Source organism: Frankia sp. CcI49 (assembly GCF_001983215.1).
Lineage (GTDB): Bacteria > Actinomycetota > Actinomycetes > Frankiales > Frankiaceae > Parafrankia > Parafrankia irregularis.
This window is the reverse complement of sequence record NZ_MOWP01000006.1, coordinates 460641-561341: the sequence shown is the minus strand read 5'-3', so window position 1 is coordinate 561341 and position 100701 is coordinate 460641. Positions and strand designations below refer to the sequence as shown.

At 72.5% G+C, this 100701-nt stretch carries 61 protein-coding genes, 1 pseudogene and 4 riboswitches (1 of these 66 cut by a window edge); of the genes and pseudogenes, 43 read left to right on the top strand and 19 right to left on the bottom strand.

The window, feature by feature from the left end; genetic code table 11:
• The coding region (locus CcI49_RS06390) for an enoyl-CoA hydratase/isomerase family protein (protein ID WP_131831015.1) at positions 1 to 519 on the bottom strand (519 nt) is incomplete at its 3' end.
• A 377-nt stretch (positions 520 to 896) separates the two neighbouring features.
• On the opposite strand from CcI49_RS06390, the gene CcI49_RS06385 reads away from it, so the two are divergent.
• The 4 genes from CcI49_RS06385 to CcI49_RS06370 all read left to right on the top strand — a co-directional run bounded on the left by CcI49_RS06385 (position 897) and on the right by CcI49_RS06370 (position 7515).
• Positions 897 to 2465 (top strand): AMP-binding protein, encoded by a 1569-nt coding sequence (locus CcI49_RS06385; RefSeq protein WP_076824908.1) that lies wholly within the window; start codon positions 897 to 899, stop codon positions 2463 to 2465.
• A gap of 624 nt (positions 2466 to 3089) precedes the next feature.
• Positions 3090 to 4670 carry a hypothetical protein gene (locus CcI49_RS06380; RefSeq protein ID WP_131831014.1) on the top strand — a complete coding sequence of 527 codons (1581 nt, stop codon included), beginning with the start codon at positions 3090 to 3092 and terminating at the stop codon, positions 4668 to 4670.
• A 166-nt stretch (positions 4671 to 4836) separates the two neighbouring features.
• A complete protein-coding gene (locus CcI49_RS06375) occupies positions 4837 to 6075 on the top strand; it encodes a hypothetical protein (RefSeq protein ID WP_076824903.1) in 1239 nt (412 codons plus the stop codon).
• Between the two features lie 45 nt (positions 6076 to 6120).
• On the top strand, positions 6121 to 7515 hold the full coding sequence (locus CcI49_RS06370; RefSeq protein ID WP_158230717.1) for a caspase family protein: 1395 nt from the start codon (positions 6121 to 6123) through the stop codon (positions 7513 to 7515).
• Positions 7516 to 8043: 528 nt separating this feature from the next.
• Here the strand turns inward: CcI49_RS06370 and CcI49_RS06360 are convergent.
• Positions 8044 to 8739, bottom strand: coding sequence for an FCD domain-containing protein (locus tag CcI49_RS06360; RefSeq protein ID WP_076824897.1), 696 nt, complete (start codon positions 8737 to 8739; stop codon positions 8044 to 8046).
• Between the two features lie 405 nt (positions 8740 to 9144).
• Here CcI49_RS06360 and CcI49_RS06355 point away from each other — a divergent pair, with 405 nt between their 5' ends.
• The 3 genes from CcI49_RS06355 to CcI49_RS06345 all read left to right on the top strand — a co-directional run bounded on the left by CcI49_RS06355 (position 9145) and on the right by CcI49_RS06345 (position 14721).
• Positions 9145 to 10869 carry a 2-isopropylmalate synthase gene (locus CcI49_RS06355; RefSeq protein WP_076825018.1) on the top strand — a complete coding sequence of 575 codons (1725 nt, stop codon included), beginning with the start codon at positions 9145 to 9147 and terminating at the stop codon, positions 10867 to 10869.
• A gap of 80 nt (positions 10870 to 10949) precedes the next feature.
• On the top strand, positions 10950 to 11495 hold the full coding sequence (locus CcI49_RS06350) for a hypothetical protein (RefSeq protein WP_076825010.1): 546 nt from the start codon (positions 10950 to 10952) through the stop codon (positions 11493 to 11495).
• A gap of 484 nt (positions 11496 to 11979) precedes the next feature.
• Positions 11980 to 14721, top strand: coding sequence for an ATP-binding cassette domain-containing protein (locus CcI49_RS06345; RefSeq protein WP_241839928.1), 2742 nt, complete (start codon positions 11980 to 11982; stop codon positions 14719 to 14721).
• A 33-nt stretch (positions 14722 to 14754) separates the two neighbouring features.
• Here CcI49_RS06345 and CcI49_RS06340 read toward each other — a convergent pair whose 3' ends face one another.
• Both CcI49_RS06340 and CcI49_RS06335 read right to left on the bottom strand, forming a co-directional pair.
• On the bottom strand, positions 14755 to 16557 hold the full coding sequence (locus tag CcI49_RS06340; protein ID WP_083749338.1) for an ABC transporter ATP-binding protein: 1803 nt from the start codon (positions 16555 to 16557) through the stop codon (positions 14755 to 14757).
• The gene (locus CcI49_RS06335) at positions 16554 to 18380 is read right to left on the bottom strand and encodes an ABC transporter ATP-binding protein (protein ID WP_076825008.1); all 1827 of its coding nucleotides are present in this window, start codon (positions 18378 to 18380) and stop codon (positions 16554 to 16556) included. Before CcI49_RS06335 ends, CcI49_RS06340 begins: the two co-directional genes overlap by 4 nt.
• Positions 18381 to 18584: 204 nt before the next feature.
• Here CcI49_RS06335 and CcI49_RS06330 point away from each other — a divergent pair.
• The 5 genes and pseudogenes from CcI49_RS06330 to panD all read left to right on the top strand — a co-directional run.
• Positions 18585 to 20246, top strand: a pseudogene (locus CcI49_RS06330) (ABC transporter ATP-binding protein); the annotation flags it as partial.
• A 290-nt stretch (positions 20247 to 20536) separates the two neighbouring features.
• Positions 20537 to 22303, top strand: coding sequence for an ABC transporter ATP-binding protein (locus CcI49_RS06325; protein ID WP_076824894.1), 1767 nt, complete (start codon positions 20537 to 20539; stop codon positions 22301 to 22303).
• Positions 22304 to 22555: 252 nt separating this feature from the next.
• Complete coding sequence (locus CcI49_RS06320; RefSeq protein ID WP_076824892.1) at positions 22556 to 42436, top strand: non-ribosomal peptide synthetase; 19881 nt, start codon at positions 22556 to 22558, stop codon at positions 42434 to 42436.
• Between the two features lie 442 nt (positions 42437 to 42878).
• On the top strand, positions 42879 to 44588 hold the full coding sequence (locus tag CcI49_RS06315) for an amino acid adenylation domain-containing protein (protein ID WP_076825006.1): 1710 nt from the start codon (positions 42879 to 42881) through the stop codon (positions 44586 to 44588).
• 114 nt (positions 44589 to 44702) lie between these two features.
• Complete coding sequence (gene panD / locus CcI49_RS06310; RefSeq protein ID WP_054567770.1) at positions 44703 to 45194, top strand: aspartate 1-decarboxylase; 492 nt, start codon at positions 44703 to 44705, stop codon at positions 45192 to 45194.
• Between the two features lie 223 nt (positions 45195 to 45417).
• Here panD and CcI49_RS06305 read toward each other — a convergent pair whose 3' ends face one another.
• The gene (locus CcI49_RS06305) at positions 45418 to 46044 is read right to left on the bottom strand and encodes a TetR/AcrR family transcriptional regulator (protein WP_241839927.1); all 627 of its coding nucleotides are present in this window, start codon (positions 46042 to 46044) and stop codon (positions 45418 to 45420) included.
• Between the two features lie 86 nt (positions 46045 to 46130).
• Between CcI49_RS06305 and CcI49_RS06300 the strand changes: the two genes are divergently transcribed.
• Positions 46131 to 46904, top strand: a complete 774-nt coding sequence (locus CcI49_RS06300; RefSeq protein WP_076824890.1) for an SDR family oxidoreductase — start codon at positions 46131 to 46133, stop codon at positions 46902 to 46904.
• 101 nt (positions 46905 to 47005) lie between these two features.
• Here the strand turns inward: CcI49_RS06300 and CcI49_RS06295 are convergent, their stop codons facing one another.
• Complete coding sequence (locus tag CcI49_RS06295; protein WP_076824888.1) at positions 47006 to 47569, bottom strand: TetR/AcrR family transcriptional regulator; 564 nt, start codon at positions 47567 to 47569, stop codon at positions 47006 to 47008.
• A gap of 75 nt (positions 47570 to 47644) precedes the next feature.
• Between CcI49_RS06295 and CcI49_RS06290 the strand changes: the two genes are divergently transcribed.
• The 7 genes from CcI49_RS06290 (at position 47645) to CcI49_RS06260 (ending at position 53708) form a co-directional block, all read left to right on the top strand.
• A complete protein-coding gene (locus CcI49_RS06290) occupies positions 47645 to 48640 on the top strand; it encodes an alpha/beta hydrolase (RefSeq protein ID WP_076824886.1) in 996 nt (331 codons plus the stop codon).
• Positions 48609 to 49469: a class I SAM-dependent methyltransferase gene (locus CcI49_RS06285; RefSeq protein ID WP_076825004.1), complete on the top strand. Its 861-nt coding sequence runs from the start codon at positions 48609 to 48611 to the stop codon at positions 49467 to 49469. The genes CcI49_RS06290 and CcI49_RS06285 overlap by 32 nt, the downstream gene beginning before the upstream one ends.
• A 159-nt stretch (positions 49470 to 49628) precedes the next feature.
• Positions 49629 to 50066 (top strand): TIGR03618 family F420-dependent PPOX class oxidoreductase, encoded by a 438-nt coding sequence (locus CcI49_RS06280; RefSeq protein ID WP_076825003.1) that lies wholly within the window; start codon positions 49629 to 49631, stop codon positions 50064 to 50066.
• Positions 50067 to 50269: 203 nt separating this feature from the next.
• Positions 50270 to 51112, top strand: coding sequence for a methyltransferase domain-containing protein (locus tag CcI49_RS06275; RefSeq protein ID WP_076825002.1), 843 nt, complete (start codon positions 50270 to 50272; stop codon positions 51110 to 51112).
• A 268-nt stretch (positions 51113 to 51380) separates the two neighbouring features.
• Complete coding sequence (locus CcI49_RS06270) at positions 51381 to 51716, top strand: STAS domain-containing protein (RefSeq protein WP_076824884.1); 336 nt, start codon at positions 51381 to 51383, stop codon at positions 51714 to 51716.
• A 65-nt stretch (positions 51717 to 51781) separates the two neighbouring features.
• Positions 51782 to 51934, top strand: a riboswitch (adenosylcobalamin (AdoCbl) riboswitch).
• Between the two features lie 107 nt (positions 51935 to 52041).
• Entirely contained in the window at positions 52042 to 52794 is a 753-nt protein-coding gene (gene cobM / locus CcI49_RS06265; protein ID WP_076824882.1) for a precorrin-4 C(11)-methyltransferase, read from the top strand.
• Positions 52782 to 53708 (top strand): precorrin-6A/cobalt-precorrin-6A reductase, encoded by a 927-nt coding sequence (locus tag CcI49_RS06260; RefSeq protein ID WP_054567764.1) that lies wholly within the window; start codon positions 52782 to 52784, stop codon positions 53706 to 53708. The genes cobM and CcI49_RS06260 overlap by 13 nt, the downstream gene beginning before the upstream one ends.
• A 151-nt stretch (positions 53709 to 53859) precedes the next feature.
• Here CcI49_RS06260 and cbiE read toward each other — a convergent pair whose 3' ends face one another.
• Positions 53860 to 55149 carry a precorrin-6y C5,15-methyltransferase (decarboxylating) subunit CbiE gene (gene cbiE, locus CcI49_RS06255; protein WP_076825000.1) on the bottom strand — a complete coding sequence of 430 codons (1290 nt, stop codon included), beginning with the start codon at positions 55147 to 55149 and terminating at the stop codon, positions 53860 to 53862.
• 194 nt (positions 55150 to 55343) lie between these two features.
• A riboswitch (cobalamin riboswitch) is annotated at positions 55344 to 55434 on the top strand.
• 114 nt (positions 55435 to 55548) lie between these two features.
• Between cbiE and CcI49_RS06250 the strand changes: the two genes are divergently transcribed.
• The 8 genes from CcI49_RS06250 (at position 55549) to cobJ (ending at position 69167) form a co-directional block, all read left to right on the top strand.
• Positions 55549 to 57795 (top strand): VWA domain-containing protein, encoded by a 2247-nt coding sequence (locus CcI49_RS06250; RefSeq protein ID WP_083749336.1) that lies wholly within the window; start codon positions 55549 to 55551, stop codon positions 57793 to 57795.
• Positions 57795 to 58409 (top strand): cob(I)yrinic acid a,c-diamide adenosyltransferase, encoded by a 615-nt coding sequence (gene cobO, locus CcI49_RS06245; protein WP_054567763.1) that lies wholly within the window; start codon positions 57795 to 57797, stop codon positions 58407 to 58409. Before CcI49_RS06250 ends, cobO begins: the two co-directional genes overlap by 1 nt.
• Before the next feature lie 7 nt (positions 58410 to 58416).
• Positions 58417 to 59928: a cobyrinate a,c-diamide synthase gene (locus tag CcI49_RS06240; RefSeq protein WP_076824878.1), complete on the top strand. Its 1512-nt coding sequence runs from the start codon at positions 58417 to 58419 to the stop codon at positions 59926 to 59928.
• Complete coding sequence (locus CcI49_RS06235) at positions 59925 to 61499, top strand: cobyric acid synthase (protein WP_054567761.1); 1575 nt, start codon at positions 59925 to 59927, stop codon at positions 61497 to 61499. The genes CcI49_RS06240 and CcI49_RS06235 overlap by 4 nt, the downstream gene beginning before the upstream one ends.
• Positions 61496 to 65245, top strand: a complete 3750-nt coding sequence (gene cobN, locus CcI49_RS06230) for a cobaltochelatase subunit CobN (RefSeq protein ID WP_076824876.1) — start codon at positions 61496 to 61498, stop codon at positions 65243 to 65245. The genes CcI49_RS06235 and cobN overlap by 4 nt, the downstream gene beginning before the upstream one ends.
• Positions 65246 to 66736, top strand: coding sequence for a nitrite reductase (locus tag CcI49_RS06225; RefSeq protein ID WP_076824874.1), 1491 nt, complete (start codon positions 65246 to 65248; stop codon positions 66734 to 66736).
• Positions 66736 to 67383 carry a precorrin-8X methylmutase gene (locus tag CcI49_RS06220; protein ID WP_054567759.1) on the top strand — a complete coding sequence of 216 codons (648 nt, stop codon included), beginning with the start codon at positions 66736 to 66738 and terminating at the stop codon, positions 67381 to 67383. The genes CcI49_RS06225 and CcI49_RS06220 overlap by 1 nt, the downstream gene beginning before the upstream one ends.
• 68 nt (positions 67384 to 67451) lie before the next feature.
• A complete protein-coding gene (gene cobJ, locus CcI49_RS06215; RefSeq protein ID WP_076824998.1) occupies positions 67452 to 69167 on the top strand; it encodes a precorrin-3B C(17)-methyltransferase in 1716 nt (571 codons plus the stop codon).
• On the opposite strand, the gene cobF is transcribed toward cobJ, so the two are convergent.
• Positions 69133 to 69879 (bottom strand): precorrin-6A synthase (deacetylating), encoded by a 747-nt coding sequence (gene cobF / locus CcI49_RS06210; protein WP_241839922.1) that lies wholly within the window; start codon positions 69877 to 69879, stop codon positions 69133 to 69135. The two genes, cobJ and cobF, sit on opposite strands and share 35 nt — an antisense overlap.
• 493 nt (positions 69880 to 70372) lie before the next feature.
• On the opposite strand from cobF, the gene CcI49_RS06205 reads away from it, so the two are divergent.
• Complete coding sequence (locus CcI49_RS06205; protein WP_076824870.1) at positions 70373 to 71086, top strand: EthD domain-containing protein; 714 nt, start codon at positions 70373 to 70375, stop codon at positions 71084 to 71086.
• A gap of 70 nt (positions 71087 to 71156) precedes the next feature.
• On the opposite strand, the gene CcI49_RS06200 is transcribed toward CcI49_RS06205, so the two are convergent.
• The 4 genes from CcI49_RS06200 to CcI49_RS41960 form a co-directional block, all read right to left on the bottom strand.
• A complete protein-coding gene (locus tag CcI49_RS06200) occupies positions 71157 to 72050 on the bottom strand; it encodes an ABC transporter ATP-binding protein (protein WP_083749335.1) in 894 nt (297 codons plus the stop codon).
• Positions 72050 to 73036 carry an iron ABC transporter permease gene (locus tag CcI49_RS06195; RefSeq protein WP_076824995.1) on the bottom strand — a complete coding sequence of 329 codons (987 nt, stop codon included), beginning with the start codon at positions 73034 to 73036 and terminating at the stop codon, positions 72050 to 72052. Before CcI49_RS06195 ends, CcI49_RS06200 begins: the two co-directional genes overlap by 1 nt.
• A gap of 293 nt (positions 73037 to 73329) precedes the next feature.
• On the bottom strand, positions 73330 to 74529 hold the full coding sequence (locus CcI49_RS06190) for an ABC transporter substrate-binding protein (RefSeq protein ID WP_076824868.1): 1200 nt from the start codon (positions 74527 to 74529) through the stop codon (positions 73330 to 73332).
• Between the two features lie 35 nt (positions 74530 to 74564).
• Positions 74565 to 74756: riboswitch (cobalamin riboswitch) on the bottom strand.
• Between the two features lie 86 nt (positions 74757 to 74842).
• On the bottom strand, positions 74843 to 75001 hold the full coding sequence (locus tag CcI49_RS41960; RefSeq protein ID WP_158230716.1) for a hypothetical protein: 159 nt from the start codon (positions 74999 to 75001) through the stop codon (positions 74843 to 74845).
• A 10-nt stretch (positions 75002 to 75011) separates the two neighbouring features.
• On the opposite strand from CcI49_RS41960, the gene CcI49_RS06185 reads away from it, so the two are divergent.
• From CcI49_RS06185 to CcI49_RS06170, 4 genes are all read left to right on the top strand, one after another.
• Positions 75012 to 75398, top strand: a complete 387-nt coding sequence (locus tag CcI49_RS06185) for a metalloregulator ArsR/SmtB family transcription factor (RefSeq protein ID WP_076824866.1) — start codon at positions 75012 to 75014, stop codon at positions 75396 to 75398.
• 138 nt (positions 75399 to 75536) lie between these two features.
• Positions 75537 to 75608, top strand: a riboswitch (cobalamin riboswitch).
• Between the two features lie 396 nt (positions 75609 to 76004).
• Positions 76005 to 77180 carry an ABC transporter substrate-binding protein gene (locus CcI49_RS06180; protein ID WP_083749334.1) on the top strand — a complete coding sequence of 392 codons (1176 nt, stop codon included), beginning with the start codon at positions 76005 to 76007 and terminating at the stop codon, positions 77178 to 77180.
• A gap of 13 nt (positions 77181 to 77193) precedes the next feature.
• On the top strand, positions 77194 to 78309 hold the full coding sequence (locus CcI49_RS06175) for an iron ABC transporter permease (protein WP_076824864.1): 1116 nt from the start codon (positions 77194 to 77196) through the stop codon (positions 78307 to 78309).
• The gene (locus CcI49_RS06170) at positions 78306 to 79136 is read left to right on the top strand and encodes an ABC transporter ATP-binding protein (RefSeq protein WP_083749333.1); all 831 of its coding nucleotides are present in this window, start codon (positions 78306 to 78308) and stop codon (positions 79134 to 79136) included. Before CcI49_RS06175 ends, CcI49_RS06170 begins: the two co-directional genes overlap by 4 nt.
• Here the strand turns inward: CcI49_RS06170 and CcI49_RS06165 are convergent.
• Both CcI49_RS06165 and CcI49_RS06160 read right to left on the bottom strand, forming a co-directional pair.
• Positions 79069 to 79992 carry a hypothetical protein gene (locus tag CcI49_RS06165; protein WP_076824862.1) on the bottom strand — a complete coding sequence of 308 codons (924 nt, stop codon included), beginning with the start codon at positions 79990 to 79992 and terminating at the stop codon, positions 79069 to 79071. The two genes, CcI49_RS06170 and CcI49_RS06165, sit on opposite strands and share 68 nt — an antisense overlap.
• A complete protein-coding gene (locus CcI49_RS06160) occupies positions 79985 to 83212 on the bottom strand; it encodes a DEAD/DEAH box helicase (protein WP_076824991.1) in 3228 nt (1075 codons plus the stop codon). Before CcI49_RS06160 ends, CcI49_RS06165 begins: the two co-directional genes overlap by 8 nt.
• 172 nt (positions 83213 to 83384) lie before the next feature.
• Between CcI49_RS06160 and CcI49_RS06155 the strand changes: the two genes are divergently transcribed.
• A complete protein-coding gene (locus CcI49_RS06155; RefSeq protein WP_241839920.1) occupies positions 83385 to 84014 on the top strand; it encodes a hypothetical protein in 630 nt (209 codons plus the stop codon).
• Between the two features lie 297 nt (positions 84015 to 84311).
• Entirely contained in the window at positions 84312 to 85853 is a 1542-nt protein-coding gene (locus tag CcI49_RS06150; RefSeq protein WP_076824989.1) for a PepSY domain-containing protein, read from the top strand.
• A gap of 100 nt (positions 85854 to 85953) precedes the next feature.
• Here CcI49_RS06150 and prpB read toward each other — a convergent pair whose 3' ends face one another.
• Together prpB and CcI49_RS06140 are read right to left on the bottom strand one after the other, a co-directional pair.
• Positions 85954 to 86847, bottom strand: a complete 894-nt coding sequence (gene prpB, locus CcI49_RS06145; protein ID WP_076824860.1) for a methylisocitrate lyase — start codon at positions 86845 to 86847, stop codon at positions 85954 to 85956.
• A gap of 54 nt (positions 86848 to 86901) precedes the next feature.
• Positions 86902 to 88410: an MmgE/PrpD family protein gene (locus CcI49_RS06140; protein ID WP_076824858.1), complete on the bottom strand. Its 1509-nt coding sequence runs from the start codon at positions 88408 to 88410 to the stop codon at positions 86902 to 86904.
• Positions 88411 to 88680: 270 nt separating this feature from the next.
• On the opposite strand from CcI49_RS06140, the gene CcI49_RS06130 reads away from it, so the two are divergent.
• From CcI49_RS06130 to CcI49_RS06115, 4 genes are all read left to right on the top strand, one after another.
• A complete protein-coding gene (locus CcI49_RS06130; RefSeq protein ID WP_158230715.1) occupies positions 88681 to 89118 on the top strand; it encodes a hypothetical protein in 438 nt (145 codons plus the stop codon).
• A gap of 303 nt (positions 89119 to 89421) precedes the next feature.
• Positions 89422 to 90972, top strand: coding sequence for a hypothetical protein (locus CcI49_RS06125; RefSeq protein WP_076824854.1), 1551 nt, complete (start codon positions 89422 to 89424; stop codon positions 90970 to 90972).
• Positions 90973 to 91053: 81 nt separating this feature from the next.
• Positions 91054 to 92751, top strand: coding sequence for an FAD-binding dehydrogenase (locus tag CcI49_RS06120; protein ID WP_076824852.1), 1698 nt, complete (start codon positions 91054 to 91056; stop codon positions 92749 to 92751).
• Between the two features lie 102 nt (positions 92752 to 92853).
• On the top strand, positions 92854 to 94008 hold the full coding sequence (locus tag CcI49_RS06115) for an epoxide hydrolase family protein (protein WP_054567748.1): 1155 nt from the start codon (positions 92854 to 92856) through the stop codon (positions 94006 to 94008).
• A gap of 83 nt (positions 94009 to 94091) precedes the next feature.
• On the opposite strand, the gene CcI49_RS06110 is transcribed toward CcI49_RS06115, so the two are convergent.
• Positions 94092 to 95192 (bottom strand): GDSL-type esterase/lipase family protein, encoded by a 1101-nt coding sequence (locus CcI49_RS06110; protein ID WP_241839918.1) that lies wholly within the window; start codon positions 95190 to 95192, stop codon positions 94092 to 94094.
• 71 nt (positions 95193 to 95263) lie between these two features.
• On the opposite strand from CcI49_RS06110, the gene CcI49_RS43070 reads away from it, so the two are divergent.
• The 4 genes from CcI49_RS43070 to CcI49_RS06095 all read left to right on the top strand — a co-directional run bounded on the left by CcI49_RS43070 (position 95264) and on the right by CcI49_RS06095 (position 98644).
• A complete protein-coding gene (locus tag CcI49_RS43070) occupies positions 95264 to 95455 on the top strand; it encodes a hypothetical protein (protein ID WP_241839917.1) in 192 nt (63 codons plus the stop codon).
• Positions 95456 to 95590: 135 nt separating this feature from the next.
• Positions 95591 to 96295 carry a TetR/AcrR family transcriptional regulator gene (locus CcI49_RS06105; protein ID WP_076824850.1) on the top strand — a complete coding sequence of 235 codons (705 nt, stop codon included), beginning with the start codon at positions 95591 to 95593 and terminating at the stop codon, positions 96293 to 96295.
• A complete protein-coding gene (locus tag CcI49_RS06100; RefSeq protein WP_076824848.1) occupies positions 96288 to 97145 on the top strand; it encodes a class I SAM-dependent methyltransferase in 858 nt (285 codons plus the stop codon). Before CcI49_RS06105 ends, CcI49_RS06100 begins: the two co-directional genes overlap by 8 nt.
• 113 nt (positions 97146 to 97258) lie before the next feature.
• Positions 97259 to 98644: a hypothetical protein gene (locus CcI49_RS06095; protein WP_076824846.1), complete on the top strand. Its 1386-nt coding sequence runs from the start codon at positions 97259 to 97261 to the stop codon at positions 98642 to 98644.
• Between the two features lie 124 nt (positions 98645 to 98768).
• Here the strand turns inward: CcI49_RS06095 and CcI49_RS06090 are convergent, their stop codons facing one another.
• Together CcI49_RS06090 and CcI49_RS06085 are read right to left on the bottom strand one after the other, a co-directional pair.
• Positions 98769 to 100451 carry a cation acetate symporter gene (locus CcI49_RS06090; protein WP_076824844.1) on the bottom strand — a complete coding sequence of 561 codons (1683 nt, stop codon included), beginning with the start codon at positions 100449 to 100451 and terminating at the stop codon, positions 98769 to 98771.
• Positions 100448 to 100701, bottom strand: the 3' portion of a protein-coding gene (locus CcI49_RS06085) for a DUF485 domain-containing protein (protein ID WP_083473392.1). Its footprint extends 175 nt past the window's final position; the window shows 254 of its 429 coding nt (coding positions 176-429); the start codon falls outside the window, past its right edge; the stop codon is at positions 100448 to 100450. Before CcI49_RS06085 ends, CcI49_RS06090 begins: the two co-directional genes overlap by 4 nt.

The window sequence follows — 100701 nt, the reverse complement described above, 5'->3', positions numbered from 1 at the left end:
GAACAGGTGCAGGGAGCCGAGTGCGGGGCCGAGGAAGCGGGTGGCGGGCATGCCGAGGCGGGTGGTTTCGCCGACGACGGCGATGTCGGCCATGAGGGCGATCTCGAAGCCGCCGCCGAGGGCGAGGCCTTCGACCTGGGCGATGGTGGCTTTGGGGTAGCCGAGGAGTTCGTGGTAGAAGGCGAAGGTGCGGCGGTCGACGGCGAGGCGGCGGCGTTGGCTGGGTCGGCGTCGTCGGGTGGTTCTTCCGTTTCCGTTGCCGGTGGTGCTGCCGTCGCCGTTGCTGTGGGGGGTCTGGTCGGTGCCTTCGCCGTACCAGCCGTAGGCGTTGCGCATGTCGGCGCCGGAGGAGAAGTAGCCGCCGGTGCCGCGGAGGAGGACGACCTTGGTGTCGTCGTCGTCTGCGAGTTCGTCGAGGTAGGCGGCGAGTTGGTCGCGCATCGGCGGGTCGTAGGAGTTGCGCCGCTGCGCATTGTTGATCGTGATGCGGGCGATGCCGGACTCCGGCTCCCGCTCCATCAACACACGTCCGTCAGTCAACGACTCGTCCCTCTTCCCGCTACTCCCAGGTCGAGACCATCGTAAGGTAAATCTATATATATTTCCAGTGAAGCCCTCGGGTGGCCCTGGGCGGAGGTGGGAGAGAGGTGTCGAGCCGCCTGATCTCCGGTCGGCCACCGGTGCCTCAGTCCTGGCCGGTCGAGATCCGCTGCGGCCGGGGCGATGGCCCGCCGGGAGGTGCTTGGATGCAGGCTGCCGGCATCGGCGTGGTCTCAGGTGGTCCCGCGGCGGCGCACTGACGGTGGCACCTGATCTGCTCGACAGCACCCAAAAGTATAGATAGATTCAGTCCCTTCGGGTGAGTTGCTGCTGTCGGAGGGGTCGGGGCCTGACAAATGACGACCACGGCGAGCGCGTCGAGCGGGCCTCACCTCGGATTGCCACCAGCGGCCGCGTTCTGGTCCCTGGTCGAGCAGGCGGCGTCTCGCCTGCCCACGGCGGTGATCCTGGCGGACGACCACGGTCGGGCACTGACGTTCGCCGGGCTGCGCGAGGAGGCCGAGCGGGTGGCGGCCGGTCTGTACGCGCTCGGGCTGCGGCCGGGTGACGTCGTCTCGTGGCAGCTGCCGACCACCCTCGAGGCAGCGGTGCTGATGGTGGCGTGTGCCCGGCTCGGCCTGGTGCAGAATCCGATCATCCCGGTGTTCCGGCATCGGGAGGTCGGGTACATCACGCGGCAGGTCGGCACCCGCCTGCTCGTCGTGCCGGAGCGGTGGCGGGGCTTCGGTCACGGGGAGATGGCTCGTTCCCTCGGTGTCGAGGTGGTCTCGCTCGATCTTGAGAGCCCGCCGCGCAGTGGTCTGCGGCTTCCCGCCGCCGACCCCGGCACGCTGCCGGAGCGACCCGGGCTGCCGGTGCCGTCCGCCCCTGCCGGGGATTCGGCGCCTCCGGTCGGCGTCGGGGAGTGCAGGTGGATCTACTACTCGTCGGGGACGGTGGCCGACCCCAAGGGCGTGCGGCACACCGACTCCTCGGTGATCGCGTCGTCCAACGGCGTGGTGGACGGGCTGGGTTTCGGCGCCGGTGACGTGTATCCGATCGCCTGGCCGCTCGCCCACATCGGGGGCGTGGCCATGCTCGCGGCGGCGCTGCGCACCGGGGGCCGGCTGGTGTTGTTCGACGTGTTCGACCCGGCGACGACCCCCGGGCGGATGGCCACCCACCGGCCGACCTTCCTCGGCTCCGCCACACCGTTCTTCCTGGCGTACGTGGCGGCCGAGCACCGGCACGGCGACAGGCCGTTGTTCCCCGCGGTGCGGGTCTGCGTCGGCGGCGGGGCGCCGACCCCGGAGACCGTGAGCCGGGAGGTCGCCGAGGTGTTCGGTGTTGCGGGAGTGGTGAACTCCTGGGGGCTGACCGAGTTCCCGGTGGCGACCAGCGAGACGCCGTCGGACTCCGGAGCCGGCTCGACCGTGGGCCGGCCGATGACCGGTGTGCGGGTCCGTGTCGTCGACGGTGAGCTGCGGCTGAAGGGCCCGCAGTGCTTCCTCGGCTACGTCGACGCCACGCTGGACGCCGATGCCTTCGACGGCGAGGGATGGCTGCGCACCGGTGACCTCGGCTCGGTCGACGGGGAGGGCCGGGTCCGCGTCGAGGGCCGGCTCAAGGACGTCATCATCCGCAACGCGGAGAACATCTCGGCCTCCGAGGTCGAGGAGGTGCTGCTGCGTCACCCGGCGGTCGCGGACGCCGCCGTCGTCGGCGTGCCGGACGAACGCACCGGGGAGCGGGTCTGCGCCGTGCTGGTCATGCGTCCCGGCGCCGCGGTGACTCTCGCCGACCTCGGCGCCCACTGCCAGGCCGAAGGCCTCGCACGCTACAAGTGCCCCGAGCGCCTGGAGATCATCGACGAGCTGCCACGCAACCCGATGGGCAAGGTCCTCAAGCGCCAGCTTTGCCTCTGATCCGGCTTCAACCGGCGCCTGACCCGCACCCCGGCCCTGTGGCAGCGCGGCAGAGCAGAACACCGACGTTCTGCTGCGGCCGTACCTCCTCGAAGGCACAGCAGGGAAACCGCTCCGATCAGTAAACCCGCAGGCCAAGAGCCCACCATACCGGCATCTACAAGATCGCGACCAGAGTAGAATCCAAAAACCGGGAGTCGAGTGGGCGGGATGCTGCTACGCTCGCCACGGATGTTCCGCTGGAAGATGGCAATTCAGTAAGCTGGCGCCCAGGCAAAATGAGTGGTCCCTCTCTCCTCTTGGCCGTCTCCTAAATCACGACGAAATGCATCTGAGGTCCGCTGCTCTGGGTGCGATAATGGCATCGCTGGCGCACGGCTGTCTGCCGTCGAGGTCGTAACAAGCTAGGTATCCGGCCTGCCGCGAATCGTCGATGAATTCTCGTCAATGACATATTCTCTCACTGATGGCGACCGGCAATGAGTGCGTGCCGTGCTGGTCTGGTGCATTTATCTGGTCCACTGCAACCGTGTCGTCGAGATCATCCAATCCCCGGCTCCTCGTCAAGTTCGCCACCGCGCGGTGTCACGCGTCCGAAAAATTCTCCCAGGAAGGTGCAAGCACGTGAAGTTGGATGAACTGATGGCCATAGTCATCGACGAGCTGTATGCGGGTTTAACTGGAGGTGATGCCGAGCTTCCAGTTCCAAAGGATACAATAATAAACTGGTTGATGCCGGCGATGGTATTTCATGAGTCCGAGTTCGACTTCGCAATAGCTGGGCCCTTCGCCGGCCCCTCTCCGTTGACGCTGGCGTTCTTCAAGTCACTGGTTGAGACCATCATGGGCGATGACCACGGTATGGACCGGGCCCAGGCAGTCGAAGCCGCCAAGGCCATGTACCAGAGCCATCTGCTCGGTACCTGGGAGAACTGGTCCCGAATCGTCGACTTCATCCCTTTGGAGAGCCCGAGCCCCGAGCAGTCCCGGTGGCGACAGGAGCGTGACCCGGGCGCCAAGTTCAAGCACACGCAGATCGTGTATGCGCAGGCCGGTCGGACGCTGTCGCAGACGTATGCGGACACATTGAGGAACTGTGAGGTCGCCGACGATGAGCTGACCGCCAATGAGAAGAAAATCATCGAGAGGATGCGGAGCCTTCTGCAGGAGCAGGTTGAGGTCGACGATTTCCTGACGGGAGAGAAGAAGCAGGAGATCCGTCCATCGAAGGTCATGCTCGCCTACGACGAGTACCGAACCAAGTACGAGAATTCCGTGATCGACTATGCCGCCCGCCTTGCCCGCTCGCAGACCGGCAGCGCTGCCGACCGAATCGAATGGAACCGTAGCGGTGGGGTTTACCGGTCCCGCGCGAGGCAGGCGTTGCTGGACTGGGTTGGCCGCGGCTACAAGAACGACGTCGAGACGGCCCAGGCGACGATCGACCACATCCTGGGCACCTCGATGGTGCTGTGGTGGGAGAAACTTAAGAGCGACATCGACGACATCGACAACAACGTCAACGGCGCCTTCGGATATCCTTTCTTTCCCGCGACGGTCGTACCGGGCAGCTTCGCTCGAAATCCGAACTGGTCGACCTACGAGGAGATGCACCTCGAAACGCACAGCAGAATGACATCCTCGACCAGGCAGGGCAGTGGAACGGTCGGGTTCTCGCTCGGGATCTTCAATGTGGGTGCGGCCGCCGGCGGGGGAACGGAAAACTTCTCATTTGATCTGACCGGCAAGTCCTTTGGGATAAAGTTCGACTATACGCAGGTTCAGATCGTGCGGCCGGCGTTCAATGCCAACTGGTTCTGGGCGAGAGGATGGCGGCCCAAGCCCGGATTCGAGCAACTCGGCTACCCGCCCCTGCACTCCGACGGTGCGGAGCATCCGTCGGGCGCGATGATCGCATTTCCGACCGCTGCGTTGTTCGCCCGCGACGTCACAGTCCACAGTGCCGAGGTCGCCGACCACGTCAGACGTCACGCCGACCGCGTGGATGCCGGCGCGGTAATTGGTATAGGACCGTTCTGTATCGGCGGAAGGTACTCGCAGACCAACAGTTCCCGGGATAGGGCGTTCTCTCTCGACAGATCGTCGGTGACAATGCACGGGATCCAGCTTGTGGCATTTCTCAGTACGAAGATCCCGAAGGCTGCCTCCCCGTCGCCTGACATCAAGAAGTGGGTGGGCGAGTAGGATGGAGCCGATTGGCATTCACGTGGRAATCGCCGCATGGATTGATCGGCAACGTTCCTACGACGGATTTGCTGTAGTGCCGGCGACCCCTGTCCAGTTCAGTCCTGCTGCGATTCTTCCTCTTGCTGTATCACAGGATGCCTTCCGCGAGGCGGAGTTGGCCCGGATGGCGAACCTCGTGCCACGGAAGGGTAAGATCGCCGAACCGTTCGGGCCGAGCGCGCCGTTGTGGGAGCGGGTTCTCGGTGTGATCGATCGGATGGTCTTCGCCGCGCGGGCGCTGACCGATGCCGAAGCCGCCGCGCTTGACGCGGCCCAGAAGGTTCTCTATGTCGACGACGGCGCGAATGGTCGTCGTCCGTCGTCGCGGTTCACCTACTACCTCGAAATGCGATCCGTGGTTCAGGATCTGCAGAACAGCGGCGCGGCGGTGGAAGTGCTGCAGGCCGCGCTCACCGATTGGATTGTGCTCGGGTTCAAGAGCGAAGTCGAACAGGCGATCGCCGACGTGTCGAGGCTGTCCTCACGGTCCTCGGTGGTCGACGCAATGTCATGCCGTGCGCAGCTCGATGAGACGATGCTGCTAAGTGCTGGGGACCTCAGCTACGCGCCCACCTCATTCTATCCGCTGTCTGCGGCAGACAGCGCCACGTGGACCATCGTCGAGGTCGCTTTCGCCGAGCTCAGTGAATGTGCGGCGCAGACCTTCCCGGCCGCGCCCGTGACATTCGGCTCTGCTAGCGCCGGGAAACTTCGGTTCGCATATGCCGCGATCGAGACGCTGCGCCCATGGCCGGTCATGCAACTACTCTCCCGCGATGACTGGAGGCTCCCGGACGAGGAGATGGTCTCAGGCGGCGACGGGGTAAACGGTGATATCCCAGCGTACGTGCAGACAATGTATGCCGCATCAATAGTTGGATTCAATGCCACGCCGCGACCTCGCCCCAGATGGCCACCCGGGACGAGCAAACTATCATTCCGCGACAGCAGATCCCGTTTGAGCTGGTTCGATCCGGTCGCGTCCAACGGGGCAGGAAGAACCGCGGTCGCTCGACCGACCGTCAGACCAGCTGACGCGCCGCTCGGCGCTGGTAACGGCGGCGGGGTCGTTGTCGGTCGGGCTTCGCTTCCCGCTGTGGCGCAGGTGCTCCCGTTCAGCGGGGCCGTGCTACGCACACGTGATCCTGAGCTGGTCCAACGGTTCCGTGTCCCGTTGGACCGGTCGGAATGGTTGGCGCGGCTCGCCATCGCGCGGGCCGAACGGCCTGCCACCGGCGACGAGGGCAGGCCGGCTCAGGAAGCACCCCCTGCGATCGACATCGCAGGTGGCGCCAACATTGTCGGGTTCGGCTGTATAGCTGTGCCCAGCTCTCCGCACCCAAATGAGCAGTACGAGTGGTAACAGAACCAGAATGTTTCCATGCATGCCAAGGCGAGGTGGAACACAGTGCTGACAGCGAGGCGGTTCACGACCAGAACGACATCAGGTACTCTTCAGCGGCTCGAGGCGGCAAATTCCAATACGCGCCCGATCGGCTTGCGTGAGTCCCATCGGGGCGCTGTCCGTGCCATTCAGAGCGCGCTCGCCGATCTCAACGAGGCATATTTGTTGCAAGTTCAGGTTGACGRCATGTACGGATCTCGTACCGCTGCTGCAGTCGAGGCATTCCAACGAGACTATGGATTGTATGCCGACGGATTTGTTGGGCGGCAAACGATAACCCAGCTCGATGTCATCTACTCGGGCGACGTTGTCCGGACGCCGAGCGGAATAAGTCTGCATGTCGGTGTCAACAGGCTGGACGCTGGCCATTACGGAGACGGGGTAGCGGAGCTGGCATCCTGTGTCAACGATGCCAAGGCGGTGCTCAAGCTCGCCGAGCGCCTCGGCTACACTGGATCCCTGCTCGCGGACGAGGACGCGACCGTAGCCAATGTGACCGCAGGAATCCGGGCGGCGGCCGACGCGCTTTTTGCGGGCGATGTGTTCCTGTTCTCGTTCTCCGGGCATGGTGGAYAGATTCCCAATACCAGCTCCGATGATGAACCGGACGGTATGGATGAAACCCTGTGTATGTACGACAGAATGCTCGTCGACGACGAGCTGCACCTGCTTCTCGGCGAGTTCCGGGCGGGTGTCCGGGTGTTCCTGCTCTTCGACAGCTGCCACAGTGCGACAGTGGCGAAGGGAAAGCAGCTCGTCGGGGTCACCCGCAAAGCGATCGCAGATATCAGGATCAAAGCGCTGGAAGGTTCCCTCAAACAGGTCGACGTCGACCTCGCCACCGTGCCGGTCACCAGGCAGCAGATTCACAATGATGAAGCTCCCGAGGTCCGCAGCGGCGAGCCGCTGACCAATGACCAGCTCGCCGCCGCACTCGCCGACGAGCTGAACACTGACGATCTCAGGCCCGTTGCTCCGCGGGATCTTAGTGTCCAGTCGAAGGAGATCGTCGCGCTGTTCGCCGACCTCGAAGCTGAAGCGGCGTCGGGGCAGAGTAAGATGCTCCTTCCCTGGGATTCTCCTTACAGGGGAGGAAGCAAGGAAATTTATGACACGGTACGCAACGTGGTTGGTCCCAAAGAAATGACGGTTGTCGAAGCCAGGGTGGTCAGTTTCGCAGCCTGCCTTGATTCGCAGACCACGCTGGCCGGCAGCGTACTCAGTGAGTTCACGTCGAATCTCATGACGGTGTGGCGGGACGGCGGGTACGATGGCGATGGTGAGCAGCTCATTGCCCGTTTGAAGCAGCTCGGTAGCCACAACGGAGCGGTTCCGACCCTGGTGACGTACGGAGCCGGTGGTCCGGCGCTCGCCTATGAACGGCCATTCGCGATCTGATCCGATTTCCGGAGATGTCAATCAACCAGGGGACCGGTTGGGGGTGCGGGGGCCGCCCGCACGTCTGGCGGCCCTGAGCGCGATTCTCCTGCTTGCCCTCGCCCTGCTGGCGGTTGCGGTGACTGGCGGAGCTGTCGGCGTAATGGTCACGGCGCCCGCCATGTAACGATTCGTGCCGATGTGGCTGCAGGTCGCCCACATCGGTCTCACGGTCGCGCTTCACCAGACCTGAGCCGCTGGCAAGGCGGCGGCTGCGACGCCCAGTCCTCGGATCGGATGACGGGTTCTGGCGCGGTCGTGTCCCGCTGGATCTGCTCCGTCCGCGTCACCCGGGCGTGTCGAGCCTGGCGAGGCCCAGCCGCACGGCTTCGGCCGCACGTCGAGGTCGCCGCGCTCGCGTTCGCGCCACACGGCGTCGATACGGAAGCTGTCTCCAGCGAACCATGGGAACACGTGCAGATGGAGGTGGAACACCTCCTGGAAGCTGCCGCGCCGTCCGTGAGGAAGATCATGCGGCTTCGTCCGGATTCAGAGGGTTGGAGCCCGGAGCAGGGCCAGCGTCTGGTCGAGTTCGGCCTGCAGGATCTCGCTGGCGCGCGCACCGTCGCCGGCGGCCACAGCTTCGACGAGGGCGGCGTGCGCGGCGTCACCGTGGTTGTGGTCGCCGGCTCGCAGGCCGAGCAGGTCGACCAGCTCGATGAGCCCCTGGCGCAGCACGGGCAGGAACTCGGTGAACAGGCTGTCGAGCACCGGATTGTGCGCGGCCGCGACAACGGCGGCGTGCAGGGCGATGTCGGCGTCGACGAACATCTCGTCGCCACCGCCGGCTGCGGCCCGCCGCCGATCGAGGGCGCCGCGCATGGCGGCGATCTCCACCTCGGTGCGCCGCTGCGCGGCCAGCCGCACGGCCTGCACCTCCAGGAACATCCGGACCTCGTAGACGTCGCCCACCGCGGCGCGGCGAAGCACGTCCTTCCAGTCCTGCGCCGGTTCGGTGGCGATGACGAACACGCCGGACCCCTGCCGGGACGCCACCAGCCCCGCACCGGCCAGCGCGCGCAGCGCCTCGCGCACGGTGGAGCGGCCCACACCCAGCGTCGCCGCGAGCGCGTTCTCCCCGGGCAGGCGGGTTCCGACCGGCCACTCGCCGCCGGTGATCTGGTCACGCAGGAGCTGTGTCGCCTGGTCGACCAGCGACGTCGATCGCAACGCGCCGAGCGCCATGGTTACCTCTCAGGTTGTCTGAGGAGCTGAGATGTGGAGTATGGTACGCCCGTGACGCTGGGCGTGTGGCTGCTTCTTCCCCGCCGCGGCGGGGCCTGAGGCGACCGGCACCCCGCCGCGGGGTTGCTGTGCCGCCGGTCGACCACGCGCGACCGAGACCCGAAGGGCCGATCACCTCCTATGCCCGAGCATTCGAGCAGTCCATCTGCCGCGGCGGCGCCGGCCGCCGTCCCGTCGGCATCCACCGCATCCACCGCATCCACCGCATCCACGACATCCACGACATTCACCGCCTTTCCTGCCTCCGCTGCCCTCGCTGACGCGGTCAGCTTCCCCACCGTTGTCCGTCCCCGGGGCGCGCTGCCGGCGGGCGCCGCGGCGTGGAACTCGCAGCGTCCCAGCTCCATGCCGCACCAGCGGTACCTGCCCGTCCACGAACGGGTCGAGCTGCCGGTCATCGACCCTTCCACCCGTATCTGGCCGACGCGCCGCGTCGACACCGCGCCGCTGTGGGTGTCCGTGGACCTGCGGGACGGGAACCAGGCCCTGCGCGAGCCGATGGACACACCGCGCAAGCGGATGATGTTCGATCTGCTCGTCGCCATGGGTTTCAAGGAGATCGAGGTCGGCTACCCCTCCGCCAGCCAGACGGACTTCGACTTCGTCCGGCACCTGGTCGAGGACGATGCCGTCCCACCGGATGTGACAACGGTGGTGTTCACCCCGGCGCGGCGAGATCTCATCGAGCGGACCTTCGAGGCGATCGCCGGGATGCCGGCGGCCGGAGGGATGCCTCGCGTCGTCGTTCACCTCTATGTCGCCACGGCACCGGTCTGGCGGCAGGTCGTCCTGGGCCATGACCGTGCGGAACTGCTGGCGCTGGCACGCGACGCCGCGGAGCAGATGGCGCGACTCGCCGCGTCCCCGCGCTTTCCCGACGTCCGCTTCCAGTTCTCACCCGAGGTCTTCAACGCGACCGAACCCGACTTCGCGCTGGAGATCTGCAACAGCCTCAGCGAGCTGTGGGACGCCTGCCCGCAGCGACCGGTCATCCACAACCTGCCGGCGACGGTCGAGATCTCCACCCCGAACGTCTACGCCGATCAGATCGAGTACATGGACCGCCACCTGGCGCGGCGGGAGTCGGTGATCCTGTCCRTCCACCCGCACAACGACCGCGGCACCGGGGTCGCATGTGCGGAGCTGGCGCTGCTCGCCGGCGCGCAGCGGGTCGAGGGCTGCCTGTTCGGCAACGGCGAACGCACCGGCAACGTCGATCTGGTCACCCTCGCGCTCAACCTCTACTCCCAGGGCGTCAACCCGATGATCGACTTCTCGGACATCGACGTCGTCCGGGAGACCGTCGAGCACTGCAACCGGATGCCGGTCCATCCCCGGCACCCCTACGGGGGCGAGCTGGCCTACACCGCCTTCTCCGGCACCCACCAGGACGCGATCAGCAAGGGACTGGCACATCATGCCGCCCTCGCCGCGGCACGGTCGGTGCCAGAGGGGCGAGCCCCGTGGGCTGTTCCGTACCTGCCGATCGACCCGGCGGACGTCGGGCGCAGCTACGAGGCGTTGATCCGGGTGAACAGCCAGTCCGGCAAGGGCGGGATCGCGCATCTGCTGAACCTTCACTACGGCCTGGAGCTCCCCAGGGGCCTGCGGGCCGACTTCTCCCGGGTCGCGCAGGAAGCCGCTGACCGCGACGGACGCGAGCTCGTGGCCAAGGAGCTCTGGGAGATGTTCCAGGCCCGCTATCTGGCACCGGTGCACCACGGGCCGATCCTGCTGTCCAGCTGGCGGACCGCCGAGACCGCGCCGGGTGAGCACGAGTTCGTCGCCGAGCTGGCGACGCCCGGGGGCGAGGCGCGGACGCCTCGCCGGGGGATCGGGAACGGACCGCTGGCGGCGCTGACAGCGCTGCTCGCCGGGATCGGCGTCGAGGCGGAGGTCGTCGCCTTCAGCGAGCACGCCATGGACCGTGGCGGCGCCAGCCTCGCGACGGCCTACATCGAGATCGGCCTCAGCGGTACGGAACGCTGGGGCGTCGGCCAGGACACCTCCGCGCTCACCGCGTCGGTCAACGCCGTCATCGCCGCGGTCAACGGCCGGCTGGCCGGCTGAACGCCGGCCCGCGGGTCTGATTCGTCCGTGTCGCCCAGCCGGCGGCCGACCGGTGTTAGAACGAGGAGATGCGGCCGGAGATGACGAACGCCGGTGACCCACCGACCGAACCGGATGACGGCGTTCCCGCGCCGGGCCTGGTCGCGGCGTGGCTGGTACTGCGAATGCTTCCGACGGAGCGGGTTCCAGGCTGGGCGGCGCACTGGATCGCGCGTGGTTATGACGGTGCGGCGCTGGTCGAGCTCGCCGGCCTCGACGGCAGGGATCCGGCCGCGGTCCGTGATCTGATCGAGGCGGCTCTGCGGGAATGCGGCCCGCTGGAGGTTGACGTCGCGGCGGTGGAGCGAGACCACCTGCGGGCAGCTGCGCTGATGGCTTTCACCAATGTGGCCGAACTGCTCCTTTCGGGGCGCGCGACCGAGCGATGGGTCGTCGACAGGGTTCATGAGATAGCCGGTGACCACTACTTCGACGAATCAGTGATGAATCTTCCGCTCGGTTCGTTGTTTCACCTTGCGGATGAATGGGATGCTGGCTGGGGGCGGCCGGTGCAGGAGCTTCGGAGCATTGTTCGGCAGGCCTGTCACCGGCAGCTGGAGGTGGCTTCGGTTCCCGGTCGTTCCTGATCCGTGTGGGCTTCGCGGGCTCGGTCCGGCTGGTGGTGCTGTCGGCGTCCGTGGCGTCCATGGCGTCCCGGCCGGACGTTCCGGCCGGTGCGATGTCCGGTCATCCCACGAGATCCCGCGTCGAGGGGAGGCGGCGGATTCGCCGTACACCGGCTACTGCAGATGCGGTAGCCGGTGGCACTTTCGGGTTTCGGTGCGGTGGATATCGGCGTCGGCTATGTACGGTGATGCCGTGTCCGGATGGCTGGCGGGGTTCCGAAATGTCGGTCGGGAGGAGTCGCGGCGTCGGACGTATCTAGCCGATATCGCCGTCGCCTGCGTTGCCTTTGGGCTGGGTGTGGCCATCGCCACGCAGGCCCCGGTGGATAGTTCCGGACTGAGTGCGACTTTCCTTGTTACAACTGCGATTAGTTGTGCAGTTCTGGTGCTGCGCCGGCGCTGGCCGCCGCTGGTTCTCGGATTCGTCGCCGGGTGGTCCTGCCTCGTGAATCTCCTGGCCGGGCCACCGGGCGACGGGCCGTCGTTGCTGGCGGCCTGGGTGGCGTTCTACAGCGCCGGGGCCTACCGGCCGCCGAAGGTCGCGTGGACCGCTGCCGCCGGCGCCGTCATCCTGATCCTGCCGGCGGCGCTGGCCAGGCCGGACGCTGTGGTGCAGTCCGTCGCCGGGGTGCTCCTGTGGAGTGTCGGGTCGACCTTCCTGGGGTGCCGGCTGCGGCGTGGGCGAGCGTATGTGGCGAAACTGGAGCAGCGGGCGCTGCGAGCCGAGCGAAACCATGACGAGCGAAACCATGAACACCAGGCCCGGCGCGGGCGTGCGCGGCACGACTCCGTGGCTGCCGGCGTGGACACGCGGTGGCCCGCCCCCCGGTGGGCGAGCGACGAGAACACAGTGCCGCTGGGCGTCCAGTGGCGTCGCAGCCAGGCCTCGGCTGTCCCGCAGATGATCCCCGCGGCCAGCGCCTCGGTCGGCGGCAGGCCGACCGCGTCCGGCTGGCGGCACGCTGCCACCTCCGGTTACGGCACCGCGTCGCGTTACGGCACCGCGTCGCGCTCGGTCACCGCTGCCACCTCCGGCAACGGCACCGTGTCGCTCTCCGCCACGGCTGCCACCGCCGTGGCCCCGTTCCCCGCCGCCACCGGTGCCGCCACCATCCCGGCCGGCGCCCACCACCGGCTGCACACGTTGCGTCCGGGGCGGCTGCATCTGGGCCGCTCCAGCGACAACGACATCACCGTCGGGGACCTGCTCGCCTCGCGCTACCACGCGGCGCTGGAGGTGCGCGCCGACGGCGTGCGGATCGTCGATCTCGGTTCGGCGAACGGGACCTTCGTCAACGGCCGGAGGGTGACGGCGGCCCCGGTCGGCGAGCGCGACGTGATCGCCATCGGCCACCACCTCTACCAGCTCAAGGGCGACTACCTCGTCGAGTACATCGACTCCGGCGACGTCGCCTTCGAGGCGCGGGCGCTGTCCGTGCACGCCGGCGCCAAGCAGCTGATGCACAACGTGACCTTCCGGCTGCCGGCCCGGTCGCTGCTCGCCGTGGTCGGGCCCAGCGGCGCGGGCAAGTCGACGCTGCTCAACGCGCTGGCCGGGTTCCGGCCCGCGGACGCCGGAACCGTCCGGTACGCGGGCCGGGACCTGTACGCGGACTACGACGAGCTACGGCGACGGATCGGGTACGTGCCGCAGGCCGACCCGCTGCACGGCCAGCTCACCGTCCGGCAGGCCCTCGAGTACGGGGCCGAGCTGCGCTTCCCCGCGGACACCACCGCGCACGAGCGGCGCACCCGGGTGGCGGAGGTTCTCGACGAGCTCGGGCTGACCGCGCACGCCGACACCGTGGTGCACCGGCTCTCCGGTGGCCAGCGCAAGCGCACCTCGGTGGCGCTGGAGCTGCTCACCTGCCCGTCGCTGCTGTTCCTGGACGAACCGACTTCCGGCCTCGACCCGGCCAACGACCAGTCCGTGATGCAGACACTGCGCGGCCTCGCCAACGGGGCGGGGGCGAGTACGGACGCGGGCGTGGGCACGGACTCGCCGGACGAGAACGGCCGCACGGTCATCGTGGTCACCCACAGCGTGCTTTTTCTGGATCTCTGTGACTACGTTCTCGTCCTGGCGCCGGGTGGGCATGTGGCCTATTTCGGCCCGGTCGACGGGGCGCTGCACTTCTTCGGCAAGAACGACTTCCGCGAGTTCGCGTCGGTGTTCCGCACGCTGGAGCACTCCTCCGGGGCGGGGGCCGCCGCCCGGTTCCGGGCGTCGGAGTACTTCGTGCCGTCGGCGGTGGTCGCTCCGATGGCCCGCAGGCCGCCGGCGGATCTGCCCAGGGTGCGAAAACGGCCGGTCGCCGCCCAGCTTTCCACTCTCACCCGCCGCTACCTTCGGGTGATACGGGCCGACCATTCCTACCTGCGGCTGATCATCGTTTTCCCGTTCCTGCTCGGTTTCATTCCCAGAATGATTCCCGCGCCGGACGGGCTGGGTGCCCTGCCGGACGCACCGAACCCCAACGCGCCGAAGGTGCTCGTCGTGCTGATCCTCTGCGGCTGTTTCATGGGGATGGCGAACTCCGTCCGGGAGATCGTCAAGGAACGTGACATCTACCGGCGGGAACGGACCATCGGGCTTTCCCGGGCCGCCTATCTCGGTTCGAAGACGGTGGTGCTGACCGGGATCACCACCGTGCAGTGCGTGGTCTGCACCTTCATCGGCCTGGTGGGCCGGGCGCCGACGGACGCCGTCGTGTTGGGCTCCCCGCTGGTCGAGATCCTCATCGCGATGATCGTCACCGCGAACGCGTCGATGGTGATCGGTCTGCTGGTGTCGACGATCGTCGACACCGCGGACAAGACGATGCCCGTCCTGGTGCTGGTGACGATGGCCCAGCTCATGCTCTCCGGTGGTCTGGTGTCGCTGTCCGGCCGGACCTGGGTGGCGCAGATCTCCTGGATCGCGCCGGCGCGGTGGGGCTACGCGGCGCTTGCGTCCACCGCGGACATCAACGAGGTCTCGAAGCTGGGCTACGAGGGGCTGCGCACCGACCCGGCGGACCCGTTGTGGGAGCACAACCAGCACATCTGGACCTTCGACATCGGCTTCGGCGTCATCCTGGCCTGCRCCACCCTCGCCCTGACCGCGGCCATGGTGCGCCGCGTCGATCCCAGGCTGACCCGCCCGACGCGCAGCGGCCCCGGTGTGGCGACGTCCGCCACCCGCTGACGGCGAGGGCTGTGCCGGGGATGCCGGCGGAGGTCAGCCCCGATCTCCAGCGGTGCCGGTCCGGGCGCCGGTTGTCAGCCGCCATCCGCGGGCGCGTTCGCGTTCGCGCCAGAAGGCGGCGTACCGGCCATCCTGTGCGACGAGCTCCGGGTGCGTCCCGCACTCGACGATCCGGCCGCCGTCCAGGACGGCGATCTGGTCGGCACGGATGATCGTGTCGAGCCGGTGCGCGATGACCAGGACGGTGCGGTCGGTGGCGAGCTCGGCGATGGCGTCGTGCACGGCCGCCTCGTTCTCCGTGTCGAGGGATGCCGTGGCCTCGTCGAGCAGGACGATGGGCGCGTCTTTGCACAGGGCGCGGGCGATGGCCACGCGCTGGCGCTCGCCGCCCGACAGCAGCCGACCGCCCTCACCGACATGGCTGGCCCAGCCGTTCGGGAGCCGGGCGACGATCGAGTCGACCTGGGCGCGCCGCGCCGCGTCACGGACCTGCTCCCCGGTCGCACCGGGGTTACCGAACCGGATGTTCTCCTCGATGGTGGTGTCGAGCAGGTAGACATCCTGGAACACCAGCGCGATGTGCCCGAACAGCTCGCGGCCGGTGACGTCGCGGACGTCCACGCCGCCCACGCGCACCGACCCGGAGTCGACGTCGTGGAAACGGGCGATCAGCTTCGTGACCGTCGTCTTCCCGCCGCCGGAGGYGCCGACGAGCGCGGTGGTCCGCCCGGCCGGGACGGTGAGGTTCAGCCCGGTCAGGACCTCGGGCCCGTCGGGATAGGAGAAGCGGACGTCGGTCAGCTCGATCCCGGCGTGGCCGATCTGCTTGCCGTCCGCGGGCTCGGGGAGCGGCTCGACCGCCAGGAGCTCGGCGATCCGCCGGGCGGAGGCCGCGCAGCTCTGCAGGATGCCGCCGAGGCCGACCAGGGCGTCGAGTGGGCGCAGCAGACTGATGCCGAGCACGACCAGGGCGATCATCCGGCCCGGTTCGAGGCCGTCCTGCGTGGTGAGCGCGAGCCCGACGAGGAACAGGGCGGTGAGCGCCAGCTGGAGGCCGATCTCCCCGATGTACTCGCCGGGCAGCGAGCGGACGATCTTGCGCCGGGAGACGCGGTGCTGGTCGGCCAAGGCGTTGTCCAGCGCGGCGCGGCCGGCGGCGGTCTGGCCGGTGGCCCGCAGCGTCGGCTGGGCCCCGGCGAACTCGACGAGCCGGCTGCCGGCCTCGGTGGTGGCGGCGTTCTCGGCCGCTTCGGAGCGTTCGGTGAGCCGGCGGCTGACCGAGAGCGCGACCAGCACGACCGGGACGGCGATCAGCGCGGTGAGTCCGATCCGCCAGTCGAAGCCGAGCAGGAACACGGCGATCGTCGTGGGGGTCGCGACCACACTGATCAGGGCCTGCGCGAGGAACACGGTGGAGGAGACCCTGGCCACGTCACCGATGACCAGCTGCGGGACCTCGCCTCCCCGAGCCCCGTCGAACCAGCCCAGCGGCAGCGTCACCAGCTTGGCGCCGAGCCGGTTGTAGAGGTCTCGGCGCCAGACCGAGGACAGCCGCAGCGCCCGTGATCCCAGGTAGTAGTGCGCGAACCACCCGGCGACCGCCGCGGCGGTGAGGGGGAGCAGCCACCATGCCGCCGTGGTGGTGTCGCCGTCGAACAGGGCGGTCAGCAGTGGGAACAGCACGCCGAAGGCCACTCCCTCGCTGACGGCGTAGCCGGCCACCGACGCGAGGTACCACCCCAGCGGCCGGTGCTGGCCGGCTGGGACGAGGCCGCGCAGGCTGCCCGCGACGCTGGCCGTACCCGCCGTACCCGACGTGTTCGTCGAGGATGTCAAGCTCGTCCTTCCCGATCGCTCTGCTGCGCCCGCCAGAGCTGGGCGTAGCGCCCGCCCGCGGCGAGCAGGTCGTCGTGCCGGCCGCGCTCGACGATCCGTCCGTCGTCGAGGACGAGGATCTGGTCGGCGGCGGTGACCGTGTACAGGCGGTGCGCGATCACGAGCAGTGTCCGGCCGGCGGCCAGTTCGGCCAGCGCGTCCTGGATGGCGGCCTCGGAGTCGGGGTCGGCGAACGCGGTGGCCTCGTCGAGGAGCACGATCGGCGTCCGCGCCAGCAGGGTTCGGGCGATCGCGATCCGCTGTGCCTCACCGCCGGACAGGTGCGCGTCCTCGCCGACGACCGAGTCGTAGCCCCGCGGCAGGGCGAGGATGCGGTCGTCGACGGCGGCCGCGCGGGCGGCGGCGCGGACCGCCTCGTCGGACGCGTCCGGGACCGCGAGGGCGATGTTGTCCCGGATCGTCCGGCGCAGCAGCACGACGTCCTGCAGCAGGAATCCGATGTGGCGGTAGAGCTCGTCGCGGTCGATGTCGCGCAGGTCGGCGCCACCGAGGCGGATCGTGCCGGCGGTGACGTCGGCGAACCGGGCCATCAGCATCGCCAGCGTCGACTTGCCCGCCCCGGAGGAGCCGACCAGCGCGGTCACGGTCCCGGGGCGCAGCGTCGCGCTCACGCCGTGCAGGACCTCGCGACCGTCCGGGTAGGCGAAGTGGACGTCGTCGAGCTCGACGGTCGGCGGGATGCCCACGGTGCGGGCCCGGGTGGGGTCGACCTCCGGCTGCCGGGGCTCGCGCAGCAGGCCGCTGATCCGCCCGGCCGCGTCCTGAGCGCGTTCCCGCAGGTCCTGGGCCAGGTAGATGGGGGTGATCTGCTCGAACAGGCCGACGCCGAGGAGGATGAAGGCCACCAGGTCCACCGGGTCGGTCCAGCCGGCGGCGACCAGGCCGGTCCCGACGGCGGTGACCACGAACACCACCGTCGCGGGGGCAACCGTGGCCCGCGCGACGCCGCGCGGCCGGAGGAAGATGCGCTGGGCCTGCTCGTCGGCGTCGGCGTGCTCGGCCGCGGCCGCCGTGAACCGGCGGGAGCTCTGGTCGGCGGCGAAGGCCTTGACGACGCTGATGCCGCGCACCGTCTCCAGCACGGCCGCGGTCAGCTCGCTGTTGGCTGCCGCGATGCGGTTCACCTGGTCGGTCGCGCGCACCGCGAGCCGTGAGCGGATGGTCTGGGCCACCGCGATGAGCGCGACCGTGACCAGTGCGAGTGTCCAGTCGACCCAGAGCAGGTAGATGATCACGACGGTCGGGCCGGCCACCGCCGAGGCCAGGTCGGCGCGGGCGTGGGCAACCGCGTGATGCAACGAGCCCACGTCGTCCTGCACCGTCGAGCGCACCCGAGCCGACACCCCGCCCGCGAACCAGCTCAGCGGCAGGGCGCTGACGTGCTCGGTCATCCGGCGGCGCAGCAGGTACGCGAGGTCGGCGTCGGCGAGATGGCTGAGCAGGCTCGCCGACGCGTACAGCGCGAACCGGGCGAGGAGCAGGCCGGCCGCGAGCCAGGCCAGCGGCCACACCGACGCGCCCTCGTCGTTCAGCAGCCGCCGCGCGATCTCCACCAGCACGACCGCGGGAGCTATCGACAGCACCGCGGCCAGTGCCTGCAGCACGGCCGCGACGCCGATCCGGCCGCGGACCGCACGACGCAGCTCAGCCAGCTCGGCCGCTGTCTGGTCGGCCGCGGCCCGGTCGGCGGCGGCCCGGTCGGCGTCGTCAGTGTCGGCGTCGACCGTGTCCGCGTCCTGGGGCGGTGCCGTGACTTTCACCACGCCCGAATCCTCCGGTTCCCCGTGTGCCGTGCCTTTCCCGACGGCAGAGAGGCAGAGGGACGGCATATGTTCCGATGGTCTGGTAAAGGAAGGCTTACCTATTTTTCGGATGGAGTTCCGGAGTGTCAAGTGTGCGGCTGTCGGCTCGACTGGTCGCGGTGGGTGGCCGGGCTCTGAGATCCTGTGTCGCGGTCCCCGGGTCGGATGTCGCCCGGTGCCGGCCGGCCGTGCGGGTTGACCATCGGTCTTAGGTTAGCTATACCTAACAGGCGAGAATCCACTTTCCCGCGATCTCCGATCACGCGGGGGCCGCGAGTACTCACGGCCGCCCGGACGAACGGCTTCGGTTCCGGCGGAGCGCCCGAAGCGCGGGAACGGAAGCGGTCGGACGGCGTGGGCACATCCGATCAGGGCGGTGCTGGGTTGGGCGCTGGGCTGTACGGCTCGACAGGACTGCTCCGCGGGCAGCTCCTGGCCCGGCGGCGTGATCTCGCCCTCGGTGGCCTGGCGACCGTCGCCCAGCAGGCCGCCATGCTGGCGCTTCCCTGGTGTATCCAACGCGCGCTCGATCGAGGCGTCACCGCGCACTCGATGCAGGGCACGGCCACCTGGGCGATTCCGACGGCGCTGTTCGCCGTCGTGTTCATGATCGGTGGGGCCGGCGGGCTGTGGTGGTCGGGCCGGGCCGCGAACGGGGTCGCCCACGCGCTGCGGGCCGCGCTCGTCGAGCGGGTGGCCGCGTTCGACCGGCCCGCCCTCGCCCGCTTCGGGCACGGCGACCTGGCGACCAGAGTCACCCGGGATGTCGATCTCGTCCGGCAGTGGGTGCAGAGCCTCGCGATCTGGGTCCGGATCGTGGTGACCATCGTGGTGGTGCTGCCCGCCTTCGCCCTGCTCGACTGGCGGCTGCTGGTGGTGGGCGTCGCCACGATCCCGCTGGTCGTGCTCGTCAACGGCTACTTCCCCGGCCGGTTCGGCGCGGCGAACGAGAGCCTGTCGGCGGCCTTCGCCGCCCGCGCCGACGCGGTGGACGATCTGCTGTCGGCCAGCGCCGCGGTCCGCGGCCTCGGTGGTGAGACGGCGCTCGTCCGCCGTCATGACGACCGCAGCGCGGTCCTCACCGACCGAACGATGACCGCCGCGCGGATCTCGGCGTCCTGGGCCGCCGTCCCGCCGGCCGTGCCCAGGCTGGCGATCGCGGCCGGGCTGGCCATCGGCGGTACGGCCGCGCTGCGCGGCGACCTCACCATCGGTGGCCTGGTCGCCTTCACCTCCTGGATGTCGACGCTGGCGCTGGCGGTCACGGTCGCGGTCGAGCTGCTCGCCGCTCGCGGCCAGGCCCGCGTCGCCGCGGGGCGCATCGCCGGGGTTCTCGCCACCCCGGTGCCCGACCACGACTCGGCCGACGCCGAGGTTCCGCCACCGGGCGCCGCGCTGCGCGCCACCGCCCTGACCGCCCGGCGCGAGGGAAGGCAGGTGCTCGGCCCGGTCGACCTGGCCGTCGGCCCGGGCGAGCTCGTCGTGGTGACCGGCCCGACCGGCAGCGGCAAGACGACGCTCGCCCGCCTGCTGTGCCGGGTGGAGGACCCGGCGCGCGGCTCGGTCAGCCTGGGTGGCGTCGACCTGCGGCGGGTGTCCCGCGTCGAGCTCGCCCACCGGATCGGCCTGGTGCCCCAACGGCCACTGATTCTGGCGGGCACGGTCGCGGACAACATCCGGGTCGGCCGCGAGGTCGATCTCGACGAGGTGCGCGCGGCCTGCGTGGTGGCCGCGATCGACGACTTCGTGACGAGTCTGCCCGACGGCTAYGACACCGAGCTGGGGGAGCGCGGGGCGACCGTCTCCGGCGGGCAGGGGCAGCGGCTCGCGCTGGCGCGTGGGCTGGTCGGACGTCCGGACGTGCTCGTGCTCGACGATGCCACCGCGGCGGTCGACGCCGCGACCGAGGCCACGATTCTGCGCCGGCTGCGCGAGTGGTCGCCGCGGACCGCGCTCGTCGTGATCTCCCATCGACCGGCTGTCCTGGCCGCCGCCGACCGGGTCGTCCGGCTCGCCCCCCGCCGCTGCCCCGGCGCCCGCACGGTCCGTGCCGGCCGCCGAGCACGTGCCCGCCGGCTCACGTGGCGGCGCGGGCACCGTCGGTGTGCGGGGCGGCGATGGCTGAGGTCCGGGTACTGGCCGACGACCCGCCCCTCGCGGGCACCTTCCGGCGCTTCTGGCCGTACCTGCGCCCGCACCGGGCGATCCTGGCCGCCGCGCTGCTGGCGAGTGTGGCCAGCACGGCGGCGGTGGTGGGCCTCGCGCCCGCCATCGGGTGGGGAGTCGACGCCGTGTCCGCGGGCGACCGGGGCCGGCTGTGGCAGGCGGTCGTCCTGATGGTCGGGCTCGCCCTGGCCAGGATGCTCCTGCTGCGCTGGTCGGAGCTGCTGCTGTCCGCGGCCGGGGAGCGGACCATCCGCGGCCTGCGGGATCTCGTCGTGGCGCGCCTCGCCCGGGCACCTCTGCGCTTCATCGAGGCCCACCGGACCGGTGACCTGCTGCGCCGGTCGACCGGCGAGATCGCCGACCTCACGCTCTTCCTGCGCGACCAGCTGCCCAACCTGCTCGGCGTCAGTCTCACGATCGCTTTGACCACGGTGTTGCTGCTGGTCTACTCATGGCTGCTCACGTTGCTGCTCGTCGTGCTGTTCCTGCCTCTGGCGATCGCGATCGTGGCCTGGTTCAACCGGGGCGCGTCGGAGGCGTACGGCCGCCAGGCCGCGGCCGACGCGGCGATGACGGCGGCCTTCACCGAGACGCTCAGCGCGCATGAGGCCCTGGTCGCCCCCGGACGACCCCAGGAGTGGATCCGCCGGTTCCGGGAGGACAACGACAGGCTCCAGCAGGTGGCGGACCGCACGCTCGTCGTGCAGAACCGGCTGGAGCTGTTCGGCATGATCGAGGGGCTGGCCACCGCCGCGCTGCTGCTGCTCAGCGTCTGGCTGGTGCGCGCGGGGCATCTCGGCGTCGGCACGGTCGTCGTCTTCGTGGTCGCGACCCGCAACCTGTTCGAAGGCGTGCTCACGTTGTCGGGCCTGGCCGGCCAGGCCCAGCTGGCCCGGGTGGGCCTGGCTCGCCTGACGGACCTGCTCGACGCACTGCCGCCGGCGCCGGACTCGGCGCCGGTCCCGGGGACTGGCCTGGCGGCAGTGCCGGGCGCCCGCGGCGCCCGCGGCGGAGGCGGCGGAGGCGACGGAGGCGACGGGGGCGGCGGGGGCGGCGGCCTGCCGGCGCACGGCGACCTGGTCGCCGACGACCTCGGCTTCGGCTACGCCGACGGCGCGGAGGTGCTGCGCGACGTCTCGGTCACCTTCCCGACCGGCGACCGGGCCGGCCTCGTCGGCGTCACCGGGTCCGGGAAGACGACCCTGGCGAAGCTGCTCGCCGGGCTCTACGAGCCGGACGTCGGGGCGGTGCGCTACGGGGGCGTCGATCTGCGGGCCGTCCCGGCGCGGGAGGTTCGGGCCCGCATCGTCCTCGTTCCGCAGCAGGTGCACATCATCACCGGCACGCTGGCGGAGAACCTGGCGCTGGTGCCCGGGGCGCCGGGCCGGCCGGCGATGGAGCGCGTCGTCGACATCCTCGGCCTCGGCGACTGGGCGGCCCGGCTGGGCGGTCTCGACGCCGATCTCGGCACCCGGGGTGACCGGCTCTCCGCCGGCGAGCGCCAGATCGTCGGGCTGTTGCGGGCGGCACTCATCGATCCACCGGTACTGCTGCTCGACGAGGCGACGGCCGACCTCGACCCGGATGCCGCGCTCCGGCTGGAAACGGCGGTCGAGCGGCTGCGACCCGGCCGGACGCTGGTCGTCATCGCGCATCGGCCGAGCACCATCGAACGCCTCCCGCGCATCGTCCGACTTGATGCCGGACGCCTGGTCTGAGCGCACCGCAGGGCCCGACCAGCTGGGCCGATCCGAACTGGTGGTTGCATTTCCGATCTCGTCTACATTAGGTTAACTTCACCTAATCTGTGCGAGGATGGTGCGCCCGCCTGCCAGCCAGYGGTCGTTGCCCCAGGCGGCGGCCGTCGCCCCTGTCAGTCACCGACCGCTCACCGGCCCCTGAAGCGGTAACCCATCGGTTACCAGTCGATGCCCCTCGTCCCGACCCCCATCACCGGAAGGACGTCCACTGTGGCGAGTCCCGACTCCGCGCAGCGCAGGCGCGACCTGCTTCGCCGTCAGCTGGCGGCCGAGCGGCTGACGCGCGACCCGGTGGGTGGCGTCGGCGAGCGGTCTCGCCGGAGCGCCGGCCAGGGGCACCCGGTCAGTCCGGCGCAGCGTCGCATGTGGTTCCTGTCCCGGCTTGACCCCACCAGCGCCGCCTACACGATCTCGGCCGCGTTCGAGCTGACCGGCCCGCTTGACCCGGAGGCCCTGCGCCGCGCGCTGATCGCCGTCGCCGGTCGGCACGAGATCCTCCGCACGACCTACCGGGCCACCTCGGACGGGCAGCTGCAGCAGGTGGTCCGGGACGACATCCTGCCGGCGTGGCACAGCGTGGATCTCTCGGCCGAGCCGGCCGAGCCGGCCGAGCCGGGCGCGGAACCCGACGAGCGTGCGCGCGCGATCGCGCTGGCAGCGGCGCGGCGCCCGTTCGACCTGACCGCCGAGTCCCCGCTGCGGGTCACCCTGCTGCGGCACGGGCCGGCGCTGCACACCCTGGCGCTCGCCGCCCATCACATCGCCTGGGACGACGCGTCCTGGGACGTCTTCTTCGGCGACCTGCAGGCCGCCTACGCCGGGAAGGACGGCGCGGGCGCCGGTGCCGCCGTCCAGTTCCTCGACGCCGCGGCCCCGGTCGCGGACCAGCCCGTCCCGGCGGAGGGCCTCACCTACTGGCGCGACCGGCTGTTGCCGCTGGCCGAACCCGTGCGGCTGCCGGGGCCGGACGCCGACGACCGCGACCCCGACGACCGCGACCCCGACGACCGCGACCCCGACGACCGCGGCCCCGACGACCGCGGCCCCGACGACCTGCCGGTCGCCGCGGCCCCGCACCGTCGCGACACCGGCCGACAGGTCGTCCACCTCACGGCAGGGGAGCTCGCCGGGCAGGTCCGCGAACTGGCGACCGCCCACGGCGCGACACCGTTCATGGTGCTGCTGGCCGCCTACACGGCGCTGATCCACCGGGTGACCGGGGCGACCGACGTCACCGTCGGATCTCCGGTCGTGAACCGGGAGGGTGCCGCGACCGAGGGCGTCATCGGCTACTTCGGCAACACGATCTGCCTGCGTCTGCCGGTGGGGCCGCTGGACAGCTTCACCGACCTGCTGCGACGGACCCGTGACGTCTGCCGGGGCGCGTTCGCGCACGCCGACGTCGACCTCGCGGACGTCGTGCGTGAACTCAACCCCGACCGGTCGGACGGCGTGTCCAGCCTGTTCACCACGATGTTCGCCGTCCGCACGCAGGCCGCCGCCGCGCTGCGCGCCGTCGGCGGCCAGGGTGACGGTGACGGCCTGCGTGGTGAGCGCCGTCCCCTGCACAACGGCACGGCGCAGTTCCCGCTGATGGTCGTGGCCGAGATCGGCACCGGACCGGACGGGGCCGACTCACTCGAACTGGAGACGACCTTCCAGCCGGGCTCGGTGTCCGGGGTGTTCGCACGCTCCCTCGGAGCCCGGCTGGAGCGGCTGCTCACCGCGGCGCTCGCCGACCCGGCCGCGGCGATCGGCTTCATCGACCTGCTCACGCCGGCCGAGCACGCCCGCCTCGCGGGGGCCTGGACCGACCCCGCGGCGGTGGCCGACATCACGGCGGGCCCGGCGCCCGGCGAGCCGTGGGTGGTGCCCTTCATGTCGTGGGCCGAGGCCGACCCGGACCGGACGGCCCTGGTCACCGCCGAGCGTTCGGTCTCCTACGGGGAGCTGGCCACCGCGGCTGACGCGCTCGGGCGCCGGCTGGCCGCCCACGGCGCCCGGCCGGGAACCATCGTCGGGATCGCCCTGCCCCGATCGATCGAGCTGGTGGTCGCGCTTGCGGCCACCGGCCGCGCCGGCGCCGCCTATCTTCCGCTCGACGTCGACTACCCACCCGACCGCCTCGCCCTGATGGTCGAGGACGCGGCGCCGGCGGTGCTGGTCACGACGCGCGAGCTGGCTCCCGGGATCCCGCTCGGGCCGGGGACCCGCCTCGTTCTCGTCGACCTCGTCGACGACGAGCCGGCACCGGTGCCCGACCCGGCATCCGGGTCCGAGGCGGCGCCGGTGTCCGAGGCGGCGCCGGAGCCCGAATCCGCGTCCGCGTCCGCGCCGTGGCCGCCTGCCATCGCACCGGACAGCCCGGTGTACGTCATCTACACATCGGGCTCGACCGGCCGGCCCAAGGGCGTCCTGGTCGGCCATCGATCGCTGACCGGTTTCCTGACGGAGTTCAGCGAGACCGTGGGAATCGGGCCGGCCGACCGCGTGCTGGCCGCGACCACACTGGCGTTCGACCCGAGCACGGTCGAGCTGCTGGCGCCGCTGACCGTCGGCGCCTCGGTCCGTCTCGTCGCCAGTGCGGCCGCTCGGGACCCCTCGGAGCTCGCCCGGCTCCTGAGCGCCGGCGCGGTCACGCTGGCCCAGGCGACCCCGTCGCGCTGGCGTTCCATCCTCGCCGCCGACCCCGCCCCCTACCCCGGCGTACGGGTCCTGTGCGGCGCCGAGCCGCTGACCCTCGACCTCGCGCGGGAACTGCGCTCCCGCGCGGCGAGCCTGACCAACGTGTACGGCCCCACCGAGACGACGGTCTGGGCGACGACCGGTGAGGTGCGCGGGTCGGCGGGCGAGAGCGAGCGGATCACGGTCGGCACGCCGCTGCGCAACACCCGGGCCTACGTGCTGGACGGCGCGCTGATGCCGGTGCCGCCTGGCGTCATCGGCGAGCTCTACCTCACCGGTTCCGGCGTGGCCCATGGCTACTTGGCCCGCCCGGCGCTGACCTCCAACCGTTACGTGGCCAACCCGTTCGGCTTCGGCGAGCGGATGTACCGAACCGGTGACCTCGCCCGCTGGACCGCGGACGGTGAGCTGCTCCTCGCCGGCCGTTCGGACGACCAGGTCAAGATCCGTGGTTTCCGGATCGAGCCGGGCGAGATCGAGACGGTGCTGGCGCGCCACCCGGCGGTCGCGCGCTGCGCCGTCATCGCGCGGGAGGACGGGCCGGCGGGACGCGCGCTCGTCGCCTACATCGTCCCTGCGGCTGCCCCGGTCCCGGCGGCTGCCCCGGCCGGAACCGGGGCGCTCACCGACCAGCTGCGTGCGCACGCCGCGTCGTTCCTGCCCGGCTACATGGTGCCGGCGGCCTTCGTGGTGCTGCCCGTACTGCCCATCACCCCCAGCGGGAAGCTCGACCGGCGTGCCCTGCCCGCGCCCGACTTCGGTGCGGCGGCCCAGCCCGGACGGGCGCCCGCCACCCGGACCGAGGAGATCCTGCGCGACGTCTTCGCGGCCGTGCTGAGCCAGCCCGACATCGGCGTCGACCAGGACTTCTTCCACCGTGGCGGCGACAGCATCCTGGCCTTCTCCGTGGTCACCCGCGCGGCGGCCGCCGGGGTGACGGTGGCACTCGCGGACGTCTTCGCCACGCCCACCGCCGCCGGCCTGGCCGCGACGGCGGACGCCGCGGCAGCCGCCGCTGTGGATCAGCCGGGCGCCGCCGGCACGGCGGCGGTCGGTTCGACGGCCGCGCTCGCGGAGCTGCCCCCGGTCGACCCGGACGACGTCGAGCGCTGGCGGGCCCGGCTGCCCGGCCTTACCGACGTGTGGCCGCTGTCGCCGTCGCAGGCGGGCATGTTGTTCCAGCGCCTCGTCGACGGCGAGGACACACCTGACGTCTACGTCGTCCAGTTCGTCCTCGACCTGCGGGGGGATCCCGATCCCGGTCGCCTGCGGGCCGCTTCCCGGGTTCTGCTCGACCGGCACCCCCTGCTGCGCGCCGCGGTCCTCTCCGACGGCCGTGCGCCGGCCCAGGTCATCGTCGCCGAGGCGGAGCCGGAGTGGACGGTCGTCGACCTCTCCTCCTGGCCGGCCGCGGAACGGGCGGCCGAGATGGAACGGCTCGTCTCGGCCGACCGGACGGCCCGGTTCGACCTGGCGCAGCCCCCGCTCCTGCGTTTCCTGTGGATCCGCACCGGGCCGGACAGCGCGCGGCTGGCTGTCTGCGCCCACCACCTCATCGTCGACGGCTGGTCGCTGCCGCTGCTGCTGCGCGAGCTGTTCACTCTGGCCGCGGACCCGGCCGGCCCGGCGGCCGTCGCCTCGCGGCTGCCGGCGCCACGCCCGTACGCGGACTACCTGCGCTGGCTGCAGGCTCAGGACTCCGACGCCGCCCACGACGCCTGGCGTGAAGAGCTGGCCGATCTCGAAGAACCGACCCTGCTGGCCGGCCTTACCGCCGTCGGCGGGCCGCGGGCCGGTGGGCCGGCAGCCGCCGTCGAGCGGGAGGTCGGCCTCGAGCTGACCGCCCGGCTGGGCTCGCTCGCCCGCGAGCGAGGCGTCACGCTGAGCACCATCCTGCGAGCGGCCTACGGCGTCGCGCTCGCCCGCGCGGTCGGGCGTGACGATGTCGTCTTCGGCGCGGCGACCGCGGGCCGGCCACCGGAGCTGCCCGGGGTCGAGTCCATGATCGGGCTGTTCGTCACCACCGTCCCGGTCCGGGTCACCGTGAGCGCGCGGATGACGTTCGCCGCGCTGCTGGCGGACCCACGGGTCACCCAGGCCCGGATGTTCGCCCACCAGCACGTCGGCCTGGCCGACATCCAGACGACGATCGGCCGGGGTGAGCTGTTCGACAGCCTGCTCGTCCTGGAGTCCTTCCCGTTCGACACGGCGACGCTGATCCCCCCGGGCGGCCCGCGGCTCGAAGCCGTCGACGGCCACGACGGAACCCACTACGCGCTGACCATCCGGGTGATTCCCGGGGACCGGCTGCGGGTGACCGTCAGCTACTCCGACGGTGTCCTCGACGACGCCACCGTCGCCGGGCTGGCCGACCGGCTGCTCCTCCTGCTGGCGGAGATCGCTGCCGACCCGGACCGCCCGATCGGTTCCGTGACGGCCGTTCCCGCCGCCGAGCGCGGTCTCGCCGCCCTCGCTCCGGCGCCCGCGGTGGCCGCGGTGCCCGCGGTGCCCGCAGAGGCCGGCGACCTGCCGTCCGGCGACGCGACGGCCGCCACCCTGCCCGACCTCTTCGAGGCCCAGGCCCGCCGGACCCCGGACGCGGTCGCGCTGCGCTGGCGCGAGACAGAGCTGACCTACGCCGAGCTCGACGAGCGGGCGGACCGGCTGGCCCGGCTGTTGCGCCAGCGCGGTGTCGGGCCGGAGTCGATCGTGGCCGTGGCGCTGCCCCGGTCACTCGACCTGGTCGTGAGCCTGCTCGCCGTGCTCAAGGCCGGCGGCGCCTATCTGCCGGTCGACCCGGCCTACCCCGCGGACCGGATCACGTTCATGCTGCGTGACGCGGCACCGGTGTGCGCGGTGACGACGGCGGCCACCCGGACGGCGCTCCCGGCCCGCCTCGGCGTGCCGATGGTCGTGCTGGACGATCCGCTGGTCGACGCGGCCCTGAACGAGCAGCAGTCCGGGCAGCAGCAGTCCGGGCAGCGGCAGTCCGGCCCGCTCGACCCGGCCGGCCGGGCCAGGCCCGACAACCTCGCCTACGTGATCTACACCTCCGGGTCGACCGGCCGGCCGAAGGGCGCGCAGATACCGCACCGCAACGTGGTGCGGCTGTTCGCCGACAGCCAGCGGCACTTCCACTTCGGCTCCTCCGACGTCTGGACCCTCTTCCACTCGGTCTCGTTCGACTTCTCCGTGTGGGAGCTGTGGGGCCCGCTGCTGTACGGCGGCCGGCTCGTGGTGGTCGACCACGAGGTCTCCCGCTCACCGGGGCAGTTCCTCGACCTGTTGCGGCGGGAGTCGGTCACCGTCCTCAACCAGACCCCTTCGGCCTTCGCCACGCTGATGGACGCCGATCGCGACGATCCGGGCGCCGGCGGGCAGCACGAGCTGAGCCTGCGGCTGGTGATCTTCGGCGGCGAGGCGCTGGACACCAGCCGGCTGGCACCGTGGTACGAGCGGCATCCGGACGACGCGCCGACCCTGGTCAACATGTACGGGATCACCGAGACCACGGTGCACGTCACGTACCTGCCGCTGGACCGGGACAGCGCCGCCGGTGCCGCCGCCCGGCGAGGCCTGATCGGCGAGCCGCTGCCGGGCCTGCGGGCCCGGATCCTCGACCGCCACCTCACCCCGGTCCCGCCGGGCGTGCCGGGGGAGGTCTATGTCAGCGGTGCCCAGCTCGCCCGTGGGTACCTGGGCCGGTTCGGCCTCACCGCCACCCGGTTCGTGGCCGATCCCTACGGCAACCCCGGCGAGCGGATGTACCGCACCGGCGACCTGGCCCGGCTGGGTCCGGACGGCGCGCTGGAGTACCTCGGCCGCGCCGACGACCAGGTCAAGATCCGCGGCTTCCGCATCGAGCCGGGTGAGATCGAGGCGGTCCTGGCCGCCGATCCGGCGGTGGAACGGGCCGTCGTCATCGCGCGTGCGGACGACGCCGGCCGGCACCGGCTGGTCGCGTACACCGTGCCGCGGGCAGGCCACCAGGTCGACGGCCCGGCGCTGCGGGCGCGGGCCGCGGCGGCGCTGCCGGACTTCATGGTCCCGTCGGCCGTCGTCGTCCTCGACGCGCTGCCGCTGACCAGCAACGGGAAGCTCGACCGGGCCGCGCTGCCGGCGCCGGACCCGACCGCGGCCACCTCGGCCCGGTCGGGCGCCACCGATCTGGAACGCACCCTGTGCGCGGTGTTCGCCGACGTGCTGGGACTGGACCGGGTCGGCGCCGACGACGAGTTCGTGGCGCTCGGTGGTGACAGCATCATCGCGATCCAGCTGGTCAACCGGGCGCGGCGCGACGGCGTGGCACTCACCCCGCGCGAGGTCTTCGTCCAGCGGACCCCGGCCGCGCTCGCGTCGCTCGTGGCCGGGCGCACCCCGGCCGCACCGGCCGGGACGTCCACCGCGGCCGAGGCAGCCGTGGCAGGCGCGCCGTCCGAGACTGCCACGCCACCCGAGACAGCCCCGGTCCCGGGACTCCCGGGGACGGGCACATCGACCGGCGTGCTGACCCCACCGCCGATCGTGGCCCAGCTCGCCGACTGGGGCGGCGAGATCCAGCGCTACAACCAGGCATTTCTCATCCGCACGCCGGCCGGTGCCGACGAGGCGTCGCTGCGCGCCGCGCTCGGCGCGATCCTCGTGCACCACGACGCCCTGCGGACCCGGCTGCTGCGGCCCGCGCCGGGCATCTGGCTGTTCCAGATCGATCCGGCGGCCACGGGTACCGGCGCACCGGGCAGCACGGCCGACACCGACCTGCTGACCCGCGTCGACGTCGCCGGCCTCGCGCCGGACGGGCTGCGCGCGGCCATCGCGGCCGCCTCCGAATCGGCCGCCGGTGGCCTGGACCCGGACGCCGGCGTGATGGTCCGTGCGGTCTGGCTCGACGCCGGCCCGGCCGAGCCCGGCCGGCTGGTGATCGTCGCCCACCACCTCGTCGTGGACGGCGTGTCGTGGCGGATCCTGCTCGCCGATCTGGAGGCCGCGTACGCGGCGGCCAGCGCCGGCCGGCCGGCGCGGCTCGGCGCGGTCGGCACGTCGTTGAAGGCGTTCAGCGAGGTGATCGCCGGGTACGCGACCGCACCGGACCGGCTCGCCGAGCTGACCCACTGGCTGGAGACACTCGCGCCGGGCGGGCGCCCGTTCGGGCCGCCCGCACCCGTGCTCACCATCGCGGGCACCTCGGCCGCGGCCGCGCTGGGACCCGCCGCGGTCGGGACGGCCGCCGACACCGAACGCCTAGTCGTCGAGCTGCCCACCCAGGCCACCTCGGCCCTGCTCACCGGTGTTCCCGCGGCGACCGGCACCGAGATCACCGCTGTGCTGCTCGCCGGCCTGCGGCTGGCGGTCCCGGTCCGCCCGGCCGATGACGATCCGGCCGCTGCCCGGGATGACGCCGAGAGCGACCTTCTCGTCGATCTCGAGCGGCACGGGCGCGAGGAGATCGTCCCCGGCCTGGACCTGTCCCGCACGGTCGGCTGGTTCACCAGCATCGCGCCGGTCCGGCTGGGGCCGGTGCGCCAGGACGCGCGCACGACGCTCGCCGAGGTGGCGGCGAGCCTGCGGGCGACCCCGGACAGCGGTGCTGGTTTCGGCCCGCTCCGTTACGCCAATCCGCTGGCCGGGCCGGTCCTCGCCCGCGCCGGCCGGCCCCAGATCCTGTTCAACTACCTGGGCCGCTTCGGCGCCGACCAGCGCGCCGACTGGGGGCCCGCGCCGGAGTTCGACGCGCTCGCCGCCACACCCGACCCCGGCCTGGGCGTCGGCTACCCGCTGACCGTCGACGTGGTCGGTGTGGAGACGGCCGACGGCCCGGTGCTTCGGGCGACCTTCACCTACCTGACGACCGTGCTGTCGCAGCCGCAGACAGCACGCCTCGCCACCGGTTTCCGGGACGCCCTGCTGGAGCTGGCCACGCTCGCGCCCCCGCGGCCCGAATCCGCGCCCGAGCGGCTCCCGTACCCGCCGCCGGAGGCGTCCGCCGCGCTCGTCGCGCTCTCGGACGAGGAGCGGGAACGGATCTCCCGCGACTTCCCGGCGGTGGTCGAGGACGTCTGGCCGCTGTCGCCGTTGCAGGAGGGCCTGTACTTCCAGTGGTCCCTGGACCAGACGAGTGATGCGTACACCGCCCAGTTCTCGCTCGACTTCGACCACCGTCTCGACGCCGAGCGGATGCGCCGGGCCTGCGCGGCCCTCATGGCCCGGACCCCGACGCTGCGCGCGGGCTTCCTCAGCGACGGCCTGCCTCAGCCGGTGCAGGTCATCGCTGCTGAGCTGCCCGTCCCGGTCACCGAGGTCGACCTGTCCGGGCTGGCCGAGCCCGAACGGTCGGCCGAGGCCGAACGGATCGCCGCGGCCGACCGGTCCCGCCCCTTCGACGTCGCCCGGCCACCGCTGTTCCGGCTGACCGTCATCCACCTGGGGGAGCGGCACGACCGGCTGGTCGTGAACCGCCAGGTGCTGCTGTGGGACGGCTGGTCGGGCGCCCTCGTCGTCGAGGGCCTGCTCGGGCTGTACGCCGCCGAGGGCGGCGCGGCGGCGCCCCCCGCGCCGCGGGGTTCCTTCCGGGACTACCTGGCCTGGCTGCGGGAGCGGGACACCGAGGTCACCGGGCGTGCCTGGCGGTCGGCGCTCGCCGATCTGGAGGAGCCGACGCTGGTGGTGCCGGCCGCGCGTGGCCTGCCACCGGTCGCCCCGGGCCGGATCACCGCCGAGCTGCCGGAGGCGACCGCGACCGCGGCGCGGGCAGCCGCCCGTGCCCAGGGCGTCACCCTGAAYACGCTCTTCAACGCCGCGCTCGCGCTGGTACTGGCGTCGGCGACCGGGTCGGACGACATCGTGTTCGGCACGACCGTCGCCGGCCGGCCGACCGAGGTCGAGGGCATCGACGAGGTCGTCGGGCTGTTCCTGAACACGGTGCCGGTCCGGGTCCGGCTCGATCCCCGCGAGACGGTCGGTGACCTGCTGCGCCGCATCACCGGGCAGCGGCTGGACCTGCTCGACCACGAGTACCTCGGGCTCGGGGAGATCCAGCAGGCCAGCGGTCATCCGGTGCTGTTCGACACGCTGTACGTCCTGCAGAACTTCATCGACGAGGTGGCGAACGACGAGACCAGCGCCCGGCACGGGATCACCGGCGGGACCAGCCTCGACCACACCCACTACCCGCTGACCTTCGTGCTGTTCCCGGGCGCGCGCATCACCGCGCGGCTGGAGTACCGCTCGGACGTGCTCACCCGGGAGACCGCCCAGGGGCTGTTCGACCGCCTTCTGGCGCTGGTCGGCGCGCTGTCCGCGCACGCTGACGCCCCGGTCGGATCCCTGGACGCCCTGCTCCCCGCGGAACGGTCCCGGCTGGAGGAGGCCCTGGCGGTGCCGCCGCGGCCGACGGGCACCGAGACCATCGCCGACCTGCTCGCCGTTTCGGCCGAGCGCCTCGACGGGCAGGTGGCGCTGGTCCTGGGTGAGCAGCGGCTGACCTACCGGGAGCTCGACGACCGGGTCAACCAGCTCGCCAGGCTGCTGATCGCGCGGGGCGCCGGGCCGGAGACGGTGGTTGCCCTCGGGCTCGGGCGGACGGTCGACATGGTTGTCGCGCTGTTCGCCGTCCTGCGCACCGGCGCCGCCTATCTGCCGCTCGAGCTGGACCATCCGCCGGCACGCCTGCTGGAGATGGTGGGCGACGCGGGGGCGGCGATCCTCGTCACCACCAGGGCGACCGCCCGCTACCTGGCGGGTGCGCCGGCCGACGCGGCTGTGCCCGCCGGCGCGGACGTGCCGGCCACCTCGGACGCACCAGGTTCGGAAAGTGTTACCTGGCTGGTCCTCGACCAGGACGCGGTGGCCGCCGAGCTGGCCGCGGCCGGGTCAGACGCGCTGTCGGACGCCGAGCTCGGCGCCTTCGCCCGTGACCGGGCGGACCGGCTCGAGCACCCGGCCTACGTGATCTACACATCGGGTTCGACCGGCCGGCCCAAGGGCGTCGTGACGCCGTACCGGGGCCTGACCAACATGTGGCTCAACCACCAGGAGGAGATCTTCACTCCGACGGTGGCGGCGGCCGGCGGGCGCCGGCTGCGGATCGCGCACACCGTGTCCTTCGCCTTCGACATGTCCTGGGAGGAGCTGCTCTGGCTCGTCGAGGGCCACGAGGTGCACATCTGCGACGAGAACCTGCGCCGGGACGCGGAAGGCCTCGTCGCCTACTGCGACCGGCACCGGATCGACGTCGTCAACGTGACGCCGACCTACGCGGCCCATCTGTTCGAGTCCGGCCTGCTCGACCGCGACGAGGATCCCGCCGGCGCCGAACCTGCCCGCGTTGAACCGTGTGCCGCCGGAGCGGCCGTCACCGGAGCGGCCGGGGGGCGCCATCGGCCGCCCCTGGTCATGCTGGGCGGCGAGGCCGTCCCGGACTCGGTCTGGAACCGGCTGCGCGACACGGACGGCACGACCGGCTACAACCTGTACGGGCCGACCGAGTACACGATCAACACGCTCGGTGCCGCGACGGCGGACAGTTCGACGCCGACCGTCGGCCGGCCGATCCGCAACACCAGCATCTACGTGCTCGACCGGTGGCTGCGCCCGGTGCCCGACGGCGCACCCGGCGAGCTGTACATCGCCGGCGACGGCCTGGCCCGAGGCTACCTCGACCGCTTCGGCCTGACCGCAACCCGGTTCGTCGCCGACCCGTTCCGGGCCGGCGACCGGATGTACCGCACCGGTGACCTGGTCATCCGCCGCCTCGACGGCAACATCGACTTCCTCGGGCGGACCGACGACCAGGTGAAGATCCGCGGCCATCGGATCGAGCTCGGGGAGGTGATGTCCGCCCTCGACAGCCACCCGGCGGTCAGCCAGTCGGCGGTGATCGCCACGGACGACCCGGCCCTGCCGGGCTCCAAGCGGCTCGTCGCCTACGTCGTGCCGGCGGAGCGGACCGCCGCCGAGACGGCCGCGAGCGAGGACGACCAGGTCGGCGAGTGGCGCCAGATCTACAGCGACGAGTACGAGCGAATCCCGACCGCCGCGCTCACCGAGGACTTCGCCGGCTGGGACTCCAGCTACGACGGCCAGCCGATCCCGTTCGAGCACATGCGGGAATGGCGGGCGGCCACCCTCGACCGGATCCGGGCGCTGGAACCCCGGCGCGTCCTGGAGATCGGCGTCGGCACCGGCCTTCTGCTCGGCGGGCTCGCACCCGAGGTCGAGTCCTACTGGGGCACCGACCTGGCCGCGCCGGTCATCGCGAAACTGCGTGCCGAGCTGGCCACCGACCCGGATCGATTCGGCCGGGTGGAGCTGCGCAACCAGCCGGCGCATGTCACCGACGGGCTGCCCGCGGGCTACTTCGACACGATCATCATCAACTCGGTGATCCAGTACTTCCCGAGCGCCGGCTACCTGGCCTCGGTGCTGCGCTCCGCGCTCGGCCTGCTGGCCCCGGGCGGCTCGCTGTTCGTCGGCGACGTCCGTGACCTGGGTCGGCTGCGGATCTTCCATACCGCGATCGAGCTCGCCCGCTCCGGTGGCAGGCCCGCCGCCTCTACCAGGCTCACCGCCGCGGTGGATCGGCGCATGCTGCTGGAGAAGGAGCTGGTGGTGGCACCGGCGTTCTTCCTCGGGATCGCCGCCGAGGAGGGCCTGGCGGCGTCGGTGCGGGTCCGGCGGGGACGCTTCGGCAACGAGCTGACCAGGCACCGGTACGACGTGGTGCTGCGGTCCGGTGTGGCCGCCGGCGACGCCGGGATCGCATCGGGCGATGCCGGAACCTATGCCGGAACCGATGCCGGAACCGTGTCGTCCGAGCCGCTCTCGCTGGCCTGGGGCGTCGACACCGGTGACCTTGCGAGCTTCGGCGCGCTGCTGGGCGCCGACGCGCCGGCGCGGGTGCGACTCACCGGTATTCCGGATGCCCGGATCGCGGCCGAGTTCGCCGCTGCCGAGGCTCTCGCCGGGGAGGGCCCGACGTCCGCCGGCCCGACGTCCGCGGTCGCCACGGTCGAGCCGCAGGACCTGTACGAGCTGGCCGACAGCCTCGGCTACGAGGCCGCTCTCACCCCGTGCCCGGACGATCCGGGGCGGCTCGACGGCCTGTTCGTGCGGGGCTCCGGCCCGCGGGCGCTGCCGGTGGTCCGACCAGCCGACGATCCCGCTGCCCGGCCCGCTCCGGGCGTCGCGGTGACGAACGACCCGACGGCGGCCCGTGCCGCCGCCGCGATCGTCGGTCGCCTGCGTACCGACCTCGCCGCCGTGCTGCCCGACTACCTCGTCCCGTCGGCCTTCGTGCCGCTGCCGGCGATTCCCCGCAACGCCAACGGCAAGCTCGACGTGGCGGCGCTGCCGCCGGCCGAACCGGTGGCGACCAGCTCCGGGAGGGCACCGGCCACCGAGCTGGAGCAGGCCCTGGCCGATCTGTTCGCCGACGTCCTCGGTCTGCCCGAGGTCGGGGCCGACGACAACTTCTTCGCCCTGGGTGGCCACTCGCTGCTCGCGACCCGGGTGGTCAGCCGGGCCCGGGCCACGCTGGAGATCGACCTGGCGATCCGCGACCTGTTCGACGCCCCCACGGTCGAGACCCTGGCGGCGAAGGTGGCCGGCCAGGCACCGGCGACCACCCGCCCGCCGCTGGTCGCCGGCGAGCGTCCCGACCGGATCCCGCTGTCCGCGGCGCAGCGCCGGCTGTGGCTGGTCGAGGCGCTGGCCTCCTCGGCCGGCGACGGGTCGACCGCCTACAACTACCCGATCGCGTTCCAGACCACCGGGCGGATCGACGTCGAGGCGCTGCGCGCGGCCGTCGGTGACCTGCTGGAGCGGCACGAGGCGCTGCGCACCGTCGTCGACGTCGTCGACGGCGAGCCCTACCAGCGGATCCTCGACCCGGGCGCCACCCGGGCCCGTCTGACCGTCGAGGAGTGCGCGCGGGACGAGGTGACCGCCCGCATCTCCCAGGCGGCGGCGGAGCCGTTCGACCTGACCGCGGAGATCCCGCTGCGGCTGATGGTGCTGCGCGGCGACACCGGCGCCGCCGGCGCCGCCGGCGACACACTGGTCGTGATCCTGCACCACATCGCGACCGACGAATGGTCGGACCGGCCGTTCCTGCTGGATCTGGACGCCGCCTACACCGCGCGGCGGGCCGGTGCGGCGCCGGACTGGGCTCCGCTGCCCGTCCAGTACGCCGACTACACCCTCTGGCAGACCGCCCTGCTCGGCGATCCGGATGCCGAGGACAGCCTGGCCACCCGGCAGCGCGCGTTCTGGCTGGAGGCCCTGCGCGGCCTGCCGGAGGAGATCGGGCTGCCGCTGGACCGGCCACGGCCAGCGGTGCGCGACGGGGCGTCCGGACGGGCGGTCCGCGTCCTGCCGGGCGCGGTCGCGACCGGCCTGCGCGAGCTGTGCTCCCGGACCGGGACGAGCATGTCGATGCTCACCCACGCGGCCATCGCCGTCCTGCTGCACCGCCTCGGGTCGGGTGACGACATCCCGATCGGCGTTCCCATCGCCGGACGGACCGACACGGCGCTCGAACGGCTCGTCGGTTTCTTCGTCAACACCCTGGTGATCAGGTCCGACCTCGGCGGCGATCCGACCTTCCGGGAGCTGCTGGCGCGGACCCGCAGCACCGACCTGGCCGCCTTCGACCACCAGGACCTCCCCTTCGAGGACGTGGTCGCCGCGGTCAACCCGCGCCGGGTGCCCGGGGTGAACCCGCTGTTCCAGGTGATGGCGGGCTACCACCACCTCGCCGAGGACGACCGGGACCTGCTCGGCGGGCCGGTCACCTGGATCAACCCGGAGGCCGGGACAGCCAAGTTCGACCTGGACGTCACCTTCGTCGACCGGGCCGCGCGCAACGAGATCACGATTCTGGTCGAGTTCGCCACCGACGTGATCGAACCGGCCGGCGGCGCCCGGCTGGCCGACCGGCTGACCCGCCTGCTGGCCGGGCTCGTCGCCGAGCCGGACCGGCCGGTCAGCCAGCTGGAGATCGTGGACGACCGTGAGCGCGCGGCGGCGCTGCGCGCGGCGGCCGGCCCCCGGCGCGAACTGCCCGCGGGCGGTGACACGGTGGTCGACCTGCTGGAACGGGCCGTGGCCGCGTTCGGGCACCGGGTCGCGCTGGTCACCGACACGGGCCAGGCCACGTTCACCGACCTCGCGGCGCAGGTCGACCGGATCGCCGGGCTCGTGCGCGGGATCGGCGGCGGCCCGGAGGCGGTGGTCGCCCTCGCGCTGCCACGTGCGCTGATGGTCCCGGCGATCTTCGGCGTGCTGGCGGCGGGCGCGAGCTACCTGCCGCTGGACGTCGAGCATCCCCCCGAACGGCTCTCGTTCGTGCTGGCCGACGCGGCCCCCGTGGCCGTGCTCACCACGGCGGTGCTGGCCGACCGCCTCCCGCCCGCCGCCACCGAGGTCGTGCTGCTGCCTGACGGCACAGCCGCGCCCGGCGAGGGCTCCGGCCGGGCGTTCGCCGCGGACACCCGGCCCCTGCCGGACAGCGCCGCCAGCGTGATCTACACCTCCGGCTCGACCGGGCGCCCCAAGGCGGTCGTCGGCACCCACCGCGGCCTGGCCAACCTCTTCGCGTCCCACGCCGTCGACCTCATGGCGCCGGCCGAGGAGGCGGCCGGACCGGACCACGGCGCCCAGCGTGTCATACACGCGGCCTCGTTCAGCTTCGACGGCTCCTGGGAGCCTCTGCTGTGGCTGCTGGCCGGACATGAGGTCCACGTGGTCGGCGAAGCGACCGCGCGGGACGCGGCCGCGCTCGTCGAACACATCGAGCGGGCCCGGATCGACGTGCTCGACCTGACGCCGACCTACCTCCAGGAGCTGCTGGACCACGGGTTCCTGCGCGCCGAGGGCCACCGGCCGGGGGTGCTGATGGTCGGCGGCGAGGCCACCGCGCCGGCGCTGTGGGAGCGGCTGCGGTCGACGCCGGGAATGGTGAGCCACGACCTGTACGGGCCGACCGAGTACTCGGTCGACGCCTACGGCTGGCACAGCGCCGGCACCGACCCGCGGCCCGCGCCGGCCGGCGGTCCGGAACACCCCGCCCAGGACGCACCGGGCCAGGACGCACCGGGCCAGGGCGCACCTGGTCAGGCTCCGGGCCAGGACCGGGATGTGCCCGGTTGGGCGGGGCCGATCGCCAACACGTACGCCTACCTGCTCGACGCGGCGCTGTCGCCGGTCCCGGACGGGGTGGCGGGCGAGCTGTACCTGGCCGGTCCCGGGCTGGCCCGGGGTTACCTGGGCCGCCCCGACCTGACGGCGGGCCGCTTCGTCGCCGACCCGTTCGGCCCGGCGGGCCAGCGGATGTACCGCACCGGGGACCGGGCCCGGCGGCGGCCCGACGGCGCGCTCGCCTTCCTCGGGCGTACCGACGACCAGATCAAGCTGCGGGGCTTCCGGATCGAGCTCGGGGAGATCGAGCGTGCGGTGGAGACCGTCGCCGGTGTCAGCGCGGCCGCGGTCGTCTTCCGCCCGGACGCACCACCCGCCCTCCAGCTCGTGGCCTACCTGGTGGCTGGCTCAGCCGCGCCGACGGGGCTGGGACCAGCGGCGGGCGATCCGGCCGAGCAGGAGCTGGCGGCGCACGATCCGGCAGAGCGCGAGCTGACCGAGAACGCTCGCGCCCACCTGGCCCGGGTGCTGCCGGTGCACATGGTTCCGCAGGCGTTCGTCGTGCTGGGCCGGCTGCCCCGTACGGTCAACGGCAAGCTCGACCGGGCGGCGCTGCCCGCGCCGGCCGCGCCGGCCCTGGCCGGTGGCCGGCGGCCCCGGGACGCCCGCGAGGAGCTGCTCGCGGAGCGGTTCGCCGCGGTGCTCGGCGTCGAGCAGGTGGGCCGGGACGACGACTTCTTCGCCCTCGGCGGCCATTCGCTGCTCGTCATGCGGCTGTGCGCGGCGATCCGCTCGACCTTCGGGGTGGAGATCACACCCCGTACGGTCTTCGAGGAGCCGACGGTGGCCGGGCTCGCGCGGCGGATGGAGGCGGCGGGCACCGCCCGCCCGCCGGTCGGCCGCCACCAGCGGCCGGAGCACCCACCACTGTCGGCCGCGCAGCGGCGCCTGTGGGTCCTGGCGCAGCTGGAGGGCCCCAGCCCGACCTACAACATCCCGATCACCTGGCGGCTGACCGGCCCGCTGGACGTGGCCGCCCTGCGCGCCGCGGTGGACGACGTGGTGGCCCGGCACGAGTCGCTGCGCACCGTCTTCCCGAGCGCCGACGGCGAGCCGTTCCAGCGTGTCCTCGATCCCGCCCAGGCACGGATCCCGTTCGACGTGGTCGACTGGATCCCGCCGACGGGCGCGGGCCACGCCGAACCGGAGCTGGAGCTGGAGCCGGAGCCGGAGCCGGGTGAGGCGGGTCTGGCGGAGATCCTCGCCAGGGCGTCGGCGTATCCCTTCGATCTCGAGCATGAGCCGCCGATGCGGGTGACCGTCGTCCACTGCTCGTCCCGGCTGCACATCGCGCAGTTCCTCGTGCATCACATCGCGGCGGACGAGGGTTCGGACCGGCCGCTGGCCCGGGACCTGTCGGTGGCCTACCGGGCGCGGGCGGCGGGTGCCGCGCCGGACTGGGCGCCGCTGCCMGTCCAGTACGTCGACTACACGCTGTGGCAGCAGCGGCTGCTCGGCGACGAGTCCGACGTCACCAGCCCCGCCGCGCGCTCGCGGGAGTTCTGGCGCGGCGCGCTGGCCGGCCTGCCGGACGAGGTCGCGCTGCCCACCGACCGGCCGCGACCGGCGGAGCCGAGCCACACCGGCGGAATCGTCGAGATCTCCCTGGCCGACGACGTCGTCGGCGCGCTGCGCGCGGTCGGCCGGGCCCACAACGCGAGCATGTTCATGGTGCTGCGGGCAGCCGTCGCGACGCTGCTGCACCGGCTGGGGGCGGGGGAGGACATCCCCATCGGCAGCCCGGTCGCCGGCCGGACCGACGACACGCTCGACGACCTCGTCGGCTTCTTCCTCAACACCGTGGTCCTGCGCACCGACCTGGCGGGCGACCCGTCGTTCGGTGAGCTGCTCGGACGGGTCCGCGCGGGTGACCTCGCCGCGCTGGACCACCAGGAGCTGCCGTTCGACCGGGTGGTGGAGGCGGTGAACCCACCGCGCCAGCTGGCCCGCCATCCCCTTTTCCAGGTCATGATCGTGTATCTCGCGGCGTCCGACGTCGTCGACGAGCTGGCGTTCGACGGCATCGGCGCACGTCCCGAACCGGTGCTGCGGGCGGACGCCAAGTTCGACATGTCCTTCGACTTCATCGAACGGGGCGGGGCCGACGGCGGTATGACCATCGGTGTCGCCTACAGCGACGACCTGTTCGACCGCGCCAGCGTGGACCGGATCGCCGAGCGCCTGCGCGACGTCCTCGCCGCGGTGGCCGCGGATCCGTCCGTACCGGTCAGTGCACTGCGGCTGAGCTGGACGGCGATCCCCGCGGCAACCGCGCCTCGTGCCGCCCTCGTGGCCACCGGCACCGGTGGCTCTGGTGGCTCCGGCGGCTCCGGTGGCGACGATCGCCGTGACGGGAGTGCCGCGACGGCCACCGCCGGCCGCGCGCCCGCGAACGACATCGAGGAGATCCTGGTCGACACCTTCCTGCAGGTGCTGGGGGTTGACCAGGTCGGCGTCGACGACGACTTCTTCGCGCTCGGCGGCGACAGCATCGTCGCGATGCGGCTGGTGAACCGGATCCGCGCCGCCGGTCTCGTGGTGACTCCGCGGCTGCTGTTCGGTCATCGCACACCTGGCGCGCTCGCGACGGTCGTGCGGCGTCGCGCGCCGCGCCCGCAGGCCCCGCAGCCCGGCCAGGCCGCGGCGGCGGCGGTCGTCCCACCGACACCGGCGCTGCAGTCGGCGCGCGGGCGCGGGCGCACGAGCGACGGCACGGACGCGTTCACGTCCTTCTCCTCGCCGGTGCTGCTGCGCACGCCCGCCGGGCTGGATCATGCGACGCTGACCAGGGTGCTCACGGCCGTCGTCGACCAGCACGACGTCCTGCGGGCCAGGCTTGTCCGCTCGGACCTGCCCGGCGGGCCGGCGCTTCCCCCGGGGGCGGCGACGGTGGGTGCGGACGGCGGTCCGGCCTGGTCACTGGTGATCGCGCCGCCTGGGGGCGTCGACGTCGGCGGCTGGATCCGGCGGGTCGACGCCACGAACCTCGCCTCGGGCGACGGTTTCGACAGCGAGGCCGGTCGGTCGCTGATCGCGGAGCTGGCGGTGGCGACCAACCGCGAGCTCGATCCGGACGCCGGGCAGGCCATCCGGGCCGTCTGGCTGGACGCGGGCGGCGCGCTTCCGGGCCGGCTGCTGTTGATCATCCATCACGCTCTGATCGACGGGGTCTCCTGGTCGATCGTGCTGGAGGATCTCGCGGCCGCGTGGCAGGCGCTGGCGGCAGGCGAACTGCCCCGGCTCGCGCCGGTTCCCGTCTCGTACGCCGACTGGGCACGCCGCCTCGACGACCGTGCGCGGGCCCCGGAGACGGCGTCACGGCTGCCGTTCTGGTCGGACCTGCTGGGCCGGGCCACGACCGTGGAATGGGTCGCCCGGCCGGTGGAACCGGCGGAGGCCGGCGGGCAGACCGAATCCGCCGGGCAGACCGGCTCGGCGGCTGGGCAGGTGAGCGCGGCCGGGCTGGCGGATGCGGCCGCGGCTCAGGCGGTGACGGTGAGCGTGCCTGCGGAACGGGCGGCGGCGCTGCTGTCGACGGTGCCCGCCGGTTTCGGCATCGGTGTGGACGAGCTGCTGCTCACCGCGCTGTCCCTGGCCGTCGCCGACCGGACCCGCCCAGGCGAGAACGGGTCATCGGGGATGATCGTCGCCGTCCAGGCGCACGGCCGGCAGGAGCAGATCGTGGGGGATGTGGACCTGTCCCGCACGGTCGGCTGGATGGCGGAGATCTTCCCGTTCCTCCTCGAACGGGACGCCACCGACGGCGCCGTCTTCGGCGATCGTTCCGTGGACGCCGTGGCGGCCCGGGTGCACGCGCTCATGGCGTCCGTTCCGGACGGCGGAACCGACTACAGCATGTTGCGGTTCCTCAATCCGCGGACCGCGCCCGAGCTCGCGGCCGCACCGCTGCCCACGGTCTACCTGAACTACGTCGGTCGGTTGACACGGGGCGAGACGGCCGACTGGGCGGTCGCCGCGGAGGACGAGGAGCTCTTCGCGGACTGGAACGCCGAGCAGCCTGATCCCTTCCCGGTGAGCCTGATCGTGCGGGTTCTCGACGGTCCGGGCGGTCCCGAGCTCACGGCGCGATGGTCCCGCGGACCGGACGGCCCCGCCATGGAGGTCGTCCGCGACCTCTCGACGTCGTGGGTCCGGGCGCTGGACGCCCTCGCCGTCCTGGCATCGGGGCGCGGAACAGACGACTCCAGCTGACGGCGCGCCACGGCCGCGGGATCCACCGCGGCCGTGGCCATCTTCTCGAAGAAGCTTTCGGGCCTGCCGGCGCCGCGATTGTCGGATTACGACGGCAGTTGTTCCGGCAAAGGCTTCGGGCTATGCCGGGAGGGGTTCTGTCGGCTGCCGGTGAATCGCCGGATGTGATGATCGCAGGGTATCGGATTGCTACCGGGTTATTTCCGTCTCACAGCTCACTGACAGGAATGTCGCGAGTCCGGGTCGGCGGTGGAAAATGCTCAACTGGCTGAGTCGTGTGGGTGTGAATGTCCTTGAATAGCATAGATCCACTTGCTAAGGTTTCTGTTGTCCGCTTCCCGGTCGGCTGTGTCGTCCGGCTCCGGGGTAACGCCTGGGCGTCCCGGTGGTCCGGCCAGGTGCGGGCAGCGATGAGTTCCGTTTCGCCATCGACAGATGGGGCATGATTGTGAGTGCGCTTTTCAGGGGTGGCGTGTCGCCGGCGCCGGCGGCGGACGGGGCTGTCGCTCTCGAATGCTGTAACGACACCAGCGCGCCCGCGGTCGTGACGACCGTGGTCGATCTTTTCGTCGCCCAGGTGCGGAGAACGCCGGATGCGCCAGCTGTCGTGGCGCCGGAAGGGCGGTTCACCTATCGGGAGCTCGGAGACCGGGTGTTCCAGCTCGCCCGGGCCCTGCGTCGCCACGGCCTCGAGCCGGAGGGCGTCGTGGGTGTCCGGCTGGGGCGATCCGCGGAGATGATCGTCGCGGTTCTCGCGGCCATGGTCGCCGGTGGCGCCTTCGTCCCGGTCGAGCCGTCCTGGCCTGACCAGCGGCGTCGGCGGGTACTGACGGACGCGGGCGCACAGTTGATCGTGACGGGTCCGGAGACGTCCGAGGGGCCGGGGGAGCCTGATGAGCCCGGCGGGCTGGTCGACGGGGTGCGAGCCGTGCCGGTCGATCTGCACGCGTGGGCCTGGGGCCACGAGTCGCCGGAACCACTGGATCTTTCGATCCCCTTGGCCGGCCTGGCCTATGTGATGTTCACGTCCGGCTCGACCGGCACCCCGAAAGGGGCGATGATCCGCCATGAGGCGATCGCCGAGCGACTGCGGTGGCAGGTGACGGACCTGTTCACCTTCGGCGCGGGTGACGCCTCCCTGTTCAAGGCGCCGCTGTCGTTCGACATCTCGATCAACGAGATCCTGCTGCCTCTCGTCTGCGGGGGCCGGGTGGTCGTGGCGGAGCCGGACGGTGAGCTCGACCCGGGATATCTGGTCGACCTGATAGAGGCCGAGCGGATCACTTTCGTCTATCTGGTGTCGTCGATGCTGGACGTCGTGCTGGAAGCGGCGGAAGGCACGCCCGCGTTGGCCTCCCTGCGGCATGTCTGGTGCGGAGGCGAGGTACTCACACCGGCCCTCTTCGCACGCTTCCGAGCTCAGGTCGACACCGATCTCTACCATGGGTACGGCCCGGCCGAGACGACGATCGGCGTTTCTCATGTGATCTACCGGGACAGTGCTGAGCGTCTCGCCACCTCCATTGGGCGGCCCAATCCGCATACCCAGCTTCACCTCCTTGACGACCGGCTGGAGCCGGTGCCGGACGGTGCGATCGGCGAGCTGTATGTCGCCGGGTTCCTGCTCGGCCGCGGCTATGTGAACAGCGGGGCGCTGACCGCGTCGCGTTTTGTCGCCAACCCGTTCTCCGGCGATGGCGCCCGGATGTACCGGACCGGGGACCTCGCGCGGTGGGACAGCGCCGGCTGGCTGGAGTTCGTCGGCCGGGCTGACAACCAGGTGAAGATCCGGGGAATGCGGCTCGAGCTGGAGGAGGTGGAAGCCGCCATGTCCACCCACCCCCGGGTGCGGCGGGCGGCGGTCGTGGTGTCCCGGGACACCGCGGCGCCCCGGCTGCTCGCCTTCGTCGTTCCTGATGCCGATCGTGGCGCCGATCAGGTCGACGGCGGCGCGGCGCTTTCGGGACCGGCCGCGGACGGCGCATTCGCGGACGAGGTGCTCACCTGGTGCGCGGATCTTCTTCCTCATTACATGGTGCCGAGCGCCGTGACGGTGCTGGGCACGCTTCCCGTCACAGCTGGCGGAAAGATCGACCGACGTGCCCTGACCGCAGCTGACCCCGCACGGGAACAGCCTGCGGGGAGGGCATGACGCAGGCGTGCCGGCTGCCTGTGCCGCCGGGGCCGCGGATGGCGCGATGTTTGCGGGTGTTCGCTGACCCGGAACTCCCACTCGTGATCTCGACCGAATTCTGAAGGAAATCGCATGCAGCGCACTCTGCTCGGCGGGAAGATTCATCGGGCCACCGTGACCCAGGCGGATCTGCATTATGTCGGATCGATCACGATTGATCGGACGCTCATGGAGGCCGCCGACATCGTCGAGGGTGAGCAGGTTCAGGTGGTGGATATCACCAACGGCGCCCGGCTGGTCACCTATGCGATCGACGGGCCCCGGGACTCCGGGATCATCGGCATGAACGGTGCCGCCGCCCGCCTGGTCCACCCTGGCGATCTGATCATCATCATGTCGTTCCGGCAGATGGATGAAAGCGAGGTCGGCACGTATGTCCCGCGAGTCGTTCACATCGACGAACTGAATCGGATCGTCACGTTGGGCGACGATCTGTCCGCGCCGGTTCCCGGGGCGGTCAACCAGATTCCCGGAAACGGGACCGCGATCCGGTCCGGGGGCCAGGTGGCCGAGGGCGAGGCGTGCAGAGGCGCTGACCTTCAGGGCGCGCTCGGCCCGTCCTAGGGTCGTCGCACAGGTCCCTCCCCGGCGGCGCGGAGGGTGCGGAGCCGTACGTCGGTCGCGTCCGCACCCTCGGCCCGCGCGGTGATACGAGCGGCCCGTGCCGTGCCGTGCCGTGCCGTGCCGTGCTGGGGCTGGGTGCTGGGCCCGAGGATCCGATCCGGGTGGGTTCGGCGCCGAGCCCCGCCCGGGGCGCCGTAGCCGCGGAAGTCCCCTGGCCGCGCTCTCAGTCGCCGGTGCGGCCTGGCACCGCTGTCGACCACGGCCACGCGCTGATCGCGATCAGCGCGGTGGACTCCAGCTCTCGGCGTGTCGTACCGTCGCGTGCCTGTTGGGCCATCCCCTGCAGGACCACGCCTGTGAACACGGCCAGTGACCGTGCGTCGGCGCCGACCGGTAGCTCACCCGCGCGGATGGCGGCATCGATTCTGTGCTCGAGCGCCTCGACCCCGCTGTTGCGCAGTGCCCGCAGCGACTGCTCGACCTCGGGCGAGCCGCAGTTGACCGCGGTGCTGACGACGAGGCAGCCGGGCGGCCGATCCGGGCGGGTGTAGGCGGCGGCGGCCTCCCGCAGCAGCCGTTCCAGCCCGCGCCGGAAGGTCGGTTCCTCCCGCAGCGCCCGCACCATGAAGGACCGGTATCGCTCGCAGTACGCGTCGAGCACCTCGTCGAACAGCGCCCGCTTGCTGCCGAAGGCGGCGTAGAGGCTCGGCGGGGCGACGCCCATCGCGGCGGTGAGGTCGGCGATCGAGGTGGTCTCGTAGCCCCGGTCCCAGAACAGCACCAGCGCCCGCTCGAGAGCGGTGGCCCGGTCGAACTCTCTCGGTCGCCCACCACGGGGGGATGTGGTCACGACCGGATTCTATAGCGGTCGCTAAAGAACATGCTACGGTGGCCCGGCATGGTTCTGTAGTGGTCGCTAGGAAAGGGTGGCTGAGCATGGGTACGTTGGCCGGCAAGACGGCGCTGGTCACCGGCGCCAGCCGGGGCATCGGCCGGAGCATCGCCGGGCGGCTGGCGCGCGAGGGCGCCCTCGTCGCCGTTCACTACGGCAGCAACGAGGCGGCCGCCCGAGCCACGCTGACCGCGATCACCGCGGCCGGCGGCCGGGCGTTCACGCTGCGGACGGAGCTCGGGCGGGCCGGGGACGCACACGCGCTGTGGTCGGCCTTCGACGAGGGCGTCCGGGAGTTCACCGACTCGCCGCAGGTGGATGTGATCGTCAACAATGCCGGGATCGCGCTGTACGCCTCGATGAGCGACGTCGCGGACGCCAGCTTCGACGAGGTCTTCGCGGTGAACGCCAAGGCGCCGTTCTTCATTCTCCAGCACGGCCTCGACCGGCTCCGTGACGGCGGCCGGGTCATCAACATCTCGTCGGGAGCCGCCCGGCTGGCGACACCGATGCTCGTCGCCTACGCGATGACCAAGGGTGCGCTCAACGCGCTGACGCGCACTCTCGCACTGGAGCTCGGGCCACGCGACATCACCGTCAACTCCGTCGAGCCGGGCATCGTCGAGACCGACATCGCGTTCTTCCTCTCCGATCCCCGGATGAGTGAGCTGGCGGCGTCGTGGTCGGCGTTCAACCGGATCGGGCAGCCGGCCGACATCGCCGATGTCGTGGCATTCCTCGCCTCGCCGGAATCACGGTGGATCACCGGGCAGACCATCGACGCGACCGGCGGCTTCCTGCTCGGCCCGGCGTTCTGAAACCCGGAACCCGGGGCGCCGAACGGTGGGCGCGGTCGCTCAGGCCGGTGAAACGACGCCGGGCGGGCGAGCGGACGCGATGACAAACGGGAGGCGTGTGGTCAGGTTCCGCGCATCGCGGGCAGAACCATGTCGACCAGTGCGGCGACGTCGGTGTCGGCCATCGGCTCGCCGGTCATGCCCATCCGGTGCAGCAGGGTTCCGACCACGACGTCGATGAAGAACAGGACCCGGTTCTCCGGTTCGTCCAGCGCTGCCTGGATTGCGAGCCGATACGGGTCCTGCAGCCGCGTCGACAGGATCTCGCGCAGAGACGGGTCGCTGACGGCATCGCTGAAGACGCCGGCGAACGCGTCGCCCACCCCGGGCTCGCCGATCTTCGCCGCGATCCAGTGGATGGCCGAGGACATGATCTCGGCTCGGCTGGCCCCCTCCAGCGGCACCGGGCCGAACGCGTCCAGCAGGCAGTCCACGATCAGCTCACCCTTGGACGGCCAGCGCCGATAGATCGTCGTCTTGGCGATGCCGGCCGCCGCGGCGATGCGCTCCACGGTCGCGCGTGCGTAGCCGAGCTCGTGGACGGTGCTCAGCGTGGCGGTGAACACCGTGGCGTGGACGCCGGCGCGCGGGCGGCCGGGTGGTCTGGTGGATCCGGCCGATGCCATGGCCACACGATACCTTTTTCGCTACCGTAGGTTTCGATACCTTGGGTCGCGAAACTCGGTTGACGAGGAGAAGGTATGAGTGAGGTTGTGCTTACGGAGCGTCCGTCGGAGCCGGACTGGTTGACGATGACGGACGAGGAGCTGGTCGCCTACCGCGACGCGGAGAACCGCTTTCGGGCGTCCAGCGCGATACGGCCGGTCACGGGGGACCCGGACCCCGGCGCTGTGATCGACTGGCAGGAGGTGACGCTGCCCGGCCGCGGGCTCCCGGTCCGCGTCCACCAGCCGGCGGCGGACTCCGGCGAAGGCGCCGAGCTGCCGTTGGTGCTCCACGTGCACGGTGGTGGGTTCGTGGGCACCGCCGTGCAGAGCGACTGGGTCAACAGCCACCTCGCCGCCCAGCTGCCGGCGGTCGTGGTCTCCGTCGAGCACCGCCTCCTCGACCACCGAACTCCGCTGTCGGCGGCCGTCGCGGATGGCTGGGACGTGCTCCGGCAGGTGGTGCGCGACGCCGGGCCGTGGGGCATCGCCCCGGCGCGAACGGCTGTGTTCGGCGAGAGCTGCGGCGCGCTGATCAGTGCGCTGGCCGCGATCCGCGCCCGCGAGTCCGGCCTGCGGCTCACGGCACAGGTGCTGGTCAACCCCGCTGTCGACGTGACCGGGACGATGCTCGACCACGCCTCGGTCGCCGAGCACGCCGACACCCCGACTCTCGGCGTGCCGGTGCTGCGGCTGTTCCAGCGGCTCGCCGTTCCACCGGGAACCGACCCTCGCGAGCTTTCGCCGCTGCACGCCGACAGTCTGAGCGGGCTGGCCCCGGCGCTCGTGGTGGTGCCGACCCACGACCCGCTGGCCGACCACGGCCGCCGCTACGCCGAACGGCTGCAGGCGGCCGGGACGCCGACACGGCTGGCCGAGTACGCCGGAGCGGGGCACGCGTTCCTCAGCATCCCGGGTCTGGCGCCGCAGGCCGAGGCGGCGCGGGCGGAGATCCTCGAGTTCCTCCGTGCCTCGTTCGCCGGCCCGCCGCGAGCCGCCGATGCTTCGGCGCCTGATCACGAAACGCGTTGATCCCGCCGTGACGACAGAAGAGAAGATCGACGGCACGGCCCTGGACGGGGTGGCGGCCACCTGCCTGTGGACGCTGCGCAACCGGGCCGAGGAGTCGATCCACCCGGGCTCGTCGTTCGACGACCCGCTGGCGGAGCGTCTCTACCGCAGGATCGACTACGACTTCGAACGCTTCGGCAGGCCCAGCCAGAGCCATCCACTGCGCGCCCTCGCCCTGGACCTCGCCATCCGCGCGTACCTGGACCGGCACCCCGAGGCGACTGTGGTCGCCCTCGGCGAGGGCCTGCAGACCACCTACTGGCGCCTGGGGCGGCCCGGCGTCGACTGGCTGACCGTGGACCTGCCACCGGTGATCGACCTGCGCCGGCGCCTGCTGCCGCCGGAGCCACGCATGACCGCGATCCCGGTCTCGGCGCTGGACCACAGCTGGATGGACGTCCCCGATCCGGCACGCGGGGTGTTCATCTCCGCCGAGGGCCTGTTCATGTACCTGGAACGAGACCAGGTGATGTCCCTGATCACCGAGTGTGCTGCACGGTTCCCCGCCGGGCAGCTGTTCTTCGACTCGATACCCCCCGCGTTCAGCAGGCGGACGATGAAGGGCTACCGCATGTCGGACCGCTACACCGCGCCGCCCATGCCCTTCGGCCTCACGGTCTCCGCGGCCGCTCGCCTGCCCGCGCAGATCCCCGGCGTGGCCGCCGCCGAGGACCTGCAGCCACCGCCCGGCCGCAGGGCATGGCGGTCGCGAACGCTCCGGAGGATCGCGGCCCTGCCCGGCCTGCGTGATCTGCGCCCGTCAGCCACCCTGTTGACCTTCGCCGGGTGACCGCGGTCAGCTGCGCGGCGAGCCGGGTGGCGCCGGCGGGGCGGCCTGACCCGGTACAGGTGCTGCGGGCCGTGGCGCTCGCCGTCGGTCCGCCGCCCAGAGCCGTGAAACGATGCTGGGCGGGCGAGTGGACGCGCCGACAGACGGGGAGGCATGGCTGTGGCGACGATGGACGACCTGGCGGCGCTGGGCCGGGAGGAGAATGGGCTGGCGGTCGTCTCGACGTCGCGGGCCGACCAGAGCATTCAGTCGTCCGTGGTCAACGTCGGCGTCCTGCGGCATCCGCTGAGCACCACCCCTGTCGTCGGTTTCGTCACCTACGGCCGGGTCAAGCTCGCGAACCTGCGTGCCAGGCCCGCGCTGACCGTCACGGTCAGGTCGGGGTGGCGATGGGTGTYCGCCGAGGGCGAGGCGCAGCTCATCGGCCCGGACGACCCGCATCCCGACATCGACGCCGAGCGGCTCCGGTTGCTGCTGCGGGAGGTCTTCGTCGCCGCGGGCGGCACGCACGACGACTGGGCCACGTATGACCAGGTGATGGCCGAGCAACGGAGAACCGCCGTTTTCCTGGTGCCCCGGCGGGTCTACAGCAACTAGTGGTGCGTCTGCCCCGGTAGTTCGATGGATTTTTGGTCGTTGGAGGGTTTGGTGAGTCGCAAGAGTGAACGATTTCGGTCGTTCCGACGACCAGAATCCTTCTTTCTTGCGGGTCGCCAGGAAACCCTTCGCCCCCGTTTGTCTCTCTTGATCGGGCTCTGGCTACAGCCCACGCTACCGTCGAGGGTGTGCTGAACGAGCAGATGCGGCTGACCTGGGGCGACAACGCCTCCGGCTGGGTCGCGAACGAGGCGCTCTTCGACGCCCTGTTCGCGCCGGTGACCGCGGCGATCAGCCGTGCGGCGGCAGTCCGGCCCGGGCAGCGGCTGCTGGACGTCGGCTGCGGCTCCGGCACGTTGCTCGCGGCCGGGGCCGGCGCGGGAGCGAGCGTGGTCGGGGTCGACATCTCGCCGGGCATGGCCGAGGCGGCGCGGCGCAGGGTTCCCGTGGCCACCGTCGTCGTGGGGGACGCGCAGGTTCTCGACCTGGGCGGGGAAGCGCCCGGCCCGCCGTTCGACCTGGTCGTCTCCCGCTTCGGGGTGATGTTCTTCGAGGACCCGACGGCGGCGTTCGCGAACATCCGCCGGGTTGTGGCCCCGCATGGCCGGCTGGTCTTCGCCTGCTGGCGCGGCCGGGAGGAGAACCCGATGTTCTCGCTCGGCTCCAGCGTGCTCGCCGGGCGGCTGGTCCCGCCACCGGCGGACCCGGCGCCTGGCGAGCCTGGCCCGACCGCGTTGGCCGACGCGGACCGGCTGGCGGGCGTCCTGGGTGCGGCGGGCTGGTCCGGCATCGTTATCAACGCGCTCGACTTCGAATGCGACTACGGGGCCGATGGCACCGACGGGGTCGAGGAACGGCTGGCGACCATCCTGAGCACCTCCACCGGCCGGTCGGCCCGGCAGCAGTTGCAGCCGGCCCTGGGCCCGCAGGGCTGGTCGGCGCTGCTCGACGAGGTGCGGGCGGAGCTGCGTCGGCATCTCGTGCGGGGAGCCGTCCGTTTTCCCGCCGCGACCTGGCTGGTCACCGCGACGAACCCGGCTGGCTGACAACTCCGGTCGGGTGACCGGCCCCGGTTCGTTCCGGGGGCCACGCCGCGAAGGTGGGTCGGTGAAGGCCGCAAACCCGAAGCGTTGCTGTTACGGATGGTAACTGGCTGTGTTTGTGTCAGGTTGACTCAGGGGACTATTGCCCTGTGTGCCCGGACGAATTCTCCGGGTTGGGCGCTGGGGCGGGGTGGGCATGGGGCGCAGGGTGCTGCGCTTTCCGCGGCAGCCGTCCTGGTGAAACACCTTCCGGAAGGAGCACCTGATTCTCATGAAGATCGACCGTCGCGAGCAGAACGGTGTCACCATCCTCGACCTGGGCGGGAAGATCGTCCTAGGGATGGGAGCGGAGCAGCTCCGCTGGGCCGTCCGTGAGGAGATGGAGAACGGCACCCGCAATCTGCTGCTGAACTGCGCCAGCGTCACCACCGTCGACAGCAGCGGCATCGGCGAGCTCGTCAGCTCCTACACGGMCACGCAGCATCGCGGCGGCCACCTCAAGCTGCTGAAGCCACCTCCCAAGTTCCAGGACCTGCTCCACATCACCCAGCTGATCACCATCTTCGAGGTCTACGACGACGAGAAGGAGGCCGTCGGCAGCTTCTGAGCCCGGCCCGGGCGGGGGAGACGTCGGCCGCCGGAGCGGGTGTTGACGCCCGATCCGGTACGGACCTACGGTGGGGCCTCGTGACGGCGTAAGGAAGCCGGTGGAAGTCCGGCACGGTTGCGCCACTGTGAGCCCGCGAAACGCCGCGGGTGAGTCAGATACTTCGCCGTCATGATGCCCATCCGTCCGCGGGGACGCACAATCCCCGAAGGAGGCTCCGGTGACCACCGTTGCGCGACTTCACTTCTCCCGTCCCTGAGCACGCCGTGATGACTTTCCGGCTGGCCGTGGCACGGTCCTCCAAGCCTTTCTAGGGAGCGACGCGATCACCGTTCATTTCATCGGCGCCGGCCCCGGTGCCGCGGACCTGCTCACCCTGCGCGGCCGGGACCTGATCGCGGCCTCCCCGGTCTGCCTCTACGCGGGCAGCCTGGTCGACCCGGCCGTGCTGGCGCACTGCCCGCCGGGCGCCCGGATCGTCGACACCGCTCCACTGACCCTCGACGAGATCGTCGGTCATCTCGTCGAGGCCGACACCGCCGGCCAGGACGTCGCCCGGCTCTGCAGCGGTGACCCGTCGGTGTTCAGCGCCGTCGCCGAGCAGATGCGCCGGCTGGAGGCGGCGGGCGTCCGTTACGACGTGTGCCCCGGGGTGCCCGCGTACGCGGCGGCGGCAGCGGAGCTGGGCCGAGAGCTGACCGTGCCGGGCGTGGYGCAGAGCGTCGTCCTGACCCGGACCAGCGAGAACGCCTCCGCGATGCCGGCCGCGGAGACGCTGGCGGCCTTGGGCGCCGCCCGGGCGACGATGGTCATCCACCTGTCCATCCAGCGGATCGAGGCGGTCGTCGAGGAGCTGCTGCCGGTCTACGGCGCCGCCACCCCGGTAGCGGTGGTCGCCTGGGCCTCACGCCCGGACCAGGTCGTGCTGCGCGGCCGGCTCGACACCATCGCCGCCGCCGTGCGCGCCGCCGGGATCGGCCGGGCGGCGGTCATCGTCGTCGGCGACGCGCTCGCCGCGACGGGCTTCCGTGACAGCCACCTGTACTCGGCGGAACGGGACCGTGCGTGCGTATCCTGATCCTCGGTGGCACCCGGGAGGCACGTGACCTCGCCGCCGCGCTCGTCGCCGAGCAGGGCATGGACGTCGTCTCGTCGCTCGCGGGGCGGGTGCGCGATCCGGCGCTGCCCGCCGGCGAGACCGTGATCGGCGGCTTCGGTGGAGTCGGCGGCCTGCGCGTTTTCCTGCGGGACCGGGCGATCGACGTCGTCGTCGACGCCACGCATCCGTTCGCGGCGAGGATGTCCGCGCACGCCGTCGCCGCCTGCGCGGCCCCCTCGCCCGCATCGGACGAGGCGGGCGGCACGCACGCGGGCAGCACGCATTCGAGCGGTGCGCATTCGAGCGGTGCGCATTCAGGTGGTGCGCATTCAGGCGGCGCGTGGGCGGGCGGCGCCGGTTCCGCGGTGCCGCTGCTCCGGCTGGCACGGCCCGGCTGGCAGGCCAGGCCCGGTGACGACTGGCGTCGCGTCGGCGACCTGGCGGCGGCCGCCGACCGGGCCCGGGAGCTCTGCCCGCCGGGCGGCGCCGTGTTCGTCACCACCGGTCGCCGCGAGCTCGCGCCGTTCGCCGCGGACCCGGACCGGCACTATCTGATCAGGGCCGTGGACCCGCCGACGGACACGCTGCCATCGCGGCACACCGTGCTGCTCGACCGCGGTCCCTACACCGTCGAAGGAGAGACCCGACTGCTGCGCGAGCACGACATCCGGGTGCTGGTCACGAAGGACAGCGGCGGCACGCTGACCGTCGCCAAGCTGGACGCGGCCCGCACGGTCGGCGTGCCGGTCGTCATGGTCGACCGCCCGGCGGCCGCGGGCCCGGCGCCACGGACTTGGCCGGACGCCGCCGGCATCCTGACCGCTCTGCGGGAGCTGGCCGCTGGCCATACTGCCGAGTCGCCGCCAAATAGCGGAAGTAGTCGTCGCCAATAGGTGCAAATGGGGCGCAGGGCCATCTGGCAATATGCAAGAAGTGAGAATTTCGGTCGTTCCAGTAACGAAATCCTCACTTCTTGCTGGGGATCAGTGGCATCAGTGGAAGCCCGAAGCTCGGGGTTCCGCGACGGGTCTGGCGTGCCAGTGATCACCTGGAATCGGTTGGGGCGGTGTGGACCCACTGGGTGACCGGGAGCGCCGAGCGGAAGGCGGTGAACGAGCCGACCGGCTCGGCGTGGGAGATCGCGATCCGGCGCAGCCGGCCGCCGGCCCGCCGATGCCAGTCGACGAGCACGGCCTCCGTCTCGATCGTGACCGCGTTGACGACGAGGCGCCCGCCCGGCGGCAGCGCCGCCAGGCAGGCGTCGATGACTCCGGGGATGCTCGCGCCGCCGCCGACGAACACGGCGTCCGGCGTCGGCAGACCGGCGAGCACGTCCGGTGCGCGACCTTCGACGAGCCGTAGCCGTCCGGCTGCGGCCCCGCTTCCGGCCCTGGCCCCGGCCGCGGCGGGCATGGCGGCGGGGCCGGCGGGGCCGGCGGGCGATGCGACGACGCCGGCGAGGCGTTCGGCGTTCGCCCGGACGTGGGCGGCGCGATCCGCCCGCGGCTCGATGGCGACGACCCGGCAGCGGCGGTCGGCACGCAGCCATTCGGTGGTGATGCCGCCGCTGCCGGCGCCGACGTCCCAGAGCAGCTCACCGGGCGCCGGGGCGAGCGCGGCCAGCGTGATCGCCCGCACCTCCTGCTTGGTGAGCACGCCGTCGGTGGTGAACGTCTCGTCGGGCAGGCCCGGCACCTGGCCGGCGCCGGCCCGACGCTCGCCGGGCGCGCAGCGGACCGCGACGATGGCGAGCCGGTCATGCCGTGGCAGGGCGGCCGGCCCGGCCTGGTGGACATGGACGCGTTCGTGCGGACCGCCGAGGCGTTCCAACACGGTGAGCTCGGCCGCGAGGTTACGTTCGGTGACCAGTCGGTGCACCCGGTCGGCTCCGTCCTCGTCGCCGGTGAGGACCAGCACCCGGGCGTCGGCCCGCAGCTCGGGGCCGATCGCGGCGTAGGGCCGGCCGAGGGTGCTGACGACGGTGACCTCCTCGACCGGCCAACCGAGCCGGGCGCAGGCCAGGGAGATCGACGACGGCGCGGGCAGCACCCGCACCCGGCTCGGGCCGAGCGCCCGGGTGAGGGTGCCGCCGACGCCGTAGTGCATCGGGTCGCCGCTGGCGAGCACGACGAGGCGGCGTCCGGCATGGGTGTCGGGCAGGGCCGCGGCCGCGGCGGCGAGGTCGCGGGGCCAGGCCTCGGTCGCGCGCACCCGGCCGGCGACGAGGGCGAGCTGGCGGGCACCGCCGAGAACGACATCCGCTCCGGCCAGGGCTTCGCGAGCCGCGTCGGCGAGGCCGTCCCAGCCGTCCTCGCCGATTCCGACGACGGTCACGCCGAAGGCGCCGGCCCGGGCGGTCGCGTGTTCCGCCGCGGGCGGTTCGGGCGATGAGGGGCTGCCTGGCACGGGGTGATTGTGCCGGGGCCGGGGCCGGGGCGTCACCTGGATGGCGGCGGCCGGATCGCGGGTGTTGTTAGTCACTGTTCGCGGGGCGCCCTCCCATGGCACGATTCCTGCCAGGCGAAACGAGGGGAACTCCGGTGCGGCGCGCGGCGCCAAGGCCGGGGCGGTCCCGCCACTGTGAGCCGCGACCAGCTGGCGCGGTGAGCCAGAACACCTCGGCCGCCCGCCCGTGAACAGCAGTTCCTGGGCCCGTGCTAGCGGCAGGCGTGGATATCTGCCGGTGCGAGGTGGTGGCCCGTGCCCCCTTTTCCCTTCACCGCGATCGTCGGTATGGACGATCTGCGCCTCGCGCTGATCCTCAACGCGGTCTCGCCCGAGGTGGGTGGCGTGCTCGTCCGCGGGGGGAAGGGCACGGCCAAGTCGACGGCGGTGCGTGCGCTCGCCGCGGTTCTCCCGCCGGTGGACGTGGTGGCCGACTGCCGGTTCTCCTGCGATCCGGGCCGCCCGGCCGAGGACTGCCCCGACGGCCCGCACCCCGCGAGCCCGGGGCAGCGGGTCCCTCCGGCGCGGCGCCGGCCGACCCGGCTGTGTGAGCTTCCCGTCGGGGCGACCGAGGACCGCCTGGTCGGCTCGCTCGACCTCGGGCGGGCACTGACCGCGGGTGTCGTCGCGTTCGAGCCGGGGCTGCTCGCCGCCGCGCACCGCGGCGTGCTCTACGTCGACGAGGTCAACCTGCTGCACGACCATCTCGTCGACCTGCTGCTCGACGCGGCGGCGCTCGGTGTCGCCCATGTCGAGCGGGACGCGGTGTCGGTCCGGCACGCGGCCCGGTTCCTCCTGGTCGGGACGATGAACCCGGAGGAGGGCGAGCTGCGACCGCAGCTGCTCGACCGGTTCGGCCTGACCGTGCAGGTCGCGGCCCCACGGGAGGCTACGGCGCGGGCGGAGGTGGTCCGCCGCCGGCTGGCCTTCGACGCCGCGCCGGACGCGTTCGCGGCCGGCTACGCCGAGGCACAGCGGGCGCTGTCGGCACGGATCGCCGCTGCCCGGGCGGCGTTGCCCGCCGTGCGGCTGCCCGATCGGGAACTGGTCCGGATCGCCGCCGTCTGCGCGGCGTTCGAGGTGGACGGGCTGCGGGCCGACCTGGTGACCGCCCGGGCCGCGGTGGCGCACGCGGCCTGGGAGGGACGCACCGAGGTCACCGAGGCGGACGTCCGGATCGCGGCGGCGCTCGCGCTGCCGCACCGCCGCCGCCGCAACCCGTTCGACGAGCCCGGTCTCGACCCCGGCCAGCTCGACGCCGCGCTGGACGCCGCCCGGGAGCAGACCGCCGAGGAGCCGGGCGGCGAGCACCGCGCCGACGACCCGGCCCATGACGCGAATCCGGACTCTGCCGCCGCCGCCGGCGGCCCGCCCGGCCCGCCCGGCGAGCGGGATGAGTCGCCCCCCGGGCCGGACGGGTCTGATGGGTCGGACGGGCCGGACGGTCCCGGTGGCGGCGCTTCCGCCGGCGCGGCGGATCGCGACACACCGGTCGGGGACGACGCGTCCGACCGGCCAACCCACGACGCCCCGCCGGCCACCGCCGCGCCCGCCCCCGCGGGCGCGAGCGGGGGCGCGGCACCCTCCCGGGTGGTCGCCCCGGCGGAGACGTTCCGTGCCCAGCGGCTCGAGGTGCCCGGCGTCGGCCGGGGCGTCCCCGGCCGGCGGTCCCGCGCGGTCACCGGCGCGGGCGCGGTCGTCGGCGCCGACGTGCCCGCCGGCCGGCCGCGGGACCTGCACGTCGTCGCGACGATGCTGGCCGCGGCACCGCATCAGGCGGCCCGGGGGCGGGGTGGCCCCGGGCTGGCGCTGCGGGCGGCCGACCTGAGGCAGGCGCGCCGCGAGGGCCGGGAGGGAAACCTCGTCCTGTTCGTCGTCGACGCCTCCGGTTCGATGGCGGCGCGGGCGCGGATGGGGGCGGTGAAGGCGGCGGTGCTCTCGCTGCTCCTCGACGCCTACCAGCGCCGCGACAAGATCGGGCTGGTCACCTTCCGGGGCGAGGCCGCCGAGCTGGCGCTGCCGCCCACATCGTCGGTCGACGTCGCGGCGGCGCGGCTCGCGGACCTGCCGGCGGGTGGGCGCACCCCGCTCGCCGACGGCCTGCTGCTCGCGCACCGCACCCTCGCCCGGGAGCGCCTGCGCGACCCGAGCCGCCGGCCGCTGCTCGTCGTGCTGACCGACGGCCGGCACACCGCCGGGCCCGCGCCGGGTCCGGCGGCCGAGCTGCTCGCCCGCGGCGGGGTCGCGGCGGTGGTCGTCGACTGTGAGACGGGCCGGGTCCGGCTCGGACTCGCGGGCACTCTCGCCGGCATGCTGGGCGCCCCGCTGCTCGGCCTCGCCGAGCTGGCTGCCCCCGGCTCCGCACCGGGCCTCGCTCCCGGGGCGGCGCCGGGGGCCACAACCCGGGCCACAGCCGGCTCCCGGGCCGCGCGAGCCGACGGGCGACGAGGCCACGGGGCCAGTCCAGGCCTGGACAGCGCCGCGGTCGGAGCCGGGCTCGCGGCCACCGTCCGTGCGCTGAGGGACGTCGCCTGATGGCGCCGCAGGGGCAGGTGACGAGCGTCCCCGACGACGGTCTGACGACGCGGCAGCGGCGTAACCGCCCGTTGGTGATCGTCCACACGGGTGAGATGAAGGGGAAGTCGACGGCCGCCTTCGGGCTGGCGCTGCGCGGCTGGAACCAGGGCTGGCCGATCGGCGTGTTCCAGTTCGTCAAGAGCGCCCGGTGGAAGGTGGGCGAGGAGAACGCGCTGCGGGCGCTCGGCCGGGTGCACGAGCAGACCGGGGAGGGCGCGCCGGTCGACTGGTTCAAGATGGGCTCCGGCTGGTCGTGGACCCAGCGCGGGCCGCTCGACGACCACGCGGCGGCCGCCGCCGAGGGCTGGGAGCGGATCAAGGCCGACCTCGCCGCGCAGACCTACGGGCTGCTGGTGCTCGACGAGTTCACCTACGTGATCGAGTGGGGCTGGGTCGACGTCGAGGACGTCGTGGCGACCCTCGCCGCGCGCCCCGGGTTCCAGCACGTCGTCATCACCGGCCGCCGCGCGCACCCGCGGCTGGTGGCCGCCGCGGACCTGGTCGTCGAGATGACCAAGGTGAAGCATCCGATGGACGCCGGGCAGAAGGGCCAGCGGGGGATCGAATGGTGAGCGGGCCATGAGAGTTCCGCGGATCGTGCTGGCCGCGCCGGCCAGCGGCGCCGGCAAGACGTCGATCGTCACCGGCCTGCTCGCCGCGCTGCGGGCGCGCGGGCTCGCCGTCTCGCCGCACAAGGTCGGCCCGGACTACATCGACCCGGGCTACCACGCGCTGGCCGCCGGCCGGCCGGGGCGCAACCTGGACCCGTGGCTCGTCGGCGAGGAACGGATCGGCCCACTGTTCCTGCACGCCGCACTCACCCCGCGACGAGCCGACATCGCCGTCATCGAGGGCGTCATGGGCCTGTTCGACGGGCACGCGACCCGTCCCGGGTTCGGTTCGACGGCGCACGTCGCCACGCTGCTCGCGGCGCCTGTCGTGCTGGTCGTCGACGCACGGGCGGCCGGCCGGTCCGTCGCCGCGACCGTGCACGGGTTCCGCGCCTTCGACCCCCGGGTGCGGATCGGCGGCGTCGTGCTCAACCAGGTCGGCTCCGCACGGCACGCCGAGATCCTGCGCGCGGCGATGGCCGAGATCGCCATGCCGGTGCTCGGCGTGGTCCGCCGGCGGGCCAGCCTGGCGACCCCGTCGCGTCATCTGGGCCTCGTACCGGCCGCCGAGCGAGCCGGTGCGGCCCGGGACGTCGTGGCCGAGCTCGGTGCGGTCGCCGCCGAGGACCTCGACCTCGACGCGCTGCTCGCGCTCGCCGCGACGGCACCCGACCTCCCCGCCGAGCCCTGGGATCCGCGGGCCGCCGTCGCCGGCGCTGGCGACGGCACTGGGCCTGGCGACGGCACTGGGCCTGGCGACGGCACTGGGCCTGGCGACGGCACTGGGCCTGGCGACTGCGCGATCGGCGGCACCGGCGCGATCGCCGCCGGGCCGCGTCCGGTGGTCGCGGTCGCCGGTGGTCCGGCCTTCACGTTCGGCTACACCGAACTACCCGAGCTACTGACCGCCGCCGGCGCCGACGTCGCCCCCTTCGATCCCACCGTGGACGAGGCGCTGCCGGGCGGGACGTCGGCGCTGGTCATCGGCGGCGGGTTCCCGCAGGTCCACGCCGGTGCGCTCACCGCGAACGCCGCTCTGCGAGCCGCGGTGCGGGCGTTCGCGGCAACCGGCGCGCCGGTCGCCGCCGAGTGCGCCGGGCTCCTCTATCTCAGCAGTGCCCTCGACGGGGCGCCGATGTGCGGGGTGCTCGGCGAGGTGGCGGCGGCGATGACCCCCCGGCTCACCCTGGGCTACCGGGAAGCGGCCGCGGCCACCGACTCGGTGCTCGCGCCGCGGGGCACGGTCGTGCGCGGGCACGAGTTCCACCGCACGGCCACCATCCCGCCGGCCGGTGGCGGCACGGTACGGGACTCGGCCCCGGCCTGGCGCTGGCGCGACGCGGCGGGCGCCGAGCTCGTGGAGGGCTTCGTCCGCGGCGGGGTCCACGCCTCCTACCTGCACACCCACTGGGCCGGGATGCCCGCCGCCGCGACCCGGTTCGTCGCCGCCGCCCGCCAGGCCCGGGCGGTCGCGGCATGACCGGCGGCGCGGGGCAGATGGGCAGGACTGGCGACGCGCTGCTGGTCGCCGGGACCACCTCGGACGCCGGCAAGTCGGTGCTGACCGCCGGCATCTGCCGGTTCCTCGCCCGCCAGGGCGTGCGCGTGGCGCCGTTCAAGGCCCAGAACATGTCGCTGAACTCGTGGGTGACCGCCGACGGCGCGGAGATCGGCCGCGCCCAGGTCATGCAGGCCGCCGCCGCGGGCATCGAACCGGAGGCGGCGATGAACCCGGTGCTGCTCAAGCCGGGTGCCGGGCACCGCAGCCAGGTCGTGCTACGCGGCCGGCCGGTCGCCGAGACCGGCGCGCTCGGCTACCGGGAGCTCAAGGGCCGGCTGCTCACCGAGGTGCTCGCCAGCCTGGCCGACCTGCGGTCCCGCTTCGACGTGGTGGTGTGCGAGGGCGCCGGCAGCCCGGCGGAGATCAACCTGCGGGCGAACGACATCGCGAACATGGGCCTGGCCAGGGCCGCCGGCCTGCCGACGATCATCGTCGGCGACATCGACCGCGGCGGCGTGTTCGCCGCGATGTACGGCACCCTCGCCCTGCTGGAGCCCGCGGACCAGGCGCTGGTCGCCGGGTTCGTCGTGAACAAGTTCCGCGGCGAGCGGGCGCTGCTCGAGCCGGGCCTGGACATGCTGCGGGGGCTCACCGGCCGGCCCGTGCTCGGCGTGCTGCCCTGGCAGGACGGGCTCGACCTGGACGTGGAGGACTCGCTCGGCCTGCCCGCGCCGGGCGAGACCAGGGGAGACCCGGCCGGGCCGCTGCGGGTGGCGGCGGTGCGGCTGCCGTACCTGAGCAACTTCACCGATCTGGACGCACTCGCCGCCGAGCCCGGTGTCGCGGTGCGCTACGCCGACCGGCCCGAGGACCTCGACGCCGCCGACCTCGTGGTGCTGCCCGGGACCCGGTCGACGGTGGCCGACCTGGGCTGGCTGCGCCGGCGCGGGCTGCACGACGCGCTGGCCCGCCGGGCGGCGTCCGGGCGTCCGGTGCTCGGCGTCTGCGGTGGCTACCAGATGCTCGCCGAGACGATCGTCGACGAGGTGGAAAGCCGCGCGGGAGCGGTCGACGGCCTCGGTCTGCTGCCGGTCACGGTCCGGTTCGCCGCGGGCAAGACCCTCGGCCGGCCGGTCGGGGTGGCCTACGGCCAGCCGGTGCGCGGCTACGAGATCCACCACGGGGTGGCGACGGTGCACGGCGGCGAGCCGTTCCTCGACGGCTGCCGGGCCGGCGCGGTCTGGGGCACCACCTGGCACGGCGCGTTCGAGAACGACGGGTTCCGCCGGGCGTTCCTCGCCGATGTCGCCGCCCGGACCGGCTCGCCCTGGCGGCCCCGCGGCGAGATCTCGTTCGCCGCCGTCCGGGAGCGCCGCCTGGACGCCCTCGGCGATCTCGTCGCCGACCATCTCGACACCGGCGCGCTGCGGGCACTGCTCGCCGGCGGTCCGCCGGCGGGCCTTCCGTTCCTCCCGCCCGGTGCGCCGCCGGCCGCCGGCTCCGCCGAACATCTGTCGTCGTCCCGGCCAACCCTGGGGAGCCGTCCGTGATCCTGTTGCTGTCGACGTCCGACACGGACCTGTCGTGCGCGCGTGCCAGCGGGGAGGACTATCGGCTGGCGAACCCGACCCGCCTCGACGACTCCGAGCTGCCGGCGCTGCTCGACGGCGCCGACCTCGTGTTGCTGCGCCTGCTCGGCGGCCGTCGGGCCTGGCCCGAGGGGCTCGACGTCGTCCTCGCCAGTGGCCTGCCGGTCGTGGTCCTCAGCGGCGAGCAGGTGCCCGACGCGGAGCTGATGGAGCTGTCGTCGGTGCCCGCGGGGGCCGCGGCGCAGGCACACGCCTACCTCGCCCACGGCGGCCAGCACAACCTGCGCCAGCTCGCCCGCTTCCTCTCCGACACGATCCTGCTGACCGGCCACGGGTTCGACCCGCCGCTGCCGACCCCGCCGTGGGGCGTGCGGCCGCGGCCCGGCCGGGCCGCCGAGCCCACCGCCGAGCCGGCCGCCGAGCGGCCGACGGTGGCGATCCTCTACTACCGGGCACACGAGCTGGCCGGGAACACCGCCTTCGTGGACGCGCTCGCCGACGCCGTCGAGGCCGCGGGCGGGCGGGCGGTGCCGGTGTTCTGCGCGTCCCTGCGCGCCGCCGACCGCGGGCTGCTGGACGTGCTCGGTGAGGCGGACGTGCTGGTGACGACCGTGCTGGCGGCCGGCGGGGCGGCGTCCGGCGCGAACCCGGCCGAGGTCGGCGCGGGCGGGCGCGACGAGGACTGGGACATCGGGGCGCTGGCCGCGCTCGACGTGCCGATCCTGCAGGCGCTGGCCGTCACGTCGCCGCGGGCCCAGTGGGAGGGCAGCGACGACGGCCTGTCGCCGCTGGACACGGCGACCCAGGTGGCGATCCCCGAGTTCGACGGCCGGATCATCACCGTCCCGTTCTCCTTCAAGGAGATCGACGCCGACGGCCTGACCCACTACGTCCCCGACGCGGAGCGGGCGGCGCGGGTCGCCGGGCTCGCGGTGCGCCACGCGCGGCTGCGCCACATCCCGAACGCGCAGAAGCGGATCGCGCTGGTGCTGTCGGCCTACCCGACGAAACACGCCCGGATAGGAAACGCCGTCGGTCTGGACACCCCGGCCAGCGTGCTCGCGCTGCTGGGCGCGCTGCGCGACGCCGGCTACGACGTCGGCCCGGCCGACGGGCCCGGCGCGCTGCCCGGCCTCGCGGCCGGGGACGGGGACGCCCTCATCCACGGGCTGATCGCCGCCGGCGGGCAGGACGAGGACTGGCTGACCGCCGAGCAGCTCGCCGGCAACCCGGTCCGCGTGTCCGCCGCGACCTACCGGGCCTGGTTCGCCACGCTGCCCGCCGGCCTGCGCGCCGAGATCGAGGAGAACTGGGGCCCGGCGCCCGGCGACCTGTTCGTCGACCGCTCGGCCGACCCGGACGGCGAGATCGTCCTCGCCACCCTGACCGCCGGCAACATCGTCATCCTCATCCAGCCACCGCGCGGGTTCGGCCAGAACCCCATCGCGATCTACCACGACCCAGGCCTGCCGCCGAGCCACCACTACCTCGCGGCCTACCACTGGCTGCGCAGCGGCCCCGCCGGCCCCGACGGCACTGGTGGCGCCGGGTTCGGCGCGCACGCCGTGGTCCACGTCGGCAAGCACGGCAACCTCGAGTGGCTGCCGGGCAAGGCCGCCGCGCTGTCCGCGGGCTGTGCACCGGACGCAGCCCTCGGCGACCTGCCGCTGGTCTACCCGTTCCTCGTCAACGACCCCGGCGAGGGCACCCAGGCCAAACGGCGGGCACACGCCACGATCATCGACCATCTCGTCCCCCCGATGGCCCGCGCCGACAGCTACGGCGACATCGCCCGCCTCGAACGGCTGCTCGACGAGCACGCGCAGATCGCCGCGATGGACCCGGCGAAGCTCCCCGCGATCCGTGCCCAGATCTGGACGCTGATCGAGGCGGCGAAGCTCGACCACGACCTGGGCCTGGCCGACCGGCCGCACGACGCCGAGTTCGACGAGTTCCTCCTGCACGTCGACGGCTGGCTCTGCGAGATCAAGGACGCGCAGATCCGCGACGGCCTGCATGTCCTCGGTGCGGCGCCGACCGGCGAGGCCCGGGTGAACCTGGTGCTCTCGATGCTGCGCGCCCGCCAGCTGTGGGGCGGTGCCGTCGCCCTGCCCGGGCTGCGCCAGGCCCTCGGCCTGGGCACCGACGACGGGACGGTCCGGACCGACGCGGTGGAGGCGGTCGCCCGCACGCTGGTCAGCGCACTGGAGGAGCGTGCCTGGGACCCGGCGGCCGTGACCGAGGTCGTCGGCACGGTGCTCGACGCACCGGCCGAGCCGGCCCTGCGTGACGCACCGGCCGAGCCGGCCGAGCCGGCCGCGCTCGACGCGCCGGCCACGGCCCGGGACGTCGACCGTGCCGCGGTGGTCGACGTGCTGACGTTCGCCGCCACCGAGATCGTGCCCAGGCTCGCCCGGACGACCGACGAGCTCGACCGGACGCTGCACGCGCTCGCCGGCGGCTACATCCCCGCCGGCCCGAGTGGCTCGCCGCTGCGTGGCCTCGTCAACGTCCTGCCGACCGGGCGCAACTTCTACGCCGTCGACCCGCGGGCCGTGCCCAGCCCGCTGGCCTGGGAGACCGGGCGGGCGATGGCCGACTCGCTGCTCGAACGCCACCTGGCCGACACCGGCGAGTATCCCCGCTCGGTCGGCCTGTCGGCCTGGGGGACCTCGGCGATGCGAACGTCCGGCGACGACATCGCCGAGATCCTCGCCCTGCTCGGCGTCGCCCCGCTGTGGGACGAGGCCTCGCGGCGGGTGCGTGGCCTGGAACCGATTCCGCTCGCCGAGCTCGGCCGCCCCCGCATCGACGTCACCGTGCGGATCTCCGGGTTCTTCCGGGACGCGTTCCCGCACGTCGTCGACCTGCTCGACGACGCCGTCCGGCTGGTGGCCGACCTGGACGAGGATCCGGAGCACAACTACGTGCGGGCCCACACCGACGCCGACACATCCGTCCACGGCGACCGGCGCCGGGCCACCACCAGGGTCTTCGGCTCGAAGCCGGGTGCGTACGGGGCCGGGCTGCTGCCGCTCGTCGACGCCGGCACCTGGCACGACGACGCCGACCTCGCCGAGGTCTACGCCGCCTGGGGCGGCTACGCCTACGGCCGCGGCCTCGACGGCCGCCCGGCCCGTGACGACCTGGAGGCGGCGTACCGGCGGATCAGCGTCGCGGTCAAGAACACCGACAGCCTCGAACACGACATCGCCGACTCCGACGACTACTTCCAGTACCACGGCGGGATGATCGCGGCGGTCCGGGCGCTGACCGGCCGCAGCCCGCGCGCCTACATCGGGGACTCCACCAGGCCCGACGACGTGCGCACCCGCACCCTCGGCGAGGAGATGGCCCGGGTCGTCCGGGCCCGGGTCGTCAACCCGCGCTGGATCGCCGCGATGCGCCGCCACGGCTACAAGGGCGCCTTCGAGCTCGCCGCCACGGTCGACTACCTGTTCGGCTACGACGCGACGGCCGGTGTGGTGGCCGACTGGATGTACGAGGCCGTGACCGCGGCCTACGTCCTCGACGACGAGAACCAGAAGTTCCTCTCCGACGCCAACCCCTGGGCGCTGCACGGCATCGCCGAACGGCTCCTGGAGGCCGTCGACCGCGGGCTGTGGTCCGAGCCGCAGCCGGCGACCCTGGACGCGCTGCGCGAGGTCTACCTGCGCGCCGAGGGCGACCTCGAAGGACGGTCCTAGATGCCCGCCGCGTCCACCCCGCGGGCCCGTCAGCCCGAACTGGCCCCACAGGCCCGGCCCGCACAGTCCGTTCGGCCCGCACAGTCCGTCCGACCTGCACAGGCCGTCCGGCCAGCACAGCCCGTTCGGCCGGGCCGGGCCGACCGCTGCCCGGGCGCACTGGTCCTGCACGAGGCGGCGGACGGAGGGCTCGCCCGGATCCGGCTGCCCGGCGGCTTCGTCGACGGCGAGGTGCTGCTCGCGCTCGCCGTGCTCGCCGGGTCGTTCGGCGAGCACGGCGCCGTCGAGCTGACCTCACGGGGCAACGTCCAGCTGCGCGGCGTTCCCGCCGGCCGCCGGGCCGAGCTCGCGGAGCGGGTCGCCGGGCTGGGGCTGCTGCCCTCGGCCACCCACGAGCGGGTCCGCAACATCGTCGCCGCGCCCTTCGCCGGCCTGACCGGCCAGGACCCTGGCCTCGAGGACCCGAGGCCTGAGGGGCCGAGGCCCGAGGACCCGAGGCTCCAGGAGCTCGTGCGCACGCTCGACCAGGCACTGTGCGCGGACCCGGAGCTCGCCGGCCTGTCTGGCCGGTTCCTGTTCGGCCTGGACGACGCGTCCGGTGACATCGCGGCCCTCGCCCCGGACGCGTGGGCGGCCCCCACCGCCCGCGGACGCTGGTGGGTCGGCCCGGCCGGGGTGGAGGTCGAGCGCGCCGCCGTGGTCCCGGAGCTGCTCGGGGCCGCGCGGGCGTTCCTGCGCACCGCCGCGGACGTTGTCGGCGACGGCCATCCGGTCTGGCGGGTCCGGGACCTGCCCGACGGCGGCCGGGAGCTCGCCGCCGCGCTGCGGGCCGGCCGCCCGCAGGCCCCCCGGCCGACTCCTGGCCCCGCCCCAGCCCGGACAGTTCGACCCGGCGGAACGTCGCCCGGTGGTGCCTGGCCCGTCGGCGCCAGTCCCGCCGGTGCATTGCCTGGCCGATCCTGGCCCGGTGGAGCCTGGCACGGCGGTGTCTGGCGGCGTCCCGACGGCCTCCACGCCGCCGCGGTCCACGTGCCGCTCGGCCAGCTGACCCGTCCGCAGGCGGACGTCCTCGCGGCCGAGGCCGCGGCGACGGGTGAGGCGCTGCGTGTCACGCCGTGGCGGTCGGTCGTCCTGCCCCGCCTCAGCGGCGTCGGCCCGGACCGCTTCACCGGCGCCGCGGGGCGCGTCGGCCTCGTCACCGACCCCGGCTCGCCGTGGACGCGGGTCACCACCTGCGCCGGCCGCCCCGGCTGCGCGAGCGCGCTCGCGGACGTACGCTCCGACGCCGCCCGGGCGGTCGACGCGGGCCGGCTCATCCCCCTCGGCGCCGCGGCGCCGCCCGGACTGCCCACAGCTGCTGGACCGCGGGCGCACTGGAGTGGCTGCGCGCGCCGCTGTGGCCAGCCCGCCTCCCGGCACCTGGCCGTCGTCGCCGGCCCCGCCGGCTACCTCGTCCACGACACCGGCACCGAACCGAAGGAATGCCCGTGATGCCGACCGGCACTGATTCCCGGTACCACTACGAGCGCGACGGGGCGGCCATCTACCGGCAGTCGTTCGCCACCATCCGCGCCGAAGCCGACCTCGCACACCTGGCGGCCGACCTGGAGCACGTCGTCGTCCGCATGATCCACGCCTGTGGCATGGTCGACCTGCCCGCCGACGTCGAGGCCAGCCCGGATGTCGTCGGTGCGGCCCGGGCGGCACTGCGCGCCGGCGCGCCGGTGCTGTGCGACGCGCAGATGGTCGCCAGCGGCATCACCCGCCGGCGGCTTCCCGCTGGAAACGAGATCGTCTGCGCGCTCGGTGACGAACGGGTCCCGGACCTGGCCGCCCGGCTCGGGACCACCCGGTCCGCCGCCGCGCTCGAGCTGTGGCGCGACCGGCTCGCCGGCGCCGTCGTCGCCGTGGGGAACGCCCCGACCGCCCTGTTCCACCTGCTCGAGATGATCGGCGCCGGCGCGCCCCGGCCGGCGGCAGTCCTGGGCCTGCCCGTCGGTTTCGTCGGCGCGGCCGAGTCCAAGCAGGCGCTCGCGGACAACCCGTTCGGCCTCGCCTACCTCGTCGTCCACGGTCGCCGCGGCGGCAGCGCGATGACGGTGGCCGCCGTCAACGCGATCGCCTCGGAGGAACTGTGAATCCCGCACCCGGCGGCCCCGCGGCCACCGGCCCCGCGACCGCCGGCCCCGCGACGGCGGGCCCCGCCGTGCCCGCCGGCACCCTCTACGGCGTCGGCGTCGGCCCGGGAGACCCGGAGCTCGTCACGGTCAAAGCCGCCCGCCTGATCGGCCAGGCGCAGGTCGTGGCGTATCACGCGGCCCGGCCCGGCCGGTCGCTGGCCCGCGCGAGCGCGGCCCCCTACCTGCCGGCCGGCGCGGTCGAGGAGGAGCTCGTCTACCCGGTCACCCGTGGGGGCACCGTCCATCCCGGCGGCTACCAGGGCGCGATCGACGAGTTCTACGAGCAGTCCGCGGCCCGGCTCGCCCGGCACCTGGCCGCGGGCCGGGACGTCGTGCTGCTCGCCGAGGGCGACCCGACGCTTTACAGCTCCTTCACCCACATGCAGCGCCGGCTCACTCCGCGGTTTGGGTGTGTGGTCGTCCCCGGGGTGACGTCGGTGTCCGCCACCGCCGCCGCCGCGGGCGTCGCGCTGGCCACCGGCGACGAGACCCTCACCGTCGTGCCCGCGACGATGCCCGCCGACCGGCTGCGTGACCTGGCCGCCGCCGGGGACGGCCTCGCCCTGATGAAGGTCCGTGCCGACCTCGACGGCGTGCGCCGGAGCCTCACCGAGGCCGGTCGGCTCGACGGCGCGCTGCTGGTCAGCCGCGCCAGCCGGGATGGCGAGCGCGTCATGGCGCTGCGTGACCTGGCGGCAGTCGAGGACGTCCCGTACATGTCGATGGTTCTCGTACCGGCGAACCAGGCCGACCAGCCGTGCCGCCGCGCCGAGGCCGCGCAGGCCAGGCCGAGCGCTGCCGGCAACGAGCAGAGCGCCACCTGCGCTGTGGCGAGCGCTGCCCGTGCCGAGCCGACGCTCGTCACGGTCGCCGAGCCCGGCGGTGTCACTGTGGCCGAGCCCGGTGGTGCCACCGTCGCCGCGCCCGGCGGTGTCACCGTCGTCGGGCTCGGCCCCGCCGGCGCGGACTGGCTCACCCCCGAGACGGCCCGTGCCCTGGCGGAGGCCGACGACCTCGTCGGCTACCAGACGTACCTGCGGCGCGTCGCCGTCCGGCCGGGCCAGCGCCGCCACCCGAGCGACAACCGGGTCGAGGCGGAACGCGCGGCCTTCGCCCTCGACCTCGCGCGGCGCGGGGCGCGCGTCGTGGTCGTCTCCTCCGGCGACCCGGGGGTGTTCGCCATGGCGTCGGCGGTTCTGGAGGTCCGCGCCGACGACTACCGGGACGTGCCCGTACGCGTGCTGCCCGGCGTGACGGCGGCGAACGCCGTCGCCGCCCGGGCCGGCGCACCGCTCGGTCACGACTACTGCGTGCTGTCCCTGTCCGACCAGCTCAAGCCCTGGCCGCTGGTGCTGCGCCGGCTGCGCGCCGCCGCCACGGCCGACCTGGTGCTCGCGCTCTACAACCCCGGGTCGCAGACCCGCCGGGCGCACGTCGACGAGGTCCGCGCCACCCTGTCACAGTGCCGGGACGCCGACACTCCCGTCGTCGTCGGCCGTGCGGTCGGGGACGCCGGCGAGAGCATCGAGGTGATCCGGCTCGCGGATCTGAGCGCCGACCACGTCGACATGCGCACCCTGCTCATCATCGGCTCGTCGCGGACCCGCCGGGACGCCGACACCGGCCTGGTCTTCACCCCACGCCACCACGACGGCCACCTGCCGGCACCCGCTCCAGACCCAGACCCAGCCCCGGGGCCGGCTCCGGTCAAGGYCGTCGTCGGAGCAGATAGACGTCCATGATCCAGCCCTTGCGGGCCCGGGCGGCCTGCTTCATCGCCGCGATCTCGTCCCCGACCTCGGCGAGCGGGCCGGCGATCGCGATCTCGTCGGGCCCGCCCAGGTAGGCACCCCAATAGATGTCCCACTGGTCGGCGTCGGGGATGTCCCGCCAGGCCGCCGCGCCGTCGAGCAGCACGACGACCGAGTCCTGGCCCGCCACCTCGGCGGTGAGCCGCCGGCCGGTGGTGAGGTGAACCGCCCCGCCGATGCTGTTCAGCGCGATCCGGTGCCGGGCGGCCAGCGCCTGCACACTGGAGATGCCGGGGATCACCGTCACGTCGACGTCCACCAGCCCGCGCGAGCGGACGTCGTCGAGGATCCGCAGCGAGCTGTCGTAGAGCGCCGGGTCGCCCCACACCAGGAACGCGCCCCGGTCGCCGTCGGCGAGCTCCGCCAGCAGCGCCTGCGCCCACACCTCGGCGCGGGCGGCATGCCAGCGGCGCACCTCCGCCGCGTAGTCGTCGGGCGCCCGGTCGCGTTCCGGCTCGGCCAGCTCGACGAGACGCAGGCCGGGCCGGGCATACCGGGCGCAGATCTCGCCCCGCAGCGCGTTGAGGTCGGCCTTCGCGGCACCCTTGTCGACCGTGAACAGGACGTCCACACCGGCCAGCGCCCGACCGGCCTCGTAGGTGAGCGACTCCGGGTCGCCGACGCCCATTCCGATCAGCAGCACCGACCGCCGGGGCACCGCGACCGGGACATCGGGAGCGCGCCCACCTGGGCCAACAGCAATCGACACCTGGCGACGATATCGCCGGGGCCGCACCCGGCGGTAGCAGCCGTAGCCGCACCCGCGGCGGCTCGAAGAGCAAAGGATTCTGGACGTCCGGGTCCGGGTGTCCGTCGCGAAATCACGCCCACCAAGATCAATAGTGCCGAGGGTGCGGCCGAGGCCGCCGCCGCTCGAAGATCATGGGATAGTGGTCGTCCCAACGACCACTATCCTCAACTCTTGTCTGGTCGCAAGGGCTTCCCGAAGTTCGGGATTCTGTCTCAGGCGCCCTGACGGCCGGAATCCTCCGCTCCTGGGGATTACCGTGTGACACGTTTCCTACTTTGTCGGCTCGGGACGCCGGTTCGCGCTTTCGCCGGACTGCCCGCCACCACCTGCCCGAAGATACCGGCGACGGGTGGACGCGACGGAGCGGGACGACAGAGGAGATCATGTGATCAAACGGTTCCTGTTCGTCACCCGGGCGTGCGCGTCGGACCGGTTCGCCGCCGCCTGGCGTGCCGCCGTCGGCGCCGCGGCGACAGCCCCGCCGCCGGCTCGACCGCTGCGCCTGGCGGCCGGCACCGTGCTGGCCGAGGTCACCCCCGAGGCGCCGCACGACGGTGTCGGGCTGCAGTGGTTCGCGGACGAGGAGCACCTGCGGCGGTTCGAGGCCTGGTCGGCCTCGCCCGAGGGCGCGGCCGCGAACGCCCTGCTGGGCGAGGCGGTGGAGCTGGAGTCCACCGGCGTCGTGGTGGCACACGAGCATGTGATGCGCGGCGACGAATGGATACAGCGGCAGCGTCAGGACGGAGGCCCGGGCCTCAAGCAGATGGCGCTGGCCCGCCGTGCCGCCGATCTGACCCTCGCGCAGTTCTTCGACCGGTGGCGCAGTCGCGCCGGCACCGTCGGCGTGGTGCCGATTCCCGCCGAGGTCCGCGGGCTCGCCTACATCCAGAACCATCCCCTGCTGACCGTAGGTGCCGGTGCCGGTGCCGAGGCAGGCGCCGAGGCCGAATGGCCGTACGACGCGGTGAACGAGGTCTACTTCGACGACCTCGACGGCATCCGCCGGCGGATGGCCTGGTTCGCCGAGAACCTCGACCGCAACGAGGACGACCTCGTCCGGGAATCGTGCTTCGTCGCGGTGCGCGAGGAGATTCTCTGACGGCACCTGTGGCGGGCGTGGCACCTGGCGGCCACGGTGGGCGCGGCTTCCGCGGCCATCGTGGGCACGCTCAGCGCGTCGCCTCGTCCCACCGCGCCGCGTCGCCGTGGAGCTCGAAGGTCCGGGTGGTGGGGTCGAAGCGCAGGTCGTCGCCATCAAAGGTGGTGTTGACCGCGCCGGAGCCGATCACTTCCTGTGGGCTGCCCGTGTGCAGGTTTCCGGCTCGGTCGAGGAGCCAGACCTGGTCGGCGACCCGCAGCGACAGTTCCAGGTCGTGGGTGGAGACGACGACGGCGAGGTCGCGTTCGCGGGCGAGGCGGCGCATCAGCGCGGTGACGGTGACCCGGCTCGGCGCGTCGAGGAACGCGGTCGGCTCGTCGAGCAGGATCAGTGACGGTTCCTGCGCGAGTGCGCGGGCGATCATCACCCGTTGGCGTTCGCCGTCGGAGAGCTCGTCGGCGTCGCGGGTGGCGAGCTGGGACGCGCCGACGGCGGCCAGGGCCCAGTCGACGACGGCCCGGTCGGTGTCGTCGAGCCGGCCGGTGGGGCCGGTGTGTGGGTGGCGGCCGAGGCCGACGAGATCGGCGGCGGTGAGCAGGCCGACCTGGACGCGGTCGGTGAGCACGGTGCTGACCTTCCGGGCCCGTTCGGCTCCGCTGAGCCGGTTGAGGTCCGATCCGTCGAGCAGGGCCCGCCCGGCCAGTGCCGGCTGCAGGCCGGCGAGGGTGCGCAGCAGGGTGGACTTGCCGATGCCGTTCGGGCCGAGCAGCACGGTGAGCTGCCCGCGGGGGGCGGTGGCGGTCAGGCCGTCGAGGACCCGGTGGCGCGCTCGGCGGCGGCGGTAGCCGACCGCGAGCCCGTCCAGGCACAGCCCGGGTGTTCCTGCCAGCCCCGGCGTCCCGGGCGTCCTCGGCGTCTCGGGTGGGCCGGGCGTCTCGGGTGGCACCGGAGCGGAGGCGGGCATCAGGCGGCCCCCGCCGCGGCGGCGCGGGCCCGCAGCAGCACCGCGATCACGATCGGAGCTCCGAGCAGCGAGGTGACGACGTTGATCGGCAGCACCTGGTCGGTACCGGGCAGCTGCGCGGCGATCGAGCAGGCCAGCGCGACCAGCGCGCCGGTGAGCAGCGTCGCCGGGACGAGCAGCCGGTGGTCGGCGCTGCCGAGCAGGCGGCGGGCGATGTGCGGCACGGCGATGCCGAGGAAGGCGACGGGCCCGCAGAACGCGGTCACCGATCCGGCGAGCACCGACGCGCCGACGAGGGTGACCACGCGGACCCGGCGCAGCCGCAGGCCGAGGGTGCGGGCGTAGTTCTCGCCGAGCAGCAGCGCGTTGAGCGGTTTGACGGTCAGCAGTGCGACGCCGAGCCCGACACCCACGATGGGCGTGAAGACGGCGAGGTCGCTGTTGGACGTCCCGGCGAAGCTGCCCAGGGACCAGATCCAGTACTGGACGGCCCGCTCCGGCGCCGTCCAGGTGAGCAGCAGGCTGACCAGTGAGCTGACGGCGCTGTTCAGGATGACGCCGATGACGAGCAGGGTGACGACGGACCGCACCCACTGGGCGAGCACGAGCACGGCACCGAGGACGGCGGCGGCACCGACCGCCGCGGCGACGACCACCCCGAACCGGCCGCTGCCGGCGACACCGGCGGTGAACACTCCGGCGGAGCCGCCGACCCCGGCGACGACGGCGGCGACCCCGAAGCTGGCCCCGGAGCTGACGCCGAGGGAGTACGGGTCGGCGAGCGGGTTGCGGAACAGGGTCTGCATCTGCAGTCCGGCCACGCCGAGCGCCGCCCCGGCGAGTGCGGCGGTGAGCGCCCGAGGCAGCCGGATCTCGCGGATGACGACCGTCCACCGGTGGTCGTGCGGTTCGCTTCCGACGAGCACCCGCAGGGTCTCGTCGAGCGGGATGGAGACCGAGCCGACCGCCAGGGCCAGCAGGAACATCGCGACCAGGCCGGCGACGAGCCCGCCGAGGACGACCGCGGCACGGGCCCGACGCCGTCCGACGGCACCCGGACTGCCGCTGGCACTCGGACTGCCGCTGGCACCCTGGCTGCCGGCGGCGGCCCGGTTCGCGGATGCCAGCGAGGTCGCCGGCGCCACCGCGGGTACCGGTGCCTCCGATGACGCGGAGGCGACCGCGGGTGCTGCCACCACGGGTGGTGGTGTGGGGGCCGGGCCGGGAGGCGCCACCGGGTCGGTGGACGCCTCCGCGGCCGCTCTGAACAACGCCGTCACTACTTCAGCTGCTGGTAGAAGGCGAACGTGTGGTTCGGGAAGGCGTCCGGGTGCAGGATGGCGGCGAGGTCACCGAGGACGAGGTCGGGCCGGGCCACGCCGCGCTCCCGGTAGTCGTTGCCGCCGTCGGTGTTGGTGACGAGGTTGTTGTCCCACACCTGGCCGTCGCGGACGGCCGTGAGCTGGCCGTAGCGCGCGTCCTCGGCGGTGATGTCGCCGAGTTTCCTCCACTCGCCGTCGGCGAGCCAGATCTTCGCGCTGCCGGCCTTGGTGAAGACGGTCTCGAAGTCGAGCTCGAGGCTGCCGGCGTCCGTCGAGTCGGCCCAGGGGTAGCTGGCGCCGGCGTCGGCGAGCAGCTTGGCGACGTAGCTGCCACCCGAGGGCATGTACCAGGTGCCCTGGTACATGCTGCCGACCAGCACCGGCACAGCCTTCTCGTCCGGGACCTTGGCGGCGATCGCGTCGTAGTCGGTCTCGATCCTGTCGAAGACCTTGGTGGCCTTGTCCTCGTCGCCGGTGAACGCCGCCATGAACTTCACCCATTCGGCGCGCCCCAGCGGGTCGCCCTCGAGCCATTCGGCGTTGGCGACGACGGGAACGCCGGCGTCACGCAGCTTCTGGAACTCGGGGACGTCGTACCCGTCGGTCATCAGCACGTCCGGCGCCCCGGTGACGACCCGCTCGGTGTCGATCTGGCCGTTGCTGGCGTACTCGACGACCTTGCCCGCGTCGACGAGGCCGCGCACCTCCTTGTTGATCACATAGGTGCCGGTCGCCACCCCGGTGAGGACGTCGAGCCGGCCCAGGTCGGCCAGCAGCGGCAGGTGGGTCGTCGAGCCGGAGTAGAGGCTGGTGATCGGGGTCTCGATGCGCGGTGCGTCGGCCAGGTCACCGGTGAGCTTCGGCTTCGGGGTGCCGCACCGGTACAGCACGTACGACTCGGGCTTGCCGTCCGGGTACGGCTCCTTCACCGTGACGACCTGGTAGGCCTTCTCGTAGGTGATCGTGAAGTTCTTCGCGTACTCCAGCGTCGAATGCACCGGGAAGTAGTCGGTGTTCTCGTCGAACGAACTGACGCAGCCACGGGCGTCCGTGCCCGCGTCGGCGGCGGCCGGCGACGGATCGTCGTCGCCGCAGCCCGCCAGCAGTGCGGGGATGAGAAGGAGAGTGGCGCTCAGGGCCACCAGACGTGCGCGCATGCGGAGTGAAGCCGCCTTCCAGCACCTCGTGGACGGATTCGCGGGGGTGCCGTGGCCGGTCTCCTGGCTGACGGGTGGTGCGACACCGRCCGCCTTCCCAGGCGACGATTCCGACGCTCAGTGACTCCCCGACGGGCGGGGACTGGCCGGTGACATCCCGATAACAGTGGCGAGGGCCGCGCCGGTTCCACACCGGCTTCCCGAACACCACGGCGCGACGAACTGTACGAGAACGCCTGCATCATCTGCAAGGCGATGCAGACGATCTCTCTCGGATGTACACGACATCTCCAGAACGCGTCGGAGATCGGGGTCAGCCGTGGCGGAAGCCGGTGCCGGACCGGTCGTGCGGATCGGGGGCGAGTCCGAGGTGGCGCCGGCGGAGGTGGTCCCAGGCGGCGAGCCGGGAGAAGCCCGGTGCGGAGCGCAGCGTGGGTGTCGGTGAGGAACGGGTTGGGAGCAGGACGGTCATAATTGGCCTCATGCACCGGTTGGACGCCCGGGTCGAGCACCGGATCATCGACGGTGATCGGGCGTGCGACGCGGTGGCCGCGATCGGGGACCGGGATGACGTCGCACGCTGGGCTGGCGTCTTCGCGATGCTCGGCGAGCCGGGCCGGCTGGCGATCCTGCTCGCCATCCATCATGCCGGGCCGATCTCCGTCTCGGATCTCGCCGTCGCGGTCGGAATGAATGACGCGGCGGTCTCGCAGGCGTTGCGGCTGCTGCGCCACCAGCAGGCCGTCGTCGCCGAGCGCGATGGCCGGGTGATCCGCTACCGGCTCACGGACCCCGTCGTCGGCGAGCTGCTCACCCGGGTCCGTCCCGCGCCCGAGCTCCACCACGGTTCCGTCGCCGACGTCCACTGATGTCAGGGGCCGGGACCGCGAGCGGGCGATCGCCGGCACGTCGCGAAGCTCACAGCGGGCGGCTCATCTGCGCATCCGCGTTGACGTGCAGGTGACAGACCCCTACGCTTGCGGAGTCTCCAGGACAACGGTTCGGAAGCCGGTGTGAATCCGGCACGGTCGCGCCACTGTGTGCGGTCATCATCCTGTCGACGGTGACCGCGAGTCAGGCCTGACGTTGTCCTGTCACCGGCTCAGGACGCGTCATCCAGGGAGGTCACGAAATGGCTGCATGCCCAACCACCTGATCGAGGCTTGTCGCGCCACGCGTGCCTCTCAGGAGTCGACCGGATTCTGATCCGGTTCCGGGCGGGTGCCGCCCGGAACCGGCGTGGCTGACCGCTGGTGATCCGGCGAATTCACCAAATTCCTGGCGAGCGCTTCTCGGTGCTGTTTTCGCTGGTTTCCGCCGGTGCCGCGAGAACGCTCTCCGAGCGTCTCGGTGAGTGCTGCGAGCGCGATCCTCGCAAGCTTTCGTATGTCGATACACCCGTGCCTCCACCTCCTTCTCGCATTCATTGATGCCGTGCGCCCGCGCGCCCGGAGACACCCGAGGATCCCATAGCCATGCTGCAATCCCTGACCCGAACCTGCTCTGCGCGCCCTGATCACCTCGGGGCGTCCGCCGGCCGCCGCCGACGGCCGGGTGCGGCCGCGCTGGCGGCGCTGTCCCTGCTCTGCGCGGTCCTGGTGGGCTGCAGCCCCAGTCCAACGACCGGCGCGCCGGCCGCGGAGAGTGGCACCCAGGTCACCCGGCATGAGATCACGGTGGTCGATGACGCCGACCGCACGGTCGAGATCGCCGTTCCGGTTCAACGGGTCGTCGCGTTCAACACGTTCAACGTGGAGTTCATTCGCGCTGTCGGGGCCTTCGACGCGGTGGTCGGGCTGGACGAGGGCTCGGCGGGGAAGAACTACACGGGCTACTGGGGTGACTTCGACGTCGCGAAGACCGCGGGCAAAGGTCAGGCCGAACCCAACTACGAGCAGCTGGCGGCGCTGAAGCCCGAAGTCGTCATCTTCCCCCGTAACGGGGCCTGGAAGGAGGCAGAGGGAAAGCTCGCGGCCTTCGGCGTCAAGACGTTGGTCATCACTGGCTGGGACCAGAACGACCACATCTTCAACGTCGATCTGATCGGGAAGATCTTCGACCGGCAGGAGCGGGCGGCTAAGCTCAACGCCTTCTACACGAAATACCGCGACCTGCTGACCGAACGCCTCGCCGGCGTCACTCCCAGGCGCGTCTACCTGGAGAACGACAAGGACTTCGCGTCGCCGGTTCCCGGTTCGGGCTGGCATGACATGGTGACGCTGGCCGGCGGCACGAACATCTTCGGTGACATCCGTTTCACCGACGCTGATTCTGCCCGGGGGTCGGTCCACCAGCTCGACATCGACCCCGAGGCCGTTCTCGACCGTGACCCGGAGCTGATCGTCCGCAACACCGGCGGCGGGTATGCCCTGGAGTCGGCGGGGGACCTGGCGGCGGAGCGTGCGAACCTGCTGGGCCGGGCCGGCTGGGCCGGGATCACCGCCGTGCGCGACGGGCAGGTGCACGTCACCAGCTCGTTCCCGATGAACGCCTGCTCGAAGATCATCGGATCGCTCTACCTCGCGAGCTGGCTGCACCCGGACAAGATGGCCGACGTCGACCCCGACGCCGTGATGAAGGAGTGGATCGAGACCTACCAGGGCGTCTCGCTGCCCGACCCGGCCGCCTACCGCCTGCATGCCAGCGCCTGACCACGGCCCTGCGATGACCAGTGAAGCGCTCACGGCCGGTTCCACCGATTCGGTGGAACCGGGCGGGCCGCCGGGCGAAGATCCCTTCCGCCTCGCCGGGCGCCGAACGCGCCGCAAGATCCTCGTTCTGGCCGCCGGGGCCCTGCTGCTGGCGGTGACCAGCGTCGCGGCGGTCTCGGTCGGCGCCAGCGGGGTGTCGCTGCGCGACGTCGGCTGGGCGCTGTGGACGCGTACCTTCGGGATCACCATCGCGGCCGACGACCTCGCCACCCAGACCGTGGTGTGGGAGCTGCGCCTGCCGCGGATCGGGCTGGCCGTGGTCGCGGGGGCGGGCCTGGCCATCGCCGGGGTGGTGCTGCAGGGCCTGCTGCGCAACCCGATGGTCAGCCCGTTCACCCTGGGCATCTCCTCGGCCGCGGCGTTCGGTGCGTCCGTTACGATCCTGTTCGGTGACTCGTCCGGGCGCGGCGGCGTCACGATGGTGGCCACCGCCCTGGCGGTGGCGCTGCTCTGCGCGGGCCTGCTGCTCGGGCTGTCCTGGCTGCGCGGTGCCTCGCCGGTCACCCTCATCCTGGTCGGGACGGCGCTGACCTACCTGTTCCAGGCGCTCACCTCGACGATGCAGTACATCGCCAGCGAGAACCAGCTGGCCGAGATCGTCCGGTGGAGCTTCGGCAGCGTCAACGCGGCGACCTGGGGCCAGGTCGCCGCGGTCGGGGTGCCGGTCGGTGTCGCGCTGGTACTGCTGACCGGACAGGCCGCCAACCTCAACGCGATCGCGTTCGCCGGCGACGACGCCGCGCGCAGCCTGGGTGTGGACGTCACCCGCACCCGGCTGGTGTGCAGCCTGCTGGCGGTGATGCTGGCCGCGGTCATCGTCAGCTTCACCGGTGTGATCGGGTTCGTGGGGCTGGTCGCCCCGCACATCGCCCGGCTGATTGTCGGGGCCGATCATCGCTTCCTGCTGCCGTTCGCCGCGATTGCCGGTGCCCTGCTGGTGCTGGCCGCCGACACCGCCGGGCGCACCCTGTTCGCCCCGGCCGTCATCCCGGTCGGGATCGTCGTCGCCTTCCTCGGAGCGCCGCTGTTCATCAACCTCGTCCTGACCCGTCGCAGGCAGTTCCTGTGAGCGCCCCGGCTGCGAGCACGCCGCCGGTGACCGCGCCGGAGCCCACTCTCGACATCCGCGGCGCGTGTTTCGCCTACGGGCGCCGGACGGTGCTCACCGACCTGGACCTCACCGTGGCCCGGGGAACCGTCGTCGGACTGCTCGGCCCGAACGGCAGCGGGAAGTCCACCCTCATCCGGGGCATCTGCCGCGTCCACCGGCCGAAGGCGGGAACGTTCCGGCTCGGCGGAACCGACCTGCACCTGCTGGCGCCGCGGGAGCTCGCCCGGATCACCGCGTACGTCCCGCAGGGCTCGCCCGGCCCGTTCGCCCTGACCGTCACCGAGGCCGTCATGCTCGGCCGTACCCCGCACACCCGGCTGCGGCCGTCACGCGAGGACGTCCGCCACGTCCGCGAGGCGATGGAGCTGCTGGACCTCACCGCCCTCGCGGACCGGCATGTCGACGAGCTCTCCGGCGGCCAGGCACAGCGGGTCGTCATCGCCCGCGCCCTCGCCCAGCAGCCCCGGGTGCTGCTCCTGGACGAGCCGACCAGCGCCCTCGACCTGCGCCACCAGGTCGAGACCCTGCACCTCGTGCACACCCTGGCCACCGAGCGCGACGTCCATGTGCTGATGGCCATTCACGACCTGAACCTCGCGGCGCGCTTCTGCCACCAGGTCGCCCTGCTGCACGGCGGCCGCGTCCTGACCACCGGAGCACCGGCCGACGTCTACCGCGCCGACGTCCTGGAGCAGGTCTACGGCCTGCCGGTGGAGGTCAGCCGCCACCGCGGCGTGCCCGAGGTCCGGCCCCGTCTGCCCGAGACACGGCGGGCGGGGTCGTAGCGGGTGACGCCCGGGGCGTGGTGAGGATCCGGTAGGCCGGGCGCAGCACCTCGCGCAGATCGCCGAACGGTTCCACGACCAGCGGCCCGCACAGGTCCAGCAGGATGTCGGGACGTCCCGTGGGCCCGCTCCGGTCAGCCGTGCCCTCGCGGCGGCCTACGGAGCCCGGCGACGTCCAGCTGGCCGGGTCCGGAGCCGTCCGTTGAGGATCCGGAGACGTCCAGAACCCGGCCGGGTCGGTCGGCGGCGCCGTGGCCTGCTGGACGTCGCCGGTCGCGGGGGCGGGGGAGCGTGGGCGCAGGTGCCGGATCTCGGTGAGCAGCGCGTCGCGTTCCCGGCCGCGCAGGGCGAGCAGGGTGAACGGGTCTGTGTCGATCGTTTCGGCGAGCTGGTGGCAGGCCGCGACGAGGTGGGCGCACGGCCGCTGCCAGTCGGTGCAGGTGCAGTCCATCGCCAGGTCGTCGGCGCGCTGCGGGAACAGGGTGAGCCCGCGGGCGGCGAACGTGTCCTCGATGTCCGTGGGCAGGGAGCCGGCCAGCAGCGCGGCGGCGTACCGGGCCTGGGCGGCCAGTGCGCCCGCGGCCTGGCTCCAGGCGTCGTCGCCGAAGGTCCGGACGGCGAGCCGGGGCTTGTGCAGGTTCTCACCGCGGTCGCGGACCATGGCGACGACGAGGTTGCCGGTGCGCCGCACGGTCAGGACCGCCTCGGTGCGGGCCAGGGCACGGCCGGCGCGCAGCGGCTCGGGCAGGGTCATGCCCTCGATCAGCTCGAGGAACCGTGCGGACCACCAGGCCCGGCGGCCCCGCTCCCGGTTCCGGCTCCGGTCCCGCTGGCCGCGGGTGGGCGGCTCAGCCATCGACGGCGTCGGGGGCGAGGGTGACGAGGTCCCGCAGCTCGTCGGTGGAGAGCGTGGCCAGCCAGCTCTCCCCGCCGCCGACGACGGTGCGGGCCAGCGCGGCCTTGTCGGTGAGGATGCGGTCGATCCTCTCCTCCAGGGTGCCCATGCACAGCAGGGTGCGGACCCACACGTCGCGACGCTGCCCGATGCGATGGGCGCGGTCGGTGGCCTGCGCCTGGGCCGCCGGGTTCCACCACCGGTCGATGTGGATGACGTGGTTCGCCATGGTCAGGTTGATGCCGTTGCCGCCGGCTTTCAGCGAGAGGAGGAAGACCCCGGGCCCGGAGCTGGTCTGGAAGCGTTCGACCAGGGCGTCGCGCTCGGCGGCGCGCAGGCCGCCGTGCAGGAACGACACCTCCACCCCGAGCCGGGCGGACAGGTGCGGTGCGAGCATCGCCCCGAACCCGGCGAACTGGGTGAAGCACAGCGCGCGCTCGCCGTCCGCGACGATGCCGGTGAGCAGATCTTCCAGCCGGGCGAGCTTCCCGGAGCGGCCGGGCAGCGCCGAGGAGTCGCCGAGCAGGTGGGCCGGGTGGTTGCAGACCTGCTTGAGCCGGGTCATCGCGGCCAGCACCACGCCGCCCCGCCGCACGGTGGCGGACGGGTCCCGCAGCCGCTCCATCATGTCGTCGACGACCGCCCGGTACAGCGAGGCCTGCTCCGGGGTCAGGGTGCACAGCTGGCGCAGTTCCACCTTGGACGGCAGGTCGCGCAGCACCGCCGGGTCGGTCTTCACCCGGCGCAGCACGACCGGGTGGATCCGTCGGCGCAGCCGGGCGGTCGCCTCCGGGTCGGCGTACCGCTCGATCGGCACCGCGTAGCGGGCGCGGAACGCGGCGGCGGAGCCGAGCAGGCCCGGGTTCACCGCGTGCATGATCGACCACAGGTCGCCGAGGCGGTTCTCGACCGGCGTCCCGGTCAGCGCGATCCGGTGCCGGGCGGTCAGCTGGCGGACGGCGCGGGCCTGCGCGGTCGCCGCGTTCTTGATCTGCTGCGCCTCGTCGAGGACGAGCCGCTCCCAGGCGACCGCGCGGAACGCCGCGATGTCGCGGACGAGCCGTGGATAGGTGGTGAGGACGAGGTCATGCCCGGACGCGGCCTCGGCGACACCCGGGCCGTCCTGCGGGACGGCCGCGTGATGGGCGTGAACGGTCAGACCGGGAGCGATCCGCGCCGCCTCGCGCCGCCAGTTTCCCAACACCGAGGTCGGGCAGACGACGAGGGTCGCCCCGCGGCGGGCGGCGGCCCGGGCTCGCAGCTCCAGGGCGAGCACCTGGATGGTCTTGCCCAGGCCCATGTCGTCGGCGAGGACCGCGCCGAGGCCGAGCCGGTCCAGCAGCGTGAGCCAGGCCAGTCCCTGCACCTGGTAGGGACGCAGCCGCACTCCCAGCCCAGCCGGTGGTTCGACGGGTTCCATCCGCGACACCGCCGCCCCGGATCCGTCACCCGGCCGAGGTCCGCCCGGCGGGCCGTCCGGGCCGGCGAGCAGCGCGCCGAGCCAGCCGTCCGCCACCACCTCGACATCCGCGCCGGCCTGGTCCGCGCCGCCCTGGTCGGGGCCGAGACCCGCGTGGGCGAGAACGTCGCCGACGGTCATCCGGCCGCCGCCCGTCTGGCGGGCCAGGTCCAGGTCGGCGAGCTGGCCGGGGTCCACCCGGGTCCACCTGCCGCGCAGCCGCACGAGGCCGGCCCCGGCCTTCGCGAGACGTTCGAGCTCCATGCGGCTCAGCTCGACACCGCCGAGGCTGACGGCCCAGCGGTAGTCGACGATCCGCGCGAGATCCGTCGTGACGTCCCGCAGGATCGGCGTCACCGGGTCCACCGCGCGGACGGTGAGGCGGGCCGTCGGCCGGGCCGGGCGCACCCACCAGGACGGCACCAGCACCCCGAAGCCCTCCTGCTCCAGGGCACCTGTGAGCTCCAGGAACCGCTGCGCCCGCGCCAGGTCCAGATCGAGGCTCGCCGGCCGGGCCGCCCGCAGAGCCCGGTCGAGGTCCGGCCAGACCGCGACGGCCCGGCCGAGCCCGGTGAGCAGCGCCTCCTCGGCATCGGTGGTCCACCCGGCGGGGCCGGCGGGCCCCGTGGGACGGCGCCGCCAGATCTGGCCCGCCGGTACCTGGACGCCCGGGTCGTCGACCGCCTGCAGCAGGAAGTCGACCCGCCAGGCGTCGTCGTCGCCCGGGGATCCCCGCGACAGCGCCCCCGGCTCGGTCAGCCGGAAGCATACCCGCAGCGCGGACGTCCATTCGCCGCCCGCCCGCCACGTCTCGACCTTCGCGGCGAGCTCGCGGCCCGCGGTGCCGGTGGCCGTAAAACGCGGAGTGCCGTGGGTCCCATCCGTCCCGCCCGAGCCGTCGGAGTCATCCGTCCTGTCGGCGCCGTCGAGCGCGCGCAGCCAGCCGGCCGCCGCCCGCGCCGCCGCCGTCCGGCGCGGCCCCGGGACACCGAGGCGGCGGCCGGATTCCCGCAGCCGCTGTCGGACGTGCGTCTCCACCCGGTGATCAAGCGCGGCACCCAGCGTCGTGACCGCGTCGTTCCAGGACTCGCCCCCCGCCGCGGTCGGGGCGGCGGCCCGGAACGCGGGTGGCATGGCCGCGACCAGCTCGTCAAACCGCACGGCGTCCGGCCCGGTCAGGACGGGCGACCAGCGGGCCAGGGGCCGCGCGCCGTCCCATCCGACCGCGGGAAGCACCCGGCCGCGGTCGACCAGCTCCACCCCGAAGGCGTCGACGGCCAGCAGGAACCCCGCGGACGCCCCGAGCCGGACGCCCTCCCCGGGCTCCCACCACGGGCCGGACGCCGGCGAGAGGTCCGGACAGATCGTGTCGACCCGCCACGTCCGCAGAACCGGGCCCTGGGCCTGCGCGGTGTGGTCCGTCCCGGCGGTACTCCGCGCTCCTGGACCGGCCGAGCCGGCAATCGCGGTGGTGAGCGCGGCCGCCAGCTCCGGCGACGCCAGCGGTGCGCCACTGGTCAGGCTTGGCAGGAGCACGGCGAGGCGCCCGGACGCGGCGGGTCGGACCCCCGCGAGCGGCGCCAGGTCCGAGGCCATCGCGGCGAAGGGGTGCGCGGACGGGTCCGCTGCGGTCTCTCGTGGGGACCGGCCATACCGCCGCGCGTCCTCCGCCCACAGCACCGGCAGGCCCGAAGGCGTGCAGACGCCGTGCACGACCAGCATCACCACTCCCCAGGGGCCACCACCCGGATTCGGGTGTCTCCACACCGGCTCACCCCGGAGCCTATGCGGGAACACGCAGGCTCCGGGGCGGGGGAGGGCCTGCGGGGCGACCAGCGCGGGCCCTATCGAGTGCGTGTCGGACTGAGCACGATCTGACTATGATTCCGGAACTGTGATCTGGGCCGCGACGCCGCTCGGGCGGGCCGCGCGTGCCTCGGCTGTGTCCGTGCTGGCCGTCGTCCTGGCGGTCCTCGCCCATGTGGCGGCCTGTGACCGGCTGCCGAGCCTGCCGGTCACCGCGTGCGGGAGCCTGCTGGCGCTGCGCGTGTGCTGGGGCAACACCGGGCGGCGGATGTCGCCGCCGCGCCTCGGCGGCCTGGTGCTGGGCGTCCAGGCAGGTCTGCACCTCGGCTTCGCCATGACGGAGCCGGCGCACGGCACCCACCGCGGCCTGCCCGCTCACGGTTCCATGGCGATGCCGGTGGGAGCCCTGGACTCGGCCGGCATCGACCTGCTGCCCGGTGGCGCGCGGATGGCGCTCCTGCATCTGGCGGCGGCACTCGTCCTGGCCTGGTGGCTCTCCGTGGGAGAGCGGCTGCTGTGGCGGGCCGCCCGCGGGGCCGCGGCCGTGGCCCGCCGGGCGGCGGGCCGCCTGCGCCGCCGTCGTTTGTACGGGCTCTGCCCGCTGCCGGTCCCGGCCGTTGCGCGGCAGCGCCGGCCGGCGGCGGACCGGGCGCCGCACCTCGCCCAGCTGGTTCATCTCGTCGTCCGCAGGGGACCTCCGAACCCCCGCCCGGCCTGACCGGTACCCGGTGCCGTCCCGTCGATCACAGGTGGGACGGCTGATCCGTCGTGCCGCGATCCGGCCCGGCACCGCCGTTCCGCCTTCGACGCGGCACGGATCCGACCACCGCCGCCGCCTCCGCTGCGGACGCACGCGCTGACGCCGACGCGCTCACAGTCGCGGACGCGGGCGCGCACGCCGATCGCGACGCGGTGCGGCCACCGCATGCCTCGACACACCTGTTCGGAGAGCCCTGTGACCACGCTCGACAAGTCGGGGTCATCCCCCGACGACGCGGCAACCGACGCCGCGCACATGAACGATCTCCCTGAGACCCGCAGCCCCGCTGCCCGGACCGCTGACGTCCCCGAGCCTCGCGAGCCGGAATCCGAGAGTGTCTCCCCGCCGGTCGGACGGACGTCCCGCGGATGGCGGCCACTGCTGCTGCGGCTGCACTTCTACGCCGGGGTGCTGGTGGCGCCGTTCCTGGCGATCGCCGCGCTGACCGGCCTCGCGTACACGCTCACCCCGCAGCTCGACCGGCTGGTGTACGCCGACGAGCTCTACGTCGACGAGGTGGGCACCATGCCGCGGCCTCTCGCCGAACAGATCAGCGCGGCGCTGGCCGCGCATCCCGAGGGCACCTTCGCCTCGGTGCTCACCGGCGACGCCCCGGACAGGACCACCCGGGTGGTCCTGTCCGTCCCCGAACTGGGGGACCGGCAGCGCACCGTCTACGTCGATCCGTACACCGGTCGGGTACAGGGGCTCCTGACCACCTGGTGGGGCAGCACGCCACTGACCACCTGGCTGGACGACCTGCACCGCAACCTGCATCTCGGCTCGTTCGGTCGGCACTATTCGGAGACCGCGGCGAGCTGGCTGTGGATCGTCGCGCTCGGCGGCCTCGTGCTCTGGCTGGCCCGCCGCCGCCAGGCTCTCGGGGTAAGCCGGGCCCGGCGGGCCCGGGGTGCGCTGCTGCCAGACCTGACCGCCCGCGGCCGGCGGCGCACCCTGGGCTGGCACGGCAGCCTCGGCATGTGGCTGCTCGTGGGACTGCTCTTCCTCTCCGCGACCGGACTGACCTGGTCCCGCTACGCCGGGGAGAACTTTTCCCGGGTGCTGGACGCGGCCGACAGCCACACGCCGAGCCTCGACACAGCCTTGCCCCAGGCGACGTCCACCACCACCGGCGGCGTGGGCGGGGCACATCAGGGGCACGCGGTGGACGGTCTCGCCGCCACCGATGCCGGCGCGACTGATGCCGGTGCCGTGGCGGCCTCGGTGGCGGCGCCGGTCGACCGGGTCGTCGCGGCGGCCCGTGCGGCTGGCCTGGATGGTCCCATCGAGGTCACGCCGGCCGGCGACGCGGCGAGCGCGTGGTCGGTGGCGCAGACCGACGGCCGCTGGCCGGTGCGCTTCGACCAGGTCGCGGTCAACCCGGTGAACGGCCGCGTCGTCAACGAGGTGCGCTGGGAGGACTGGCCGCTGCTCGCACAGCTCAGCAAGCTGGGCGTCAGGGCGCACATGGGCGAGCTGTTCGGCGTCGCGAACCAGATCCTGCTGGCAGGTCTCGCGCTCGGACTGCTCTGCGTGATCGTCTGGGGCTACCGGATGTGGTGGCAGCGCCGCCCCACCCGCGCCGATCAGGCGGGCATCGTCGGCCCGCCACCCGCTCGCGGTGCGTGGCGGCGGCTGCCGAAGCCGGCGCTGGCCCTGCTGATCCTGCTCACCGTGGCCGTCGGGTGGGCGCTGCCTGCCCTCGGGGTGACGCTGCTCGCCTTCCTTCTGCTCGACCTCACGGCCGGGCTGCTGCAGCGGCGACGGCGGAAACTCGCGCGAGGCGCCTCTGCCTGAGGCGGCATCACGGGCGGCGGCGTCCGGCCCTGACGAAGGCCAGCCGACGAACTCGGCCAGCCGACGAACGGCCGGCGCCGTCCGCCCGGGCGCGATCCGATCAGATCCGGAAGTTGAAGAGGTTCGTGTCGAAGGTGTTGTAGGCGGGGTAGTCGAGCAGTTCGTAGAGCCGGGCGCGGGTCTGCATGCGGTCGACGAGGCCGGCCTGGGTGCCGTCGGCGAGCAGCCGGCGCAGGCCGTCCTCGACGGCGCCCATCGCCAGGCGCAGCAGGGTGACGGGGTAGATGACCAGGTTCACGCCGGCCGAGTGCAGGGTGTCGGCGGTGAGCAGCCCGCTTTTGCCGAACTCGGTCATGTTGGCGAGGATCGGCACGTCGACAGCCCGCCGGACGGCTTCGAACTCGGCCGCGTCCGCCATCGCCTCGGGGAAGATCATGTCGGCTCCGGCGTCGACGTAGGCGCGGGCGCGTCCGATGGCGCCGTCAAGGCCTTCGATCGCGCGGGCGTCGGTGCGGGCGCAGATGACGAAGTTCTCGTCCCGGCGGGCGGCGACGGCGGCCCCGATGCGCCGAACCATCTCCGCGGTCGGCACGACCGCCTTGCCGTCGAGGTGCCCGCACCGTTTCGGATTGACCTGGTCCTCGATGTGGCAGCCGGCGAGGCCGGCGTCCTCCAGGGTCTGGATGGTGCGGGCGACGTTCATCGGCTCGCCGAAGCCGGTGTCGGCGTCGACGAGGGTGGGCAGGTCGGTGACCCGGGCGATCTGCCCGGCCCGGCTGGCGACCTCGGTGAGGGTGGTCAGGCCGATGTCGGGCAGCGCGAGATCGGCGGAGAGCACCGCGCCGGAGACGTAGACGCCTTCGAAGCCGAGCTCGGTGATGAGCACCGCGCTCAGCGGGTTGAACGCGCCGGGGAACCGCAGCAGCCCTCCGGAGCGCAGACCCTCGCGCAGCGCGGCCCGGCGGGCATGTGCGGGCGTTCTCGCGTGCAGCATCGGTCGGAGATCTCCCTTGCCTGGTGGAACCGTGGCTGGCCGCTGGAACTGCCGCTAGAAGATTCCCTCGGTGCCACTCGCGGTCAGCGGCGGCCGCGGGGTGATGGTGAGCCCGGCGAGCTCGTCGGGCCGCAGTTCGGGCAGCCGGACGGCGGTGTCGAGGAACCGGTCCTGCTCCGCGGCGGGGAGGATCCCCTCGGCGAGGCGGCGGAACTTGCCGATGTAGGAGTCCCGGCCGAACGGGCGGGCGCCGAGCGGGTGCGCGTCGGCGACGGCGATCTCGTCGGTGAGCGTCGTCCCGTCGGCCAGCTCGACGACGACCCGGGCGCCGAACGCCTTCTCCGCCGGGTCAGGGGAGTGGTAGCGCCGGGTCCACTCCTCGTCCTCCACGGTGGTGATCTTCCGCCACAGCTCGACGGTGTCGGGCCGGGTGGCCCGGTCGGGGGAGTAGGAGCGTTCGTGGTGCCAGTCGCCGTCCTGCAGGGCGACGGCGAAGATGTAGGGGATCGAGTGGTCGAGGGTCTCCCGGGTGGCCGTCGGGTCGTACTTCTGCGGGTCGTTCGCGCCCGAGCCGATCACGTGATGCGTGTGGTGGCTGGTGTGCAGCACGATCGCGCTGACCCGGGAGAAGTCGCCGATGGCCGGGCCGAGGYGGCGGGCGAGGTCGATGAGCGCCTGGCTCTGGTACTCGGCCGAGTGCTCCTTGGTGTACGTCTCCAGGATGGCGCGCCTGGCCTCGCCCGGTGCGGGGAGTGAGACGGTGTAGCCGGCCTCGGGCCCGCCCAGCAGCCAGGCGATGAAACCGTCCTCGCCCTCGTAGGCCGGAGCGGGCGCCCCCTCGCCGCGCATCGTCCGGTCGACGGCCTCCACCGCCAGCTTGCCGGCGAACGCGGGGGCGTACGCCTTCCACGACGAGATCGTGCCCTTGCGGGACTGCCGCGTCGTCGTCGTGGTGTGCAGCGCCTGCCCGACCGCCTGATAGATCGTCTCCGCCGGCAGGCCGAGCAGGGTGCCGATGCCGGCCGCGGCGGACGGGCCCAGATGGGCGATGTGGTCGATCCGGTGCTCGTGCAGGCAGATCCCCCGGACGAGCGCGGCCTGGATCTCGTAGCCGGTGGCGATCCCGCGTACGAGCGCCCGGCCGTCGAGCCCGCGATGCTGGGCGACCGCAAGGACCGGCGGGATGTTGTCGCCGGGGTGGGAGTAGTCCGCGGCCAGGTAGGTGTCGTGGAAGTCCAGCTCGCGCACCGCGACACCGTTCGCCCACGCCGCCCACTCGGGGGAGACCCGGTCCCGCGCCGGCAGGCCGAAGACGGTGGCTCCGTCCCGGCCGGGAGCGGGCGCGTGGCGCAGCGCCTGGTCCCGGGCGGCGACCACCGGCCTGCGCGTGAGCGAGGCGGCGGCGACCCCCGCGTTGTCGATGACCCGGTTGATCACCATCTCGGCGACGTCGCCGTCGACCGCCACCGGGTCGGCGGCGACCGCCGCGATCTTCCACGCGAGCTGCTCCTGCGGCGCGAGCCGCTCTGCGCTGCGGTACACCCGGACCTGGTGGTCGATCATGCGCCGCTGCCTTCTTCCGGGTCATCGGGCCCCCGGCCTGTGATCGGCGCCGAGGGTGTGGTCCAGACGAGGATCGCAGCCGGACCGGTCGGAGCCTCGTCCAGCGTCGCGAACGGGATGTTGAACACCAGCTCGTGGAGCCCGCGAGGAAGCCGCGGGTCGGTGGGCCGAGTGTGCTCGGCGCGGAGCGGTATAGCGCCGTCGTACCGCATCTGGCCGGGAGCGAGGGTAATGTTGATCTCTTGGCAGGAATCGTCTGGGAGCCGCCTCGTGTCCGAACGGACTATTACCCACTCCGCTTCCGGCGGATCACGAGGCTTCCCAGCTCGCAGTCTGGTCGTCGGCGTACTTTCGGCGCTCCTGGCGGTGTTTCTCGTCGGTGCCGCCATCTTCGCCGTCTGGTGTCGCGCGAGCTTTCATGTCTGGCCGTGGTCGTCGAGCCTGCCGGACCGGGTGACCTACTGCGGCCGCGAATACCTCGGGCCGGGTGATCCGGTCACGTTGGCCGAGGCGGAAGCGTTTGAGAACGGGGTCATCCGGAAGGTCGGCCACTACGGGTTCGGCGCTCTCGGCTGGTCCATCTACGCGAACCCGCAGTCAGAACAGGCCCGGACGGCCGTCAGCCCGCCACTTCCCTGCGCGATGGGGGTCTATCTGCGGACTGACGACGATCGGCTCGTGGCCTACACCCTCAGCGGCGGACCGTGAGCTCCCGGCATCGTGGCTGGTCGAGGCATAGTCAGCTACTCGGCCTTGTGGGCCCGTGGGTGATCGGCTAAAGTCGTTCCCGGTGTGCCGGGAAGTCTGGTCGGCGAAGCGTTCTGTGCTGTCCGCTGCCGTGTTGTACCGACTTCCCCGGGGGCCTTTGGAAATCCTCGACGTCACGCCCGTCTCCGCATTCGGAGTTCCGGGCGTTCCCAACCTCGCGTGCCGGTGGCGGCCTAACCGCCGTTCCGGCGTGTTCGGTCTGACCTTTCCGAAAGAGGATTCCATGCCCCGCCTGGTTCTCTCATGAGCACAGTTCCGCCGCCGGTAACCCACGCCCGAGACGATGGTGACGCGCCCCTGGCCATGCTTGGCTGGGCAGCCATCCTGTGGTTGTTCTCCGCGATCGCCCAGGTGCTGCTGGACCTGTTCTTCATCGTCCTGGCGCTCACCATCCGTGACGTGTTTCTCGGTATCGCGGTTGCCGCCGGCCTGCTGATCGCGGTACTGGTACCTGTTGTCGGGTTCCTGCGGCCGCCAGGCCGGGCGGTGGGCACCGAGGACGAGCCCGAGCTCACCGCCCTGGTGCGCCGGGCCGCCGGCCAGATGGGCTTTGACTCCCCGCTCGCGATCCGCATCACGCCGATTCCCGTGGCGAAGGTACGCCGTGGCTTCGGCAGGTGGTCGCCGACGCTGTTCCTGGGCTGGCCGCTGGTGCGTGAACTGACCGAGCCCCAGCTCACAGCGGTGGTCGCCCGGGGGATCGCCCGGCACCAGGTGACCGGTCGGCGCCACGACCTGCTGGACGCCTCGCGCGACCGGGTCGCGCGCGCTCTCACCAGCCGGATCCCACCACGCAGGGCGGCCGCCGCCGCCCTGCTGCATGCGACCTCGGAGTACCGCCGGCCGGTGGAGGCGGCGGCTGACGCTCGGGCCGCCGAGGCCCTGGGTGTCGCCGCGCTCGGTGGGGCCCTGACCAGGGCGACGCTGGTGGCGGGGGCTTTCGACCACCTCGGCGGGCGCTGGGCCGCGGCTCTCGCCCCGCGGTCGCGGTTCCCGGGGGACCTCTTCGAGGCACTCGAGAAGGCCCTGGACGATCCGCATGTTGTTCGCCAGCTCTGGGCGGCGATCGCGACGGACGGCGCTGCGGATCCGTGGCTTACGAGCCCGTGGCCTCCCCTGCCGCCGCGGCTGGCGGCGCTCGGGGAAGCCGCCGGGCTGTCGGGCGGAGATGTCGCCCCCGGGCTCGGGGCCACCGGGGGCGAACCGGTACACGTCCACCAGGCCGGAGAGCTTGACCGGTGGGCGCCCCGGGAGCTGTTCACCCGCTCCATGAACGACGTGCCTCGTCCCCTCCGCATTCTGGATGAACCCGCCGAGGTGCTCATGCCCATAGATGAGGCGCGCACGGCGCTTCGCGGAGCGACGGGCTGCGACACCGCGGCGGAGGCTGTGGCCGCCGCGGTCGACGCCCTGGAATCCGTGTCCACCGAGCGGGACAGCGGGGCCGCGGTGGAGGCCACGCGTGAGGGCACGGATTGGCGCCACCTCGCCCGTCGCATCGACTCCTCGGTCAGCACCGTTGCGCGGCCAGGCCGGGATGCGGTGGCTCGGGCGGTCCTCGCCGGCTGCCTCGGCCAGGTGATCAGCGCGGATCTGCTCGATGCCGGCTGGACGTCGGCGAGCCGGTGGACGACAGCTGTGCTTGTCGCACCCGACGGCCGGACCGTCGATCTGCGCGAGCTGATCGATCAGGCCATGGAGACCGGCGACGCGACACCGATCCGGACCTTGGTCGCCGCGGGCGTCTCCGCGACATCGCCCGGTGTGAAGGCGACACCGGGTGCGGAGGTGTGAACCGGCGCCGGCAGCGGCGAACGGCCAGAATGACTGTTCACGTGTGATCCGTGTCCGTGGCCGTGCRCGCAGGAGGCGCTCGTGAGCTTCGAGCCTGACGTCATCGTGGTCGGTGCCGGCCTGGCGGGCCTGGTCGCCACCTACGAGCTGACGAGCGCCGGCAGACGGGTGCTGGTGGTCGAGCAGGAGAACCGCGGCAACCTCGGCGGGCAGGCGTTCTGGTCTCTCGGTGGGCTTTTCTTCGTGAACAGCCCCGAGCAGCGGCGCATCGGCATCCGCGACAGCCGTGAGCTCGCCTGGCAGGACTGGCTCGGTTCGGCCGCCTTCGACCGCCCCGCCGACGAGGACGTGTGGGGTCTGCGCTGGGCGCAGGCCTACGTCGACTGGGCGGCCACCGGCAAACGGCAGTACCTGCATGACCTGGGCCTGCGCACGCTGCCGATGGTGGGCTGGGCCGAGCGCGGCGACGGCTCGGCGACCGGGCACGGCAACTCCGTCCCGCGGTTTCACATCACCTGGGGCACCGGGCCGGGGGTCGTGGAGGTCTTCGCCAACCCGGTCCTGGCGGCGGAGAAGAAGGGGCTGGTCCGGTTCGCCTTCCGCCACCAGGTCGACGGCCTGCTCCTCGACGGCCCCTCCGTGGTCGGGGTCCGTGGGAGCGTGCTGGCGCCCGACGACGCCGCCCGTGGGGTCGCGTCGTCCCGGGCCGCGGTCGGGGAGTTCGAGCACCGGGCGCCGGCGGTGGTGGTGACGTCCGGCGGCATCGGGCACAACCACGAGCTCATGCGCCGCTACTGGCCGACCGAGCGGGTCGGCGCGGCACCCGCGCACATGATCGCCGGTGTCCCCGCCCACGTCGACGGCCGCATGCTCGCCATCGCCGAGAGCGCCGGCGGGCGGGTCGTCAACCGGGACCGGATGTGGGCCTACACCGAGGGCATCCACAACTGGGATCCCATCTGGGCGGACCACGCCATCCGCATCCTGCCCGGGCCCTCGTCGATGTGGTTCGACGCGGCCGGCCGGCGGCTGACCGGGATGTCCGGCGTGCCGGGGGCGGACTCGATCGGGGCGATGCGGCAGATCCTCGCCTCCGGCCACGACTACTCCTGGTTCATTCTGACCCAGTCGATCATCGAGAAGGAGTTCGCGCTGTCGGGCTCCGAGCAGAACCCCGACATCACCGGCCGCGACATCGGGTTCCTGCTCCGCTCCCGCCTCGCGAAGGGCGCCCCCGGGCCGGTCGAGGCGTTCAAGCGACACGGGGAGGACTTCGTCGTCGCCGACAGCCTGCCGGAGCTGGTGGCCGCCATGAACCGGCTCGCCCGCGGGCCGCGGCTGGACCTGGCCGAGATCGAGCGGCAGATCGTCGCCCGCGACCGGGAGGTCGACAACCCGTTCAGCAAGGACGTCCAGATCATGGCGATCCACAACGGGCGCCGCCCCCGCCTCGACCGGTTCCTCCGGGTCGCGAAACCCCACCGGATCCTCGACCGGGCGCACGGCCCGCTGATCGGCGTCCGGCTGAACATCCTGTCCCGCAAGACACTCGGTGGCCTCCAGACCAACCTGGACTCCCAGGTCCTCGCCGCCGACGGCACTCCCGTGCCCGGCCTGTACGCCGCCGGTGAGGTCGCCGGCTTCGGTGGTGGGGGCGTGCACGGCTACAACGCGCTGGAAGGCACGTTCCTCGGCGGCTGCATCTTCTCCGGGCGCGCCGCCGGCCGAGCCCTCAGCCGCGGCGAAGCCGGCCGGTCCCACCGAGATCGAAACGGATAGTCCGCGACGTCGCGCCCGCCGGGCGTCGAGGTCGGACCCCCGACGGCCCCGACGGCCACGGCCGGGTCGCGGCCGACCCGTCCCACCTGGTATGGATATTTGATGCGAAACGTCGCTGTCGAGCCGTTCACGATCGAGGTGCCACAGCACGAGCTGGACGAGCTGCGGCGGCGGGTTCTCGCGACTCGTTGGCCGGAGGAGATCCCCGGCTCCGGTTCGATGTACGGCGCGAACCTGGACGCGGTACGCGAGCTCGCCCACTACTGGGCTACCGGATACGACTGGCGCCGCCACGAGCGGGAGCTCAACGGCTTCCCCCAGTTCACCACGGTGATCGACGGCCAGAAGCTGCACTTCCTGCACGTCCGCTCACCGCACGCCGAGGCCCTGCCGCTGGTGCTCACGCACGGCTGGCCCGGTTCGGTCAGCGAGTTCGTGAAGGTCATCGAGTCGTTGGTGGACCCGGTGGGCACCGGCGGCGACCCGGCTGACGCGTTCCACGTCGTCGTTCCGTCCCTGCCGGGGTACGGGTTCTCGGGGCCGACGACGGAGGCCGGCTGGGATGTCCGCCGGACCGCGCAGGCCTTCGACGAGCTGATGGCCCGGCTCGGTTACGACCGCTACGGCGCGCAGGGGGGTGACTGGGGCTCCATGGTCACCCGCCACCTCGGCGCGCTCGCCCCGAAGCGTGTCGTCGGCATGCACGTCAACATGCTGCCGGCGTTCCCGTCCGGCGCGCCCGACGACCTGGCCGATCTGACGCCGAACGAGGCCCGGCAGCGGGCCCGCGGCGAGGAGTACATGGCCGCGGGCCAGGGCTATCTGGCCATCCAGTCGAGCCGGCCGCAGACCCTGGCCTACGCCCTGCTGGACTCGCCGGTCGGGCTGCTGGCCTGGATCGCCGAGAAGTTCTGGGCCTGGACCGACCACGACGGTCGCTGGCAGGACGCGGTCACTCCGGACGAGCTCCTCACCGACGTCAGCATCTACTGGTTCACCGGCACCGCCGGCAGCGCCGCCCGGATGTACTACGAGTCGATGTCGTCGTTGGCCGTACTCCCCCCGGCGACCCGGGAGGTGCCGCTGGGAGTCGCCAGCTTCCCGGCCGAGATCCTGCTGGGCCGGCGTCGATGGGTCGAGGCGGACCACGACCTGCGGCAGTGGAGCGAGTTCGACCGTGGCGGGCATTTCGCCGCGCTGGAACAGCCCGAGCTTCTGGTCTCCGACGTCCGGAAGTTCTTCCGGCCGCTCAGATAGCAGGGCGGAGCACGAGAACACCGAGAACGCCAGGAGCGCCAGGAACACCGGGAATGCCGGGAACGCGGAAAGCGCTGCGGGCGCTATTGCCGGCAGCCGCCGGTGGCGGTGTCGAGCAGGGCGAGGTCCACGGCGTTCGCCATGGCCCGGTATCCCTCCAGGTTGGGGTGGAGGTTGTCGACGGAGGCGTAGTCCGCGCGCAGGACCGCGGGATTCGCGGGATCACGCAGTGCCGCGTCGAAGTCGACCACACCGTCGGCTCGGGTCTGGCCACGGATCCAGGAGTTGACCCGCTGGCGGTGGTCCTCGCTGTTCGGCGCGAGGGCGGTGCCGTCGACGAGCGCGTCGGAGGCCGGAAGAAGGGTGCCGAGCCAGATCTTCGCACCGGCCGCGTGGGTCCGCTCGATCAGCTGGAGGTAACCGGCGATGATCTGCTCAGGGGTTGTGCCCGACTGCCCCAGATCGTTGGTGCCCTCCAACACCAGGACGCCGCCGACGCCGGCCTGCGCCAGGGCGTCGATGTCGAAACGGGACAGACCGCTGGGCCCGGCGTGGAACGGCCGCCCGTCGGTGAGCAACTGGTTCCCGCTGATACCGGCGTTGACGACGGAGATCCCGATCCCGGCGTCGTCCAGGCGACGCTGAAGAACATCCGGGTACCGCCCGTTCGCGTCGGCCACGGACGCATCCGCGGGAGCGGTGAGCGCGGTGGCCCCGACGAAACCGTCGGTGATCGAGTCACCGAACGCGACGACGGAACGGATGCCGGCGGGTGCCATGACGTCCACCCCGTCGACGAACAGCCAGGCACCGGTGGTCGCGGTGAAACCGGCGCCGCCGGGCTGTGCGCTGAGGTCACCGCTGCGTGCCGCCGAATAGTAGGACGTCGCGTTGGCGTTCCAGTGCTTCGTGGGACCGTTCACCACGCCAGGGACAAAGATGCTCACCGCGAGCGGCGTGAACGCGGAGAAGGTGAGCGTGACCGGGTCGCTGGTCACGTCCTGGCCGGCGGGAACCGTCACGGACGGCGCGGTCCCGAACGTCACCGGCACGACGCCGGCCACCGCCGCGCCGTTCGTCGGCACCCCGACCGTGACCCGGCCGAACGTCACCGCTGACGAGCCGAAACGGTTCGACAGATGGATCCGAAGACTGGACCCGCCCAGGTGGGGAGTCACCACCATGCGTGCTGTCTGATCCGTGAGCGCCGAGGGCGAACGCCCCCCCGGTGGCGTCCACCGGAACGAGCGAGTCGGTGGGGCTGCCGGCCCAGCTGGCCACCCAGTGGGATCCCGGGCAGTCCGTGGTCACGGTGGCCACTGCGGCCGTCTCGGGACCGGTGAGAACGGTGGCCGTGAGCGTGGCGAGCGCGACGAGCGCCGAGATCGCCGCGGAAGTCGGCCGGCGTCTCCCCATGAACCGCACGCCCTCCCTGTCTCCCGCGTGAAGGTTTCCACGCCGGCCACACCTTTTTCAGGCAGAAAATCCCGGCAGTCCTCGATGGTGCGTGGCATTCGGATCGTAGGATGCTCGATTGAGAACGGAAAGAGACCTTGGGTCTGACCGCGAGTACCATGCCGTCATGTCGCAGCGAGGCCACCGCCCCTTATCCGCGCCGCGGCGAACGGATGCCCGGCGGAACCGAACGGCCATCCTTCGGGCCGCGGACGAGGCATTCACCGACAACTCGCCGCGGCTGGTGCCACTCCAGGAGATCGCGCAGCGGGCGGGCCTCGGCCGGGCGACTGTCTACCGCTACTTCCCGGACCGGCGGGCGATGGCGGTGGCGGTGGCGGAGGAGTACTTCGAGGCGTTGCGCCACGCGGTCGAAGCGGCCGAGGAGGAAGGCCGTTCGTTTCGGGACCTGCTGCACTGGGCGGCGACCACGATGACGTCCATGCGTCCGCTGGTCGCACTCATGCGTGAGCTCCCGGAGCATGAGCAGCAACGGTATTTCGAGCGATGGATCGGCATCCTCACCCCGGCCCTGCACCGGGCGCAGCGTGACGGAGAGGTCCGTCCGGATGTCACCGCAGCCGACCTCGCGCTCATTCTCATCTCGCTCGACCTCGCGGCCACCGCCAGTGCGCAGGCCCCCCACATCATTGCCATCACCGGCGGGGCAGCCGACACGACCAGCGCGTCCCGCGACGACGGGCAGCGTGACGACGGGCAGCGTGACGACGGGCAGCGCGACGACGAGCAGCATGGCGCCGCCATGCGGAAGCTGGTCACGGTCATGCTTGACGGATTGTTCACGCAGCCGAACACAGAACCGAATGGATAGTCAGCGGATTCTCCGTTACGCCGATGACGTGCTCGGCGGTCCGGACGAGGCCGAACGCAGCCGGCTCGCGGCCATGGCGGAGGTCTGCGACCCGACGACGACGCGCATTCTCGACGAGCTCGGCGTCGCCGCCGGCTGGCGATGCCTGGAGGTGGGTGCCGGCGGTGGATCGATCGCCGCGTGGCTCGCCGCCCGCGTCGCCGGCCTGTCCGGCGCGGGCGAGACCGTCGGAGGTGGGTCCGTCGCGGGCGAGGTCGTCGCGGGTGAGGTCGTCGCGACCGACATCGACACCCGGCATCTGACGGAGCTGGTCGCACCGCGGCTGACCGTCCTTCGGCACGACATCACCCGGGATCCGTTGCCGGGCGGCCGGCCGTTCGATCTCGTCCACGCCAGGTTCGTGCTGGAGCATCTGCGCGAGCGGGAGGGGGTTCTCGACCGCCTTCGCACCTGGCTGAAGCCCGGCGGGGTCCTCGTACTCGAGTCACTCGCCGGGTTCCCTGTCGAGTCGTCACCGCACCCGGCGTTCCGCGAGGCCATGCTCGGCATCGAGCAGGTGCTCGCGAAGACCATCGGCACCGATTCCACCTGGGCGCGTCGGTTCCCGGAGCCGCTGCGCAGCCGGGGCCTCGTCGACGTCGGAATGACCGTCCACCTGCCGACGACCGGTGGTGGCAACGCCTCGGCGCGCTGCTGGACCCTGACACTGAACCGGATGCGTCCCCGCATCCGTGATCTTCGGCTTGCCTCCGACGCGGCGCTGGACGAGGCGCTCGACCGGCTCGCCGACCCGTCCTTCTTCGACGTCGGTTTCGCCACGGCCATCGCCTGGGGCCGGGCCCCCGGGTAACCACGCCGACCGAAGAACTCCGGGTCCGGCAATGTCATGAATCCGGTTTGCCCGCACCTCTATGGTGTGAGATCGGGGACGGGCCGGGCGCCCGAGGTCGAGGGGGATCAGGCATGTTTGGATTCGAGTTCCAGACCGCGAACGCGTTCGAGACGATTCCCACAGGCTTTCCGATTCCCGCGGGGCCCGGGATAAGGGAGCGGGAGACGGCCTGGCGGCATGATGCCACCGGGACCACGCTGGAGGGTGACGAGTCCCGTCGCCCGAAGGCCAGCGCCGATCTGGAGTTCGTCACCCCGGCGCGGGCCACCGTCAGGGAAGCGGTCGCGGCGGCCCAGGCCGCCGTTGATCTCGCCAGGGCACTGCAGGAGGAATCCCGGCGCGGGTCAGGCGCTGTGCTCTACAGACGGGGCGACGTGACGGCGGGCGGCGTGTGGCTGAAGGACTGTGCGATCAGATTTTACGACGACAGTTTCTGCGCACAGGCGCAGGGGACGGTGGGCGTGCCGCTCGCCGGGTTCGAGGCCCTGCTGRCCAAGGTCTGGGAGCGGAGCAAACGGCGCGACCAGGTGAAGCGGGAAGTCAACAGGATGGCGCCGTTCGGTGAGCTGCCCGGCTACCAGGCCGCGAAGGCGTTCCCGAGCCTGCGCGGTTTCCTGACCGCCTGCCATCTCTTCCTGCTTCGGGCGACCGAGGCCGAGCCGGGCTATTTCGCTGATCCGTACGGGGTGAACGCGGATCCCACCGACAGCACGGCGTATTTCGACTTCAGTGGCAACGCGTCCGTCCGAGCCGTCAACCAGCGGGTTCGTAAGCTGCCGGCACCGCCGGCGACGTGCCGCGTCCTGGTCAACTCGGACTCCCCGAAAAGCATGTTCGCGGTGTTGCACCGCACCGACTTCCATTCGATGTTCCGGTCCCTGTCGGAGCCCGAGCGCGAGATCCTGGCCCGGCCCGCGACCGAGGTGCTCTGGCCGGCGGGCCAGGGTGACATCAACCAGGTTCGGCTGTTTCCGTTGCCCTATCGCATCGATCCCGCCGCGGCCGACGTCCGGGCCCGGCTGGACATCGACGGGGTGGAACTGGACGAGTGGGAGCCGGCGAAGAAACCGGAGAAGGACCTTGTCCGCGGTCCGGTCACCTGGACGCTCCTGGAGCACGGTCCGACGGTCGCGCAGTGGTGGGAGTCGGTGAGGTTCGGTGACACCCGCCGCGAGGGGCTCCGCAAGGATGTCGCCTCCCCACCTCCCGGCTTCCGCGGCCGGGAACGGCAGTATCTCGATCGGTTCCCGCAGCCGCAGGAGGACAAGACGGCCTACTACGGCATGGGCGCGTTCCCGATGGATCGCGACGAGGCGACGGGTGCGGGACTCGCGGTCTTCGAGTACCGGGACCTCATGGCCGACATCGACGTTCCGGTGTGGGACGACCTGAGCTTCGACAGATGGGTCGGCGTCGTCGAGGTGTTCGCGAAGCACTACCTGCCGAAGCTGGACTGAAGCCGGTGGGGCCCCGGCCCGGGCGACCCGGGCACCTGGCCCGCTGGTGATCTCTCGCTACCGTGGAGCACCAGCGGGCCCGGGGCCACCGGTCGGGCCGGCCAGCCCGACCGGTTCGACCGGATCAGTGGGCCGCGACCGTCGCCTTCTCCGCGCCGGCACCGGTCAGCGACCGGACCTCCATCTCGGCGAACTTCTCCGCGTTGAGCGGTTCGCGGGAGGTCACCGAGCCGAGCCAGCCGAGCAGGAACGCCAGCGGGATCGACACCAGGCCCGGGTTCTCCAGCGGGAACCAGGAGAAGTCGACCGAGGTGTCCTTGATCATGGATGCGCTGGCGCCGGTCGCGTCCACCTTGCCGGAGACGACCGGGGAGAACGCGATCAGCACGATCGCCGAGGTCAGGCCGCCGTAGATGCTCCACAGCGCCCCGCGGGTGGTGAAGCCCTTCCAGAACAGCGAGTACAGGATCGTCGGCAGGTTCGCCGACGCGGCGACCGCGAAGGCCAGCGCCACCAGGAAGGCGATGTTCTGGTCCTTGGCGAAGATGCCGCCGACGATGGCGACGACGCCGATGACGACGGCGGTGATCCGGGCGACCTTCACCTCCGACTCCGGGTCGGCGGCACCCTTCTTGATGACGTTGTTGTAGACGTCGTGTGCGAACGACGCGCTCGCGGTGATCGTCAGGCCGGCGACGACCGCGAGGATCGTCGCGAACGCCACCGCCGCGATGATGCCGAGCAGGAACGTCCCGCCCAGCTCGAAGGCGAGCAGCGGTGCCGCCGAGTTCGCCTTGCCCGGGGCGGCGTTGATCTTGTCCGCGCCGACCAGGTACATCGCGCCGTAGCCGAGCACCAGGGTGAACAGGTAGAAGCAGCCGATGATCCAGATCGCCCAGACGACGCTGCGCCGGGCCTCCAGGGACGACGGCACGGTGTAGAAGCGCATCAGCACGTGCGGCAGGCCCGCGGTGCCGAGCACCAGCGCCAGCGAGAGCGACACAAAGTCGATCTTGGTGAGGTTCGAGATGCCGTACTTGACTCCCGGGTCGAGCACCGCCTCGCCCTTGGGGCTGGCCGCCACCGCGTCGCCGAGCAGCGACGACAGGTCGAACCCGGCCTTGCCGAGCACCCAGAAGGTCATCACCGCGGCGCCGACGACCAGCAGCACCGCCTTGATGATCTGGACGTAGGTCGTCCCCTTCATCCCGCCGACCAGCACGTACACGATCATCAGGACGCCGACGACGGCGATCGTCACGTTCTGGCCGGTCTCACCGGAGACGCCGAGCAGCAGGTTGACCAGGCCGCCGGCACCCGCCATCTGCGCGAGCAGGTAGAAGAAGCTCACCGCCAGGGTGGAGGCCGCCGCCGCCGTCCGGATCGGTCCCTGCCGCAGCCGGAAGCTCAGGACGTCGGCCATCGTGTAACGGCCGGTGTTGCGCAGCAGCTCCGCGACCAGCAGCAGCGCCACCAGCCAGGCGACGAGGAAGCCGATCGAGTAGAGGAAGCCGTCGTAGCCCTGCAGCGCGATGGCCCCGGCGATACCGAGGAACGACGCCGCCGAGAGGTAGTCACCGGAGATGGCGATGCCGTTCTGCCGCCCGGAGAAGGCCCGCCCGCCGGCGTAGAAGTCGGCGGCGGTCCGGTTGCCGCGCGACACCCTGATGACGATCACCAGTGTGATCACGACGAACAGGGCGAAGATCGTGATGTTGACCGCCGGCTTGCCGACGGTGTCGGCGGCGAGCAGCGCCGACCCCGGCGAGACGGTGGTGCCGGCGGCGGCCGCACTGAGCGCGCTCATGCCGGCTGCCCCGTCTCGGCGAGCCGCCCCGTCTCCGCCGGCCGGCCCGCCTCGAAGCGGGAACGCAGCGCCTCGGCGGCGGGGTCGAACGTCCGCCCAGCCCAGCGGGCGTAGATCATCGTGATCGCGAACGTCGAGACGAACTGGCCGAGCCCGAACAGCAGCCCGACGTTGATGTTCCCGAACAGCTCGTGACCCATGAACCCGGGCGCGAACGCGGCGAGCAGAACGTAAAGGAAGTACCACACCA

Excerpts from the sequence above, each read along its gene's own strand:
- CcI49_RS06385 (WP_076824908.1), top strand. The coding sequence starts at position 897 with ATGACGACCACGGCGAGCGCGTCGAGCGGGCCTCACCTCGGATTGCCA.
- CcI49_RS06375 (WP_076824903.1), top strand. The coding sequence starts at position 4,837 with ATGGCGAACCTCGTGCCACGGAAGGGTAAGATCGCCGAACCGTTCGGG.
- CcI49_RS06360 (WP_076824897.1), bottom strand. The coding sequence starts at position 8,739 with ATGGCGCTCGGCGCGTTGCGATCGACGTCGCTGGTCGACCAGGCGACA.
- CcI49_RS06350 (WP_076825010.1), top strand. The coding sequence starts at position 10,950 with ATGACGAACGCCGGTGACCCACCGACCGAACCGGATGACGGCGTTCCC.
- CcI49_RS06325 (WP_076824894.1), top strand. The coding sequence starts at position 20,537 with ATGGCTGAGGTCCGGGTACTGGCCGACGACCCGCCCCTCGCGGGCACC.
- CcI49_RS06315 (WP_076825006.1), top strand. The coding sequence starts at position 42,879 with ATGATTGTGAGTGCGCTTTTCAGGGGTGGCGTGTCGCCGGCGCCGGCG.
- panD (WP_054567770.1), top strand. The coding sequence starts at position 44,703 with ATGCAGCGCACTCTGCTCGGCGGGAAGATTCATCGGGCCACCGTGACC.
- CcI49_RS06300 (WP_076824890.1), top strand. The coding sequence starts at position 46,131 with ATGGGTACGTTGGCCGGCAAGACGGCGCTGGTCACCGGCGCCAGCCGG.
- CcI49_RS06295 (WP_076824888.1), bottom strand. The coding sequence starts at position 47,569 with ATGGCATCGGCCGGATCCACCAGACCACCCGGCCGCCCGCGCGCCGGC.
- CcI49_RS06290 (WP_076824886.1), top strand. The coding sequence starts at position 47,645 with ATGAGTGAGGTTGTGCTTACGGAGCGTCCGTCGGAGCCGGACTGGTTG.
- CcI49_RS06285 (WP_076825004.1), top strand. The coding sequence starts at position 48,609 with ATGCTTCGGCGCCTGATCACGAAACGCGTTGATCCCGCCGTGACGACA.
- CcI49_RS06275 (WP_076825002.1), top strand. The coding sequence starts at position 50,270 with ATGCGGCTGACCTGGGGCGACAACGCCTCCGGCTGGGTCGCGAACGAG.
- CcI49_RS06250 (WP_083749336.1), top strand. The coding sequence starts at position 55,549 with ATGGACGATCTGCGCCTCGCGCTGATCCTCAACGCGGTCTCGCCCGAG.
- cobO (WP_054567763.1), top strand. The coding sequence starts at position 57,795 with ATGGCGCCGCAGGGGCAGGTGACGAGCGTCCCCGACGACGGTCTGACG.
- CcI49_RS06240 (WP_076824878.1), top strand. The coding sequence starts at position 58,417 with ATGAGAGTTCCGCGGATCGTGCTGGCCGCGCCGGCCAGCGGCGCCGGC.
- CcI49_RS06235 (WP_054567761.1), top strand. The coding sequence starts at position 59,925 with ATGACCGGCGGCGCGGGGCAGATGGGCAGGACTGGCGACGCGCTGCTG.
- CcI49_RS06225 (WP_076824874.1), top strand. The coding sequence starts at position 65,246 with ATGCCCGCCGCGTCCACCCCGCGGGCCCGTCAGCCCGAACTGGCCCCA.
- CcI49_RS06220 (WP_054567759.1), top strand. The coding sequence starts at position 66,736 with ATGCCGACCGGCACTGATTCCCGGTACCACTACGAGCGCGACGGGGCG.
- CcI49_RS06200 (WP_083749335.1), bottom strand. The coding sequence starts at position 72,050 with ATGCCCGCCTCCGCTCCGGTGCCACCCGAGACGCCCGGCCCACCCGAG.
- CcI49_RS06195 (WP_076824995.1), bottom strand. The coding sequence starts at position 73,036 with ATGTTCCTGCTGGCCCTGGCGGTCGGCTCGGTCTCCATCCCGCTCGAC.
- CcI49_RS06190 (WP_076824868.1), bottom strand. The coding sequence starts at position 74,529 with ATGCGCGCACGTCTGGTGGCCCTGAGCGCCACTCTCCTTCTCATCCCC.
- CcI49_RS41960 (WP_158230716.1), bottom strand. The coding sequence starts at position 75,001 with ATGACCGTCCTGCTCCCAACCCGTTCCTCACCGACACCCACGCTGCGC.
- CcI49_RS06185 (WP_076824866.1), top strand. The coding sequence starts at position 75,012 with ATGCACCGGTTGGACGCCCGGGTCGAGCACCGGATCATCGACGGTGAT.
- CcI49_RS06180 (WP_083749334.1), top strand. The coding sequence starts at position 76,005 with ATGCTGCAATCCCTGACCCGAACCTGCTCTGCGCGCCCTGATCACCTC.
- CcI49_RS06175 (WP_076824864.1), top strand. The coding sequence starts at position 77,194 with ATGACCAGTGAAGCGCTCACGGCCGGTTCCACCGATTCGGTGGAACCG.
- CcI49_RS06165 (WP_076824862.1), bottom strand. The coding sequence starts at position 79,992 with ATGGCTGAGCCGCCCACCCGCGGCCAGCGGGACCGGAGCCGGAACCGG.
- CcI49_RS06160 (WP_076824991.1), bottom strand. The coding sequence starts at position 83,212 with ATGCTGGTCGTGCACGGCGTCTGCACGCCTTCGGGCCTGCCGGTGCTG.
- CcI49_RS06150 (WP_076824989.1), top strand. The coding sequence starts at position 84,312 with ATGAACGATCTCCCTGAGACCCGCAGCCCCGCTGCCCGGACCGCTGAC.
- prpB (WP_076824860.1), bottom strand. The coding sequence starts at position 86,847 with ATGCTGCACGCGAGAACGCCCGCACATGCCCGCCGGGCCGCGCTGCGC.
- CcI49_RS06125 (WP_076824854.1), top strand. The coding sequence starts at position 89,422 with ATGAGCACAGTTCCGCCGCCGGTAACCCACGCCCGAGACGATGGTGAC.
- CcI49_RS06115 (WP_054567748.1), top strand. The coding sequence starts at position 92,854 with ATGCGAAACGTCGCTGTCGAGCCGTTCACGATCGAGGTGCCACAGCAC.
- CcI49_RS06110 (WP_241839918.1), bottom strand. The coding sequence starts at position 95,192 with ATGGTGGTGACTCCCCACCTGGGCGGGTCCAGTCTTCGGATCCATCTG.
- CcI49_RS06105 (WP_076824850.1), top strand. The coding sequence starts at position 95,591 with ATGTCGCAGCGAGGCCACCGCCCCTTATCCGCGCCGCGGCGAACGGAT.
- CcI49_RS06100 (WP_076824848.1), top strand. The coding sequence starts at position 96,288 with ATGGATAGTCAGCGGATTCTCCGTTACGCCGATGACGTGCTCGGCGGT.
- CcI49_RS06090 (WP_076824844.1), bottom strand. The coding sequence starts at position 100,451 with ATGAGCGCGCTCAGTGCGGCCGCCGCCGGCACCACCGTCTCGCCGGGG.